The organism is Streptomyces sp. NPDC052773 (genome assembly GCF_044547145.1).
GTDB lineage: Bacteria > Actinomycetota > Actinomycetes > Streptomycetales > Streptomycetaceae > Streptomyces.
In genome coordinates, this window is the sequence record NZ_JBITZX010000009.1 from 1 (window position 1) to 115,343 (window position 115,343).

The following is a 115,343-nucleotide window of genomic DNA, read 5'->3' on the forward strand; positions in this document are numbered from 1 at the left end:
CGACTCTATCAGATCTTTTCTCGATCCGATTTCCTCGGTGCTTTCCAGGTTCCCGCTCTCGCGTTTCCCTTTCCGGCGGTTCCGACTTTATCAGAGATTCTGAGTCGGATTTCCCGCCCCCTTGGCGGGACTGAGTCCGGCGCACGAGGCGGCCGGGTTCCCTCCGGGGCAGGGCCGTAAACGTACTGGAGCGGGGCGCCCGAATGCAAATCCAGGCGCCCCGCTCCGAGTTCACGCAGACGAGGGGGTCGTCCGCAGGGTCAGACCTCCACCACGACGGGGAGGATCATCGGCCTGCGCCGGTAGGTGTCGGACACCCACTTGCCCAGCGTCCGGCGGATGAGCTGCTGGAGCTGGTGGGGCTCGACCACGCCGTCCTGGGCGGAACGCTCCAGAACCTCCGTGATCTTGGGGAGAACCTCGTCGAAGGCGGAGTCCTCGATGCCGGAGCCGCGGGCCTGGACGTGCGGGCCGCCGGTGATCTTGCCGGTGGAGGAGTCGATGACGAGGAAGACCGAGATGATGCCTTCCTCGCCGAGGATCTTCCGGTCCTTCAGCGCCGGCTCGCCGACGTCGCCGACCGAGAGGCCGTCGACATAGACGTATCCCGCCTGGACCTTGCCGGAGATCTTGGCCTTGCCCTCGATGAGGTCGACGGCGACGCCGTCCTCGGCGATGACGATCCGGTCGTGCGGGACGCCGGTCAGGGCGCCCAGCTCGGCGTTGGCGCGCAGGTGGCGCCATTCGCCGTGAACCGGCATCAGATTCTTCGGGCGGCAGATGTTGTAGAAGTACAGCAACTCGCCCGCGGAGGCGTGGCCGGAAACGTGCACCTTGGCGTTGCCCTTGTGGACGACGTTCGCGCCCCAGCGGGTCAGGCCGTTGATCACGCGGTAGACCGCGTTCTCGTTGCCCGGGATCAGCGAGGACGCCAGGATCACGGTGTCGCCGTCGACGATGCGGATCTGGTGGTCCCGGTTGGCCATGCGGGACAGGGCCGCCATCGGTTCGCCCTGGGAGCCCGTGCAGACCAGGACCACCTCGTGGTCCGGGAGGTCGTCGAGCGTGCGGACGTCCACGACCAGGCCCGGCGGGACGCGCAGGTAGCCGAGGTCACGGGCGATGCCCATGTTGCGGACCATGGAGCGGCCGACGAAGGCGACCCGGCGGCCGTACTCGTGCGCCGCGTCCAGGATCTGCTGGATGCGGTGGACGTGGCTGGCGAAGCTCGCCACGATGATCCGCTTGCGCGCGTTGGCGAAGACCTGGCGCAGGACTCCCGAGATGTCCCGCTCGGGCGGGACGAAGCCCGGTACCTCGGCGTTCGTGGAGTCGGAGAGGAGGAGGTCGATGCCTTCCTCGCTCAGCCGGGCGAACGCGTGCAGGTCGGTGAGGCGGTTGTCCAGCGGGAGCTGGTCCATCTTGAAGTCGCCGGTGTGGACCACCATGCCGGCGGGGGTGCGGATGGCGACCGCCAGGGCGTCCGGGATGGAGTGGTTGACCGCGATGAACTCGCAGTCGAAGGGGCCGAGGCGCTCGCGGTCACCCTCCGCCACCTCGAGGGTGTACGGGCGGATGCGGTGCTCCTGGAGCTTGGCCTCGATCAGGGCGAGGGTCAGCTTGGAGCCGATCAGCGGGATGTCCGGCTTCTCGCGCAGGAGGTAGGGGACGCCGCCGATGTGGTCCTCGTGGCCGTGGGTGAGGACGATGCCGTCGATGTCGTCGAGGCGGTCCCGGATCGACGAGAAGTCCGGCAGGATCAGGTCGATTCCGGGCTGCTCCTCCTCGGGGAAGAGCACTCCGCAGTCGACGATCAGCAGACGGCCGCCGTACTCGAAGACCGTCATGTTCCGGCCGATCTCGCCGAGGCCGCCGAGCGGGGTGACCCGCAGGCCGCCTTCGGGCAGCGGCGGGGGCGGGCCGAGTTCAGGATGCGGATGACTCAAAAGACTCTCCTCAAACACGCGCGCCACGTACCGGTGGGGCACGTGGCGCGCATGACGTTCGTGCAGAAGCAGTTGTCGTGTGGGTGCAGGCACCGGTGGCCTGCGCTATTCAGTTGTGGAGCTCGTTGCTGCGAAGCGGCGGCTTCGCGAAGTCTGATGTCAGAGCTGTACCCCGCCGGCGGCAAGATCGATCTTGAGTTGCTCGATCTCCTGCGGCGTGAGTTCCACCATCGGCGGGCGCAGCGGTCCGGCGGGCAGGCCCTGCAGGGCGAGCGCTGCCTTGGTGGTCATGACGCCCTGGGTGCGGAACATGCCGGTGTAGACCGGGAGCAGCTTCTGGTGGATCTCGGTGGCCTTCTGGACGTCACCGGAGACGAACGCCTCGACCAGGGCGCGCAGGTCCGGGGTGACCACGTGGCCGACGACGGAGACGAAGCCGACCGCGCCGACGGAGAGCAGCGGGAGGTTCAGCATGTCGTCGCCGGAGTACCAGGCGAGGCCGGACCGGGCGATGGCCCAGCTGGCGCGGCCGAGGTCGCCCTTGGCGTCCTTGTTGGCGACGATCCGCGGGTGCTCGGCGAGGCGGACGATCGTCTCGGTATTGATCGGGACGCCGCTGCGGCCGGGAATGTCGTAGAGCATGACCGGCAGTTCGGTGGCGTCGGCGATGGCCTTGAAGTGCCGGTACAGGCCCTCCTGCGGGGGCTTGTTGTAGTACGGCGTGACGACGAGCAGGCCGTGTGCGCCGGTCTTCTCGGCGGCGCGGGCCAGCTCGATGCTGTGGTGGGTGTCGTTGGTGCCGACGCCGGCCACCACGTGGGCGCGGTCGCCGACCGCCTCCAGGACCGCTCGTACGAGATCCGCTTTCTCCGCGTCGCTGGTGGTCGGGGACTCGCCGGTGGTGCCGTTGATGATCAGGCCGTCGTTGCCTGCGTCCACCAGGTGGGAAGCGAGTCGCTGTGCGCCGTCGAGGTCGAGTGCGCCGTCCGCCGTGAAGGGCGTGACCATGGCGGTGAGGACCCGCCCGAAGGGGGTCTGCGGAGTGGAGGTCGGTGCCATGGGTTACACGCTACTCGTTGCTCAAGGCGCGGTCTGCCCTCGGGGGGGGCGGGATAAGTCCTGACATATGCGGAGCCCGGCACTGCCTGCTCGGGGGTTCAAGCAGTGCCGGGTCCGTTTGATCAGGCTAGATGAACTTCGCCAAATGCCGCAATACGGACACTTCGTGCGGCTGGTCCGCGACGGCCGCTACGGCGCCACACGACCGTTCGCGTTGAAGGCGGCGTAGGTGAGCGGCATGAGCTTGGCCCACTCCGCCTCCATCTTCTCGCCGACCATCTCGATCTCCCGCTGCGGGAAGGACGGCACCTTCGCCAGCTCGTGCTGGGTGCGCAGACCGAGGAAGTGCATCAGCGAGCGGGCGTTGCAGGTGGCGTACATCGAGGAGAACAGACCGACGGGGAGGACCGAGCGGGCGACCTCGCGGGCGACGCCGGCGGCGAGCATCTCGCGGTACGTCCCGTACGCCTGGCGGTAGGACTCCTGCATCGCCTCACTGGCCAGCTTGTGCTGCTCGGGGGTGCCCTCGACGAACCGGTACTTGCCGGGCCGTCCCTCCTGCACCAGCTTGCGGGAGGCGTCGGGCACGTAGAAGACGGGCTGCAGCTCGCGGTAGCGGCCCGACTCCTCGTTGTACGACCAGCCCACGCGGTGCCGCATGAACTCGCGGAAGACGAAGATCGGGGCGCTGACGAAGAAGGTCATCGAGTTGTGCTCGAACGGGCTGCCGTGCCGGTCGCGCATGAGGAAGTTGATGAGGCCCTTCGAGCGCTCCGGGTCCTTGTTCAGCTCGTCCAGGGACTGCTCCCCGAGCGTGGAGACGCGCGCGGCGAACAGCACGTCCGAGTCGGCCGCGCTGTGTTTCACCAGCTCCACGGTGACATCGCTACGGAACTCGATCTTGAAGTCGTCTTCGGGGCTCACGGTGTGGAGGGGCCTTTCCCGTCTCGTCTTGTGCCACGCCACTCTACCCAGCGGGACGACCGGCATCTTTCCGCCTCGAACGGGCACCTTTGAGGCGGTTCGTTCGTCTCTACGGATGACAAGATCCGTTCTGTTCCCGGAAGGGAGACACGCCCTCGATGTCCGGTCGGCGCGAGCCCGTGCCCTTCGCCTTTGTCGCCGAGGCCGACAGGTTCCGCAGCAATGTCATTCCCCCGCCCCGCGAGCGGGCGTCCGCCGGTGAGATAGCCGGGCGCTGGCTGCTGGGGCTGACGATCGTCGCCGCGCTGGTGGGGTCCCTGGTGGTCGGGACACCGGCGCTGCAGAGCGAGCGGGCGTCCACCCCGGCCCAGCAGTCCCAGGCGTCCGACGGGCGCTGAGCCCGGCCCGCCCCGGACGGCCCCCCTAGGGTGGTGAGGCGGCACACAGGTCGATAGCCTCACCGGGCACAGCCCACGCCTGGATCGAGTGAGGACCCGCCGTGCCCCTGCCCTTTCTGACGGCCGACCGAGCCTTCGACGCGGCGGACGACGTCGCGCTGCCGTTCGAGGACCGCGACCGCTGGCGGCGCCCCTACCGGCCCGGTCCGTGGCGGGTGGGGGTGGCCGCGATCTGGCTGCTGCTCGCGTCGTATGTGCTGTTCGCCGCGGTCGTCATCGCGCTGACCGGCACGCCGTCCGGCGCCGGGGTGATCTTCGGTGTCGCGCTGGCGATCATCGTGGTGTCGCTGCGGCTGCTGCGCATGGGCGTGTGGGTGAGCGCGCGGGGGCTGCGGCAGGTGGGTTTCCTCCGCACGCGCACGGTCGCCTGGGACCGGGTGGCGGCCGTGCGGACGGTGCAGCAGCCGGTGCGCTGGCTGGGGCTGCCCCGCGCGGTGCAGGGGCAGGCACTGAGCCTCGTACGCGCGGACCGGGCGGCGGGTGACATGGCGCCGCTGCTGACCACGCACAACGCCGACTTCCTCGGGCGCGCCACGGCCTTCGACCGGGCGGCGGACTCGGTGGAGGCGTGGGCGGCGGAGTACGGGCGCGGTTGAGCCGTACGACTACGCGGGAGGGGCCGGTCCGTCGGGACCGGCCCCTCCCCGTGTCAGGTCAGCTCTGAGAGCGGCCCTCAGACCTCCACGGTCTTGCCGTCGTGCAGGGCGATGGCCCGCTGCATCGCCTTGCGGGCCCGCGGGGTGTCGCGGGCGTCGTGGTAGGCGATGGCGAGGCGGAACCAGGTGCGCCAGTCGTCCGGCGCCGCCTCGGTCTCGGCCCGGCGCCGGGCGAACACCTCGTCGGCCGAGTCGCGGTCGATGCGGCCGCTGGGCAGCCGCTTCAGCTCGTCGACGGGCAGGCCGCCCTCGGCGTCGAGTTCGGCGGCGAGGGCGTTGGCCTTGCGGACGAACTGGGTGTTCTTCCACAGAAACCACAGCCCGATGACCGGCAGGATCAGCACCGCGACGCCGAAGGTCACGGTGAGCAGGGTGCCGGACTGGATGAGCAGGACGCCGCGGCTGCCGACCAGGAGGAAGTAGAACACCAGGACGGCGGCTGTGACGGCGTAGGACAGCTTGGCTCGCATGGTGCCGGTCAGCCCAGGTCCAGGAAGTGTTCCAGGCCGAAGGTGAGGCCCGGGGTGGTCACCACGCGGCGGGCGCCCAGCAGGATGCCCGGCATGAAGCTGCTGTGGTGCAGCGAGTCGTGCCGGATGGTGAGGGTCTCGCCCTCGCCGCCCAGCAGGACCTCCTGATGGGCCAGCAGGCCGCGCAGGCGGACCGCGTGGACGGGGACGCCGTCGACGTTCGCGCCGCGCGCGCCGTCCAGGGCGGTCGCCGTGGCGTCCGGGGCCGGGGCGGTGCCGGCGGCGCGGCGGGCCTCGGCGATGAGCTGCGCGGTGCGGGTGGCGGTGCCACTGGGGGCGTCCACCTTGTTCGGGTGGTGCAGTTCCACCACCTCGACCGACTCGAAGTACGGCGCGGCGATCTGCGCGAACTTCATCGTCAGGACGGCGCCGATGGAGAAGTTCGGGGCGATCAGCACGCCGGTCTGCGGGGAGCCGGCGAGCCAGCCCTCGAGCTGCGCGAGACGGTCCTCGGTCCAGCCGGTCGTACCGACGACGGCGTGGATGCCGTTGCGGACGCAGAACTCGAGGTTGGCCATCACCGAGTCCGGCGTGGTCAGCTCGACGGCGACCTGGGCACCGGTCTCGGTCAGGGTCTCCAGCGTGTCGCCGCGGCCGAGGGCGGCCACCAGCTCCATGTCCTCGGCGGCCTCGACCGCCCGGACCGCCTCGGATCCGATCCGGCCCTTGGCACCGAGGACCGCCACGCGCAGCTTGCTCATCTTGTTGCTTCCTAACGGGAGGTGACTAGGCCACGGCGTCGTGCAGCCGCGCGGCCTGCTTGTCCTTCAGCGGACCGATGACCGACAGCGAGGGCCGCCGTCCCAGGATGTCGCGGGCGACCGCGCGGACCTCGTCCGGGGTGACCGACGCTATCCGGGCCAGCATGTCGTCGACGGACATCTGTTCGCCCCAGCACAGCTCGCTCTTGCCGATACGGTTCATCAGCGCGCCGGTGTCCTCGAGGCCGAGGACCGTGGAGCCGCGCAGCTGGCCGATGGCGCGGTCGATCTCCTCGTCGGACAGGCCGTGCTGGGCGACGTGGTCCAGCTCGTCGCGGCAGATCTTCAGCACGTCGTGCACCTGGGAGGGGCGGCAGCCCGCGTAGACGCCGAACAGGCCGCAGTCGGCGAAGCCCGAGGTGTACGAGTACACGCTGTAGGCCAGGCCGCGCTTCTCGCGGACCTCCTGGAACAACCGGGAGGACATGCCGCCGCCGAGGGCGGTGTTCAGCACGCCCAGGGCCCAGCGGCGCTCGTCCGTGCGGGCCAGACCGGGCATGCCGAGCACGACATGTGCCTGCTCCGTCTTGCGGCCGAGCAGTTCGACGCGGCCGGCTGTGCGCACGGTGCGCCGGCCGGTGCGCGGGCCGATCGGCTGCGCCTCGGGGTCGTTCAGGGCGCCGGCCTTCTCGAACGCGGCGCGGACCTGCCGTACGACCTTGTTGTGGTCGATGTTGCCGGCGCAGGCGACCACGAGGTGGGTGGGGTCGTAGTGCTTCTTGTAGAAGCGGCGGATGCGGTCGGCGGTGAGGGCGTTGACCGTGTCGACGGTGCCGAGGACCGGTCGGCCGAGGGCGTTGTCGCCGAACATGGTGTGCGCGAACAGGTCGTGCACACAGTCGCCCGGGTCGTCCTCGGTCATCGCGATCTCTTCGAGGATGGCGCCGCGCTCGACGTTGACGTCCTCCTCCAGGATCAGGGAGTCCGTCAGCATGTCGCAGACGACGTCGATGGCGAGCGGCAGGTCGGTGTCGAGCACGCGCGCGTAGTAGCACGTGTACTCCTTGGCCGTGAACGCGTTCATCTCGCCGCCGACGGCGTCTATGGCGGACGAGATGTCCAGGGCGGACCTGCGGTTCGTGCCCTTGAAGAGCAGGTGCTCCAGGTAGTGGGTGGCGCCGTTCAGGGCCGGGGTCTCGTCGCGCGAGCCGACGTGCGCCCAGATGCCGAAGGTGGCGGAGCGGACCGAGGGCAGGGTCTCGGTGACGATGCGCAGGCCACCGGGGAGGGTGGTCTTGCGGACGGTGCCGATGCCGTTCATGCCCTTGATCAGGGTTTGGGTACGGGCGACGGCCCGCGCCTCCGAAGAGGTGCGGGCCGTCGCCTTGGAGCCACGGGACGTCACTGGTCGGCGTCGTCCTTCTCGGCCTCGGAGCCCTCTTCGCCCTCGATCACGGGGACGAGGGAGAGCTTGCCGCGGGAGTCGATCTCGGCGATCTCGACCTGGACCTTCTGGCCCACGCCGAGGACGTCCTCGACGTTCTCCACGCGCTTGCCGCCGGCCAGCTTGCGGATCTGCGAGATGTGCAGCAGACCGTCCTTGCCGGGCAGCAGGGAGACGAAGGCACCGAAGGTGGTGGTCTTCACGACCGTGCCCAGGTACCGCTCGCCGACCTCCGGCATGGTCGGGTTGGCGATGGAGTTGATCGCCGTACGCGCGGCCTCGGCGGACGGGCCGTCGGCGGCACCGATGTAGATCGTGCCGTCGTCCTCGATCGTGATCTCGGCGCCCGTGTCCTCCTGGATCTGGTTGATCATCTTGCCCTTGGGGCCGATGACCTCGCCGATCTTGTCGACCGGGATCTTCACGGTGATGATCCGCGGCGCGTTCGGGGACATCTCGTCGGGCCGGTCGATGGCCTCCATCATCACGTCGAGGATGTGGAGACGCGCGTCGCGGGCCTGCTTGAGAGCGGCGCCCAGCACGGAGGCCGGGATGCCGTCCAGCTTGGTGTCGAGCTGGAGGGCGGTGACGAAGTCCTTGGTGCCGGCGACCTTGAAGTCCATGTCACCGAAGGCGTCCTCCGCACCGAGGATGTCGGTGAGGGTGACGTAGTGCGTCTCGCCCTCGATCTCCTGGGAGATCAGGCCCATGGCGATACCGGCGACCGGGGCCTTCAGCGGCACACCGGCGTTCAGCAGCGACATGGTGGAGGCGCAGACCGAGCCCATGGACGTCGAGCCGTTCGAGCTCAGCGCCTCGGACACCTGGCGGATCGCGTAGGGGAACTCCTCGCGCGTCGGCAGGACCGGGATCAGGGCGCGCTCGGCGAGGGCGCCGTGGCCGATCTCGCGGCGCTTCGGGGAGCCGACGCGGCCGGTCTCACCGGTGGAGTACGGCGGGAAGTTGTAGTTGTGCATGTAGCGCTTGCGGGTCACCGGGGAGAGGGTGTCCAGCTGCTGCTCCATGCGGAGCATGTTCAGGGTGGTGACGCCCAGGATCTGGGTCTCGCCACGCTCGAACACGGCGGAGCCGTGGACCCGCGGGATGGCCTCGACCTCGGCGGCCAGGGTGCGGATGTCCGTCAGCCCGCGGCCGTCGATCCGCTTCTTCTCCTTGATCACGCGCTCGCGGACCAGCTGCTTGGTGAGCGAGCGGTACGCGGCGGAGATCTCCTTCTCGCGGCCCTCGAACTCCGGCAGGAGCTTCTCGGCGGCGAGCGCCTTGACGCGGTCCAGCTCGGCCTCGCGCTCCTGCTTGCCAGCGATGGTGAGCGCCTGGGCCAGCTCGGGCTTGACGGCGGCGGTCAGGGCCTCGAAGACGTCGTCCTGGTAGTCCAGGAAGATCGGGAACTCGGCGACCGGCTTGGCGGCCTTGGACGCGAGGTCCGACTGGGCTTTGCAGAGCACCTTGATGAAGGGCTTCGCGGCCTCCAGACCGGCGGCGACGACCTCCTCGGTGGGCGCCTCGGCGCCGCCCTCGATCAGCTTGATCGTCTTCTCGGTGGCCTCGGCCTCGACCATCATGATCGCGACGTCGCCGTCCTCCAGGACGCGGCCCGCGACGACCATGTCGAAGACGGCGTCCTCGAGCTCGCTGTGCGTCGGGAAGGCCACCCACTGGCCGCGGATCAGCGCGACGCGGACGCCGCCGATCGGGCCGGAGAAGGGCAGACCGGCCAGCTGCGTTGACGCGGACGCGGCGTTGATCGCCACGACGTCGTACAGGTGGTCGGGGTTGAGCGCCATGATCGTCGCGACGACCTGGATCTCGTTGCGCAGGCCCTTCTTGAACGACGGGCGCAGCGGGCGGTCGATGAGGCGGCAGGTGAGGATGGCGTCCTCGGAGGGGCGGCCCTCACGGCGGAAGAAGCTGCCGGGGATCTTGCCGGCGGCGTACATCCGCTCCTCGACGTCCACCGTCAGCGGGAAGAAGTCGAGCTGGTCCTTGGGCTGCTTGGAGGCGGTGGTGGCCGACAGCACCATGGTGTCGTCGTCCAGGTAGGCCACGGCGGAACCGGCGGCCTGCTTGGCCAGGCGGCCCGTCTCGAAGCGGATCGTGCGGGTGCCGAAAGAGCCGTTGTCGATGACGGCCTCGGCGTAGTGGGTCTCGTTCTCCACTAGCGTTTTCTCCTCGTCTTCGTCCCTTGGCTGCCCGTGTGGCAGGGGGACGGTTGCGGAGATGCGCGCCGTTTGTGCGGGCCGGTCTTCGATCGAAGCACCCGGGGCTCACTTCCCCCCGGGGGCCACTACCGAGGACCGGCGGCGGCTAGGTGCGCGTCTCCTCGTTCTTGTGTCGCACGTCGTTATGTGCCCTACGACATGCGTTGCATGCGTTGTGCTACCACACTACAAAGCGGCAGTGACACTCCGCACGTACAGCAAAGGGAGCGGCCCCCTCTCGTGGGAACCGCTCCCTTCACGGCGTCTTACTTGGCGCCCGCCGCACCACGGCGGATGCCGAGGCGGTCGACCAGCGCACGGAAGCGCTGGATGTCCTTCTTGGCGAGGTACTGCAGCAGGCGGCGGCGCTGACCGACGAGGATCAGCAGGCCGCGGCGGGAGTGGTGGTCGTGCTTGTGGGTCTTCAGGTGCTCGGTCAGGTCGGAGATCCGACGGGACAGCAGAGCGACCTGGACCTCGGGGGAGCCGGTGTCACCCTCCTTGGTACCGAACTCGGCGATGATCTGCTTCTTCGTAGCGGCGTCGAGCGACACGCGTACTCCTCGTAGTCTGTGAGTGGCCACCGAGTGCCCCCGGTCTTCATCGCGGGGGAGCTTCCGTTACTCGGGAGGCGGGGATCCGCTGGGCGCGGCCTCCAGAGGGATGCTCCGGGGGCGCGTACACAAACGGCCGTCACCCAGAGTACCAGCCCGCGGACGGCGTCCGTCGCGCGGTACCGGAACCGGCCCTGCGGCGGGGGTGCGGCCACTAGGGTGAGCCGTTGTACATGGTCAAGCACGCGGGGAAGGGGCCGGTGCGGCATGGCGGAGACGGAAGCGGAGATCAAGGCGCGCAAGGAGCGGGAGCGGGACGAGCTGTACGCCCTCGACATCTCCGGGGTCGAGTGGCACTGCGCGCCGGGCACCGAGGAGCACGAGGAGCGGGTCGAGATCGCGTATCTGCCCGGTGGCGCCGTGGCCATGCGGTCCTCGCTCGACCACGACACCGTGCTGCGGTACACGGAGGCGGAGTGGCGGGCGTTCGTGCTGGGGGCGCGGGACGGGGAGTTTGATCTGGAGCCGGGGGCCGCGGGGTCCGGGGAGAAGTGAGGCGTACGCGCGCGTGGGGGCCGTTCGTGGTCTCCACGCGCGCGTAGGTCGTTGTCACGGCTTCTTCGCCGCGGCGCTCTCGATGCCGAAGGCGAGCCAGACCCAGGCCTTGCCGTCGGCGTCGGTCGGCCCCTGGGCCTCCTTGGCGCCGAAGAACAGGCGGCCGTTCTGGACGACGGTGTCGGCAAACTCCATCACGGAGAAGAGCTGTCCTTCTTGCGGCAAGCTGAAATAGAAGTACGGGGTCTCGGCACCCGTCTTCGGGTTCAGGCTGACCAGCGCCATGGGTGAGATGCGGTCACTGCTCTCGCGCAGCGCGAGGAGCTGGTCGCCGCTCATCCGCAGGGGGCGGAGGAGGGTGTTGGGGCCGGATTCGAACTTCCTGACGGAGTTGCCCGTCTTCAGGTCGAACCCGATGATCCAGTTGGCATTGTGGATTATGTCGCCCTGTTCCTTGCTGGTCAGGAAGACCTGTCCGGCGCCCACGGCCAGAGACGGACACTCTTCCGTGGCGAGGTAGGTGATCTCCTCGGTGCACTCGGCGACGTATGCACCACCTTGCAGCGGGATGGTGGTGCGGTACTTGCCCCGCGCGTCGAGCGAGACGATCTCGGTGATGCCGACGTCACCGGCAGAGGTGGCGAGGACGGTGGGGGCCGTGGCGATGATGCGGACATCCTTGACGCCGACAGCGGGGGCGTAGGCCCACCGGCTGCGTCCGGTCCGCGGGTCCAGAGCGCGGATCTCGAAGGTGCTCCGGCTCTGCGGATCGTCCGAGTCGTAGCAGAGGAATCGGACCACCAGAGCCCGGCCGCCGCCCGCTCCCTGGGAGATACAGTCCTCGCGCGACTCCACCCGCCAGCGCAGCTTGCCCCGGTCCATGTCGTAGGCGTCCGTACCGTCGCCCCAGGTCACCGTGACAGTCGCGTGCGTGAGCGTCACACCCGGGTCCCACTGGCTGCCCGCGTCGGGCTTGTCGACGTAGCCGGAGACCGGGAACTCGGCCTGCCACACCAGCTTGCCGTCGTCGAGATCGACGAAGGCGACGTGGTTGCAGAGGGACTCCTTGTCCGCACTGTCCCGGAAGAGCACGGCGGTCCGGTTCTCCACGGTGACGTGCCGGGTCTTGCCGCAGATCGGTCCGCCCAGCCGAAGCTTCCACTTCTCTTCGCCCAGGCTCGCGTCGGAGCCGATCTCGACGCCGACGAGAGTCCTGTTGATGCCCTTGGCGAGGATCCTGTCCGTGGCCCACAGGCCGGGCATCTGATGGATCTCGCCGGGGGGCAGGTCGTCGGTGGACAGCCGTACGGCCATGACGCCATTGGGACTCGCCGGGCGCCGCTCGACGGTCTCCCGGACGTCGAGCCGGTGCTGGGCCGGGGCGGCCGTCGGCTTGGGATCGTCCGGTGCCGTGTCCGGCCACCACAGCCAGGCACCGGCGGCCAGAGCCAGCGCCACGACGGCCGCGACGGCGCCGAGCAGCACCGCGCGGCGCTTCCTGCGCCGTTGGTCGGCTGCCACGGAGGACTGGGTGTACATGGACGGAGGCGGGCCGAAGCTCACGGTGGATGCCTTTCCCGGCCTCAGTTGCCGGCCATCGACCGCGCCGACGCGTAGACGTCGAACACGGCGAGCGCCAGCGGGATCAGGGTCAGCAGCACGAAGGTCTCGGCGATCTCCATGAAGCGGCCCCAGAAGGGCGTGACGCCGCTGCGCGGGGCGATCAGGCCGATCGCGGTCAGCAGGGCGGCGGTCGCGGCGATGGCGGCGGCGAGCCAGACCGAACGGATGTCGAGGCCGGTGGTGTCGCCCTGGAGCGCGTCGCGCAGGTAGGAGTTCGGCGGGTTCAGGGCGAGGCCGAGGCCGAGGAAGACGAGGGCGGCGAGACCGGCGGCGAGCGTGGCGCCGACCTGCGCGGTGTAGCGGAACAGGTGGGCGCGCATCAGCATGGCGATGCCCGTGGCCAGGGCGAGGAGCTGGGCCCACAGGTTGCTGGAGAAGCCGAGGACGATGGAGGCGCCGACCGTGACGAGGGCGCAGCCGCCGACGAGGCCGACGAGGAGTTCGTGGCCGCGGCGGACCTGGGCGGCGATGCGCTGCGGGTCGACGGGCTCCTGCGGGGCGGTCTCGTCGTCCGTGTAGCCGCGGCCCGGGTTGGGCGGTTCGAAGCCGATGGGCAGCCGGGCGAAGCGCATGGACAGGCCGGGCAGGAAGGCGAGGGCGCAGACCGCGAGCGGTGCGCAGACGGCGGCCGTCTCGATGGGCTTCAGGTGGGTGAGGATGGCGACGAACGTGGTGATCAGGCCGATCGTGGAGGCGAACACGAAGGCCACGAACGGGCCGTCGCCGCTGGGCGAGACCAGGGTGAGGACCACGGAGGCGACGAGGACGGCCGCGCAGGCGAGGAGGAACTGGAGCCGTCCGATGCCCTGCCCCTCCGACAGCGGGAGCAGTCCGGATCCGGCGACGGCGATGTTCGGCAGGGCGCCCAGGCCGAGGGCGACGGCCGAGCCGCGGTCGTCGTAGACCCGCGCGCGGACGCACGCCATGGTGACGAGCAGGACGCCGGTGACGGCGGCGAGGATGCCCTGGAGGCTGTGCATGTCGTGGCGCAGCTGCGAGCTCCAGACCACGAAGGCGAGCAGGGCGGGCAGGACGCCGCCGGCGACCAGGCCGGCCGCGCGGGTGAGGGTGCCGTTCCACAGGGTGCGGTCCTGGGTGACGGCGGAGGCCACCGCCTCGGAGACGTCGTCGAAGACCGCGGGCGGCAGCGACTCGGCGAACGGACGCAGCGTCAGCAGTTCGCCGTCGAGGATGCGCTGGGCCGCGAAGGAGCGGGAGCCGTCGAGGACGGTGCCGTCGCGGCGTACGAGGTGGTAGCCGACCGGGGCGCCCTCGGCGGAGGTCTGGCGGGAGAGCCGCAGAATCTCCGGGTACAGGTCGGCGACTGACACGTCGTCGGGCAGTGCCACGTCGATGCGGCTGTCGGGCGCCACGATGGTGACGCGGCAGAATCCGAAGCCCGTGCCCGCCCCGGAAGGGGCTCCGGTGCCCGCTCCGCCGGTCGCGCCGGCCGGCGCGGAAGCCGTCATGCTCACCTGCTGTTCCCCCTCGTCGGTGGTGACGGAGGCCGCGGCGCCGAGCGCGCGACCGCCTGTGACGGTCTTGTGTACGACCGCCTGTAACGATCCTGTGTACGTTGTGCCGCGCCGCCCGGGCCGCCGGTCACGCACCGCGTTGCCCCGGAGCAGCCGGTCCCCGTGCGGGAAGCACTCGCATCGAACAGTGCGGATTGCCCGGTTCTGCGGGGCCCGATTCGCAACTGCTCACACGTCTCACGGGCACCCTACCGCCCACCGTTGTCAGTGGTTGTCAGTAGGATCGCGCTTCGAACGATCGACGTTCGCCGGACACGGGGCGGCGGGCGGAACGGTCGGTCCGGCAAGGGAATTGGTGCGAAGTGAGCCACATCGTCGTCAAGCGCCCGCCGCGGGCACTGCCGAGGGAAGTGCCCACGAGCGAGGTGGTGCTGCAGCCGCCGCCGGAGCTTCCGCGGGGGCAGCAGGAAGGCGCCCTGATGCAGCTCCTGCCCATGCTCGGCATGGGCGGTTCCGTGGTGTTCTTCTTCAATCCCCAGGCCCAGCCCTTCATGAAGATCATGGGCATGGTGATGATCGCGTCGACGATCGCCATGGGCATCGCGATGCTGATCCGCTACCGGCGGGGCACCCAGGGGCAGATCGCCGACATCCGCCGGGACTACCTGCGGTATCTGTCACAGACCCGGCGCGCGGCGCAGAACACCGCCAAGGCCCAGCGCGACGCCCAGTACTACCTGCACCCTTCACCCGAGCAACTGTGGGCGCTGGTCGCCGAGGGCAGCCGGGTGTGGGAACGCCGCGCCGGCGACGAGGACTTCGGGCAGGTGCGCGTGGGTCTCGGCCCGCAGGCGCTGGCCACGCCGCTGATCGCGCCGGAGAGCGCGCCGGTGGACCAGCTGGAGCCGCTGACGGCGGGCGCCATGCAGCGCTTCCTGGCCACGCACAGCACCCTCGAGGACCTGCCGATGGCGGTCTCGCTGCGCGCCTTCTACCACGTGTCGATCAGCGGCGACCCGGTGACCGTGCGCGGCTCCGCCCGCGCGGTGACCGCCTCCCTCGCCTCGTTGCACTCCCCCGAGGACCTGGTCATCGCCGTCGCCACCGGGCGTGAGTCCGCGCCCGAGTGGGAGTGGGCGAAGTGGCTGCCGCACGTCCAGGCGAAGGGCGAGGCGGACGGCGCCGGCAGCCGGCGTCTGATCACCCTCGACCCGGTCGAGCTGGAGGACCTGCTGGGGGCCCACCTCCAGGGCCGCCCGCGCTTCCACCCGAGCGCGCCGCCGGTGCCCGAGCAGCCGCACGTGGTGGTCGTCCTCGACGGTGTCTCGCTGCCGCCGACGTCCCTGCTGGCGAGCCCGGAGGGCCTGCAGGGCGTCACGGTCCTGGAGATCGTCCCCGGCGAACTCACCACCGGCCGCGGTGACCTCTCGATCGTCGTGCACCCGCGCGAACTGCGCCTGGAGTCGGCGCACGGCATGGTCTACGAGGGCACGCCCGACGTCCTGGCCTACGAGGGCGCGGAGGCCCTGGCCCGCCAGCTGGCGCCGCTGCGGATGGCGTCCGGCGGCGACGACGACGAACCGCTGCTGGCGAACCTGGAGTTCACCGATCTGCTGAACCTGGGCGACGCGGCCACCGTCGACCCCCGGCGCACCTGGCGCCCGCGGTCGCAGTCCGAGAGGCTGCGCGTGCCGATCGGTGTCGGCGAGGACGGCCGGCCCGTGATGCTGGACCTCAAGGAGGCGGCGCAGGAGGGCATGGGCCCGCACGGTCTGTGCGTCGGCGCGACCGGTTCCGGCAAGTCGGAGCTGCTGCGCACCCTGGTCCTCGGTCTCGCCGTGACCCACTCCTCCGAGACGCTGAACTTCGTCCTCGCGGACTTCAAGGGCGGTGCGACCTTCGCGGGCATGGCCCAGCTGCCGCACGTCGCCGCGGTGATCACCAACCTGGCGGACGACCTCACCCTCGTCGACCGTATGGGTGACTCGATCCGCGGTGAGCTGAACCGCCGTCAGGAGATGCTGCGCGACGCGGGCAACTACGCCAACATCCACGCGTACGAGAAGGCCCGCCAGGCCGGTGCCGCACTCCAGCCGATCCCCTCGCTGGTCCTCGTCATCGACGAGTTCAGCGAGCTGCTGACCGCGAAGCCGGACTTCATCGAGATGTTCGTGCAGATCGGCCGTATCGGCCGGTCGCTCGGTGTGCACCTGCTCCTCGCCTCGCAGCGCCTGGAGGAGGGCCGGCTGCGCGGCCTGGAGACCTACCTGTCGTACCGGATCGGTCTGCGCACCTTCTCGGCGGCCGAGTCGCGCGCCGCGATCGGCGTGCCGGACGCCTACGAGCTGCCGAACGTGCCGGGTTCCGGCTTCCTGAAGTTCGGCACGGACGAGATGGTCCGCTTCAAGGCGGCGTACGTCTCCGGTGTGTACCGCTCCAGCGCCCAGCAGGCCGCGTCGGTCGGCGGCCCGCTCCCGGTGGACCGCAGGCCCGTGCTGTTCACGGCGTCGCAGGTGCCGGTGCAGTACGTGGCGGTGCCGCGGCAGCGCCAGGAGGAGGACCCGGACCGCACCGACGACGCGCTCGCCGACACCGTGCTCGACGTCATCGTGCGGCGGCTGGAGGCGCAGGGCCCGGCCGCCCACCAGGTGTGGCTGCCGCCGCTGGACAGCCCGCCGTCGCTGGACTCCCTGCTGCCGGGCCTCGCCGCGGTGCCCGGCCGCGGCCTCACCCAGCCCGGCTACGAGGGCGCGGGCCGGCTCGTCATCCCCGTCGGCATCGTCGACAAGCCGTACGAGCAGCGCCGTGACCCGCTGTGGACCGACTTCGGCGGCGCGGCCGGCCATATGCAGATCCTCGGCGGCCCGCAGTCCGGCAAGTCGACCCTGCTGCGCTCGATCATCGCCTCGTTCGCGCTGACCCACACGCCGCAGGAAGTGCAGTTCTACGCGCTGGACTTCGGCGGTGGCGGTCTGTCCTCGGTGGCGGGACTGCCGCACGTCGGCGGGGTCGCCTCCCGCCTGGACCCGGAGAAGGTCCGCCGTACGGTCGCCGAGGTGTACGGCATCATGACGCGCCGCGAGGAGTACTTCCGTACGGCGGGCATCTCCTCCATCGCGGAGTTCCGTGCCCGCCGCGCGCGCGGCGACATCTCCACGACCGACCAGCCCTGGGGCGATGTCTTCCTGGTCATCGACGGCTGGGGCAACTTCCGCCAGGACTACGACGGTCTGGAGCCGGCCGTCCTGGACATCGCGGCGCGCGGCCTCGGCTACGGCATGCACCTGATCCTCACCGCGTCGCGCTCGATGGAGGTCCGCTCCAACCTCAAGGACCACCTGATGAACCGCCTCGAGCTGCGGCTCGGCGACCCCATGGACTCCGAGTTCGACCGCAAGGTCGCGGCGAACGTGCCGACCGGTGTCCCGGGCCGCGGTCAGACCCCGCAGCGGCAGCACTTCATGGCGGCGGTCCCGCGCATAGACGGACTGTCCTCCGACACGGACCTGGCCGAGGCGACGCAGGCGCTCGCGGCGGAGGTCTCGCGGCACTGGCAGCAGCCCGGCGCCCCGGAAGTCCGCCTGCTCCCGCGGGAGTTCCCGGCGCACCAGCTCCCGCCCGGCGACCGTTTCCCGAACCGGGGCATCGCCTTCGCCCTCGACGAGGACAACCTGGAGCCGGTGTTCGTGGACTTCGAGCAGGACCCGTTCTTCCTCGTCTTCGGCGAGAGCGAGTCCGGCAAGTCCAACCTGCTGAAGCTGCTGATCCAGCGCCTCACCGAGCGCTACGACGGCAACGAGGCGAAGCTCTTCGTCGTCGACAACCGCCGTTCCCTGCTCGGCGTGACGCCGGACTCGCATCTGGCGGAGTACGTCCCCATGTCCAACCAGATGCAGCACCACATGGACGCGCTCGCCGACCTGATGCAGCGCCGTACCCCCACCGCGGACGTGACGCCGCAGCAGCTGCGCGACCGCAGCTGGTGGAACGGACCCACGGTGTACATCATCGTCGACGACTACGACCTGGTCTCCACGTCCAGCGGCAACCCGCTGTCGGGCCTGACGGAACTGCTTCCGTTCGCCCGGGACGTCGGCGTCCGCTTCATCATCGCCCGCTCCACGGCAGGCGCGGGCCGCGCCGGCTACGAGCCCTTCATGCAGCGTATGAAGGAGCTCGGCGCCCAGGGCGTGGTCCTCGCGGGCGACCCCAACGAGGGCGACCTGCTGGGCGGCGTCCGCCCGCGGCCGATGCCGCCGGGGCGGGGTGTGTTCGTGTCGCGCAAGCGGGGGAAGCCGCTGGTCCAGGTGGGGTTGGTGCCGGACATCCACCAGTGACGGGCACCGCGTCGCGAGGCCTCGGGGCCGCGTCCGCTTCGGCGGGGGCGGCCCCGAGGCCGTGCCGGGCCAGGGCTCAGAAGACGGGCAGGGCGTGGAGCGAGGCGCCGTGGACGACGAAGGCCCTGTTGCCGCCGACGGCGAGGGCGACCCGCTCGGCCTCCGGCAGCTCGTAGGTCCACACCGCGTACCCTTCGCCCTCGTCCACGGTGCGCACCACGGTCTCGGAGGACGTGTCGATCATCCACACGCCGGTGCCCTGGAAAAGCGCGGGCCGGGCGTTGTCGGCGTCCGCCGGGGCAATCCAGAGCTGTTTCGCGTCGGTGCGGCGACGTCGTTCGAGCCCCATGCCGCCGACGGAGTAGACGGATTCCCCGTGGACCGTCACGGGGCCCCATTCCGCGGGGATCCTGTACATGTCGGCGGTCGGCTCGGACCAGATCTCGGTGCCGTCCGTCACCTTCACCGCGGTCAGCGTCTTGCCGTTGACGTACACGACCCCGCCCTGGGCGAAGGGCTCGATCGGCAGCTTCTCGGCCTGCTCGCGGCGTTCCCAGGCGACCCGCCCGTCCTCCGTCGCCACGGCCAGGACATGCCCGTCGGTGGTCGGGAGAACCAGCCGGCCGCCGCCCAGCGCCGCCTTCGTGGAGAGCGTGCCCCGGTAGGCCGCCGGCAGCTTCGCCGTCCAGCGGATCGTGGCGTCCGCGCGGCGTACCCCGCGCAGCCGGCCGTCCTTCGTCAGGACGTAGACAGTGTCCTCGTCCGCGGCCAGCAGAGCCTTGGCGTCGGCGGCCACCGTCCATTTGGGCTCACCGGTGGACGGCACGAAGGTCACCAGCGTTCCCTTCGGGTCGAGGGCGACGATCAACCGGTCGGAAAGCGACAGATACTGACTGGACAGCAGGTCCGACTTCTCCCATCGCAGCTTGCCGTCCACGACGTTGTAGGCCGCGATACCGCCGGATCCTCCGGTGACGACGACATCGCGCACGGGCATCGGTGCCGGGGATTCGGCGTCCACCGCGAGGCGCACCTTCCACAACGCCGTGGGGGAACCGTCGACGACGTAGTCACCGGCATCCCCGTCGAGCAACCGGGCCCGGGGTGTCGGCACGGCGGGCGGCAGGGTGAACAGGGCCTCGCGTGCTTCCTTGCGCGCCTTCTCCCGGAGCTGCCACCACCCCGTCGTGGCTCCGCCCGCGGCGAGCACGGCGCCGCCGACGGCGAGGCCGGTGAGCAGCCGGCGCCGCGGCACGCCGGCCGTGACCGTGGTGCTCACGGGTGAGGTGAGCCGGCGGATCCGGCTCTCGCGTGCCTTGATCTCCTCCCCCACCGGGCCACGGGCCCACACGCGCGCGCCGTTCCTCGGCGCGCTGAACGCCGCCGCGATCTGGCCGGCGGTGGGCCGTACGGCCTCGTCCTTGGCCAGACAGGGAGCGATGAGGGTGTGCAACTGCGGGGACAGACCGTGCCAGAGCGGCTCGCCGTGGACGACCTCGTACTGCACCGCGGCCACATGGCCGCCCTGGAACGCGCGCTGCCCGGTCGCCGCGTAGACGAGGACGGCGCCCAGGGAGAAGATGTCCGCCGCGGGCGTCACGCGGCGGCCCAGGACCTGCTCGGGTGCGCCGTACCCCGGGGTGACCGGTATCTGGCCGGTGGTGGTGAGCGTGAGCCCGTGCTCGGGCCGCGCGATGCCGAAATCGATGACACGCGGTCCGGTCGCGGTCAGCACGATGTTCTGGGGCTTGAGATCGCGGTGGATGAATCCGGCGGTGTGGATGTCCGCCAGGGTGCGAGCGACCGATGCCGCCAGGGCGTGCACTCTCGTCTCGTCGAGGGGGCCGTGCTTGTCGACCGCCTCGTCCAGCGTGGGCCCGGCCAGGAACTCGGTGGCGATCCAGGGGCGTCCGCCCTCGGTCTGCGCCCCCAGCACCGCCGCCACACCCGGGCTGCGGACCGCCCGCGCGGCGAGCGCCTCACGGACGAAGCGCTGGGAAAGGTTCTGGTCGTGGGCGAGTTCCGGGCGGAGCACCTTCACCGCGGCGACCGTCCCGGCCCGGTCCTGGCCGGCGTACACCTTGCCCATGCCGCCCGCGCCCAGTACGCCGAGCAGGCGGTACGGGCCGAGACGAACGGGGTCGCCGGTGCCCAGGGGTTTCATCGCTGATCGCCTTCTGTCCGGAGGGTGGGTCGTTCGGTGCGGTGGCCGCTCATTCCAAGGGGAAGGTCGCGAGGAACCTGCCGCCGAGGGCGATGATCGCCTTGGCGTTCTCGTGGGCGACGAAGCGGTCCCCGGTGGTCCGGTACGAGCGTGTGGGCGTACGGGACGAGAGATCGATCGCCCAGAGGTCCGAGGAACGCCTGCTGTAGACGTGGGCGGTCCCGATGACGGGGGCGTCCGTGAGGTCCGCCTTCGCTCCCTCGCCGCCCTTCTCCTGCCACCGCACCCGCCCGCTGTTCGCGTCCACCGCGACGAGGCCGGTCCCCTTCTCGACGGCGTACACCGCACCCTCCTTGACGGCCGGCGGGCCATAGGTGCGTCCGGGGCGTTCCGTCGAGGACTCCCACACCTGGCTGCCATCGCTCAGCCGCACGGCCTCCAGACGGCCCGTGCCCACGTAGAGATGGCGGTCGTCGGCCGCGAGCGGCAGCTGCAAGCGGTTCGGTGAGCGGCCGTCGAGCGGCTTCTCCCAGCGGACGGTGCCGGTCCGGGTGTCGCGTGTGGCCACACGGACCTTGCCGTCGTTCGTCTCCTGGAGTGTCACCAGATGGCGTCCGGCCACACGGGCGGCGACGAAGAGCAGGCGGTCCGCCCCGTCTCTCCGGCCGGGCAGCGGCTGGGTCCACAGTCGCTTGCCGGTGCCGAGGTCGACGGCGAACAGGGACCAGGTCTGGGAGGCGACCCAGTACGTGTCGTACTTCCCCCGGCCCGCCGCCACGTAGGCCACACCGTCCGCGGTGCACAGGATCTGGTTGTAGGCGATGACACCGTTGACGTCCGTGAACTCGGCGAAGGGCTCCGCCACCCTGCCGGAGGCGAGGTCGACGGACGCGAGGAGCAACGGAAATCCCCCGGGCTTGCCCAGGTTGCCCTCGGAACCCTCCGGCGCGACGACCTGAATCAACCGCTCGCCGTCGGCCGCCACCTGCCACGTCGGCTCCAGCTGGTCCGACGCCCACCGGATCTCCCCCGTGGCGGCGGCCAGGCCGGCCAGGCCCTGGCCCGCCCTCACCGCCACCAGGTCCCCCACGGCGAGGGGCCGGGCGGGATACAGGTCGTCCTCGGGCGTGGCGACCTGTCGCTGCCAGATCGAGTCGGGGTCCTTGGTGGGCAGCACGCTGTTGCTCGGGCCGACGACCGGTGGAGCCGGCTCGGGACCGGGTCGCTGACTCCACGCCCAAGCGCCCGCGCCCGCGGCCACCGCGCCGACCGCCAGTCCGCTTCCCGCCAGCAGCAGCCGCCTACGGGACACCCCGGCGGCCGGCGGCGCCTCCTCGGCTTCCGCTCGGGGCGGGGCGGGCAGCCGCTGCGGGGTGATGTGCCAGACCTCGGTGGCCCGGCGGGCGATCTCCGCGAGCAGTGCGTCCGGCAGGTGATCGGCAAAATGACCTGTGCCGTCGTGGAGCCGGGCGGCGAGGTCGGCGGTGGCCGGCCGCCGGAAGGGATTCTTGTCCAGGCACTGCGCCAGAATCGGAACGAGAGCGGTGGGTACGCCGCTCAGGTCCGGGTCGGCGTACCGGACCCGGTACAGCAGGTCCTGGGTCTGGCCGTGGCCGAACGGCGCCCGTCCGGTCGCCGCGAAGACGAGCACTCCGGCGAGCGCGAAGACGTCCCCGGCCGCGTCGTGATCCTGCCCGGTCGCCTGCTCGGGCGACATGAAGGCCGGAGTGCCGACCGCCGCGCCGAGCCGGGTGAGCCGGTCGTCACCGATGGCCCGCGCGATACCGAAGTCGATGAGCTTCGGGCCGTAGGCGGTGACGAGGATGTTGGACGGCTTGAGATCCCGGTGCACGACCTCCGAGGCGTGCAGCCGTCCGAGCGCCGCGCACAGCGCCGCCCCCAGCGCGCGCAGCGCCGGCTCGGGCAGCGGCCCGGCGGCTCCGACAGCCTCGTCCAGCGGCGGCCCGAGCACGTACTCGGTCGCCAGCCAGGGCGTGGGTGCGAGCGGATCGGCGTCCACGACCCGTGCGCCGAACTCCCCACCGATGACCCGGGCCGCGTCGGCCTCCAGCCGGAAGCGGGTGCGGGCGGCCGGATCGGCGGCTGTCCCGGCGTGCATGGTTTTGAGCGCGACCGTACGCCCTCCGGCGGAGCGCGCCACATAAACCGTCCCCATGCCGCCGCTGCCCAGCCGGGCGATGAGCCGGAAGGGGCCGAGGGTGGCGGGGTCGTCGTGGGTGAGGGGGAGCGGCATGCGTCTTCTTGTCGTCAGTGGTGGTGTCGAGGTACGGCGGTGCCTGGTGCGAGCGGTTCAGTCTCCGCGGAGAGTACGGCTGCCGACTGGTGGGCGAGGGCGGCGACGGTCCGCGCGGGCAGCCAGCCGGGACCGAGGAGTGACTCGGCGCGGGTGGCGGGCTCCCGGCCGGTCGGGGAGGGTGTCCCCCGGCTCGTCAGCTCCTCGACGACCTCGGCGAGCTGGGGGCGACGGGAGGGGTCCCGGGCCAGGCAACGGGGCACGAGCGAGCGCAGCGGCGGGGGCAGTTCGTCCCGTTCAGGCGCCGTGTAGCCGGTGGCGGCGTAGGCGAGCGTGGCGCCGAGGGCGTACACGTCGCCCAGCGGCCGCGGCCGGCCCCCGGCCGCCTGCTCGGGCGGAAGGCTGCCGGCGTCGAGCCCGGGAGCGTCGTGGCGTGGGGCGCCCTCGGGGGCGGCGGCCCGTACCGCGCCGTAGCAGGTGAGCCGCGGGCCGTCCGCGGTGAGCAGCACGGCGGCGGGACAGAGTCCGGCATGCGACAACTGCTGGCCGTGCAGGACGGCCAGCGTCTCCGCCAGGGCGACACCGAGGGCGCGTACCGTGCGCTCGGGCAGCGGGCCTCCGTGGACGGCGAGCGCGGTGGGGAGCGGAAGGGCGGGCACATACGGCCGGGCGTACCAGGGCCGGTCACCGGACGGGGCGAGTTCGGTGGCCGGGGAGGACCAGGGGCCGAGCAGATAGCGGGAGGCTTCGGCCTCGGCCATGAACCGCCGCGCGTCCACGGCCGGCAGAGGGGTGCTGAGCAGGACGGTGCGGTCACCGTCCGGACCGCGGGCGATGAACCGGTGTTCGGGGACGACCGCGCCCGGGGCGGTGTGCTTGTCGTCGAGCCGGGTGATGACCGTGTACGGCCCGATCCGGCGCGTCCTCGGACGGTGCCCGGCGGCCGAGGCGGGCGTGCTCACGTCGCTGTCTCCCTCACTTCGTTCCCCCACGTTCGTCACCGGGCGCGCCGCAGCCGCACGAGCGCCGTACCGGTGAGGGCGAGGCCGAGCACGGTGGCCGCGGCGGACAGGGCGAGCCAGAGGGGGTGGTAGTGGTTGCGGGGCGGGGCCGCCGAGGAGACGGTGCCCGAGTCCTCCGCCGAGGACTGCTCCGCGTCGTCGGCCGGTGTGGGCGAGGGCGTCGACGCGGACTCCGCCAGCAGGTTCCCGCCGTTCTCCTTGACGAGCGGATCGACGTCGGCGGGGCCGGGGTCGTAGTCGGCGTCAGCCAGGACCTTGCGGGGGCGGATCAGCCCGTAGCCCGCATAGCGGCTCGGCGTGTCCTTGGGCCATGAACGACTGGCCGTGTCGATCAGCGAGCGGGTGACCTGGTTCACCGACCAGTCGGGGTGGACGGACCAGATCAGCGCAGCCGCCGCCGAGACGAGGGCGGCGGCCGGCCGGGTGTCCGGCTCGCCGACGCAGTAGGAGCGGAAATTCGCGTCGCACCAGTGCGGGATCTTCTCGCCGGGCGCCGCGAGATCGACGTGGTCCCCGTCGGCGGCGTTCTTCGACACCGTGCCGGAGGAGTCCATGGACGTCACTCCCAGCACATACGGGTTCCTGGCCGGAAAGGCGATGGCGCGCTCCTCCCGGACTCCGTTCCCGACGGAGGCGATCAGCAGCTTGCCTTTCGACGCCGCGTAGTCGATGGCCGCCTGGTCGTTGCCCGTGAACCACTCCCAGCTGACGGAGATGTTGATGATCTTGGCGTCGGTGTCGGCCGCCGCCGTGATCGCCTCCGCCAGGTCGGGGGTCTTCCGCCGCTCCTCGTCGCCGGCGCGCAGCTCGTCCAGTTCGATGCGATACGGGACGATCCTGGCGCCCGGTGCGAGGCCCTTGAGCCCACCGCCCGCGCCCGTACCCGCGATCAGCTCGGCCATGGTCGTCCCGTTGCCGGTGTAGTCGTCGGTGGCGCGATAGCGGACGGCGTCGGGGACCTCGTCGATGAGGACCTGTCCCTTCAGCGCGGGTGTATCGGCGTTGACGCCGCTGTCGATGACGGCGACCTTGACGCCCTTCCCCGTGCCGGTCTTCCACATCCGCTCGGCCTGCATCGGGCCCAGATACCACTGCCGCGCTTGTGCGTCGGCCGCGGCGGCGCTCGGGGCGAGTCCCGTGGCCGTGACCGTGGCCATGGCAACCAGGGCTCCCACGAGCGCGCCGGCAGCACGCAGGCGCCGACTCCCTGGTGACTTCATGGTGTTGCTCGCCCCGTTCCCCGCACGACAACAGGGTGGGCGCCTCCCGCGCGCGCCCACCCCGCTGATGCCGTGATCCTGCCGTGTTCTACACGAAGTAGCTGGCGGCCTTCTTGTCGCCTTCCATGTACTCACCACCGGCCTGCGCGACGACGTGGCCGATGCCCATCAGGGCCTGGTGGATGTCGTTGGCTTCCTTGTCCCAGCGGCGCAGCTTCTCGTTGAACTGGTCCTGGGCCACACCCTGCCAGTACTGCTTGCTGTTCTCGACCAGCTGCCGAAGCTCCTGCAGATCCTGCTCGAGCGTCTTCGCCTCGTTGCCGATGGTGGTCGCGGTGATGTCCAGCGCGTCATAAGAGACGGAAAGTCCGTCGCCGTTACGGCCCATGCCTGCCTGCCTTGTCTCGCTCGTGTGCGGTGGGTGATGTGCGGTGAGGTGCCCTGCTCAAGGCGCCTGAAGAGGTGGCTCGGTTCAGGACATCGAGCTGAAGGGAGACACCGTGGGAGCACCATCCTGAACGTTGATGCGGTTGACTGCGGCGCGGACCTCGTCTTCCTTCGTGTCCTTGATGTTGCGCGCCGTGGTCATGTTCTCCATGACCTCACCGAGGATGCCGCCGATCGCCTGCAGCGACGTGTTGATCTCGTACTGCTTCTTGTCGAATTCGGCACGGCCGATACCGTCCCACTGACCGCCCTCGAGGCTGTCGATGACGCCCTGAAGGTTGTGCACCCGCTTGCGGATGTTCTCGTACTTCTCGTACATCTGCTTCTGCAGCTTGATTACTGCTGCATCTTCGAGTTTCTGGTCCGCCATGGGCCTTCCCTTCGTCTGTCTGTCTTCCGGTTGATCGGTTTCAGATGGCGAGCCCGCACCCAGGGGTGCGGGCCCGCCTGGCCACTCGGCTGGGATCGCTGGTCACGTCACCTGGCGCGCCGGGCCCGCAGCACGGCGGCGCCGACGCCACCGATGACGAGCACCGCGGCTGCGCCGCCCAGCACGATCCAGAGAGTGTTGCTGTCGTCGGCGGCCGCTTCGGTGCTGGATCCTGCCGCCGATGTGCCGCCGGTTGAAGATTTTCCGGGGGCCTGTGACGCACCTGATGCAGAACCGGACGGCGCGGTCGAGGACTTGTCCCCGCCGTCTGCGTTTTCGGCGCTGTCCGTGTTGGCCGCGTCCCGCGCCCCCGCCTTGGCGAGCACGTCACCGCCGTTGATCTTGGCCAGCGGGTCGACGTCCGGCGCACCCGGGTCGTAGGAGGGGTCGGCCAGGACGACTCGGGGACGGATGAACCCGTAGCCCGCGTACTTGCTCGGCGTGTCCTTGGGCCAGCCGCGGCCGGCGGTGTCGAGCAGGGCTCGGGTGACCTGGTTGACGGTCCAGTCGGGGTGGGCGGACCAGATCAGCGCTGCCGCCGCCGAGACGAGGGCCGTGGCTTGACTGCTTCCCCGGGACTTACAGTACGAACGGAAGGTCTCGTCGCACCACTCCGGGACGTCCACGCCGGGCGCCACGAGGTCGGTGTAACCGTCGGACGACTCCTTCGAGAACTTCGCCACCTTGTAATGGGAGTCGGCTGCTCCGACACCCAGCACGTAGGGGTACATCGCCGGCACGTCGGGGGCACCATCGTTGCCTACGGATGCGACAAGCAGCTTGCCCTTGGAGGCGGCGTATTTGACGGCGGCCTCGCTCTCAGCGGACGACATGCCCCCGAAGGACATGTTGATGATCTTCGCGTCGCTGTCAGCCGCGGCCTTCAGCGCCACCTCGGGCGGGGTCTCCTTGTCGGCTTCCTCCCCCACGATTTCCCACAGCATGCGCACTCGGTACGGGACGACCTTGGCTCCAGGGGCCAACCCCTTGATGCCACCGTCCGCTCCCGTGCCGACGATCAGCTCAGCCATGGTCGTTCCGTGGCCGAGATAGTCATCAGTGGCCCCGTACGCGACCGATTTGGGGACTTCGTCGGCCAGAACCTGTCCCTTCAGCGAGGGAGTGTTCGGGTTCACCCCGGAGTCGAGGACAGCGATCTTGACGCCCTCGCCCTTGGTGACCTTCCACATCTGCTCGGTCTGCATCGGCCCCAGATACCACTGCATCGACTGGCCGTCAGCCGCCGAGGCGTTCGGGGCCAGCCCCAGGCTCACGGCAGCCAGGGCGCCGACGACCGCGCCCGCGGCACGCACTCGCCTACCGCACCATGTCCCGAGGAGCGTCCCTGACTTCATGGCGTTCTCAGTCCTCGCTAGCGCTCAGTTGACGACCGGCGGCACGTCACGCCGGGGCTTGTCGGGCAGATGGGTCTCCGGGTGTTCACCCACGTGGTCGGGACGCGGTGTTCCCTGCGTGTCTCTCTCGTCGTCGGGTTTGCCCTTGTCACCGGTCCGGCGGGCAAGGCCGGCGCCTCCACGCGTCATGCCGTTCCGCTCGGCCTGCACTGCGGAGTTGCGGCCGGCCGGGCTGCCGGTCACAGGCTTCGCCGCTCCCGTGGCGCCGCCGCGCGAGGCACCGGCGGCACCCGCGCCGGGCCGTGCTCCTGCCGGAGGAGCTCCGATGACACCGCGCTGTCCGGCGCCGGTCGACGGCCGGGGAGTGGCCGTCGGGCCAGTACCGATCACCGTGCCACGAGGGATCCTCGGCCCGCCCTTGGCCGCCGCGCCGCCGGTGGCCGTGGGCCGCCCACCGACAACGCCGTTCGCACGGCCGGCTCCTGTGGCCGGCCCGGCATTCCCTCGCGCGCCTGGCGTGCCGCTGGTGCGCGGGGTCCCTCCGGACACACCCGCCTGTCCCATGGGGAACGGCTTCGAACCGGAGCCGGCTCCCCTGCCGGGCGCCTGCCCTGTCGGGGTGGCACGCCCCATCTGCTGGGCGGCACCGGGCCCCGTCGTGCGGCCCATCTGCTGCGCACCGCCAGACCCCGTCGTACGTCCCGTCTGCTGCGCGGTCCCAGGACCTGTGGCACGCCCCATCTGCTGCGCGGCCCCGGGGCCCGTCGTGCGGCCGGTGGCGGAGTTGACCGGGCCGGGCTGGGAACGTCCCTGCGCGGTGACGGGGGCACGCAGGCCGCTCGTTCCACTCGGCGTCCTGCCGGTGGACCTGCCGGGGACCGAGGGCACGTACGGGCCGAACGTGCTGGGCTGGCTCGCGGTGGGCGGGGTACCGGTGACCGGCGGCGTGTGCCCCGGTGTCGGTGTCGTCGTGGTCGGGGGCAACGTGCCGACGCTGTCGATGTTCGTGCCGACATGGTCGTCCGGAAGCGTGACCGTCGTCCTGCCGGAGGTCGAGGGGGTCGGTGTGCCGCTGGAGTCGCTCACGCCGGAGCGGCCCTGCGACTCCGCCGGCGCGTGGTACTCGGCGGCATTCACCCCTCGGGGCGCACCGGAGACGGCTCCTCCTGGAGCCGCGCCTGTGCTCCTCATGGGTGGCACCCCGGCATTCGGCACATCCCCGAACGTCGGCGGCTTCTCCTGCAACGTCGCCAGCTGCTGGCTGGACACCGCGTAGTACGACGCCAGCCTGTTCATCTGGTTGATCGCCTCTTGGCGGTCCTTCTCCACCTTGACGGCAGCGTCGTAGTCGTCCTTCTTCGCGGCCTTCTCGGCGTCGGTGAAGTTCTCCGGACGCTTGAGGTTCTTGGGGTCACGAGCGGGCATGGCCTTGCGCACCGATGCCAGCCCCATCGCGGCGGCGACGAGCTGGTCGCCCGCCTTCCCCGCGAACTCGCTCAGTTCGGTCGAGCCCTTGACGAGCGACTCACCCCATTTACGGAAGGCCTCACCGGCCTCACCGACCCAAGGGACAGCCTTCATATCGGTGTCCAGCGTTTCCGCCGCGTCCGCGATCGCCTTCCGTGCGTCCAGCAGTGCTTTGCCGGACAACTCCAGGTCCTCGGGGTTCGCCTGCTCGACCAGGTCGATCATCTCGTTGAGGTCGAGGTTCTTTGCCGCGAAATCCGTGCTGTTGAAGACGGCCTTGCCCGGGGCGGTGGAACCGACCACCGCTCGGACGGGATCGATCACCAGACGGGGCAACACCCCCTGACCGCCCGAGTGCTCGACAGTCCGGGCGAGGTCGGCGAAGGAGTTCTGATTACGTGCGCGCTCCAGGTCTGCCTCGCGCTGCTCGTCAGTCATTCGTCAGGCCCCCATCCCGGACTCGACCTTGCGGGTGTACTTGCCACTCGTGCTCTGCTGGATCTCCTTGATCTCCGCCCGGATCTCATGGAACCGCCGACGCTGTTCGTCTTCGAGCTTCGCGTAGCCGTGGGCCGCGCCCTTGACCGCGATGCCGATCGCCTCGATGTGCAGGTGCAGCGTCTTGGACAGGATGGTGAGCTGCTCGTGGACGCTGTTGTACTGGGTGTACAGACTGTGAGCTTCGGGGAAGACGTCGACCCGACCGCTGCTCAGTGAAGACGCGCTGATGGTCTGTGCGCTCACCCTCTTCGGGTCGCCCGCCGACCCTTCAAGCCTCTGGAGGACCTCATCCACCTGAGAGACGAACTTCTTGAGCGCTTCATTGCTGGCCTCCAGGTCCGCCTTCCTGGCCGCCGACGCGCCCCCCACCATGTCCGCTGGCAGCACGACGCTCCTCCCCGTTTCCCCGTGACCTTCATCGGCCCCGATCAGATCCGGGCCGACCACTCGCTCGCCGTACGATCGCAAAGCGAGCTGCGCCAGACAACGCTTTTACCACTGTAGTCAACCTGCGCAACGGGTCCAACCGTGGTGTGTCCTAACTCAGTTACGAGACTCGTGTACGCCCCACCGTTTGACCGATTTGCCGCTTTGCGGAGACGCCGGGCACCCTGCCGCGAGGCCCCGTTTGCGATCTTCGCAACACCTCCACAGGCCGGTGGGACGATGTTCGCGAACCTTCACGCCAGGCAATCAACGCACAAAAGACCTGCCCCCCTCCTCCGCCGTACCCCGTTGCTAGGTTGGCCTTCAACTACAGCATCGGAACCAGGGCATCCACCTGACGCGAAGCTCCGGCAGTCGAGCAGTACGGGGAAAGGGTTCATCCATGGCATGGGACGAGTGGGAGCAACTCAAGAGTCAGGCTGCCGAGCGGCAGTCCACGCAGATGCAGTTGAACCAGCTCGACCCCGGTGACGGGTCGCCGGGCACGGCCGGGGGGCCGAGCAAGTACGGCGATCTGAAGGTCCCGAACACCTCGCTGACGAAGATCAGCAAGTCGGCGCACACCCTCTACAACGCGCTGTGGGACAAGGCGCGCGTCGCCGTCCCGAGCAGCGACTCGGCCGCCAGCGATCTGTCGAAGCAGGGCTTCGCGCTCGGGGCCGGGCTGCAGCATGTGTCGAACCGGTGGGAAGAGCAGCTCAAGTCCCTGATGGACGCCTGCGCGCAGATCACCAACCATCTGCAGGTCACCAAGAAGATCCACGCCGGCGGCGAGAACTTCATCGTGCGCCAGATGAGCAGCATCGACACCTTGGACGCCGGCTTCGACGAGCGGGTCGGGCAGCCCGGCGAGAAGAATCCCGTCTACGGAGAGAAGAAGGACGAGAAGAAGAAGGACGAGTAGCGGCGGACCGGCATCCACTTCACCGAGTCGTTCTCACTCATCCACTGCTCGACCGCTCGACACTTCTGGGGATTAAGGCCGATGGATCTCGAAACTCTGCGCGACGCCAACTTCAAGCTGCTCGACGACGCCGTCAAGGACTGGTCGACGCTGGTCAAGCACCTGGAAACGCTGAAGAAGGACGCCGAGGACGAACTGCACCAGGCCGCGAACAAGGCGGACTGGGCCGGCGTCAACGCTCAGGTGACGAAGGAGTTCATCGGCAAGACGGCCGGCGAGTTCAGCGACGCACACACGCAGGCCACGACCATCCACAAGATCCTCGAGGACACTCGGGGTGAGCTGAAGGGTTATCACCAGCAGCTCGTGGACGCCATTGAGGGCGGCCGGAAGAACAACCTGACCGTCATCGGCTACGAGGGCGGCTTCACCGTCACCACCAACGTGCCGCCGGAGGCCCGGGCGGCGCAGGACAAGGACAAGCAGTCCGAGATCACCGCGCTCCGCGACCAGCTCCAGAAGATCCTGAACAAGGCCACCGAGAGCGACAACTCGGCCAAGACCGTCCTCCAGGCCATCGCCGATCAGAGCAAGCTCGGATTCTCCGACGCTTCGTACAAGGACCGGGACAGCGCTGCCGAGGCCATCAAGCAGGCCGACGAGATGGCGAAGCTGGCGAGGAAGGACCCCAAGGACCTCACGCCCGAGGAGTTCGACCGGCTACTCAACGGGCTCAACAAGTACGGCAACGACGACCTGTTCGCCGAAAGGTTCACCACGACGCTCGGACCGCAGAAGACGCTGGAATTCTGGACCGGCGTCAACGACCCGCACCGGGGCAACTACGAGCTCGGGCAGCAGCGGCTGGAGAAGTTCGACGATCTGCAGCGCAGCCTCGGCACCACGCTCGCCAATGCCACGCAGAGCGACTCGGTCGCGATGACCGAGTGGAAGCGCACGATGATCGACATCGGCGACAAGCCGATCTACGGCAACAACGGCGGCGGCCCCATGGGCTTCCAGGTCATGAGCAACCTGATGCGGACCGGGGACTACGACGACCAGTTCCTGAAGGACTACGGCAACAAGCTCATGGCCACCGAGCGCAAGCTCACCGGCAACGGCGAGCACGCGAACATGGCGTGGCAGCACATGGGCATGGACCCGTGGCTGAACCGCATCGGCGAGGACAGCGGCTCCGACCCGCTCACCGGCTATCTGAAGGGCCTCTCCAACAGCCCGGACGCGGCGACCGACTTCTTCAACCAGGAGTTCATCAACAAGGACGACGAGGACAACCCCTTCGAGCGGGACACGGACGGCGACGAGAAGAAGGGCAAGGTCACCCTCTCCAACTTCCAGTACCTCTTCGAGGAGCGGGAGTGGCCGCAGGAGACCAACCTCAAGGGCGACGAGCTCCGCACGGGCGAGAACAACCTCGCCCTCGCGCTGGAGGCGGCCACCACGGGCCACCCCGCAGGCGAGATGCCGACCATCGACACGCCGGCGCACACCTCCGAGCAGTCCAGGCTCATGGAGAGCCTGGTCGCCTCGATCGCGGACGATCCGGAACGGCTCACCGGCCGGGGATTCATGACCGACAGCGTCGGACAGATCACTTCGGAGTACCTGCCCGACATCAACCGCTCCATGACCGATGTCGTGCGGGATCCGGACTCGGAGAAGTGGCGGGAGGTGGAGAAGCTGTACCCGGTCGCCGGCTCGGAAGCCAAGCTGGATCACACGTCCGTGAGCAAGCTGCTCTTCGCCGTCGGCCAGAACCCGGAAGGCTACGCCGCCGTCGAGGTCGGTCAGAAGGCGTACATGGGCAAGCTGATGGACTACCACCTGAACCCGGACCTGCCGGAGTCCCAGCGCCTCTCCGAGGACGAGGAGCTCGTCATCCGGCAGATCGCGGGCCGGTCGGGCGAGGTCTCGGGCACTCTCGCGCTGGGCGCGCAGGAGTACATCGGCAAGGAGGCCTCGGACAAGGACAAGGAATACGAGCACGCCGTCGCGCAGAAGAAGAACATCATCTCCGGCACGGTCGGCACCGTGGTAGGAGTCGGTACCTCCTTCGTCGCGACGCCCTGGGTCGGGGCGGCGGTCGGCGGCGCCGCCGGAACCGTCACCAGCACCGTCCTGGAATCGGTGTTCAAGGACGCCGAGGGTCACGCCATGGACCAGGCGCAGCAGACCGGCGGTCAGTACTGGCAGGAGGGCCTGATGAGGAACCTGACCATCACGGAGGACGCCGCCCGGACGGCCGCGGACAAGTACCACACGGTCGACACCGGCGACGCCGGTATCACCGCCCGTGAGGCGGCACGCCAGGGTTACCTCAACGCACGAGCCATCGTGGACGGACAGGCGCCCGGTAGCATCGCGGCCTTCTGATCGTCCGAGCCCGACGAAGGGGATCTTGTGAGTGCTGTTCGCCCTAGGCCTTCGCGACAGCGAGGCATGGTTGTCGTCCCGGCGATCGCTGTCCTTGTCGCCGCGCTCTCCGGGTGTGACGGCGACGAGTCCGAACGCGACTACGCGGTCCCGCAGGACCTGTGCGGAGTCGCTGTCGACGCCGGTGATCTCGGGCCGTTCCTCCCGGACGGCAAGGAGATCACCGTCCGGGACAAGTCCGGCGGGGGGACGAAGGTGTGCGAGGTCGTCGTGGACGACAAGCTCGCCCTGAGGGCCACGCAGGCATGGGTGGAGGAAGGGAAGACCACCGCCTACTTCGCCTCCAGCCAGTCACTCGAAGCCCCTGAGCACTCGGCAGAGGACGAGCGGTTCCGGTACTCGGGGAACGAGGCCTTCGGTAAGACCGAAGGATGCGTCGACACCGAGCAGCGCCAGGAGCTGTACACGGCGGTTCAGGCACAGAGCTCCGAACACAAGGACGCCGACGCGATGAAGCGCCTCATCACGGCGTACACGGACGAGGTCGAGGCCTCCCCGTCCTGCAAGGCCGGGGGGAAGGCGTGAACGGCTCCGCCCGTCGGCTCAGCCGGCATTCCCTCGCCCTGTGCGCCTGTGTCGCCCTCGTCGCCGGCTGCGGCGACAGCGCACAGGAGACGTCGCCTCTCGACGCCCGGCAGACGAAGGCCGTCCTTCCCAACGCCGAGGCCCTGCCCGGGTGGAAGGTCGGTCTCGAGCCCGTCGCCTATCCGCTGAAGAAGGCGAAGGAAATGGGAGTGGCCCGTTGTTACCAGGGGGCCGAGGAGTGCGCGAAGATCCAGTTCGCCGGGGTGTCGGAGGCCCACGGCAGCGGGAAGCCCAGTCTGGGCTTCGTGTTGATGACGTACGAGGACTCGGTCGCCGCGGAAAAGGCGTACGAGCCCGTGTGGAAGTCATGGAGCGAGCGCAGCATCGAGCGCCGCGAGCTGAGCCTCGGGGACATCGGGGACGAGAGCGATGCCGTGACGGGCTTGAGCGCTTCCTATGAGGCCGGGGCGAAGACCCTTTTCGCTCAGGTGCGGGTCGGCAGCGTCATCATGCTGACCCTGGGCGAGGCCGGGGCGGATATCGAACTTCAGAACTGGGTCAAGAAGTGCGCGGTCGTCTTCGCGGAGCGGGCGGAACAGGCGCAGCAGGGCGAGACACCTTACGCGACGCTCGATGACGTCGCCTGAAGAATCACATAGGACGCCTCACATAGGCCGTGGGCTCGGAGACCCCGTCCCCGCGCCCGCGGAATATCAGCGCGCCGTCCGCCCCGCCCTCGTGCGCATCAGTCGGACAGGGCCATGACCTGGACGTTCGCATAGACGACAAGCCCGGCCATGACGAGGAGGGTGATCCGGGCGACGACAAAGGCGGAGTCCGGGATATCCGGTGCCGAGGGGTTCAGGTTCGAGCGCCAAGTGCGTACCCGGTCCGCTTTGATGCAGGCCATGAGCACGCACACACCCGCGAGCACAAAGCCGAAAGCTGTCATGGTCGTCACACTCACAATCCAGGAACCGTCATAGGTGCCCGCCTGCCCGCACCCGCCGGCGCCTCGCGTCCCGTACCGCCACCGCCGTCCCGCTGAGCCCCGCCACCAGCACCAGGCCGCCGACCACCACATACGTCCCCAGGCGGGTGTTGCGTTCCTCCGGGGTCTCGCCGAAGTGGACGGGGGCCACCGACGGGGCCTCTACGCCGACCAGGTTCTCGGCCGGGCGGGGGGACTCGACCGGGTGGGCCGGGTCCACGTCCGTCAGGGCCTTGACCGGGTCGATGACGCCCCAGCCGACGAGGCGGTCGTGGCCGGGGATGGAGCGTTCCGCGGTCTGTTCGATCTGGGCGACGATCTGCTGGGCCGTCCACTTGGGGTACTTGGCCTTCAGGAGGGCGGCGACGCCGGCGACGTAGGGGGCGGAGAAGCTGGTGCCGTTGTCGGAGCAGTGGCCGTTGCCGGGGACGGTGGAGATCATGTCGACGCCGGGGGCGGCCACGCCCACGAACTCGCCCGACTGGGAGAAGGGGGCGCGTTCGTTGTTGCGGTCGGAGGCGGCCACCGCCAGGACACCTTCGTAAGACGCCGGGTAGGTGACCTTCACGTTGCCGCCGAGGCCGTCGTTGCCGGCGGAGGCGACGACGACCACCTGCTCGGCGAGGGCGGCGTCCACGGCCTGCTTCAGGCGTACGTCGGGCTCAACCGCGTTGGCCGTGTCCTGGGAGATGTTGATGACGTCCGCGCCCGCGTCGACCGCGTAGTTGATGGCGTCCGCGAGGGTCGCGGCCGTGCCGTTGCCCTCCGCGTCGTTCTGCTTGATCGGGATGATCGTGGCCTCGGGAGCCAGGCCCACGAAACCGGTTCCCTTGGCGGGGCGGGCGGCGATGATGCCGGCCACGCGGGTGCCGTGGCCGACGGTGTCCGTCGTCCCGCTCGCGTTTCCGCGGTCGATCTCCTCGCCCTTGCGGTTCTTCGCGGGGAGGAAGTTCTTGCCCTTGGAGACGTCGACCGCTTTCGCGAGCTGGGGGTTCTTGACGTCCACGCCCGTGTCGATGACGGCGACCTGGACGCCCTTGCCCTTCGACTGCGCCCACAGCTCGTCGAGGTTGACGCGCTGCAGCGCCCAGGGGCGGCCCTCGTACTTCTTCGACGGGAACGTGCACTGGCCGCCGTCGTCCGCCCGTGCCTCGGGGGCCGGGAGGGCGAGCTGGGTCGTCACCGTGAGGGCGGTCGTGGCGAGCAGGGCCGCCCTCACCGAGCGGCCCGTCAGCCGCCTCATCTCGCCTGCCTTCCGCATGAGTTCCACCACAGCCCTTCCGCTACGAGCCCTGCGGCTGCCGGGCCGCCGCCTCGGACAGGCGCGGGCCGGTGGGCAGGAACGTCGACCAGGCGGCGGGGACGGGCGTGGGAGCGACCTTCTCGTAGCCGAGCCGGGTCTGGGCGATCTTCGCCTCGGCCAGCTGCTGCTTGCGCTGCTCCTTGGAGGTGCCGATGCCCTTGTCGTCGGTGGCGCTGTCGCTGTTGGACTGCAGGGCGTAGCGCAGACCGGTGTCGGTGACCAGGAAGACGCTGCCGGCGGCGGTCTCCTGGCCCTGGAACTGGCGGTAGAGCTGCCCGGAGCCGGGGGTGACGTACGCGCTGGAGGAGCCGGTGGGCAGCTGGGCGGGGAAGTCGGTTCCCACCCAGGTGGACAGGGTCGTCTCGCCGGTCTTGGCGTCCACCGAGCGCAGCACGTTGCAGACGGTGTTGCGGCCGGTGGTGGCGCTGGTGCCGTTGTTGACCGTCTTCGGCTTGTACGCCGGCCACTTGCGGTCGCCGAGGAAGGTGGTGCTATCGACGACCGCGCCGGGGCTGACCTGCTGGGCCTCGCCGGTCTGGCCGACGGCGACGAGCTTGCCGCTGTTCAGGAGCAGGGTGGCGGTGAATTCGCTGATCCGGGCGACCTCACCGGGGAGCACGACGTAGTACTGCATGCGCGTGCCGTCGTACGCCTTGATGACCATGCCGACCTTGTCGTACTGCCCGAGGCTGTCGGAGGCGTTGGCCGGGGCACCGGGCGTGCCCTTGATGGACGGGATCGTCAGCGGGTCGCCCTTGTGGAGGGTGTCGAGCCAGTCCTGGGAGACGCGCTGCGGGGCTCGGCCCTGGGTGTCGAGGGCCTTGAGGAGTTCCTTGTCGTCAGGGTCGGCGAGCGGGTAGGCCCAGCCGCGTGAGTCGACGACGTACTGCGTCTTGCCGTCCGGGCCGACGACGTACATCAGGTCGCCGCCCCTCAGCTCGTTGCGGCCCTCGGTCTTCGGCCACTCCTTCTCGGCGAGGACGAAGGCGGCCTTCTGGATGGCCCGGCCGCCGTCGCTGGGGCGCTCGCAGACGGCCCAGCGCTTGGCCTTCTCGGCCTCTCCGGCCGACGGCAGGCGGTCGGGGGCGTAGGGGATGCCGATGGTGGCGCCGTGCGGGGGCTTGCCGCTGTCGAGGACCTTCTCGTCGACCGTGATGATGCTGTTCTTGTCGGGGTCCAGAAGCAGCTTGGCGGAGGCCATGTTGAGCACCGGGTGCAGCTGCTTCTTGCCCTTCGTCTTCAGGACGACGTAGCGGGTGGTCGAGTCGCTGGCGACGATGACGTGTTCGCCCGGGTTGTCCCAGCCCTTGGGCGCGGTCGGGCTGAACAGGCCGATGGCGCCGAACACCGCGAGGATCACCACACCGACGACCGCGCCGGGCCAGACCGCGCTGAGCGGCTTCGGCGCGCCCTCCTCCGAGCCCGACGGCGAAGGCCGCAGGAACGACGCGAGTGTGCGCCGCTTCGCGAAGGTGTAGGCGTTGAGTTCATCGCGGCGTGATGCCATCTGTGTCCGCTCTCTCCCCGTTGCGGAGCCCTGGGGACGGTCACTGTGCCGTCGCCCGCCCTTGGTTGCCTCTGGTGCCTCGGTTGTCAGACCCGGCCCCTACTATGCCTGTTGCGTGGACGTGCGTGTGTCATGGGTCGGGCGCTCAGGACTCGCAGGAGCGTGTGCACAAGGGCTTTCGGGAGAGATTCGGGGGTTTTGGAGTGATGGCTTCCGCACCGCGGACCCGGTCGCGATCGCAATCGAGGTCACGATCGGGCCGATCGGGCAGCGCCGGTCCGGCGGGGTCCCGCGGCCCGGCCGCCCCCACGGGGGCTGTCACGCCGCATCTCAGGGCGCGTTCGGGGCGCGGGGGTTCGTTCGCCGTGCAGCGGCTGGTGCTGCTGGAACTGGCGGCGGCTCTCGTGGTCTGCGGCTGGCTGATCGGGACGTACGCGCTGATCCCGGCCGCCGTCGTCGCCGTAGTGCTGGTCGTGCTCGCGCTCGTACGGCGCCGGGGGCGCTCCCTGCCCGAGTGGCTGGCCGGCGTGCAGGCGCTGCGCGCGCGCCGTCGCAAGGCCGCGAACACCCCGGTGCCGCCGGGCACCGACTCCGGTCTCGCCCCCGCCGTCGAGTGCGACCCGAGCCTGCGGACGTACAGCTACAGCCGTGGCAACGACCGTGACCGGCGCCCCGTGGGCATGGTCGGCGACGGCGGCTTCCTGACCGCGGTCCTCCAGGTGGAGGCCGACTTCGGCGCCCTGCGCGCCGAGCGCAGCCGCAGACCGCTGCCCCTCGCGCTGGTGCGGGACGCACTGGATGTCGACGGAATCCGCCTGGAATCCGCACAAGTGGTGCTGCACACCCAGCCCGCGCCCGCGCCGCATCTGCCGCAGCAGTCGGTCGTGGTGACCAACTACACACAGCTCCAGGCGCAGACCGCCTCTCCGGCCGTCCGCATCATGTGGATCGCGCTGAAGCTGGACCCCGAGCTGTGCCCGGAGGCCGTGGCCGCGCGCGGCGGTGGACTCGTCGGCGCGCAGAAGTGCCTGGTGCGCTCGGCGGAGCATCTGGCCAGCCGGCTGACCGGTGCCGGATTCCAGGTGAGCGTGCTCACCGAGGAGGAGGTCACGGCCGCCATCGCCACGTCCGCGTGCGCCAACCCGATGGTGACCGCGCAGGCCGGGCAGAGCGACGCGCCCCGGCGGCGGACCGAGGAGACCAGCCGGAGCTGGCGCTGCGACAACCGCCGGCACACGACGTACTGGGTGCGCCGCTGGCCGCCGCTCGGCGGTTCCGGGACCGGACTGCCGCAGCTGGTGGCCCAGTTGACGGCCGTGCCCGCACTGGCGACGACGCTCAGCCTGACCCTGTCCCGCGGCGGGCGGCAGGAGGTCGCCCTCACCGGACATGTGCGGGTCACCGGGCGCAGCAGCACCGAACTGGCCGCCTCCCGCCGGGAACTGGAGCGCGTGGCCCGGCAGGCGCGGACCGGTCTCGCCCGTCTCGACCGGGAACAGCTGCCCGGAGTTCTGGCCACCCTGCCGCTCGGAGGTGCCCGCTGATGGCCGCCATGTCGACCCCGTCCGCACCGGCCCCTGCCGCCTCGCCCCGCACCCCCGTCAGCGGCGGGGACGCCGGCGGCGGGCGCGGCGCCGGACTCGCGGAGCGGCTGCGCACCGGTTTCGGGCTGCTCGGCCCCCGGCATCCGCGGCACACGCTGTCCGTCGACGAGTTCGACGCGCTGACGCTGCCCATCGGTGACGACGGCGTCGTCGTCGGCGTCACCGCCGAGGGCCACCCCGCCGTGCTCGGCGTGAACCGTCCCACGCCCTACGACGTGCTGCTCATCGGCGGTTTGTGGACGGCCCAGGTGCTCGCGCTGCGCGCGGCGGCGACCGGCGCGCGGGTGGCCGTCGAGACCGGCCGCCCCCAGCACTGGGCGCAGGTGGTGCAGGCGGTGGGCGGCGGCCAGTCCGGGATGACCGTGCACGAGGTGGGCCGGGTTCCTCCGCTCGGCGCCTCGGCGGGCAGCCCGGTCCTGGTCATCCGGGACTGCGGTATGCGGCCCCCGCGCGGGCGTGTGGTGTCGGCGCCCTGGCAGTCGGTGCTGACGCTGTTGCCCTATCTCAGCCCGGTGGCGCCCCGGTTGATGCGGCAGGCGCGGCTGATCGGCGTGCAGCGGGTGTCGCCGGACGAGGCGGCGGAGATCGGGCGCGTCATCGGCCTGCCGCGCGCGGAGTACGAGCCGCTGCCGACGCTCGCCGACGGCGTCACCCTGTGGTGCACGGACGGCGACCGCCAGTACGTCGTCACCCAGCCCACGGACGCCGAGATCGGTCTGCTGGGTGTGGCCCGCCGGATGGACTGACGCCGCAGGACAAGGGGGGAGGAGGACCGGGGGACGACGGGGAGGCGACGGGGAGGCGACGGGGGACGACGGGGAGGACGACCGGAGTAGAACCGGCCTGAACCGCTCGACGCGGCTGCCGATTCGAGGGCGACCGCCCGGCTTTGTTCCGGACGTGCATCAGGGGCAGACGCGCCTGCCGTGCCCGGCCCTTTCTTGATTAGGCTGGGGCGGGGCACGAAGCGAGTACCCGGCACAGGGGGATGCGCGTTCCGGGGGTGACCCGGGGGGACAGCCCATGAATCGAACGACAGCAATGGTCGCCCCAGCACGCTATGAGGGTGCTCGACCACACCAGGAGGAACTGTGAGCAGCGATCGGGACGGGATCCGCGGGGGCTGGGCGACGCCCGGCGATGACCAGCCCGACGCGGAGGCCGCCGTCGAGGCGACGGGTGAGTTCACCATCGACTACGCACCGCCTGCCTGGTACACGCAGAACGCGTCGGGGGCTTCGGACGGGGCGGGTTTCCCGGGGGCTCCGGGAGCTTCAGGGACCTCGGGAACTCCGGGGACTTCGGGGACTTCGGGGGTGTCCGTTCCGGGCCCCGCGACTCCTCCGGCGCCGACCGTGCCGCCCACGGCTCCGCCTGCGATGAGCCCGCCCGCTCCACCTGCTCCCCCCGCCGCGGCTGCCCCGTTCGCCCCGCCCGCCGCCGATCCCACGCCGCCCACCGGGAGCCCCCTGCCGCTGCCCAGGCTGCCCGAGGGCAGCGGATTCGAGCCGCAGCATCCCGAGCCGTCGCAGGCGCAGGCGCAGCAGCCGTCGGCTCCCGTCACCGCTCCCCCGGCTCCGTCGGCTCCCGTCGCCGCTCCCCCGGCTCCGTCGGCCTCCGACGAGAACGGCCCCGGCAACGGTGACCTGGAGAGCGGCGCCACCATGCGGTTCTCCGCCGCCGCGCTGAAGCGGGAGATCGAGGAGCGGGCCGCGGCGGCCGTGGCCGAGACCCGGCAGGAAGCGCCGAGTGAGGGCGCGGGCGCGCAGGACGGCGCGAACGACGCCGAGAGCGCCGGGAACACCCCGGGCGCCGAGGGCGGCTCCGGTGAGTCCGCCGTCACCGACGGCGAGTTGAAGCCCGGCGACGGCACCCCGGACGACGCCGCGACCGCCGACGCCCAGGACCCGAACGAGGCCGACGGTAGCGAGCGGGAGGAGGGCACCGAGCCCTCGGCGACCGACTCCTCGGCCGCCGAGCCGGAGCACCCCGCCGCCCCCACGGACACCGACGCGGACGCGGACGCGGAGGCCACCACCACCGAGGACGCCACTGCCCCGGCGGGCGATGCCCACGCCATCGCCCCCGAGGCCGACGCCCCGACGGACCCTCAGTCCGCCGAACCCGCCTCGCAGGCCGCCGCCTCGGGCGAGCCCCAGCCCGCCGAGGCAACCGCGCAAACCCCCCAGACCCCCCAGGCGCCGCAGGCTCCGCAGGACGCCCCCGCCCCCTGGGCTCCCCAGCCGGCCGCGCAGGGCGTGCCGCCGCTGCCGCCGTCGTATCAGCCGGCCGCCCCGGCCCCGGCCGCCCAGTGGCCCGCGCAGCCCCAGCCGCAGCCGCAGGCCCAGCCCCATCCCCAGGCACAGCCCCAGCCGCAGCCCTCGGCCGCGCCGGGCCAGCCGTTCGTGCCCGGACAGCAGCAGCCGCCCGCCGCCCCCATGCCGCAGGCGCATCAGCCCGCGCCCGCCGCCTGGAACCAGACACCCGGACAGCCCCCGGCCCACCCCGCCGCCCCGTCGGAGCACCAGCCGCCCTCCGCCCCCATGCCGCCCGCGCAGCCCGGCTACGGCTTCCCGCAGCCCGGCATGCCCCCGGCCCAGGGTGGTTACGGCTTCCCCCACCCGACCGGCACCCCGGCCCCGCCCGCACCCGACGCGCACGGCGGATACGGCTTCCCGCAGCCGCCCGCCCAGCAGGGCCGGCCGGGCGTACCCCCGCAGGCGACACCGCAGCAGCCGCTGCCGCCCCAGCAGTCCACGCCGCCGGAGCACTCCCAGGCTCCCCAGCCGCACGGGCCCCAGCCGCACGGCCCGCAGACCCCGCAGCCCCAACCCCCGTACGGCCAGCCGCCGGTGGACCCCCGCACCGGTGCCGCGTGGCCGCAGCCGGTGCAGCACGACCAGCGGCAGCCCACCAACCCCGGTGCCGCGCCGCTCGGTTACACGGCGGCCGTGGAGCTGTCCTCGGACCGGCTGCTCAACACCCGCAAGCAGAAGGCGAAGAGCAGCCGCCCGACGGCCGGCGGCGGCCGGTTCAAGCTGGGCGGGAAGAAGGAGGAGGCCGAGCGGCAGCGGAAGCTGGAGCTGATCCGCACGCCGGTGCTCTCCTGCTACCGCATCGCGGTCATCAGCCTCAAGGGCGGCGTCGGCAAGACGACCACGACGACCGCGCTCGGCTCCACGCTGGCCTCCGAGCGGCAGGACAAGATCCTCGCGATCGACGCCAACCCGGACGCCGGCACGCTCGGCCGCCGGGTGCGCCGCGAGACCGGGGCCACCATCCGTGACCTGGTCCAGGCGATCCCGTACCTCAACTCGTACATGGACATCCGGCGGTTCACCTCGCAGGCCCCCTCCGGCCTGGAGATCATCGCCAACGACGTCGACCCGGCCGTCTCCACGACGTTCAACGACGAGGACTACCGGCGCGCGATCGACGTCCTCGGCCGGCAGTACCCGATCATCCTCACCGACTCGGGCACCGGCCTGCTCTACAGCGCCATGCGCGGTGTGCTCGACCTCGCCGACCAGCTCATCATCATCTCCACGCCGTCCGTGGACGGCGCGAGCAGTGCGAGCACGACGCTGGACTGGCTGTCCGCGCACGGGTACGCCGACCTGGTCGCCCGCTCGATCACCGTCATCTCCGGGGTCCGCGAGACCGGAAAGATGATCAAGGTCGAGGACATCGTGGCGCACTTCGAGACCCGCTGCCGCGGTGTGGTGGTCGTCCCCTTCGACGAGCATCTGGCCGCCGGTGCCGAGGTCGACCTCGACATGATGCGCCCGAAGGTGCGCGAGGCGTACTTCAACCTCGCCGCCATGGTCGCCGAGGACTTCACCCGTCACCAGCAGGCGCAGGGCCTGTGGACCAGCGACGGCAACCCGCCCCCGGTGGCGGCCCCGCCGATGCCGGGCCAGCAGATGCCGGGCCAGCAGATGCCGGGCCAGCCCATGCCCGGCCAGCCGTTCCCGGGCCAGCCGCCCGTCCCCGGCCAGCCCGTCCCCGGGCAGCCGATGCCGGGTCAGCCCGTGCCCGGTCAGCCCGTTCCCGGCGCCCCCTACGGCCAGCCGGGACAGCCCGCCCAGCCGGGCCAGCAGCCGTACGCACCTCCGGCCCAGCCCTACGCCCAGCCCGGCCAGCAGCCCTACCCGCCGCAGCCCGGCCAGCCGTACCCGCCCCAGCAGGAACAGCCGGGCCAGCAGCCCGGTCAGCCCGGTCAGTCGGGCCAGCCCGGCCAGGGCCAGGCCCAGCCGCCCCAGCAGTAACCCCGGTAATCCCGCACGCCCACCCCCAGGCGCATGACAAAGGCGGCCGGTGCCCCCGAGGCACCGGCCGCCTTCACGTCGTAGAGGCGACTACTCGGCGTCCGCCGCCGCCACCAGCTCCCTGCACCGCTGCACATCCTTCGCCATCTGCTCCAGCAGCGCGTCCAGCGTCTCGAACTTCGCCTGCCCGCGCACGAACGCGAGGAAGTCGACGGCGACATGCAGGCCGTACAGATCGAGGCCGACGCGGTCGATGGCGTACGCCTCCACCGTGCGCTCGGTGCCGTCGAACTGCGGATTGGTGCCCACGGAGATCGCGGCCGGCATGGCCTCGCCCTGGGCGTGCAGCCAGCCGGCGTAGACGCCGTCCGCGGGGATCGCGGTGTGCGGCAGGGTCTCGACATTGGCCGTCGGGAAACCGAGTTCGCGCCCGCGCTGGGCGCCGCGCACGACGACGCCCTCCACGCGGTGCGGCCGGCCGAGGATCTCGGCGGCGCCGGCCACGTCGCCCTCGGCTACGAGCCGCCGGGTCAGGGTGGAGGAGAACGGCTCGCCGCCGCCCGCCTCACCGGTGACGTACAGGTCGACGACCTCGACCTCGAAGTCGTAGATCTCGCCCTGCTCGGCGAGGAAGTCGACGTTGCCCGCCGCGCGGTGGCCGAAGCGGAAGTTGGGGCCCTCGACGACCGCCTTGGCGTGCAGCTTGTCGACCAGGACCTTGACCACGAAGTCGGCCGCGGACAGCTTCGAGAACTCGGTGGTGAACGGCAGGATCAGCACCGCGTCCACGCCCAGCTCCGCCATCAGTTCGCAGCGGCGGTGGTGCGGGGCGAGCAGCGGCGGGTGGCTGCCGGGGCGGACGACCTCGCTCGGGTGCGGGTCGAAGGTGACCACGACGGCGGGGACGCCCAGCTGACGGGCGCGTTCCACGGCGTGCCGGATGATCAGCTGGTGTCCGCGGTGGACTCCGTCGTAGGAGCCGATGGTGACGACGCTGCGCCCCCAGTCCTGGGGGATGTCCTCCAAGCCACGCCAGCGTTGCACTGTGACCGCTCCTCGAACCCGTGTCTGACTCTTACGGATGCCTCTTATGCAGGTCTAAGGGTGCCATGCCGGGTGCGCACCGCCCGCATCGGCATGGACGCTGTGACCCGTCGCACCCGCAGCACCCCGGCGCGAGGCGCGATCACCCCGGCGTGGGGCGGGATCACCGCGGCGCGAGGCGGGATCACCCCTGCACGAGGCGGGATCACCGCGGCGCGAGGCGCGGTCACCCCTGCACGAGGCGGGATCATCGCGAGAGCGCCGTCATGCGGGGATCCGTACGCCCGCCAGGTTCTCCAGCATCCGCCGGCTGCTGGGACCGACCAACGCGGCCCAGTCGCCGGGCGCCTCGGCCAGCCAGCCGGCCACCCGCGCCGCGAATCCGGGCACCTCACGCCCCAGCTCGACCAGGCTCCGGTCGAAGCGGGTCGCCCCCTCGGGGGTGCGCCCCAGGAGAACGCCCAGGTCGTGGACCAGCTCGCGCAGATCGTCCGGGGCCCGCCGGGCGGCGGCGCGCAGCAGCGCCTCGAGCACGGCCGGGTCCCGCTCGACGGTCAGCAGGACCTCGCGCAGCTCCCGGCGGAGCGCGCCGGGAGCGGCCAGTACGGCGGCGAGGGCGGCCCGCAGCGGACTCGGCGCCGGACTCGGGCCGCCGTCGAGGAGATCGGTGACCAGGGGGAACAGTACGGCGCGGGTGGCGGGCCCGTGGTCGATGCGGCGGTCGGTGTACGCGGCGACGGACCCGGCGAGGTCCGGGCGCAGGGCCACGGTCTCGCGGATCAGGGCGGCGACCCGCGGGGCCAGGGCGGGGGTGGTGACGTCGGCGAGGGTGTGCAGCAGTTCGCCGGCGTCGGGGGCCAGGTGCAACCGGGCGCGGAAGGCGTCGAGCACCGGCTCGGGGTGGGTGGGGAGGGCGGCGGCCAGGGCGCTCGGCGGGAGGTGCGGGTCGCCCGCGCGGAAGTGGTCGAGGGCCCGTGGGAGGTGGTGCGCGCGGGTGCGGGGGTCCCGTACGAGCAGTCCGAGGGCGCCGCCGTGCAGGGCGGTGTCGGCGGGGCGGGCGAGCAGCGCGAGGGCGGCGTAGCGCAGCAGCTCGCGGTCGGCCTCGCTGCGGACGTGGGGCGCGGCGCGCAGCCCGTACGCCAGCGCGGCGGCCCGCCGCTCGGGCCGCTCGTCGTGCACCCAGCGGTCCACGGCCCGACAGATCGCCGACGGCTCCTCCTCGGCGAGCACGGCGAGGAGTTCACCGGCGCGGCCGTGCGCGCTGTCGGCCAGCAGTTCGGTGAGGTCGTCCACCGCCCGGTGCCGATGGGTGTGCAGCAGGGCCTGTGCGGCGGCGGCCACGGTGGCGTGCGGGGTCGCGGGCAGCGGCCGCTCGTCGCCGAACCAGCGGATGAGCTGCGGTTGTACGGCGGTCGGGGCGGCGGCGAGCAGCCGGGCGACGGCGTCCAGGTAGCGGGGGGCCGGGGTGGCCTGCGGGGCGGGGTCGGCGAGGACCAGGCGGCGCAGGAGGTCGAGGCGTTCGGCCTCCGGGAGCCGCAGCCGGGTCCAGAAGTCGGGGCCCAACTCGCGGGGCACGTACCGCTGTTGGCGCCCCCAGTCGACGACGCTGTCGGCGAGCAGCCGCAGCACGGTGAGGTACGGGGTGGCGTCCGGGACACGCAGCAGGACCTCGGAGAGCAGCCGGGCGGCCCACCAGGAGTGCGGGTCGGCGTCCAGGGCGTGCGCCAGCTCGGTGAGGCGGGAGGCGAGGTGAGCGGTGCCCTGCTGGCGGGCGACGAACAGCAGGGACTGGACGACCGGGCCGACGCGGTGGTGCGGTACGGGCTCGGGGTGGGCCGCTCCGGCCGTGCGGGGGCGGTGGACCAGGGCGCGCAGGGCCTCGTCGAGGTCGAGGTGCATGCCCTGGATCCAGTCGGCGAACTCCTCGTGCGCGAACCGGTATCCGCCGCCCGCGGGCACGATCAGGCCCTCGGCGAGGACGGCGGACGCCCAGCCGGTGCCGCCGCCGAGCCGGTCGGGCGCGGGGCCCCAGGGGAAGACCGCCTCGAACGCGGGCCGGTCCAGTCCGCCCTGGCCGGGGCACAGGCTGCGGCGCGCGGCCTCGTGGACCTGCCCGGCGACCCGGGCGGCCAGCCGGCGTACGGCGGTGCCGCGCAGGCCGTTCTCGGCGGCGAGCCGGGTCGCGACGCGCAGGCACATCAGGTCCAGGTGGGCGGAGAACACGTCGTGGTGGTCGAGGGGGCCCGGGACGGGGGCACCGGGGACGGCCGCGCGGACCTCGGCGAGCAGGCGGAGGGTGAGCGGATGCCGGGCGTCGGTCTCGTCGAGGGCGCCGCCGGGGATGCCGTAGCGGGCGCGGGCGAGGTGTGCCTCCGCCTCGGTGAGGTCGCCGAGCGGCACACAGGGCGGGCCCACGTGCCGCAGGGCCTCCCCCGCCGCCGGCGCGTACAGCAGCTCAACCGGGAATTCGGCACCGGCCGACTCCCAGTACTCCGCCCGGCACGCCACCACCAGCCGCGTACCCGTCTCCCGCAGCCACGCGACCGTCCGGTCCGTCCAGGCCCGCAGTCGGTCGGCGAGGCCAGGGGGCATCTCCTCCGGGCCGTCGAGCAGAAGCAGCAGGGGGCGTCCCGCCGCGCGGGCGACGTGGGCCAGGTGCTCCGGGGTGAGGTCGTCCGGGGTCGCCGACCGCGAGCCGGCCGCGGAGGCGATCCGCGCCGCCCGCTCCAGGGCCCGCCGCACGGCGTCCGCGACGGAGGCGTCGTCGTCCCGCAGATCGGCCCCCCGCAGCCAGAGCGTGGGCGCGGGCCCGGCACCCCGAGCACCCTCGGCGTCATCCGCGACCGCCGTACCACCGTCCCCCGGCTCCGCACCGCGCAGCGACAAGGCGGACGCCCGGGGCCCCTGAGCACCCCGGCCCGCATCCACGACCCCCGCACCGCCGTCCCCCGGCTCCGCACCACGCGGCCACAACGCGGACACCACCCTGGCATCCACGAGCGAAGTGCCGCCCTCCTGCGCATCGCCCCCACCCGGCAACCACGCGGCCCCCGCACCGGCCCCGGTCCCGGCCCCGCTCCCCCGGTGCCGACGCCCGGCCAGCGCCGCGAGTTCCGTCGTACGGCCACTCCCCGGCGGCCCCACGAGGGCGAGCACCGCGGCCGGGCCGTGCTCGAACGCGGTGAGGTGCCGCACGACCGCCCCCCGCTCGACGGGCTCCACCTCCCCCGGCCCACGGGCCCCGCCCCGGCCGGAACACCCTTCCAGCACGCCGCCCGGCACGCCCGAGCCACCCAGCACACCACCAGGCAACCCACCCGGCGCAGCCGCCCCGCCCCGCCCACCACCAGGCAACCGGCCCAGCGCCCCGAGCGGACCGTCCTGCCCAAGGGCCGCAGCGGTCAGCTCCAGCACCCCCGCGAGGTTGAGATCGGCGCCGTACGCGGGCACGGTCGCCGCGTTGCGGGCCAGCAGCTCGGCCAGCGGGCCGTCGGCGGCCGGCCGCAGGGGCACGGCGAAGCCGCACTCGCGCTGCCCGGAGCGCAGGGCCGTGCCGACGACGGCGACGACCGCACCGGTCCCGGCGTCCCGCACCGGTCCCCCGGCCGCGCCGCCGCCCAGCCGCAGCGCGTCCCGCCCGGCGGTGCCGATGGCCAGTTCCAGGGCGTCGTCGAGCCGGTGGCAGCGGTCGGTGGCGGTGTACGTCACCTCGGTGGCGCCCAGCACCCGCGCCTCGCGCGGACAGCCGGCGGTGATCCGGACGTAGGTACCGGTCTCGACGTGGTCGCGCACGGTGAGCGGCAGCGGATGCACGCCGAGGCCCTCGGCGCGTACGAGGGCCAGGTTCCGCTCGGGCAGCGGGGTCACCGCGTCGGCGGTCACCACGTGGCTGCGGTCGCCGGTGGCGGTGCGCAGGACGAGCCGGGGGAGGCCGTCGACGGTCTCGTGGCTGGTGATCACGGTGCCGTGGTGGTCGGCGACGAAGCCGAGGCCGCGCAGGCGTCCGGCGAGGTCGTGGATGTGGACCAGGCCGTCGCCGGGCGCCGGTGGCGGTTCGTGCGGGGGGTGCGGGCGTGCCGCGTGACGATCGCCCGGAGAGTGATCGACCGAGGACTCGTCCCGCGGGCACTCGTTCCGCGGGCACTCGTCCCGCGGAGAGTGTTCGTCCCGTCGGCCCCGTTCCGCCATCGGACCTCCCCGCCCCGCTCGCCCGCGCCGTGCTCGCCTGCCCTCGGTCCGACGGTAGGGGCCGGATGATCAGCGGGACAGCTCACCGGACGAACGCGCCCCCTTGTGCTCCCTCGGTTCACTCCGAGCGCCTGCCCGGACGGGTGAACGAACGGGGGCCGCTGGATAACCCTAGGGGTGGGGGAACCGAGGGGGGACCGTGGAGCGGCGGCAGGGGCACACCCCGTGACCGCCGCCGCTCCACGGGCAGGACACCCGTCCGCCCCGGTCAGCCGAAGACGGCGAGGCTCTTCGCCTTGCCGCGGTGCTCCTCGACCAGCGCCAGGAAGCGGCCCTCGGGGTCGAAGACGGCCACCGCTCCGGCGCCCGCGTACGTCTCGGGCATCTCCAGCCGGACGCCGTTGACGAGCAGCCGGGCCCGCTTGGCGTCGACGTCCCAGCGCGGGAACGCGGCCGCGGCGGCCTCGGCGATCGGCATCACGGTCAGCTCCTGCTGGAGCTGGTCGAGGGTCTTCGCCGCGTCCAGCTTGTACGGCCCGACGCGGGTGCGGCGCAGCGCCGTGAGGTGGCCGCCGACGCCGAGGTCGGCGCCCAGGTCGCGGGCGAGGGCGCGGATGTAGGTGCCGGAGGAGCAGACCACCGACACCACCAGGTCGAGCACCGGGGTGCCGTCGTCGGCGACGGCCTCGCGGACGTCGTAGACCGCGAAGGACTTCACGGTGACCGGGCGGGCGGGGATGTCGAAGTCCTCGCCCTCGCGGGCTCGCTTGTAGGACCGCACGCCGTTGATCTTGATGGCGCTGACCTTGGACGGCACCTGCATGATGTCGCCGGTCAGCTTGGCGATGCCGGTGTCGATGGCGTCCCGGGTGACCTGGGAGGCGTCGGTGGTGGAGGTGATCTCGCCCTCGGCGTCGTCCGTGACCGTGGTCTGGCCCAGGCGGATGGTGCCCAGGTACTCCTTCTCGGTCAGGGCGAGGTGCCCGAGGAGCTTGGTGGCGCGCTCCACGCCGAGGACGAGGACGCCCGTCGCCATGGGGTCGAGGGTGCCGGCGTGGCCGACGCGCCGGGTCTTCGCGATGCCGCGCATCTTGGCCACGACGTCATGCGAAGTGAAGCCCGACGGCTTGTCGACGATGACCAGGCCGTCGGGCGGGGTGGGCTTGCGGTTCATTCGGCGATGTCGTCCTCGTCGTCGCCCGGCTTCTTGTACGGGTCCGCCCCGGCGGCGTACTGCGCCTTGGCGGCGGCCTCGCGTACCGCCTCGTCGGACTGCCGCGCCTTGTCGAGGAGGTCCTCGATGGTGCGGGCGGTGTCCGGCAAGGCGTCGGCGACGAAGGTGAGGGTCGGGGTGAACTTGACCCCGGCCGCCTTGCCGACCTCGGAGCGCAGGATGCCCTTGGCGCTCTCCAGTCCGGCCGCGGCGGCGGCCCGCTCCTCCTCGTCCCCGTACACGGTGTAGAAGACGGTCGCCTCCCGCAGATCACCCGTCACCCGGGTGTCGGTGATGGTGACGTGCGAGCCGAGCCGCGGGTCCTTGATCCCGCGCTGCAGCTTCTGGGCCACCACCTCTCGGATGAGGTCCGCCAGCCTCTTAGCCCGCGCGTTGTCGGCCACTGGTCCGTCTCCCGTTCTTTCTCTTCTTACGTTCTCGGGCTGGGTTCGTCAGTCGTCTTCGCCGTGGATGCGCCGGCGTACCGACAGCAGGTCCACCTCGGGGCGGCCGGCGACCAGCCGTTCGCACCGGTCCAGTACGTCGGTGAGGTGCCCCGCGTCGCCGGACACCACGGCCAGGCCGATGACGGCCCGCCGGTGGAGGTCCATATGGTCCACCTCGGCCGCGCTCACCGCGTACTTCCGCTGGAGCTCGGCGACGATCGGGCGGACGACGGAGCGCTTCTCCTTCAGCGACCGTACGTCGCCGAGGAGCAGGTCGAAGGACAGCGTCCCCACATACATCTGTGTAACCGGTTCACCCGCCGGTACGGGATCGATGGTCCTGCCGGCCGTGCGGCCGGGGACTCCCCCGAGCTCTTCGAGCAAGGGGACCCCCAGAACCGTACAACGAAGGGGGCGGGATCATCGACGGATATTACGCTCCGTAGACCCGGTGGGGCGGCCCGCCGGGGCCTGCCCGGCAGGCCCCAGGGCCCCGAAACGGCGCGCCGGCCGACGGGAGCGGACTCCCGTCGGCCGACACGGACCGTGAACGTTACGCCCGCGGCTTCTCGCGCATCTCGTACGTCGCGATGACGTCGTCGACCTTGATGTCGTTGAAGTTGCCGAGGTTGATACCGCCCTCGAAGCCTTCGCGGATCTCGGTGACGTCGTCCTTGAAGCGACGCAGGCCCTCGATGTTGAGGTTCTCCGCGACCACCTTGCCGTCTCGGATGAGGCGGGCCTTGGTGTTGCGGCGGACCTCGCCGGACCGGATGAGCACACCGGCGATGTTGCCCAGCTTGGACGACTTGAAGACCTCGCGGATCTCCGCCGTGCCGAGCTCGACCTCTTCGTACTCCGGCTTGAGCATGCCCTTCAGGGCCGCCTCGATCTCCTCGATCGCCTGGTAGATGACCGAGTAGTACCGGACGTCCACGCCTTCGCGCTCGGCCATCTGCGCCGCGCGGCCGGCCGCGCGGACGTTGAAGCCGATCACGATGGCGTCGGAGCCCATCGCCAGGTCGATGTCGGACTCCGTGACCGCACCGACGCCGCGGTGCAGGACGCGGATGTCGACCTCTTCGCCGACGTCCAGCTGGAGCAGCGAGGACTCGAGAGCCTCGACCGAACCGGACGCGTCACCCTTGATGATCAGGTTCAGCTGCTGGACCTCGCCGGCCTTCAGGACCTTGTCCAGGTCCTCCAGCGAGACACGGCGCGTGCGCTTCGCGAAGGCCGCGTTGCGCTCGCGGGCGGCGCGCTTCTCGGCGATCTGACGGGCCGTACGGTCCTCGTCGACCACCAGGAAGTTGTCGCCCGCACCCGGGACGTTGGTCAGGCCCAGGACCTGGACCGGCGTCGACGGGCCGGCCTCGGCGACGTTGTTGCCGTTGTCGTCGAGCATGGCGCGCACGCGACCGTAGGCGTCGCCCACGACCATCGTGTCGCCGACCCGCAGGGTGCCTCGCTGGACGAGGACCGTCGCCACGGCACCGCGGCCGCGGTCGAGGCGGGACTCGATCGAGATGCCCTGCGCGTCCTGGTTCGGGTTGGCCCGCAGGTCGAGCGAGGCGTCGGCCGTGAGGATCACGGCCTCCAGCAGCGAGTCGATGTGCAGACCCTGCTTGGCGGAGATGTCGACGAACATGGTGTCGCCGCCGTACTCCTCGGCCACCAGGCCGTACTCGGTCAGCTGACCGCGCACCTTGGTCGGGTCGGCACCCTCGACGTCGATCTTGTTGACCGCGACCACGATCGGCACGTCGGCCGCCTTGGCGTGGTTGAGCGCCTCGACCGTCTGCGGCATGACGCCGTCGTTGGCCGCGACGACCAGGATCGCGATGTCGGTCGACTTCGCACCACGGGCACGCATGGCGGTGAACGCCTCGTGACCCGGGGTGTCGATGAAGGTGATCTTGCGCTCTTCGTCGTTGACCTGGGTCGAGACCTGGTAGGCACCGATGTGCTGGGTGATGCCGCCGGCCTCGCCCGCAATGACGTTGGTCTTGCGGATGGCGTCGAGCAGCCGGGTCTTACCGTGGTCGACGTGACCCATGACGGTCACGACCGGCGGACGGACGACCAGGTCCTCCTCGGAGCCCTCGTCCTCACCGAACTCGATGTCGAAGGACTCGAGCAGCTCGCGGTCCTCCTCCTCCGGGCTGACGATCTGAACCGTGTAGTTCATCTCGTCGGCGAGGAGCTGGAGGGTCTCGTCGGAGACGGACTGGGTCGCGGTGACCATCTCGCCGAGGTTCATCATGACCGCGACGAGCGACGCCGGGTTGGCGTTGATCTTCTCCGCGAAGTCGGTGAGCGACGCACCGCGCGACAGGCGAATGGTCTCGCCGTTGCCGCGAGGCAGCATCACGCCGCCGACCGACGGGGCCTGCATGGCCTCGTACTCCTGGCGACGCTGCCGCTTCGACTTGCGGCCACGGCGCGCGGGACCGCCGGGACGGCCGAAGGCGCCCTGCGTGCCACCACGGCCACCGGGACCGCCGGGACGGCCACCGAAGCCGGGACGGCCACCGCCGCCACCACCGGGACCACCCGGACGACCGGCGAAGCCACCGCCACCGCCACCGGGACCCGCGGGACGACCGGCGAAGCCGCCGCCACCGCCACCCGGACGGCCGGCGAAGCCGCCGCCGCCCGGACGACCGCCGCCGCCACCGGGACGACCGCCGCCACCGGGACCGCGGCCGCCGGGGCCACCGCCGGGACGCGGGCCCGCAGCGGGACGCTGCGGCATCATGCCGGGGTTCGGACGCGGGCCGCCGGGGCCGCCGCCGGGACGGGGACCGCCCTGCGGACGCGGCATCGAGCCCGGAGTCGGACGGGCGCCGCCCGGAGCCTGCGGACGCGGACCGGCGCCCGGGGCGCCCGGAGCCTGCGGACGCGGACCGGCGCCGGGAGCACCCGGGCCGCCGGGACGCGGCGCGCCCTGCGGGCGGGGGGCCTGCGGGCGGGCCATGCCGGCGTTGCCGCCGGAGGTGAAGGGGTTGTTGCCCGGACGCGGACCGGCCGGACGGGCGCCCGGACGCGGCGCCTGGCCGCCGGGACGACCGCCGCCCTGGGCGGCGGCGGGACGCTGACCGCCCTGCTGCCGGTCCTGGCCGGACGCGGCGGGACGGGCCCCGGGCTTCGGGGCACCCGGACGGGGACCGCCGGGCTTGGGCGCGTTGGACGGGGCCGGAGCCGACGGCGGAGCGGTGAACTCCGGGGCGGCCGGCGCCGGACGCGGCGCGGGCTTGGGACCCGGCACCGGGCGCGGGCCGGAGGCCGGCGCGGGGGCCGAGGGCTGCTGGGCCGCCGGGGCCGCGGGCTGCGGCGCCGCCGGGGGCTTCGGGGCGCCCGGCTTCGGGGTGGCCGGAGCCGGACGTGCCGCCTGGGCCTGCGCCGGGGACGGCGCGGGGGCGGGCTTGGGGGCAGCCTTGCGCGGGGCGGGCTTGCCGGCGGACTTGCCGCTGCCACCGCCCTGGAAGGCGTCAGTCAGTTTGCGTACAACCGGCGCTTCGATCGTCGAAGACGCCGAACGGACGAATTCACCGAGTTCCTGGAGCTTGGCCATGACGACCTTGCTCTCCACACCGAACTCCTTGGCGAGTTCGTATACCCGGACCTTAGCCACTTCGCTCCTTTGAGGTCCGGGTTGCGGCCGGACCGTCGCTAGTTCATGGGCGTACTCATCGCGTACTCATCGAGTGCTCATCGCAATCTCGACCTGCTTTCGACTCGCGAGGTACCAAGCCGCACGGGGTTCCGTACGGCACGTTTCTTACCGTGTTGCCTGGTCGGCAACTGTTGTCCGCTCGACGTACTGGCGCAACGCCTTTGTGTCGAGCGCTCCCGGGGCGCGCAGTGCCCTCGTGAACGCCCGGCGGCGTACCGCCTGATCGAGACAGACCAGAGCGGGGTGTACGTACGCACCCCGGCCGGGCAGCGTACCGCGAGGATCGGGGACGCATTCGTCCTCGATCGCCACGATGCGCAGCAGCTCCGTCTTGGCCGCTCGTTCCCGGCACCCCACACAGGTGCGTTCAGGGCATGCGCGGACCCGCGTCCGGCCAGACACTCTTAAGTCTACCTCCCCGTACGCACCTCACCCCTTTGGGGCAGGATTCGAACAGTTGCCGCGCGGCAACCTGTCGTGATCTAAGCGCCGCGCGGCTGGGATCTATTCCCCGGACCGGTCCGCGGTCTGCTCGGTGTCGGGCCGGATGTCGATCCGCCAGCCGGTCAGCCGGGCCGCGAGGCGGGCGTTCTGCCCCTCCTTGCCGATCGCCAGCGACAGCTGGTAGTCGGGCACCGTCACGCGGGCGGAGCGGGCGGCCAGGTCCACGACCTCCACCTTGGAGACGCGGGCCGGGGAGAGCGCGTTCGCCACCATCTCGGCCGGGTCGTCCGACCAGTCGACGATGTCGATCTTCTCGCCGTTCAGTTCGCCCATGACATTGCGCACACGGCCGCCCATGGGGCCGATGCAGGCGCCCTTGGCGTTCAGACCCGAACGGGTGGAGCGGACGGCGATCTTCGTACGGTGACCGGCCTCACGCGCGATGGCGGCGATCTCGACGGAGCCGTCGGCGATCTCCGGCACCTCCAGCGCGAAGAGCTTCTTCACCAGATTGGGGTGCGTGCGCGACAGGGTCACGGACGGGCCGCGGACACCCTTCGCCACCCGGACGACGTACGACCGCAGGCGCATGCCGTGCGGGTAGGACTCGCCGGGCACCTGCTCCTGCACCGGCAGGATGGCCTCGAGCTTGCCGATGTCGACGAGCACGTTCTTGGGGTCGCGGCCCTGCTGGACCACGCCGGTGACGATGTCGCCCTCGCGGCCGGCGTACTCGCCGAGCGTCGCGTCGTCCTCGGCGTCGCGCAGCCGCTGCAGGATGACCTGCTTGGCGGTGGTGGCGGCGATACGGCCGAAGCCGGACGGGGTGTCGTCGAACTCGCGGGGCTCCTGCCCCGGCTCGAGGTCCTCGGGGTCCTCCTTCGCCCACACGGTCACGTGACCGGTCTCGCGGTTGAGCTCCACGCGCGCGTGTCGGCGGCTTCCCTCGGTGCGGTGGTAGGCGATGAGGAGGGCCGATTCGATGGCCTCGACCAGCAGGTCGAAGGAGATCTCCTTCTCCCGTACCAAGCCCCGCAGGGCACTCATGTCGATGTCCACGGCTACGCCTCCTCTTCCTTCTTGTGGGACTTCTCGTCCTTGCGGTTGAACTCGACCTGGACGCGCGCCCTGGCGATCTCCGGGAAGGTGAGCCTGCGCGCGGACGGCTTGCGCCCCTTGACTCCGGGCACCTCCAGTTCGACGCCCTCGTCGTCGACGTCGAGGATTCTGGCGACCAGTTCGCCGCCCTCCGTCAGCTGGAACCTCACCAGCCGTCCGGTGGCGCGCACATAGTGCCGGTGTTCCGTGAGGAGGCGTTCGGCGCCCGGGGTTCCGACCTCGAGGGTGTACTCGCCCTCGCCCATCGCGTCCGTCTCGTCGAGCCTCGCCGAGAGCGCGCGGCTCACATCGGCGATCTGGTCCAGGTCCGCCCCGGTGTCGGAGTCGACGACGACGCGCAGCACCCGCTTGCGTCCGACCGAGTCCACCGCGATCTCTTCCAGATCCAGGCCCTGGGAGCTGACGAGCGGTTCCAGGAGTTCTCGCAGCCTCTCGCTCTGGGTGGTGCTCATCCGGGTGACTCCTCGGCCGCGTGTGCTGTTGTGGGATGGGTCGCGTGTCAGGTCAAAGGGTATCCGGTCCCGGGGAGTGTTGCCGTCCACCGGCGCCGGGGCGGTGCGGGCGCGTGGTACGGGCGCGGTGCCGATGAGTGGTGTCGGACACGTGCGCGGGTACCGTGATCACGGGCGGGCCACCGGATGCCGCCCCATGACGTTCGTACGAGCCTCCGAGGACGCCAGCCGTGCCGTACCCCCCGCCGCCGCGCACCCCCTCGGGGCCGCGCCGCAGAACCCTGCTCGCCTCGGCCGCCGGGGTCGCCCTCCTGTCGGGCTGCTCCGCCGGGCCGGAGGACTCCGGCGGCGGCCGGGGCGGCAGCCCCGCAGCCGCCGACCGCGCCCGCGCGCGTGCCGCCCGGGACAGCGCGCGGCTGGCCGAGCGGTACGACGCGGTCCTCGCCGCCCATCCCGCGCTGACGGAACGGCTGGCACCGCTGCGCGCGGAGGTCGTACGGCACCGCAAGGCCTTCGAGGAGGGCACCGCGCCGTCCTCGTCCCCGTCCCCTTCCCTGTCACCGTCGGCGTCGGCGTCGACGCCCCCCGTTCCCGCCGACGAGAAGACCGCCCTCGCCGAACTGGCCGCCGCCGAGCGCACGCTCGCCGACCGGCGGGCGAAGGCGCTGATGGACGTTCCGGGTGAGCTGGCCCGCCTGCTGGCCTCGGTGGCCGCGGCCGGGGCGGCGCACGCCTATCTGCTGACGGAGGCGGGCAAGTGAGCAAATCTGCTGACGGAGGCGGGCAAGTGAGCAAAGTGGCCGAGCGGGAGCTGGGCGCGCTGCAGGCGGCGTTGGCGGCGGAGCACGCGGCGGTGTACGGGTACGGCGTCGTCGGCGGGCGGATCCGCGAGGAGCGGCGGGCGGAGGCGCGGGCGGCGTACGACGCGCACCGGGCGCGGCGGGACGCGCTCGCGCGGGAGGTGCGGGACCTCGGCGGCAAGCCGGTCGCCGCGGCGGCCGGATACGCGCTGCCCTTCGCTGTGACGGACTCCGAGTCCGCCACCCGGCTCGCCGCCGAGCTGGAGGACCGTGTCGCCGGGGTCTACTCCGACCTGGTGCGGGCCGCCGAGGGGCAGCGCCGGGGCACCGCGGCGGCGGCCCTGCGGGAGGCGGCGGTGCGAGCGGTGCGCTGGCGGGGCGGGAGCGTAGCCTTCCCTGGGCTCGCCGAACGGGCGGGCACCGCGTCGGCGTCCGCGACGCCCACGACGTGAAGCGCACCGGAAGGGAACGACTCGCGTATGGCTTTCGAACCGCCGCGGCGTCTGGTGAGGGCGCTCGGTGAGACGGCACCGGACGGTGACGACTGGCTCGAGAAGCTGCCCGAGACGGCACGGCAGGCCGTCTCGCTGCGCGGGTTGACCGTCGAGCGGGTGCAGGTGCCGGGTGGCCGCAGCAGCCTCGTGGTGCTGGTACGGCGCCCCGACGGCACCCCGGCCGTGCTGAAGCTGGCGCCGCCCCGGGCCCGCCCGGAGAGCGAGCGGGCCGCGCTCGCGCACTGGGCCGGGCGGGGCGCCGTACAGCTGCTGGAGGAGGACGCGCGCGACGGGGCGCTGCTGCTGGAGCGGCTGCACCCGGATGTGTCGGTGCGGTCGCTGCCGGAGGCGAAGGCGCTGCTGGAGGCGGCGGGCACGCTGCGCCGGCTGTGGGTGGCGCCGCCGGAGGGCCACACCTTCGAGACGGTCGCCGGGCGCACGGGGCGGCAGGCCGCGGCGATGCGGGCGAGCGCGGAGGCGGACGCGGAGGTCGCGCCGCTGGTGGAGGTGGCGCTGGCGGCCCGTGAGGAGCTGCTGGCGGAGCCGCCGGAGGAGCGGCTGCTGCACGGCACGTTCCGGCAGAGCAAGGTGCTGGCCGCGGAGCGGATGCCGTGGCTGGCCGTGGGGCCTGACCCGGTGGTCGGCGAGTGCGCGTTCGATCTGGCGCGGCTGGTCCGGGACCGGGTGGAGGATCTGATCGCGCAGCCGTCCGGTGCGGCGACGACGCGGCGGCGGGTGAAGCGGCTCGCGGAGTCGCTGGAGGTGGACCAGGAGCGGTTGCGCGGCTGGACGCTGTTCCGGGCCGTGGAGTCGGGCGTACGGGCGCGCAGGGTCGGCCGGGAGCAGGACGCGGAGCTGCTGCTGGAGTTCGCCGGCTGGCTGTAGTGCCCGCCGGCCTCCGGGGGCTGCCGCCCCCCCCAGACCCCCGCTTCGGCCCGAACGGGCCTCGTCCTCGAACGCCGGACGGGCCGGTTCGACTCGCTCGGCGTTCCTGGGCGCGGCGGCTCACGCCGGACGGGCCGGTTCGACCCGCCCGGCGTTCACAGGTGCCTGCCGTGTGCGCCGCTCACGCCGTGAGGCGGGCGATGGCCTCCTCGACCGTGAGTTCCTCGCGCTCGCCGGTCCGGCGGTCCTTCAGCTCGACGACGCCCTCGCCGGCGCGGCGGCCCGCGACCAGGATCTGGGGGACGCCGATCAGCTCGGAGTCGGTGAACTTCACGCCCGGGGAGACACCCGCGCGGTCGTCGACCAGGACGCGCACGCCGGCCGCCGCCAGCTTCTCGGAGATGTCGAGGGCGAGTTCGGTCTGCAGGGCCTTGCCGGCGGCGACGACGTGGACGTCGGCGGGGGCGACCTCCTTGGGCCAGCACAGGCCCTTGTCGTCGGCGGTCTGCTCGGCGAGCGCGGCGACGGCGCGGGAGACGCCGATGCCGTAGGAGCCCATGGTGACGCGGACCGGCTTGCCGTTCTGGCCGAGGACGTCGAGCTTGAGGGCGTCGGTGTACTTGCGGCCCAGCTGGAAGATGTGGCCGATCTCGATGGCGCGGTCCAGCTTCAGGCCGGTGCCGCACTTGGGGCAGGGGTCGCCCTCCTGGACGACCACGACGTCGACGTACTCGTCGACCTCGAAGTCGCGGCCCGCCACGACGTTCTTGGTGTGGGTGTCGGGCTTGTTGGCGCCGGTGATCCAGGCGGTGCCGGGGGCCACGCGCGGGTCGGCGATGTACGTGACCTTGTCCAGGCCCTGCGGGCCGACGTAGCCGCGGACCAGGTCGGGGCGGCCCGCGAAGTCCGCCTCCGTGACCATCTCGACGGCGGCCGGGGCGAAGTGCGCCTCGACCTTGTCCATGTCGACCTCGCGGTCACCGGGCACGCCCACGGCGACGATCTCGCCGTCGACCTTCACCAGGAGGTTCTTCAGGGTGGCGGAGGCCGGGACGCCGAGGGAGGCGGCCAGGGTCTCGATGGTGGGGGTGTCCGGGGTGGGGATGTCCTCGGCGGCCGGAACGCCGGAGGCGTCGACCGGCTTCAGCTCGTAGGTGATCGCCTCGGTGTTGGCGGCGAAGTCGCAGTTCGGGCAGTCCGCGAAGGTGTCCTCGCCGGCCTCGGCGGGGGCCAGGAACTCCTCGGACTTGGAGCCGCCCATGGCGCCGGCGGTGGCGGCGCAGATGCGGTAGTCGAGGCCGAGGCGCTCGAAGACCTTCTGGTAGGCCTGGCGGTGCAGGGCGTAGGAGTGGGCGAGGCCCTCGTCCTCCAGGTCGAAGGAGTACGAGTCCTTCATCAGGAACTCACGGCCGCGCAGGATGCCGGCCCGGGGGCGGGCCTCGTCGCGGAACTTGGTCTGGATCTGGTAGAGGATGACCGGCAGGTCCTTGTAGGAGGACGCCTGGTCCTTCACCAGCAGGGTGAAGATCTCCTCGTGGGTGGGGCCGAGCAGGTAGTCGCCGCCCTTGCGGTCCTGGAGGCGGAACAGCTCGGCGCCGTACTCGTTCCAGCGGCCGGTCGCCTCGTACGGCTCGCGCGGCAGCAGGGCGGGGAGCAGCACCTCCTGGGCGCCGATGGCGTCCATCTCCTCGCGGACGATGCGCTCCACGTTGGCGAGGACCTTCTTGCCGAGCGGCAGCCAGGTCCACACGCCCGCCGCGGTCCGGCGTACGTAGCCGGCGCGGACGAGCAGCTTGTGGCTGAGGACCTCGGCGTCCGCCGGGTCGTCGCGCAGGGTCTTCGCCATCAACTGGGACATGCGCTGGACCGGTGCGTTGGCCATGGTTCTCGTACTCCTGCTGACGGGGGTCCCCCCGCTCGAGCGCAGCCGAGAGTGGGGGAAGGGTTGTGGCTAGGAGGTTAGCCGGGGGGCGGGGGCCCGCGGAAATCGGTTTAGGGCCTGTCTGACAAATTCCCGTCGTCCGCCCGCAGGGCGGGCCCTGCGGGGCGCCAGCGCCATCGTGGCGGAGCCACGTGGGTGTTTCGGCAACGCGGCGAGCGCGCGTGCCGGGCGTCGCGGGGCAGGCGGGAATTTGTCGGACAGGCCCTAGCGGCGGCGCAGCGGGAGCGGGGCGCCCATCACGGCGTACGGGCGGGGCGCGCTCGGGAAGAGGACGCGGCGGGCCAGGTCCTGGTAGCCGAGGGAGTGGTAGAGGCCGCGGGCCGGGCTGTCGGTGTCGATCGCGGAGAGGATCGATCGGGGCTCGGTGGCGCTGTCGGTGATCGTGGTGATCAGCGCGCGGCCGATGCCGCGGTTCTGGTAGCGCGGGTGGACGTGCAGCTCGGTGATCACGAAGGAGTCGTCGAGCCAGGCGTCGTTGCCCTGCGCGCGCAGGTACGGCTCGACGATCGTGGACCACCAGTGGGTGCGGCTGTTGGGCATGCCGTAGACGAATCCGACGAGCCGTCCCCCGACGGTGGCACCGAGGGCCCTCGCGCCCGGGTAGGTCATGTGGCGCAGGACGATCTGGCGGCGTACGGCCACCTCGTCCGGGCCGAGCCCGAAGGCCAGGGCTTGGACGGCCAGCGCTTCGTCGACGTGGGCGGGGAGGTCGAGGGGGGCGATCGTGATGTCGCGAAGCATGTCGGCGAGCCTACAGCGGGGGAAGCGGTCTCAGAACAGCACGCTCATGAAGGCGCCGACCTCGCGGAAGCCCACGCGGCGGTACGTCCGGCGCGCGGCCGTGTTGTAGTCGTTGACGTACAGGCTGACCACGGGGGCCACGTCCGCGAGGGCGTAGCGCAGGACGGCGGCCATGCCGGGGGCGGCGAGGCCCCGGCCGCGGTACTCGGGGGCGACCCAGACGCCCTGGATCTGGCAGGCCTGCGGGGTCGCGGCGCCGATCTCCGCCTTGAACATGACGTTGCCGTGCTCGTCGAGGCGGGCGAAGGAGCGGCCGGAGCCGACGAGTTCGGCGACCCGGGCCTGGTAGAGCAGGCCGCCGTCGCCGGCCAGCGGGGAGACGCCGACCTCCTCGGTGAACATCGCCACGCACGCCGGCATGATCGTCTCCATCTCGTCCTTGCGGACGCGGCGGACGTAGGGGTCCGGGGCGATGTCGTCGGGCATGCGGTCGGTGACCATCAGCGGCTGGTGGGCGCGGACCTCGCGGGCCGGGCCCCAGTGCGGCTCCAGCAGCCGCCACAGCTGGGCGGTGGGTTCGGCGGGGCCCACGATGGAGGAGCAGCGGCGGCCGGCCCGGCGGGCGCGGTCGGCGAAGGCGCGGACGGCGCGGGGGGTGGCGCAGATGGGGACGAGGTTGGCGCCGGCGTAGCACAGCGACGTGAGCATGCCGTCCTCGTACCAACCCCACATCTCGCCGCCGAGGCGCCAGGGGTCCAGTCCGGCGACCTGGACCCGGGAGGTCACGAAGGCGTTGGCGACCGGCTCGCGGTTCAGGAGGGCGAGCGCGGCGTCCAGGTCGCTCGGTTCGAGGACCCGGGAGGTCGTCTGGGTGAGCACGTGCGGGGCCCTCCGGGGTCAGCTGCTGGTCTCCGCACTGTACCTGCGGAAGCTGGGCAGGGCCGACTCGTATGGGGTACCGCCCGTTGCTACGTGGCCGGAGTCGGGGCGCCCACTGGGTGGGGAGGCCCTGTCCGTACGCGGCTGACCGTGCGCTGTGGTTGCTCGCGCAGTTCCCCGCGCCCCTTCGGGGGCGCGGGCCCCGGCGGCGTTGCTCAGCCGGCGACCGAGATGGTCGGTTCGCCGCCGGTGACGCCTTCGGCCTCCATCTGTTCGGCCAGCTTCATGGCCTCCTCGATGAGGGTCTCGACGATCTTGGACTCGGGGACGGTCTTGATGACCTCGCCCTTGACGAAGATCTGGCCCTTGCCGTTGCCGGAGGCGACGCCGAGGTCTGCCTCGCGGGCCTCGCCGGGGCCGTTGACGACGCAGCCCATGACGGCGACGCGGAGCGGGACCTCCATGCCGGTGAGGCCGGCGGTGACCTCCTCGGCGAGCTTGTAGACGTCGACCTGGGCGCGGCCGCAGGACGGGCAGGAGACGATCTCCAGGCCGCGCTGGCGCAGGCCGAGGGACTGGAGGATCTGGAGGCCGACCTTGACCTCCTCCACGGGCGGGGCGGACAGCGAGACGCGGATGGTGTCGCCGATGCCCTGGGAGAGCAACGCGCCGAAGGCGACGGCCGACTTGATGGTGCCCTGGAAGGCGGGGCCGGCCTCGGTGACGCCGAGGTGGAGGGGGTAGTCGCACTGGGCGGCGAGCTGGCGGTAGGCCTCGATCATCACGACCGGGTCGTTGTGCTTGACCGAAATCTTGATGTCGCGGAAGTCGTGCTCCTCGAAGAGGGAGGCCTCCCAGAGGGCGGACTCGACCAGCGCCTCGGGGGTGGCCTTGCCGTACTTCTCGAGCAGGCGCTTGTCGAGGGAGCCCGCGTTGACGCCGATCCGGATGGGAGTGCCGTGGTCCTTGGCGGCCTTGGCGATCTCCTTGACCTGGTCGTCGAACTTCTTGATGTTGCCCGGGTTCACGCGGACCGCGGCGCAGCCGGCCTCGATGGCGGCGAAGACGTACTTCGGCTGGAAGTGGATGTCCGCGATGACCGGGATCTGGGACTTCTTCGCGATGATCGGCAGCGCGTCGGCGTCGTCCTGGGTGGGGCAGGCGACGCGGACGATCTGGCAGCCGGAGGCGGTCAGCTCGGCGATCTGCTGGAGGGTGGCGCCGATGTCGGAGGTGCGGGTCGTCGTCATGGACTGGACCGAGACCGGCGCGTCCCCGCCGACCGCCACGGATCCGACCTGGATCTGCCGGCTCTTGCGGCGCTCGGCGAGCTTGGTCGGAACGGACGGCATGCCGAGAGAAATCGCAGTCATCTGCTGTGCAACCCCAAGTCGTGGATCAAGGTCCCGGTCCCGTTCAGCGGCGGGCTCCGGCCTTCGAGATTACGGCACCGGCCAGGACCTAAGCACATCACACCCGAGAACCACTCGAACAGGAGCGGCCCGGCGGGCGAGTGCCGCCGGGCCGCCGGGAACTCCGTGTGACTACGAGATTCTGACCGGGTTAACGACGTCCGCGATCAGCACCAGGATCGTGAAGCAGACGAAGATCCCGGCCACCACGTAGGCCACCGGCATCAGTTTCGCCACGTCGAACGGTCCCGGGTCGGGGCGGCGCAGCAGCCGGGCGGTGTGCCGGCGCAGCGACTCCCACAGGGCGCCCGCGATGTGCCCGCCGTCGAGCGGGAGCAGCGGGAGCATGTTGAACAGGAACAGGGACAGGTTGAACATTCCGACCAGCATCAGGGCCATGCCGAGCTGCTGGGTCGCCGGGATGTCGAGGGTGAAGATCTCGCCGCCGACGCGGGCCGCGCCGACCACGCCCATCGGGGAGTCGGGCTCGCGGGGGGCGCCGTCGAAGGCCGCGTTCCACAGGGCGGGGATCTTGCCGGGCAGTGCGGCGAGGGAGTCGACGGCGTCGCCGACGCGGTCGGTCATCCAGGTCACCGAGTCGCCGAAGTCCTGCTTGACCACGCCGGTGGCGGCGCTGAAGCCGAGGAAGCCGGCGGTGACGTACTCGCCCTCGACGACCTGGCCGTTGCCGTCCTTCTTGAGGACCTGGTTGGTGGCGATCGTGGCGTGCAGGGTGACTTCCTCGCCCTTGCGGTCGACGACGATCGCGACCTTCTCGCCGGGGTGGGAGCGGATCAGGTCGGAGAGCTGGTTCCAGTCGTCGGTGCGGACGCCGTCGAAGGCGACGATCTTGTCACCGGCCCTGAGTCCGGCCGCGGCGGCCGGGGAGGCGGGGTCGGACTTCTTGCAGGTGTCCCGGTTCTGGCTCTGCGGGACCACGCACTTCTGGACCTCGCTGACCGCGGTGGTCTGCTGGGTGACGCCGAAGCCCATGAGCACGATGAAGAACAGGGCGATGGCGAGCACCAGGTTCATGAAGGGGCCCGCGAACATCACGATGACCCGCTTCCACGGCTTGCGGGTGTAGAACAGGCGGGTCTCGTCGCCGGGGCGCAGTTCCTCGAAGGCGGCCGAGCGGGCGTCCTCGATCATGCCGCGCCACGGGGAGGTGGAGCGGGCCTCGACCCGGCCGTCGGGGCCGGGCGGGAACATGCCGATCATGCGGATGTAGCCGCCGAGCGGGATGGCCTTGATGCCGTACTCGGTCTCGCCCTTCTTGCGCGACCACAGGGTCGGGCCGAAGCCGACCATGTACTGCGGCACGCGGATGCCGAACAGCTTGGCCGTGGAGAGATGACCCAGCTCGTGCCAGGCGATCGAGATCAGCAGGCCGACCGCGAAGACGACTATGCCGAGGATCATCATCAGGGTCGTCATGCACGGGCCTCCGCCGTCATCGCCGTCAGTTCCCGGGCCCGGGTGCGTGCCCAGGTCTCCGCTTCGAGGACGTCCGCCACGGTGAGCGAGGTTCCCGTGCGCGGGGTGCCGTGCTCCTCGACGACCCGGGTCACGGTCTCGATGATCCCGTTGAACGGCAGCGCGCCGCCGCGGAAGGCCTCCACGCACTCCTCGTTGGCCGCATTGAACACCGCCGGGGCGGTGCCCGCGAGCTCGCCGACGTGGCGGGCGAGGTTCACCGACGGGAACGCCTCGTTGTCGAGCGGGAAGAACTCCCAGGTCGAGGCCTTGCTCCAGTCGAACGCCGGGGCCGCGTCGGGGACGCGTTCCGGCCAGCCGAGACCGATGGCGATCGGGCCCCGCATGTCGGGGGGCGTCGCCTGGGCGAGGGTCGATCCGTCCGTGAACTCCACCATCGAGTGGACATACGACTGCGGGTGCACGACGACCTCAATGCGGTCGAAGGGAATGTCGTAGAGCAGGTGCGCCTCGATGACCTCCAGGCCCTTGTTGACGAGGGTCGCGGAGTTGATGGTGATCACCGGGCCCATCGCCCAGGTGGGGTGGGCGAGGGCGTCCTCGACGGTGACGGAGGCCAGCTCCTCCTTCGTACGGCCCCGGAAAGGGCCGCCGGAGGCGGTGACGACGAGTTTGCGCACGTCGGCGCGGGTGCCCGCGGCGAGGGCCTGGAAGAGGGCGGCGTGCTCGGAGTCGACCGGGATGATCTGGCCGGGCTTGGCGAGCGCCTTGACCAGCGGGCCGCCGACGATGAGCGACTCCTTGTTGGCGAGCGCGAGGGTGCGGCCCGCCTCCAGGGCGGCGAGGGTCGGGGCGAGGCCGATGGAGCCGGTGATGCCGTTGAGCACGGTGTGGCAGTCGGAGCCGGCGAGCTGGGTGGCCGCGTCGGGGCCGGCCAGGATCTCGGGCAGCGGCTCCCCCGGGCCGTACTCGGCGCTCAGGGCCTCGCGCAGCGCGGGCACCACGTCCTCGCGGGCGACCGCCACGGTCCGCACCCGCAGCCGCCGCGCCTGCTCGGCGAGGAGGGCGACCCGCCCGCCGTTGGCGGACAGGCCGGTCACCCGGAAGCGGTCCGGGTTGCGCAGCACGAGATCGATGGCCTGGGTGCCGATCGACCCGGTGGAGCCGAGGATCACCACGTCCTTCGGGCCGTCTTCCGTCACCGGGTCGTAGAGGCGGTGCGGATCCGCGAGGGGGGATGGACTGTCGCTCATCCCCCCATTGTGGCCGCACGGGAGCGGTGTCAGGACAGCGCGTCCCTCGCGTGGGTGTCGTCGGTCAGTCGGGGATGGTGCGGCGTACGTCGGGGCGGGGGGTGTCGGGGGTGTGGGTGTCGGCGATCCAGGGGCCGTCGTCGGAGGGGTCGATCACTCCGTGTTCGAGCCATTCGTAGGCGCCGGACAGGACGCCCTTCACCAGTTTGCGGTCCAGGTCGTCCGTGTTGTTCCACAGGCGGGTGAAGAGGGCGTCGACGCGCAGGCGGGCCTGATGGCAGAAGGCGTCGGCGAGCTGGTAGGCCTCGCGGCCGTGGTCGCCCTGGGAGCGGAGGAGTTCGGCGCGGACGCAGGCGGCGCTCATGGCGAAGAGTTCGGCGCCGATGTCGACGATCCGGCCGAGGAAGCCCTGCTTGGTCTCCATGCGGCCCTGCCAGCGGGACATGGCGTAGAAGGTGGAGCGGGCGAGTTTGCGGGCGGTGCGCTCGACGTAGCGCAGGTGCGGGGAGAGGTCGGCGCCGCCGTGCCGGAACTCGGCGTAGGAGCGGGGCAGCTGGCCGGGGCCCGCGATGAGCTTGGGCAGCCACTTGGCGTAGAAGACGCCCGCCTGGGCGCCCGCCTTCGCCTTGTCCTGGAGGGACTTGTCGGGGTCGATGAGGTCGCCGGCGACGGAGAGGTGGGCGTCGACCGCCTCGCGGGCGATGAGGAGGTGCATGATCTCGGTGGAGCCCTCGAAGATGCGGTTGATGCGCAGGTCGCGCAGGATCTGCTCGGCCGGTACGGCCCGCTCGCCGCGCGCTTTCAGGGACTCGGCGGTCTCGAAGCCCCGGCCGCCGCGGATCTGGACGAGTTCGTCGGCCATGAGCCAGGCCATCTCGGAGCCGTAGAGCTTGGCGAGGGCGGCCTCGATGCGGATGTCGTTGCGGTCCTCGTCGGCCATCTGGGACGACAGGTCGAGGACGGCTTCGAGGGCGAACGTCGTCGCGGCGATGAAGGCGATCTTCGAACCGACGGCCTCGTGGTGGGCGACCGGCTTGCCCCACTGCTCGCGCACCCCCGCCCACTCGCGGGCGATCTTCAGGCACCACTTGCCGGCGCCGGCGCACATCGCGGGCAGGGACAGGCGGCCGGTGTTCAGCGTGGTCAGGGCGATCTTCAGGCCGGCGCCCTCGGGGCCGATGCGGTTCGCGGCGGGGACGCGGACGCCCTGGAATCGGGTGACGCCGTTCTCGAGGCCGCGCAGGCCCATGAACGCGTTGCGGTTCTCGACGGTGATGCCCGGGGACGACGCCTCGACGACGAACGCGGTGATGCCGCCCTTGTGGCCCTCGGACTTCGGGACGCGGGCCATGACGACGAGCAGGTCGGCGACCACGCCGTTGGTGGTCCAGAGTTTCACTCCGTCGAGGACGTAGTCGTCGCCGTCGGGCACGGCCGTGGTGGCGAGGCGGGCCGGGTCGGAGCCGACGTCGGGCTCGGTGAGGAGGAAGGCGGAGATGTCGGTGCGGGCGCAGCGCGGCAGGAACCGCTCCTTCTGCTCGGGTGTGCCGAACATCTTCAGCGGCTGCGGGACGCCGATGGACTGGTGGGCGCTGAGCAGGGCGCCGACCGCGGGGCTGGCGGAGCCGGCCAGGGCGAGGGCCTTGTTGTAGTAGACCTGGGTGAGGCCGAGGCCGCCGTACCGGGGGTCGATCTTCATGCCGAGGGCGCCGAGTTCCTTGAGCCCGGCCACGGTCTCGTCGGGGATGCGCGCCTCGCGTTCGATGCGGGCGGAGTCGATCTCGGTCTCGCAGAACGCGCGCAGCTTGGCCAGGAACTCCTCGCCGCGGCGGACGTCCTCGTCGGCGGGGAGCGGGTGGGGGTGGATGAGGTCGAGGCGGAAGCGGCCGAGGAACAGCTCCTTGGCGAAGCTGGGCTTGCGCCAGTGCTGTTCCCGGGCCGCCTCCGCCACCTGGCGGGCCTCACGTTCGGTGACGACGGGTCGTGTGGTGGGAGTGGCGGACATGAGGCTCACCTCGCCGCGAATCGGGATCAAGGTCCAATTGGTTACCGACGGGTGCTACGCGATCGTATGTACCCGATAACGGACGGTCGCACCACCCTTCGCGCGGCCGTTCGGCCCAGCCGTGGTGTTCACTGGCTGCGGGAGGGGTCGGGAAAGAAAGCTGTCGAAGCGCTTCGACAGCCTATGGACACCCACCCGCGCTGGGGCTACTGTCGAACCACCCTCACCCGCCATTGTTCGCACTGCGCGTTGTCGAAGCGCTTCACAAAGCTTGGAGAGCGGATGGTCACCCTCGCCGAGGTCGCCCAGCACGCCGGAGTCTCGGCGAGCACGGTGAGCTATGTCCTCAGCGGCAAGCGGTCCATCTCCGCGACCACCCGGCAGCGGGTCGAGCAGAGCATCCGGGAGCTGGGGTACCACCCGAACGCCGGTGCCCGGGCCCTGGCCAGCAGCCGGTCGAACATCATCGCGCTGATGATCCCGCTGCGCACGGACATGTACGTGCCGGTGATGATGGAGATCGCCATCGCGGTGGCCACCACCGCCCGCACCCACGGCTACGACGTCCTGCTGCTCACCGGCGAGGAGGGCCCGGACGCGGTGCGCCGGGTCACCGGCAGCGGGCTCGCCGACGCGATGATCCTCATGGACGTCGAGCTGGAGGACGAGCGGCTGCCGCTGCTGCGCGGCGCCGACCAGCCGTCGGTGCTGATCGGACTGCCCTCCGACACCACCGGTCTGACGTGCGTGGACCTCGACTTCACGGCGACGGGCGCGCTGTGCGTGGAGCATCTGGCGTCGCTCGGGCACCGGGACATCGCCGTCATCGGCGAGGCCCCGGCCGTCTACGAGCGGCACACCGGCTTCGCCGAGCGCACCCTTCAGGGACTGCGCGCCCGCGCCCGCGAGCTGGGGCTGCGGGTGCTGCACCGCCCGTGCGAGGGCGGGTACGACGCGATGGCGGCGACGCTCGCCCGGGTCTTCGACGAGCGTCCGGCGACCACCGGGTTCGTGGTGCAGAACGAGTCGGCGGTCGAGCCGCTGCTCGCGCTGCTGCGCCAGCAGGGCCGGGCGGTACCGGAGGACGTCTCGGTGGTGGCGGTCTGCCCGGACCAGGTCGCCGTCCAGGCGTCGGTCCGGCTGACCTCGGTCGCCATCCCGGCCCAGGAGATGGGCCGGTACGCCGTGGAACACCTGGTCGCCAAGCTGGACGGGCGCGGCAGCGACGAGGTCGTGCTGATCGCGCCCGAGTTGACGGTCCGCGCGAGCACGGGACCGGCGCCGGCCGCGTCCTGACGGGCGCGGTCCCCACGGCTCTCGTCCCCACCGGGCGCGCGCCCTTTTCCCGGCCCTGTCCGGGCCCAGTCGGCCCTTCCGGGGCACCCCCATGTCTTCAGGAGCACGCGACGTGATTCAGCCTGCCGAAACACAGCCCAAGGTCAGCCTCGCGCAGTCCTCCCCCACCGTCGGCACGTTCCGCGAGCAGGGCGGCGCGCTGGAGTGGAGCGGCCGTCAGGAGACGCTGCGGATCGAGCCGTGGGGTCCGGACGCGGTCCGGGTCCGGGCCCGGCTGGGCGGACCGGTCCTCGACGGGCTGCCGGGCGCGCTGCTCGCCGAGGCCCCGCCCACCGAGTCCACCGTCAAGATCGGCGACGGCGAGGGGCGGCTCACGGTCGGCGCGCTGACCGTGCGGGTGAACGCCGAGGGCCTGATCCGCTTTGTACGCACCGACGACGGCGCCGAACTCCTCGCCGAGGAGCGCGCCCACTTCTGGTGGCCGGGCCCGCGTCTGTACACGGCCGTCGGCAATGGCCACCACCGGCTGGAGCAGCGGTTCGCCGCGTACGACGACGAGAAGCTGTACGGCCTCGGCCAGCACCAGCACGGCCGGCTGGACCAGAAGGGCCTGGTGGTGGATCTGGTCCAGCGCAACGCCGAGGTCTCCATCCCGGTCCTGACCTCCAGCCGCGGCTACACCCTGCTGTGGAACAACCCGGCGATCGGCCGGGTGGAGCTGGCGCACAACGGCACCCGCTGGGTGGCGGACTCGGCGCGCCAGATCGACTACTGGATCACCGCGGGCGCCCCGGCCGACGCCCAGCGCCGCTACAGCGCGGTCACCGGCCGCACCCCCATGCTGCCCGCGTGGGCGGCGGGCTTCTGGCAGTGCAAGCTGCGCTACCGCACCCAGGACGAACTCCTCGCCGTCGCGCGGGAGTACAAGCGCCGGAACCTGCCCATCGACGTGATCGTGTGCGACTTCTTCCACTGGACGCACCTCGGCGAGTGGAAGTTCGACCCGAAGGAGTGGCCGGACCCGGCGGCGATGGTCCGCGAGCTGGACGAGCTGGGCATCGAACTCGTCGTCTCGGTGTGGCCGTCGGTGTCCCCGCTGAGCGAGAACCACGCGCTGATGGAGCAGCGCGGCTACTTCATCGGCACCCAGTACGGGCCGATGGCGCACGCCGACTGGCCGGACAAGGAGGTCGCCTCCACGGTCCAGGTGGCCTTCTACGACGCGACCAACCCCGAGGCGCGGGAGTTCGTGTGGTCCCGGGTCCGGGACAACTACCTGGTGCCGTACGGCATCAAGGCGTTCTGGCTGGACGCCTGCGAGCCGGAGCTGAAGCCGGGCTTCCAGGAGAACCTGCGCTACTGGGCGGGGCCCGGCCTGGAGGTCGGCAACCTCTACCCGGCGGAGAACGCCCGCACCTTCCACGAGGGTCTGAAGGAGTCCGGCGAGGAGGAGATCATCACCCTCAACCGCTCGGCGTGGGCGGGCAGTCAGCGCTACGGCGCGGCCCTGTGGTCCGGTGACATCGGCACCGACTTCGCCACCCTGCGCCGCCAGATCGCGGCCGGCCTCAACACGGCCCTGTCCGGCATCCCGTGGTGGAACACCGACATCGGCGGCTTCCACGGTGGCGACCCGGACGACGAGGAGTACCGGGAGGTGCTGGTCCGCTGGTTCCAGTTCGGCGCGCTGTCCCCGCTGATGCGGCTGCACGGCTTCCGCGAGCCCGGCATGCCGCTGGGCCCGGAGATGACCGGCGGTCCCAACGAGGTGTGGTCCTACGGCGAGGAGGCCGGGGCGATCCTGGAGACGTATCTGCGGCTGCGCGAGCGGCTCAAGCCGTACGTCCTGAACGTGATGCGCGAGGCCCACGAGGAGGGCCTGCCGGTGATGCGCCCGCTGTTCCTGGAGTTCCCCGGCGACCAGGCCGCCTGGCAGATCGACGACGCGTATCTCTTCGGCCGTGACCTGCTGGTCGCACCGGTGCTCACCGCGGGAGCGACGGCCCGTACGGCGTATCTGCCGGCGGGCGCGTCCTGGACGGACGCGTGGACCGGTGAGACCTACGAGGGCGGGCGGGCCGTGACGGTCGACGCCCCGCTGGACCGCATCCCGCTGTTCCTGCGGGACGGGGCGCAGCTGCCCGTGGCGGAGTAGCCGCGTGGTGACGGGGGCGCCCGGAGAGGGGACCGGGCGCCCCCGTCCCGGGTCAGCCGCCGCTGACCGTCAGGTTGTTGGTGGTGAAGTTCAGGCCGCCGGAGGACGAGGTGATCTCGTAGCCGAACTGGACGTCACCGATGGTCTCGTTGCCCATCCAGCCCTTGGTGTCCTTGATCCACTTCAGGATCGGCAGGATGTTGACGGTGCCGGAGTTCGAGTCCGAGGTGCGCAGGAACGAGAAGACCTCGTTGTGGCCGTTGCTGCCCTTGTAGACGTTCCAGGTGTGGCCGCCGAGGGTGACGGTGCCCTGGGCGGTGCCGAGCGGGCCGACGGCGCCGTTGTGGTTGACCCAGAGCATGATCTCGTAGTCGTAGTCGGTGTCCCAGATGTCGTACGACGTGTTGTACGCGCCGGACGACGGGACGGTGACGTTGTAGTTGCTGGTCAGCGAGGTGATGGAGGTGATCGGCTTGTTGATCACCTTCTTGGAGTTGGGGTACGACTTGATGCCGCCGGTGTTGGGGTGGTCGGCCCAGACGCCCCAGTTGGTGCCGGAGTTGGCCCAGACGCACTGGCTGCCGGCGCCGGAGCCCCAGACGTTGTTGTAGAGGGTGTAGCCGTTCAGGGTGGTGTTGCCCCACTGGTCGCAGGAGTTCCAGACCGCGGCGTGGGCGGGGGCGGAGGCGAGGCCGACGGTGGCGCCGAGGGCGAGGGCAGGGGCCAGCAGGGCCTTGGTGATCATGGGGAGTGCGGTGCGTGCTGCCATGGTGTCCCTTCCATGGGTGGGGGAAATGTGGGGGTCACCGTGTCCTCAGGTGGAGGACGCGGTCCTCTCCGGCGACCAGGTCGAGGGGCTCGGTGCCGGAGGGGGTTCTGAGTTCCACGCGGGTGGTGCGGGAGGGCCGTACGACCGCCGTCGCCCGGGTGCGGCTCCAGGCGAGGTCGATCTCCGCGCCGAACCTCGTGCGCACGCCCCGCAGTTCGCCCGCCCGGAGCCGGTCCGGGAGGGCGGGGAGCAGCACGAGGCGGCCGGGGGTCGACTGGACGAGCGTCTCGATCAGTACGGCGGGCAGGGTGTGCGCGGCGTCCGCGTTGTAGACGTCGCGCCGGGGGTAGTGCGCGCTCATCAGGGACGCATGGAAGAAGTCGCCCTTCAGCACCTGGTCGAGCGCGTGCGCGACCCGGTCGGCGTCGCGCAGCCGGGCGGCGACGAGGGCGTGGTGGAGATGGCCGTGCGCGGAGTCGTTCTCGGCGCCGCGCAGTTCGAGCGCCCGGTGGGCGGCCTCGGCCAGGCCGGGGGTGTCGTAGGGGTTGATCTCGTCCAGGGGCCACACGCCGTAGAGGTGGCTGAGGTGGCGGTGGTCGTAGGAGTCCTCAAGGCCCGGCCAGGCCCATTCGGCGAGGGCGCCGTCCGTGTTGATCCGGTGGGGTGGGAGCCGGTCGGCGAGGGCGCGCCAGCGGTCGGCGTGCTCGGGGTGGTAGGCGGCGGCCGTCAGCAGGGCGTGCCGGGCGGCGGAGAGGTCCATGGCCGCGTCGATCGCGCCCCAGCCGCCGTTCGCGGGGCGGTTCTCCGGTGAGTAGGAGGGGACGATCACCAGGTTGCCGGCGGGGTCGGTGCGGGTGAGGAAGTCCTCGTAGAACAGGGCGACTTCGGCGAGCGCGGCGGCGGTGCGCGGGTCGCGGGTGCCGTAGGTCTCGTCGTGGTCGACGAGCGGCTTGAGCAGCCAGTCGGCGCCGGCGGTCCACAGGTGCAGGGGATATTCCCGGCTGAAGTGGTAGGCGTGCCCCGACTCGCCGTCGGTGTGCGCGGGCGCGACGGCTCCGCGAGCGCCGAAGACGGCGCGGGCGTTGTCCCGCCAGTCGGCGAGCTGGCCGTGGATGAGGGCCGCGTGGGCCTCGGTCACCTCGGGCAGGGCGCCCGCCGCGGCGGAGGCGGTCTGGAGGTTGAGGTTGGCGTCGTTGGTGAAGGCGCCCGCCCAGGCGGTGTCCCAGTCGCCGGTCCACAGCCCGGTCAGGCGGGGCGGGAACATGCCGCTCGCGGACAGCAGGTGGTAGCGCCCGGCGGCGAACAGCCGCTCCAGCAGGGCCGGGCTCTCGGGGTGTTCCAGCAGCTCGGAGCCGGGCAGGGCGCGCTCGGCGGGGTCGGCGGCGAGGTCGAGGGTGACGCGGGTGTAGGCGGTGCGGTGCTCGGCGGTGTGCCGGGCGAGGAGGTCGTCGTACGACCCGCCGTCGAGCAGATCGCGCAGGGCGCGTCCCTCGGCGGCCACGTCCAGCTCCCCGGTGTGCCGGTGCACCCGGGTGAGCAGCAGGAGGGCCGTAGCGCCCTCGATCCGCGCGCCCGGCGGTGCCAGCCGGGTCGTTCCGCCCTCGGCGACGGCCAGGGTGACGCCGGTGTACGCGAGGTCGCTGCCCGGGTAGCGGACGCGCAGGCCGAGCAGGGCCCCGTCGGCGGTGAGGACGGCGCCCTCCCCGACCCCGAGCCCGTGGGGGGCGCCGGGGAGGCGGGGGTCGAGGGAGAGGCCGAGCGTGAGGCCGGGCGCGGTGACCCGCTGGACGATCACGTCGTCGGCGCGGGAGACGAAGACCCGGCTGGTCCGGTCGCCGTGGACGGCGGTGATCTCGCCGGTGGTGAAGTCGACGGTCCGCCGGTAGGGGCCGCCCGGGGCGGGGGTGCCGCGCAGCCGGGTCTGGAAGGCGGGGTGGAAGGAGCGCACCCATTGCAGGGGGCGGCCGTCGGTGAAGGTCTCGGCGGCGGTGAGGTCGCCCGCGAGCAGCCGGTCCTGGAGGGCGGGGAGGCCGGCGGCGAGCTGGGGCGGGCGGCGGTACCGGTCGTCGCCGGGGCGGACGAGGGTGTGGTGGGTGACGATGACACGGTCGTCGTCCGGATCGCCGAACACGAGGGCGCCGTGGCGGCCGTTGCCGCTCAGGAAGGCGTCCTCCCAGCGGCCGGCGGGCCGGGGTTCCCAGGTGCCGTGCACGGGCCCGGTGCTGCTCGTGACCTGGGCTCCCGACAGGTTCGGGTCCACGGGCGCACCGTTCGCGGTCGGGGCTCCCCCGGAGTCCACGGACGTACCGCTCATGGCCGCAGCACCGCCACGCCGTAGCGGTCCAGGCGGACCTCGTCCGTGACCGTCGCACCGGTGAGCAGGTCGTGGTGGCGGCCCGGCACCGGCACGGTCACCGGCTCGCGGCCGTGGTTGAGCACGAACAGCAGTTCGCCGCGGCGCACCGCCTCCACCGTGGCCGGGAGTCCGTCGAGGACGGGGCGGACCCCCGCCTCGGCGGCGGCGCGGGTCAGCAGGCCGCGCAGGGCGTCCGGCTCGGGGAGCGTGGAGACGTACCAGGCGCGGCCCCGGCGCAGCACGGCGGGCAGTCCGTCCAGCTCGCCGCCCCGGTAGCGGACGGTCTCGGTGACGTCGTCGGCGGCCTCGATCTCCTCCGACCACAGAGTCGCCCGGAAGCCGTCGCACTCGACGCTCTCCCCCGCGTCCAGCGGCCACCACTCGTGCAGCACGCGGATGCCGAACAGCTCGCGCAGCCGGGCGTCCACGCCGCCCGCGCGGACCCGGTCGTCCTCGTCGGCGACGCCGGTGAGGAAGCCGCAGACGAGGGTGCCTCCCGCTCGGACGTAGCCGAGCAGGTTCTCGATCGCCGCGTCCGTGAGGAGGTAGAGCTGCGGGACGACGACCAGGCGGTAGCGGCTCAGGTCGTGCTCGGGGTGGGCGAAGTCGGTGGTGAGGTGGGCCTCCCACAGGGCGCGGTGCCAGGCGTGCAGGACGGCCGGGAGGTCGACCCGCCGGGACGGGCGGGCTTCCTGGTCGCCGGCCCACCAGGCGTGCCAGTCGTGCAGGATCGCCACGTCGGCGGTGAGGTGCGTGCCGGTGACCTCGGCGAGCCGGTCGAGGTCGGCGCCGATCCGCTTGACCTCCTGGAAGGTGCGGCCCTCCTCCCCCGCGTGGCTGACCATCCCGGAGTGGAACTTCTCCGCGCCCTGCCGGGACTGGCGCCACTGGAAGTAGCAGACGGCGTCCGCGCCGCGGGCCACGGCCTGGAGCGACCAGAGCCGGTTGAGCCCGCGGGGCTTGGGGTGGTTCACGCCGCGCCAGTTGACCGGGCCCGCGGCCTGCTCCATCAGCATCCAGGGGCCGCGCGCCTGGGAGCGGGTGAGGTCCTGGACGAGGGCGCCGTGCTGGGCGCCGAGCGGGTCGCGCGGGTCGGGGTAGAGGTCGACGGAGACGACGTCCTCCTCCTCGGCCCAGCGCCAGGCGTCCTGGCCCGTCCACAGCGGCATGAAGTTGGTGGTGACCGGGAGGTGCGGGGTGTGCCGTCGCACGATGTCCCGCTCGGCCGTGAAGCACTCCAGGAGCATGTCGGAGGTGAAGCGCCGGAAGTCCAGCACCTGGGTGGGGTTGTGCAGGTAGTGGGCGCGGCGGGGCGGGATGATCCCCTCCCAGGTGTCGTAGCCCTGGCTCCAGAAGGCGGTGCCCCAGGCGGTGTTGAGGGCGTCGAGGGTGCCGTACCGGCGCTGGAGCCAGCCGCGGAAGCGGGCGGCGGCCTCGTCGCCGTGGTCGAAGGTGCAGTACTCGTTGTTGATGTGCCACAGGGTGAGGGCCGGGTGATCGGCGTAGCGGGCGGCCAGGTCCTCGGTGATCGCGGCGGCGAACCGCCGGTAGACGGCGCTGGAGTGCGAGAAGTGCTGGCGCCCGCCCCAGTGTTCGACGCGCCCGTCGGCGTCCCGGGGCAGGGTCTGCGGGTACAGCCGGCCGAGCCAGGGCGGGGGCGAGGCGGTGGGGGTGGCGAGGACGACGCCGATGCCGTGGTCGTGCATCAGGTCCATCAGCGTGTCCAGCCAGCCGAACTCCCGTGCTCCCGGCTCGGGTTCGAGCTTCGACCAGGAGAAGACGCCGAGGGTGACGGAGTTGACGCCGGCTTCCTTCATCAGCCGGACGTCCTCGTGCCAGGTCTCCTCGGGCCACTGTTCGGGGTTGTAGTCGCCGCCGAAGAGCAGTCGGCCGCGGGTGACATCGTCGAGGCGGGGCATCAGACGGGCTCCCCGTACTGGATCCCACGGCCGTTGGTGGCGACGTAGACCCGGCCGTACACGCGCGGGTCCCCGGTGATCGTCTCGCCGGTCCAGCCCCACTGGTGGCGGTCGTCGTTGATCCGCGTCCAGGTCCTGGCCTCGTCGTCGGAGCGGTACACGGCGGTGATGTCGTCGACAGCGCCGACCTGGTAGATCGCCGGGTAGGCCGCGCCGTCGGCCGCCTTGCCGAAGCCGAGGGTGTACGAGGCGCGGCAGCCGTCGATCCTGGCGAAGGCGGTCCCGCCGTCCGTGGACCGGTACAGCCCGTTCTCCTTGGTCGACAGCCACAGGTCGCCGGAGCGTCCGGGAGCCGCGACCAGCTTGAACTGGCTGTCGCCGGCGGGCAGTCCGCTCGCCCGGGCGGTGAAGGTACGGCCGCCGTCGGTGCTGGCGAACAGCGTTCCCGTCCCGGTGTCGTACGCGTAGAAGCGCGCCGGGTCGACGGGGTCGGCGACCGGTGTGGCGCCCTTCGGGAAGGAGGCGACCTCGGACCAGGTCGCCCCGTGGTCGGCCGAGCGGTGGGCGGGGTACCGGGTGCCGTCCCAGTGCACGAAGGTCCACAACAGGAGGGTCCCGTCGGCGTTGACGGCGATCGGCCCCGGCGCGTCCTTCGCGAGGGCGGGCTGGGTGGCGAAGGGCTCCCAGGTTTGGCCGCCGTCGTGCGAGTGGGCGCCGTTGCCGTGGTCGCCCCAGCCGGTGCGGACGACGTACGACGGTTTCCGCGCGGCCTGCGCGAGCCCCGTCGCGGTCCCGAACACCGGGTTGGCGGCCATGCCGCGCGAGGGGGACGCGGTGAGCCGCTCGTGGTACATCACACCGATGTCCCCGAGCCCGCTGAGCAGATGCGCCTCCCCTTGCGGGGGCGAGACGAGCTGCCGCACGGACGCCTCCTCCAGGCCGCGGATCTGCGGCGCCCAGCGCCTCAGGTCCCGGGTGCCGTAGAGGGTGGCGCCGGTGCCGTAGACGATGTGGCGCGAGTCGTACGGGTCGACGGCGAGCGCCTGGATCCACCAGCCGAACTTGGGTGTCTCCCCGCCCCACTTCAGGTACGGCGTCTCGGACACGTCGAGGACGGCGGACTCCTTCAGGGAGGTCCAGGAGCGCCCGCCGTCGGTGGAGCGGTACAGGGTGTCGACGGCGGCCCAGCGGTTGTTGGTGGACACGACCACGGTCCCGGGGCGCCGGGCGTCGACGGCGACGCCGCCGTATCCGAAGGTGTCGGCGGCTCCGTCCGGCTTCGCGGGGGTCACCTCGGTCCACCTGCCCGTGGCGCAGGCCAGCTTGTGGACGCTGCCGTCCGTCTGCCCGTTGGGCCCGGGCGCGTCGGCGTACGTCACGTACAGCTCGCGGGTGTGGCGGTCGTACGCGGCGCGGATCGGCACCCTCGCGGCAGCGCCGGACGGCTGTCCGGGGACGGGCTGCCAGCGGGTGCCGTCCGTGGTGCGGAAGAGGTTCGCCGCCGTGCCGTCGCCGTCGCCCCAGCCGGCGTAGACCGCGCGGCCGGCGGCGACCAGGAAGGTGACGCCCTGGCCGGAGGCTCGCGGGGCGGCCGGGAATCCGGTGGCGGGCGCCCAAGTGGCGCCCCGGTCGGTCGACTTCAGCAGCCCGTCGTGCCGGGTGCCCAGCCACAGCGTGTCACTGTCGCGCGGGTCGACCAGCAGCCGCTCCCCGGTGCCCCGCCCGTCCTCGTTGGCGCCGAGCTTCACGGTGAGGTCGGTGCGCCGCCAGGTGGCGCCCCGGTCCTCGGACCGCAGCACCGCCCCGTTGCCGGACCAGGGCTGGGTGTAGGTGCCGAGGGCGAGATAGAGCCGGTCGGGGTGCGCGGGGTCGACCGCCATCGCCTCCACGCCGAGCAGATTCCAGTCGTCCCAGCCGATGCGGTCGGTGAGCGGGGTCCAGCGGGCGGCCCGGTCGTCCCAGCGGTAGGCGCCGCCGATGTCTGTGCGGGCGTAGGCGAGTCCGCGGACGGTGGGGTGGAACAGCACGCCGGTGATGAATCCGGTGCCGCCGATGACGACGTTGCGCCAGCGGTAGGCGGGTGTTCCGGCGGCCTGGCCGGCCTGCGCGGGGACGGCGGGCAGAGCGGTGACCGCGGCAGCGGCGACGGTCCCGGCGAGAACGGTACGCCTACGAGGGAGGGGCATGGGCATGACACACCTCGGTTTCTGAGGAATGGGGGTCACGGGAACTTGCTCAGGGGCGCGGGGCCGTTTCGCGATGCGGGCCGCCGCGTGGGCGCGACCAGCCACAACGGCGCCGCAGGCAACAACGGACCCGCACCCCTACGGCGAAAACCTCACCCCTTCACCGCTCCCGTCAACATCCCCTTCTTGAAATGCTTCTGGACGAACGGCGACACCACCGCCACCGGCAGCAACGCCAGCACCATCACCGCCATCTGCACGGCCAGCGCCGAGATCTGCCCCGTCTTGATCGCCTGGCTCATCCCCACCGGCTGTTCCTGCTTCTGCACCAGCTGGATCATGACGTTCTGCAACGGCATCATCTCCTGGTCACTGAGGTAGATCGACGCGTTGAACCACGCGCTCCAGTACCCCACCGCGTAGAACAGAGTGATCACCGCGACCACGGCCCGCGACAGCGGCAGCACGATCTTCCACAGGATCCGCCAGTCCCCCGCCCCGTCGATCCGCGCGCTGTCGATCAGTTCGGGCGAGATGTTCATGAAGAACGCGCGCAGCACCAGGATGTTGAAGACGCTCACCGCGCTCGGCAGGATCAGCGCGAGATACGTGTCCGTCAGCCCCAGCGACTGCACCAGCAGATACGTCGGGATCAGCCCCGCGCCGAAGAACATCGTCGCGAGCAGCGTCATCAGCATCCACCGGTGCCCGAGCGACCCGCTGCGCGACAGCCCGTACGCGGCGAGCACGGACACCGTCATCGAGAACAGCGTGCCGACGAACGTGACGCCCAGGCTGACGAGCGTGGCCCGGGTGACCTGTCCGCCGCTCAGCAGCTCCTGGTAGGCGACGAAGGTGATCTCCCTGGGGATCAGCACCAGACCGCCGGCCTCGGTGATGGTCTTCTTCGAGGAGAGGCTGGTGACGACGACGATCCACAGCGGGAACAGCACGGCGAGGCAGGCACCGGCGAGGACGATCCCCTTGCCGGCGAGCCCGGCCCGCCCGGGCGGCTCCTCCCAGACGGGCCGCGGCGGGGCCTGCCACCAGCGGGGCGCCTTCTCCCCCACCGGCTTGTGCCTCTGGTCCAGGACGGCGGTCACTTCTTGTACACCCCCTGCTCGCCCATCATGTGGGCGACCTTGTTCGCGGCGAGCACGAGTGCGACGCTCACCAGCCCCTTGATCAGGCCCGCCGCCGCGGCGAAGCTGAAGTCCTGGTTGCGCACGCCGTTCCACCACACATAGGTGTCGAGGACCTCGGCCGCGCCGGGCCCGACCGCGTCGCGTTGCAGCAGGATCTGCTCGAAGCCGACGGTGAGCGCGTCCCCGACGCGCAGCACCAGCAGGAGCGCGATCACCGGCCGCAGCGCGGGCAGCGTGATGTGCCACATGCGGCGCCAGCGTCCGGCACCGTCCATGGCCGCCGCCTCGTAGAGGTCGGGGCTGACGGAGGCGAGCGCGGCGAGGAAGACGATGACGCCCCAGCCCGCGTCCTTCCAGACGCCCTCCGCCGTCACCAGGAACTTGAAGATCCCCGGGTCGGTCATGAGGTCGAAGCCCTCGTACCCGTGCTGCCGCAGGGTCTGCGCGATGATGCCGGCGCCGCCGAAGATCTGCTGGAAGACGGTGATGACCAGCACCCAGGAGAAGAAGTGCGGCAGGTAGAGGATGGCCTGGGACACCGCCCGCACCCGGGGCCTGATCACGCTGTTGATGAGCAGCGCGAGCAGGATCGGGACGGGGAAGAACAGCACCAGCTGGAGGAAGAACAGCACGAGGGTGTTGCGTACGGCGTCCCAGAACGCGGAGTCCTCGAAGATCCGCTGGAACTGCTCGAAGCCCACCCAGGGGCTCTCCAGCATGGCGACGAACCCGTTCTCGCTGATGTACGGGTCGTACTCCTGGAAGGCGACGACGTTGCCCAGGATCGGTACGTAGTTGAAGAGCAGGACCAGCGCGATCGCCGGCAGGGTCATGAGGATCAGCGTGCGGTCGCGACGCAGCCTGAGTCGCAGGCTCAGCTTGCCGGGGCGGCTCGCGGGGCGCCGCCCGGAAGGGGTGTCCGGCGTCCGCGCCTCGGCGTTCTTCGTGTGCGCCTCGTCCCTGCTGCGAGGCACCGTGCTGTGGGACACGGCCGTCTCCTTGCCTCAGCGCCGGGTCACTGCGCGGAACCGTTGTCGTCGAGCAGCTTCCGGTACCAGTCCCGCAGCTTGTCGCCGCCCTGCTTGCGCCAGTCGGAGACGGCCTGCTGCATGTCGCTGACCTTCTTGCGGCCGCGGACGATGTCGTCCTCCAGCTGCTCGAAGTCGTTGGAGAGGTTGGTGTAGCGGGCGGGCTCGGTGATCTGCATGCCCCAGAAGGCGGACTTGCTGGTGAAGGCGCCCATCCGCTGCTGCCACTCGACCTGCTCGCGGGTGATGTCCGGGAACTCCGGGTGGGCGATGGTGGGGGCGGGGCTGGCCAGCATCACATAGGCGTTGGCGACCTCCGCGTTGCCCTTGTCGTTCTTGAGCGGCATGCCGTCCTTGACGCTGTAGTGCGTGCCTTCGACACCGTAGTTGGTGAGCATGTACTCCTTGGTGCCGTACGGGGCGGCGGTGACGTTCGCGGCGGCGAGCACGTCCTCGATGACGGCCTTGGACGCCTTCTTGCTGACGAAGGCGAAGATGCCGGCGGGCGATCCGGCCCACAGCCGCGGGTCGCCCCCGTCGTGGCCGAAGATGTCCATGCCGGCGATCCGGAACTCGGGGTTCTGGGCGGCCTGTTCGGACATCTTGCCCCACCAGTCCGAGATGTTGTTGTTGTACATCAGGACCTGGCCGGAGGTGAACCGGTCGCCCGCGGTGCCCTGGGTGGCCGCCTTGGCGTCGGGGTGGACCACGCCCGCCGCGTACAGCTTGCGGGTCCACTCCAGCGCCTCGAGGAACTCCTCGGTCTCGACGCGGTAGACCAGCTTGCCGTCGACCTGGTTCCAGCCGAGCGGCTTCTCGCTGCCCGACAGCACGCCGAAGATGTTGAAGGCGGTCCACTTCATGTCGTCGCAGGCCCAGACCTTCGCCCGGGCGTTGGTGATGTCCTTGGCGAAGGACAGGAACTCGTCGGCGGAGCGCGGGGGCTGCCAGCCCTCCTTGTCGAAGACGTCCTTGCGGTAGAAGGGGACGATGCCGGTGACGGAGGGGGACGGCTGGGGCAGGCCGCGCAGCTTGCCGCCGAAGATGGAGTACTGCCAGGCCTCGGTCGGGATGGCGGCGAGGTTGGGGTACTTCTTCACCGCGTCGCCGGACAGGTACGGGCCGAGGTCGGCGAACTTGCTGATGATGGCGCTGGGTATCTTGCCGCCCATGTTCCAGCTGGGGATGACCACGACGTCCGGCATGTCGCTGGAGGCGAGGACCGCGCCCAGCTTCTCGTCGTAGGTGATGCCGTCCTGGTTCTGCCAGGTGATGTCGACGCCGATCAGGTCGTTCATCGCCGTGTAGTAGGGGTTGTTCCCCTTCGGCGGGGAGCCCCAGAACGGCGACATGATCCTGATCGAGGCGCCCTTGCCGAGCTTCTTCGGCACGGACGTCTTGAGGTCGGCGAGCACGACCTTGCGGGTGAAGCCGATGGCGGAGCCGTTCTTCGCCGGGATGTCCGGGGTCACCACGTTGCTGGCCACGTACGCCGGCAGCAGCTTCTGTGCCTTCTTGCCCGACGTGGTGCCCTCGCGGGAGTCGCCGTCCTCCGAACCGCCACAGGCGGCGAGCAGCGGCATGCCCCCGGCCACCGCTGCGGTGGCGACCGCCGTGGAGGCGAGGAAGCTTCTCCGGCTGGGGCCGGAGGAGACGGAAGCGGCGTTCGGCGTCATTGCGTCAACCCTTCGTGGCGCACCAGGACACCCGGCGGTGGGGCCGTCGGCTGCGGTGTCTTGAGTGGAACTGGCTGAGCCGAAGCGTTCCTTCGACTTCTGAAGGTCGAGTGCGTCGAAGCGCTTCGATGTTGCTGCGAGGTTAAGTGAACGCTGAGGGGTGCACAAGGGTCGTTCCCAAGATTCCTGAGAGCCGTGGACCCCGGCTCAAGCCCTCTGGCCTCCTCCTACACACCTTGAAATGTCGGCCGCGTGCAGGAGTTGTTGCCCCGCGATGTCTTGACACCCAGCCGTCGGCCGATTGAGCATCGAAGCGCTTCGAAAGCGCCTCGCCGCTCCATCCCGAGGGGAACCCCACGTGACCGAACGAACGCCGCCCGCACCGCCTTTCCGCGATCGACACCTGCCGTTCGCGAAGCGCATCGACGACCTGGTGGCACGGCTCACCCTCGACGAGAAGATCTCCTTCCTCCACCAGTTCACGCCCGCCGTGGGCCGTCTCGGCATCGCCGCTTTCCGCACCGGCCAGGAGGCGCTGCACGGCGTGGCCTGGATGGGCCCCGCGACGGTGTTCCCGCAGGCCGTGGGTCTCGGCGCGACCTGGAACCCGGAGTTGGTGCGCCGGGTCGGCGACGCGGTCTCCCAGGAGATCCGGGCGATGCGCGCCCGCGACGAGCGGGTCGGCCTCAACGTGTGGGCGCCGACGGTGAATCTGCTGCGTCATCCGCTGTGGGGCCGCAACGAGGAGGGCTACTCCGAGGACCCCCGGCTCACCTCGGCCATCGCCACCGCCTACACCCACGGGCTGCGCGGCGACCACCCGGTGTACTGGCGCACCGCGCCCGTCCTCAAGCACTGGCTCGCCCACAACAACGAGACGGACCGGGACACCTCCTCGGCCTCGGTCCGCCCGCGCGTGCTGCACGAGTACGACCTGCGGGCGTTCCGCGACACCGTGGAGGCGGGCGCGGTCGCCGGGGTGATGCCGGCGTACAACCTGGTCAACGGCCGCCCCAACCACGTCTCCCCCTATCTGCGCGAGCAGTTGCGCACCTGGACCGACGAGGAGCTGCTGGTCTGCTCGGATGCGGGCGCGCCGTCCAACCTGGTCGACTCCGAGCACTACTTCGACACCCACGAGGAGGCGACGGCGGCGGCGCTGCTGGCCGGCGTGGACAGCTTCACCGACCACGGCACGGACAGCTCGAAGATCACGGCGCGGCTGCGGGGCGCGCTCGCGCGGGGCCTGCTGACCGAGGCGGACATCGACACCGCGGTCCGCCGCCAGCTCTCGGTCCGCTTCCGGCTCGGCGAGTTCGACGGCCCCGACGCCTACGCCGCCCCGGGCGCCTTCGACACCCCGGAGCACCGGGCGCTCGCACTGGAGGCTGCGGAGCAGGCGATCGTCCTGCTGAAGAACGACGGCCTGCTCCCGCTGACACCCGACACCCGGCTCGCCGTCGTCGGCCTGCTCGCCGACGAGTGCAAGCTCGACTGGTACAGCGGCACCCTGATCCACCGCTCGACCCCGCTGGAGGGACTGTACGAACGGTTCGGCACCGAGCGGGTGAGCTTCGCGGAGGGCGTGGACCGGGTCCGGCTCCGGACGGCCGAGGGCACGTATCTCCACGTACCGCCGGCCGGGCGGACGGACGAGCGGGCACGCGGCGCCGAGGGCGCGCTCGACCCGGCGCTGCTCGCGGGGCGCACCGACCTGCCGCCGCTGACCACCGACGCCGGCGGCACCGAACTGGCCCTGATCGACTGGGGTGAGGACGTGCTGACGCTGCGCGCCCCCGACGGGCGCTATCTCTCCGTCGCCGAGGACGGCTACGTCCGCGCCGCCGCGGACCAGCCCGGCGGCTGGGTCGTCCAGGAGACGTTCCGCCTCGAACCCCACGAGAACGGTCACCTCCTGCTCCACCTGGGTACGGGTCGCCACGTCTGTGTCGCCGCGGACGGCGTGAAGGTTGCCGCGCCCGGCTCGCCGGACGAGGCGACCGTCTTCGCGCTGGAGGTCACCGAGCGCGGCGAGGACGCGGTGGCGCGGGCGGCGGCCGACGCGGACGTGGTCGTGGTGGTCGCGGGCAACGACCCGCACCTCAACGGCCGCGAGACGGAGGACCGTACGACGCTGCGGCTCCCCGGGCACCAGCAGCGCCTGCTGCGCGCGGCGCGCGCCGCCAACCCGGACACGGTCCTGGCGCTGGTGTCGGCGTACCCCTACGCGGTGGCCCCCGAGACGCTGCCCGCGATGCTGTGGACCGCCCACGGCGGCCAGGCGGCCGGCACCGCCCTGGCCCGGGTCCTGGCGGGCGACGTCTCACCGGCCGGCCGCCTGCCGCAGACCTGGTACGCGGACGACGCGGACCTGCCCGGCCTCCTCGACTACGACGTGATCGGCAGCCGCCAGACGTACCTGTACTTCGAGGGCACGCCCCTGTTCCCGTTCGGCCACGGCCTGTCGTACGCGCGCTTCACGTACGGCGGACTGACGGCGCGGGCCGGGGACGGCTCGGTGCGCGTCTCCTTCTCGGTCACCAACACCGGCGCGGTCACGGCGGACGAGGTCGCGCAGCTCTACACGCGGGCGGCGGACCCGTCGGCGATCCGCCCGCGCCGCCAGCTGCTGGACCACGCGAGGATCACCCTGGCGCCGGGCGAGACGAGGGAGCTGTCCTTCGACGTCCCGCTGTCCGCCTTCGCGTTCTGGGACGTCGCGCGGGGCGACTGGCGCGTGGAGCCCGGCCCGTACGAGCTGCTGGCCGGGGCCTCCTCGGAGGACATCCGGCTGCGGACGACGGTGACGCTGGACGGCGAGCCCGCGGCGCCGCGCGCGGTGGTGTCCCGCGGCCTGGACGCGGTGGACTTCGACGAGCAGAGCGGCACGCGGATCGTGGACCGTACGAAGGTGTCGGGCGACGCGGTGACACCGGCGGCGGAGGCCGCCGATCTGGTGTACCGCGACTGCGACTTCGGAACGGGCGTCGCGGAGGTCACGGTCGAGGTCGCGGGCGAGGGCGGCACGGTGGAGCTGTCGCTGGACGGCGGCGCGGCGGCGACGGCACTGACGCTCACGGCCCCGACGACCGGCCCGTACGACTACACGACGCTGACCGCCGGCTTCACCGCGGACGGCGTCCACGACGTCCACCTCAGACTGCGCGGCCCGCTGCGGCTCGCGCGCGTCGGCTTCTCCGGTTGAGGGTCCGGACAAGGCCGACACAGGGAAGGGCCCGGCACCGGAAGGCATCGGTGCCGGGCCCTTTCGGGACGGCGAACTCGCGTCGAGGACGAGCTTACCTGAAAACGGTTCCCATTAGCCATAGGCGGAGGCGGGCATCGGCCGGACGGCTAGCGGAACGACAACGGCCGGAGCCCCCGCACAGTCGGGCTCCGGCCGTCGGCTTGTCGTGCCGCTCAGGCTGCCGTCTCGCTAGAGAGCGAGACCGGTGAGGACGAGCACCCGCTCGTAGGTGTAGTCGTCCATGGCGAACCGCACGCCCTCGCGGCCCACGCCGGACTGCTTGACGCCGCCGTACGGCATCTGGTCGGCGCGGTAGGACGGCACGTCGCCGATGACCACGCCGCCGACCTCCAGGGCGCGGTGGGCGCGGAAGGCGGTCTGGAGGTCGTGGGTGAAGACGCCGGCCTGGAGACCGAACTTGGAGTCGTTCACGGCGGCGAAGGCCTCGGCCTCCCCGTCGACCTTCTGCACGGTGAGGACCGGGCCGAAGACCTCCTCGCAGGCGATCGTCACGTCGGCCGGGACCTCGGCGAGGACGGTCGGGGCGTAGGAGGCGCCGTCGCGCTTGCCGCCGGCGAGCAGCTTGGCGCCGGCCGACACGGCCTCGTCGACCCAGGACTCGACGCGCTTGGCGGCGTCCTCGCTGACCAGCGGGCCGACGTCGGTGGCGTCGTCGCTCGGGTCGCCGGTGACCTGGGCCTCGACGGCGGCGACGATCCGCGGCAGCAGGCGGTCGTAGACGGAGGCGTCGGCGATCACGCGCTGCACGGAGATGCAGGACTGGCCGCCCTGGTAGTTGGAGAAGGTGGCGATACGGTTCGCCGCCCAGTCCAGGTCCTCGTCGCTCGCCCAGTCGGCGAGGACGACCGCGGCGCCGTTGCCGCCCAGCTCCAGGGTGCAGTGCTTGCGCGGCACCGAGTCCATGATCGCGTAGCCGACCTTGTCGGAGCCGGTGAAGGAGATGACCGGCAGCCGCTCGTCCTGAACGAGGGCGGGCATCCGGTCGTTCTCCACCGGGAGGATGCTCCAGGAGCCGGCGGGCAGCTCGGTCTCGGCCAGCAGCTCACCGAGGATCAGGCCGGACAGCGGGGTCGCCGGGGCGGGCTTGAGGATGATCGGCGCGCCGACCGCGATCGCCGGGGCGACCTTGTGGGCGCACAGGTTCAGTGGGAAGTTGAACGGCGCGATGCCGAGCACGACACCCTTCGGGAAGCGCCGGGTCAGCGCGAGCCGGCCCTGACCACCGAGGTCGGTGTCCAGCCGCTGCGCCTCGCCGCCGTTGAACCGCCGGGCCTCCTCGGCCGCGAACCGGAACACGGACACCGCGCGGCCCACCTCGCCGCGGGCCCACTTGATCGGCTTGCCGTTCTCGGCGGAGATCAGCCGCGCGATTTCCTCGGTGCGCTCGGCGAGCCGCTTGCTGACGTGGTCGAGCGCGGCGGCGCGTACGTGCGCGGGCGTCGCGGCGAACTCGTCGCGCACGGCGTACGCGGCGGCCACAGCCTCCTCGACCTGCGCGTCGGTCGGCACGCTGACCTGCCCGACCAGCCGACCGTCCCACGGCGAGTTGACATCGAAGGTGCTCTCACCGGTGACCGGACGGCCGGCGAGCCAGAAGGCGTGGGTGGAGGTCATGGTCGTAGCCCGTGCCCTTCCGCGTTGGGGGTGGTGTTGCCTGTCGGATCCACGGTAGGGGCGCGGGGGCGGTGGGGGGCTTGTCCAGAACGTAGTGGTGAGGGGTGGGGGTGCGCCGGTTTGGACCGTCTGGGAGGGCGCGGTCAGGCCAGGAGCCGGGTCACGGCGCCGGAACCGGCGGCGCGGCCGTGCCGGCGGAAGGCGATCGTCAGGAACGACGGCTCGTCACCCGCCACCTACTGCTCCGCCGCCGTCGCCTTCAGCGCCAGCCACAGCTCCATCCGTACGTCCGGATCGTCCAGGGAGCGGCCCAGGATCTCCTCCACGCGTCGCATGCGGTAGCGGAGGGTGTGGCGGTGGACGCCGAGGTCGGCGGCGGCGGCGTCCCACTGGCCGTGGCGGGAGAGCCAGGCGCGGAGGGAGGCGACGAGGTCGCCGCGGCCGGTGGCGTCGTGGTCGTGGAGGGCGCGCAGGAGGCCGTCGGCGAAGGCCTTGACGGCGTCGTCGGCGAGGAGGGGGAGCACCGAGCCGGTGGCGAGCTGTTCGTGTTCGACGAGGATGCGGCCGCGGCGGCGGGCCACGGAGAGGGCCTGTTCGGCCTGTTTGTAGGCGGCTGCCGCGGCGGTGGGGCCCGCGGGGGCCGAGAGGCCGATCACCAGGTCGTCGTCCTCCGCCGCAGAGGGCTCGCGGACGGTGCTCGCCGTGCCGCGGGCCGCCTCGAGGGACGCCGCGTACTCGGCGCAGGCGCGGGCCGCGGCGCCGCCGTCCGCGGCGAGGACGACGAGGCGTTCGCCCTCGGGGACCGCCAGCACCGCCTCGCCGGCCCGGGCTCCGGCCGCCTCGACGGCCTCCGCCAGGCCGCTCCCGCCCGCCTCGCCCTCCGCGACGATCACGCGGAAGGGGGCGTCGAGGAGGCCGCCGTAGAGGTCTCCGGCGACGGCGCGGGCGTGGTCCGGCTCGCCCGCGAGGAGCATCCGCAGCACGGCCGCGCCGATGCGCTGCTCGGCCTCGTGCAGGGAGCGGGAGCGTTCCGTCGTCAGGGTGAGCAGGGCGATCGCGGAGTGGACGGCGTAGCGCTCGGCGGTGCCGAGGGCCGCTTCCGTGCCGACCGCGAGGGCCGCGCGCGGGCGGCGGCCGGTGCCGATCGAGTGGAGTTCGACGCGGTCCTCGTGGTCGGGGCCGCCGACCACCGAGCTGGCCGGGGCCGGGCGGTCCCGCAGCCGTTCGACGTCGGCGGTGAGGCGGGCGGCGCGGCGGCCCGCCCAGTCGGGGGCCGCGGCGACGACGGCGCCGGACGCGTCGTAGAGCGCCGCCCAGCCGTCGACCTGGGCGGCGAGCGCGCCGAGCAGGCCCTCGGGGCCGTCGTTCAGAGCCTGTTTCGTCAGTTCGCGCTGGGCGGCGAAGCCCGCCGTCACCGCGCGGTACTGGTCGGCCGCGATGGCCGCCGACACCGCCTTGGTGATCGCCAGGAAGGGGGTGCGGCGGGGCACTTCGAGGAGTGGCAGGCCCTCTTCCTCCGCCGCGTCGACCAGCGCCTTCGGGATCTCCTCGTAGTTGACCCCGATCGCGAAGCCCAGGCCGACGACGCCCGCGCCCACCAGGCGCCGGACGTAGCGGCGCATGGCCTCCGGATCCTCCGCGTCCAGCTTCAGCGCGGTGATCAGGAGCAGTTCCCCGCCCTCCATGTACGGCACGGGGTCGGCCAGCTCGCTGACGTGCGCCCAGCGGACGGGCACGTCCAGCCGGTCCGCGCCCGCTCGGACGGTCAGCTTGAGCGCCGAGTGGTGGACGAGGGAGGCGAGCGTGGGAGGCATGGGGCCTGCACAGCCTTCGGAGAGGGGGAAACGGGTGATCTTTTGGCCGTCGCGTATGAACGGCCTCTACCGATTCTGCCTCACCGTATGAGCGCCGGGCGCCGTGTCAGCCCCGCAGGTCCACCAGCAGCGGCGGCGCGTGCTCGCCCTTGACGTTCGTCAGGGAGAGCACCGCGTGGCCCGGCGGCACCGCGTGCGCCAGCTCCGACGCGGACCAGCGCTCCCGCTCCACCTGCCGCACCGTCACCGCCCGCGCGGTCGGCGCCTTGCCGGTGATCACCCGGCGCAACATGTGCACGGCCTTCCCCGCGGGGGTCTCCGCGATGATCTGCCGGTCGGTGACGTCCCGCGCCTCGGTCCACTCCTTGCCCCACACCTCGGCGAAGTCCTGCCCGTCCCAGGGGGTGAGGCCGGACAGGGCCACCCGGCATCCGGTGGCGCCGAGGAGCGGGCCGCGCAGCGGACGCGGTACGTCGTCGAGGGTGCGCAGCGTGAGGACCGCGCCCGCGTTGGCGGAGCGCAGGCGCTGGATGCCGCGCACCGCCTCCGGTGTCACCACGCCGGTCGCGTCGTCGAGGATCATGCAGGCGAACAGCGAGCGGTCCTCCCGTACCGCCACGCTCGCCGTGAACTGGGCGAGCACCAGCCGGGCCAGGATCCGGGAGGCGTCCGCGTGGCCGCGCGCGGGCAGGTCGATCCGGACGCGGACGGGGTGGTCGAGCGCCTTCAGTGAGAACGGCCGGGACTGGCCGGACGTGTCGAAGAAGCCCGCGAACGCCGGGCGGTCGAGCAGGGCGATCCGGTCGGCCAGGACCCCGCCGACGTCACCCGGGTGAGCCATCTGGCGCTCGCGCGCGTCCAGCTCCCGCAGCAGCGACTCCTGCCCGGCCTCCACCAGACCGGCGCGCAGCTCGGCGAGCGGGCCCGGCGCCCCGTCGAGCAGCGCGCGCAGCTCGGGTACGGACGGGAAGCGGCCGTGGACCGCGCGGTACGGGCCGAGGAGCTGGGCGAGGACGGTGGTGGAGCGGCGGCTGTCGCTGCCGGGGTGCGGGTCGGCGAGGTCGCCCACCAGGGCCTCGGCCAGTACGGCCGCGGCCTCGTCGGGGTCGGTGGTGCCGCCGTACAGGTCCAGGTCGTACATCGACTCGGGGTTGCCGATGCGGACGACGACGTCGTAGGCCTCGGCCGGGCCGAGTCCGGCGCCCGCCGCGCCGACCACCACGACGGCGGCCCGCCCGGTCAGCGCGTGCAGGCACAAAGACTCGGCGAGCGGGCGGACCAGGGTGCCGGTCTTGCCGGAGCCGGCCGGGCCGACGGCGAGCAGGGAGGTGCCGAGCAGTTCGGGGCCGAGGGCGAGGCCGGTACCGCGGTAGGCGTAGGGGTTGCGGGGGTCGTCGGCGGTGGTGCCGAGCCGGACCTGGCCGGTGAGCAGGTCGTGCCGGGCCTGGCGGCCGGGCAGGTCGCGGGCGCCGGAGGGGTGCGGGCAGGCGGCGGAGCCCTCCCGCAGGACGGCGCCGGTGAAGGTGGCCAGGCTGTGCCGGCCACTGCGGACGCCGTGCCAGGCGCGAGTGATGCGGGCGTGGTCGACGTCCCGCATCAGGCCCTGGCGGGCCTCGGTGGCGAGCCGGTCGGCGGCGTCGGCGGCCCCGGCGGCGCGCAGCGCGGGGAACTCGGCGGGGTCCTCCTCGGGGGCGGGCGGGCGCTGGTTCTCCGGGGCGGCCGAGCGCCGCCAGGCAGGCGGGCCGTAGCGGCGCCACAGCTCGCCCCAGCGGCCCAGCCGGCCGACGCCGACCAGGATGATCAGGGCGACGATCACGTAGTAGGCGTAGACGACCACGACGGCGGCGAAGCTGTGCGGCTCGGCCCAGGAGTCCGGGATCATCGCGTACAGCGGCAGCAGCCACCAGCCGCCGAGGTAGCCGTTCCACAGCAGCGACCAGATCAGCCAGCCGACCAGGAACGCGATCACCGCTCCGGCGGCAAGCTGCCGGCCGGGCACCACCTCGGGCTCCTCGTCGGGCCGCGGCCGGTGTCCGAACCGCCATACGCCGGGCGCGGCCTCGGGGCGCGGGGTGCGCAGCCAGGCCAGGAAGGCGGAGCCGTCGGGAAGCGGTGGGACGGGTGGTGCCGCGGGGGGCCGGGGCGGCGTCACCGGCATCGCCGGCGTCACCGGTGTCTCCGGCGTCTCCGGCGGCCGTGCCGGACGCGGCACCGGTTCGGCATGCGTGCCCCGCGCGTCCCGGGTCCCGTCGCTGTCCATCGCCCTTGCCCCCTGACCAGCCGCCGCGTCCGCGTTCGCGTCCGTCCTGTGCACCATCAGCGAGTCAATCTAACGCGCGGGCAGGGCGAGTTCACCGGTGACGCGGCGGGGCACACCGACGGGGACACCGGTGACGCGGCGGGGCACACCGGCGGCGACCTGCCCGCGCCACGGCCGCCCGCCCCCGGCCGCCTATGTCCACGACGGACAACCGGCTTCGCCGACAACGCCCACATGGAGCATGCCCACCCCCTCCCACCCGTCTTAACCTGCGAGAAAAGAAGACAAGCGTCCGGAAACACCCCCAGGAGCCCTCATGACCGCAGTTCCGCAGGAGCGCCGCGTCGTCACCGCCATCCCCGGCCCGAAGTCGCAGGAGCTTCAGGCCCGCCGTACCGCCGCGGTCGCCGCGGGCGTGGGCTCCGTGCTGCCGGTGTTCACCGCGCGCGCCGGCGGCGGCATCATCGAGGACGTCGACGGCAACCGTCTGATCGACTTCGGCTCCGGTATCGCCGTGACGTCCGTGGGCGCCTCCGCCGAGGCCGTCGTACGCCGCGCCTCCGCGCAGCTCGCCGACTTCACCCACACCTGTTTCATGGTCACCCCGTACGAGGGCTACGTGGAGGTCGCCGAGGCCCTCGCGGAGCTGACCCCGGGTGACCACGCCAAGAAGAGCGCCCTGTTCAACTCGGGCGCCGAGGCCGTCGAGAACGCCGTCAAGATCGCCCGCGCGTACACCAAGCGCCAGGCGGTCGTCGTGTTCGACCACGGCTACCACGGCCGTACGAACCTCACGATGGCGCTGACCGCGAAGAACATGCCGTACAAGCACGGCTTCGGTCCGTTCGCGCCCGAGGTCTACCGCGTCCCGGTCGCCTACGGCTACCGCTGGCCGACCGGCCCGGAGAACGCCGGCCCCGAGGCCGCCAAGCAGGCCATCGACCAGATCACCAAGCAGGTCGGCGCGGAGAACGTGGCCGCGATCATCATCGAGCCGGTGCTCGGCGAGGGCGGCTTCATCGAGCCGGCCAAGGGCTTCCTGCCGGCGATCGTGAAGTTCGCCAACGACAACGGCATCGTCTTCGTCGCGGACGAGATCCAGTCCGGCTTCTGCCGCACCGGCCAGTGGTTCGCCTGCGAGGACGAGGGCATCGTCCCGGACCTGATCACCACCGCCAAGGGCATCGCCGGCGGTCTGCCGCTGGCCGCGGTGACCGGCCGCGCCGAGATCATGGACGCCGCGCACGCGGGCGGCCTGGGCGGCACCTACGGCGGCAACCCGGTCGCCTGCGCGGGTGCGCTCGGCGCGATCGAGACGATGAAGGAGCTGGACCTCAACGCCAAGGCGAAGAACATCGAGGCGATCATGAAGTCGCGCCTCGGTGCCATGGCCGAGAAGTTCGACATCATCGGCGACGTCCGCGGCCGTGGCGCCATGATCGCCATCGAGCTGGTCAAGGACCGCGCCACCAAGGAGCCGAACCCGGAGGCGACCGCCGCGCTCGCCAAGGCCTGCCACGCCGAGGGCCTGCTGGTCCTGACCTGTGGCACCTACGGCAACGTGCTGCGCTTCCTGCCGCCGCTGGTCATCGGCGACGATCTGCTGAGCGAGGGCCTCGACATCATCGAGCAGGCGTTCGCTCGTATTTGAGCGAAAAACGCGGCTGCGGCAGAGCGTGTGAAGAAGGTGTGCGAGGTGGATGACAGGACGCCGTTCCGGCTGTCCTCCTCGCCGGACCTGCCGTAGGTTCTCAGCAGATGAGAGATACACCCCGCCCACAGGGGACTGTGGGTGACACCAGGCCGTGGCCTCCCCAGCTTCGACCTGGTCGTGCCCTCGCGCACACCACCGGGGCCTTCGGCTCCGGATCTCCTCACCGATCGGACGGTCGCCCGCCCCAGACCCCCCGGGGCGCGCGGCATTCCGGTCCGTTCGGCCGCCCCGGAACCATCCCCCCTGTTCCGGGGCGGCCGACCCCTTTCCTGCTCCTGCCCCTGGTCCTTTTCGCGCTGATCACCTGGCAGGTCGTCGTAGACGGTCCGCTGATCCGCCTGGACGAGCGGCTGAGCCGCGCACTCGTCCACCCGGACCGTATCTCCGAACTCCTCGCCGACCTCGGGAACGTGCCGGTGGCCGTCCCGGTCCTGGCCGTGGCGGCGGCCTGTGCCGCTTGGCGCGCCCGCGCCACCGGTACGGACCACTGGTGGCGGCCGTCCGTCGCGGCGGCCGTCCTCATGGCGCTGGTCCCCGCGGTCGTCGTCCCGCTCAAGGTGCTGACCGACCGCCCGGGCACCCCGGCCGTCCCGCCCGCGACGGGCTACTACCCCTCCGGCCACACCGCCACCGCCGCCATCGCCTACGGCTGCGCGACCCTGCTCCTCCTCCCCCGGCTGCGCCGCACCGCCGCCCGCCGCACCCTGATCCTGCTGAGCACCGCGCTGATCCTCTGCGTGAGCTTCGGACTGGTACGGCAGGGCTATCACTGGCCGCTGGACGTGGTGGCGAGCTGGTGTCTGTCGGCCGTGCTCCTCGGACTGCTGTGGTGGCCGCTCAGCGGAAGTAGCCGTCGAACGTCCGCTGGAACTCCCAGCCGCCGAACCGGTCCCAGTTGATCGACCAGGTCATCAGGCCGCGCAGGTCCGGCCAGGTGCCGTGGGTGGCGTACGAGCCGCAGTTCGCCTTTCTCGTCAGGCAGTCCAGGGTCTTCACCACCTCGGCCGGGGACACGTAGCCGTTGCCCGCGTTCGTGGTGGCCGGCATGCCGATGGCGACCTGGTCGGGGCGCAGGGGCGGGAAGAACTTGTCCGGGTCGCCCGCGACGGGGAAGCCGGTGAGCAGCATGTCGGTCATGGCGATGTGGAAGTCGGCGCCGCCCATGGAGTGGTACTGGTTGTCGAGGCCCATGATCGGGCCCGAGTTGTAGTCCTGGACGTGCAGGAGCGTCAGGTCGTCGCGCAGGGCGTGGACGACCGGGAGGTACGCTCCGGCGCGCGGGTCCTGGCCGCCCCACTTGCCGGTGCCGTAGTACTGGTAGCCGAGCTGGACGAAGAAGGTCTCCGGGGCCATCGTCAGGGCGAAGTCGTCGCCGTACCTGGCCTTCAGGGTCTTCAGGGCGGAGATCAGGTTCACGATCACCGGGGTCCTGGGGTTCCTGAAGTCGGTGTCGTCGGCGTCGAGAGAGAGGGAGTGGCCCTCGAAGTCGATGTCGAGGCCGTCCAGGCCGTACTCGTCGATGATCTTCGAGACCGATGCGACGAAGGTGTCGCGGGCGGCGGTCGTCGTCAGCCGCACCTGGCCGTTCTGGCCGCCGATGGAGATCAGCACCTTCTTGCCGGCCGCCTGCTTGGCCTTGATGGCCGCCTTGAACTCGGCGTCCGACTCGACGTTCGGGCACTCGGTGACGGGGCAGCGGGTGAAGCGGATGTCGCCCGAGGTGACGGAGGTCGGCTCGCCGAAGGCCAGGTCGATGACGTCCCAGCTGTCGGGGACGTCGGCGAGGCGGGTGTAGCCGGAGCCGTTGGCGAAGGTGGCGTGGAGGTAGCCGACCAGGGCGTGGGGCGGCAGGTCCGGGGTGGTGCCGCCGGAGCCGGGTGCCGTGGTCGCGGTGACCGTGGCCGAGCGCGCGGACTCGCCCGCGTCGTTCACGGCGGCGACCTGGAAGGCGTACGCCGTCGAGGGCGCGAGGCCGGTCACGGTGGTGGAGGTGCCGGTGACCGTCCGGACCTTGGCGCCGTCGCGGTAGACGGCGTAGCCGGTGGCGCCGGGGACGGCCGTCCAGGCCAGGGTGACCGAACTCGCGGTGACCGCTTCGGTCTTCAGGCCGGCCGGGGCGGCGGGCGGCTGGGCGGGGCCGGTGCCGGGGCCGGTGAGGGAGAGGTCGTCGGCGTGGTAGGCGCCCGTGCCGTACCAGCCGTGGGTGTAGACGGTGACGCGGGTGGTCGACGGGCCGGTGCGGAAGGTGGTGGTGAGCTGCTGCCAGTCGGTGGCGGACTGGGTCCAGGTGGAAACGTCGGTGGTGCCGGTGCCGGACGCGCCGAGGTGGACGTAGGAGCCGCGGACGTGACCCGTGAGGGTGTACGTGGAGTCGGGTCGCACGGTCACGGTCTGGGAGCAGCGGGCGTTGTCGCCGCCGTCTGGGGTCGCGCGCAGGGCGGAGGTGCCGCTGCGCACCGGTGAGCCGACGGTCGTGCCGGCCGTGCAGGTCCAGCCGTCGAGGCCGGCCTCGAAGCCTCCGTTGCGCAGGAGGTCCGCGTCGGCCGCACGGGCGGCCGAGGAGAGTGCGGCGGTGCCGGGCAGGGTCAGGGCCGCGGCGGTGAGCAGGGCGAGGGGTCTGACGCGTCCGAAGCGTGCGCGGTCCACAAGTGCCTCCGGAGGTGGGGGAATTGGAGGGGTGGAGCGCTCACAACTTGGTCCAGACCAATCACCGTGTCAAGGGCTAGGACCGGTCGTCCTCGGTGGCCAGGCCCGCCGCCGCCTCGTGCATCGCCAGTTCCAGCAGCGCCGGATCGGTGAGGGTCCCGGACCCGTCCGGCGGCACCAGCCAGCGCACCCCGCCGGTGGACCGGCCCGGGTACGGCACGACGATCCAGGTGCCGGCCCCGGCGGTGCGGATGCCGGTGCCGAGCCAGCGGGCCGCGGTGCCCGGCGGCACGAAGAAGCCCATCCGGGCGTCGCCGAAGTCCGCGAGCACCGGGCCGGGCCGGTCGAGGATGCGGGTGAGCACGTCCAGCGTCGGATAGCCCAGCTCCCCCGGCAGGATCAGGACGTCCCAGGCCTTGCCCGCGGGCAGCAGCGTGACCCCGAGGGGGTTGCGCTCCCACTCCCAGCGGCAGGCGTCGGGATCCGGTGCGACGGATGACAGCCACTCGACGGCCGTCTTTGCCCCAGTCATGGAAAAGACCTTCCTGTCCTCTCGTGGACGCGTGCACGTCCACGAGGGAGAGGGAGGTCGCGGCCCGAGCATTACGCGAGTTCGGCCCGCTCTTTGCGGTGACCCGCGTCACAGGCCGGCGGTCGGGTCAGCTGTCGAAGCCCAGCCCCAGCCGGTCCATGGTGCGCAGCCACAGATTGCGTCGCCCGCCGTGGGCGTCCGCCCGGGCCAGCGACCACTTGGTGAGCGCGATCCCGGTCCAGGCGAACGGCTCCGGCGGGAACGGCAGCGGCTTCTTGCGGACCATCTCCAGTTCGGTCCGCTCGGTGCGCTCCCCCGCCAGCAGGTCCAGCATCACCTCGGCGCCGAAGCGGGTCGCGCCCACGCCGAGCCCCGTATAGCCCGCCGCGTACGCCACCTTGCCCTGGTGGGCGGTGCCGAAGAACGCGGAGAACCGCGAGCAGGTGTCGATCGCGCCGCCCCACGCGTGGGTGAAGCGGACGCCCTCCAGCTGCGGGAAGCAGGTGAAGAAGTGCCCGGCGAGCTTGGCGTAGGTCTCCGGGCGGTCGTCGTACTCGGCGCGCACCCGGCCGCCGTACGGGTAGATCGCGTCGTAGCCGCCCCACAGGATCCGGTTGTCGGCGGACAGCCGGAAGTAGTGGAACTGGTTGGCGCTGTCGCCGAGGCCCTGCCGGTTCCGCCAGCCGATGGCGGCGAGCTGTTCGTCCGTGAGGGGCTCGGTCATCAGGGCGTAGTCGTAGACGGGGACCGTGTAGTGCCTCACCCGCTTCACGAGGCTGGGGAAGATGTTGGTGCCGAGCGCGACCCTGCGGGCGCGGACCCGGCCGTAGGGGCTGCGTACGGCCATGCCCGCGCCGTAGGGCTTCAGCGTGAGCGCGGGCGTGTGCTCGTAGACGCGCACGCCGAGGTTCACGCAGGCCCGCTTGAGGCCCCAGGCGAGCTTGGCGGGGTTCAGCATGGCCACGCCCCGCTTGTCCCACAGGCCCGCCTGAAAGGTGGGCGAGTTCACCTGCGCGCGGACCGCGTCGGCGTCCAGGTACTCGACCCCGTCGGCCAGGCCCTCGCGCTCCATCCGCTCGTACCAGTCGCGCAGTTCCCACGCCTGGTACGTCTCGGTGGCGACGTCGATCTCGCCGGTGCGTTCGAAGTCGCAGTCGATGCCGTGCCGGGCGACCGCCTTCTCGATCTCGTCGAGGTTGCGGGCGCCCAGCTCCTCCAGCTTGTGGATCTCGTCCGGCCAGCGGGTCAGCCCGTTGGGCAGCCCGTGGGTGAGGGAGGCGGCGCAGAAGCCGCCGTTGCGGCCCGAGGCGGCCCAGCCCACCTCGCGGCCCTCCAGCAGCACCACGTCCCGCTGCGGATCGCGCTCCTTGGCGATGAGCGCGGTCCACAGTCCGCTGTAGCCGCCGCCGACGACCAGCAGGTCGCAGGTCTCGGCGCCGGTCAGCGCGGGCTCGGGGCGGGGTCTGCCGGGGTCGTCCAGCCAGTACGGGACCGGCTGGGCTTCGGAAAGGGACTTCGTCCAGTCGGACTTGTTGTCACTGCCACGGCTCATGGCGCTTGGGGCCATGATTTCAACTCCCTACAAGGGCTCTATGCCTTTTGCTTGGTGCGGCGATTACCGATGAGCATCGAGACGAGAACGAACAGCACGGCGAGGACGAACATGGCCGTGCCGATGACGTTGATCTGCACGGGCGTGCCGCGCTGCGCCGAACCCCACACGAACATGGGGAAGGTGACGGTGGAGCCCGCGTTGAAATTGGTGATGATGAAATCGTCGAAGGAGAGCGCGAAGGCGAGCAGCGCGCCCGCGGCGATTCCGGGTGCCGCGATCGGCAGGGTGACCCGGATGAACGTCTGGAACGGGCCGGCGTAGAGGTCCTGCGCGGCCTGCTCCAGCCTCGGGTCCATCGACATGACGCGCGCCTTGACGGCCGTCACGACGAAGCTGAGGCAGAACATGATGTGGGCGATGAGAATCGTCCAGAAGCCCAGCTGGACGCCCATGTTGAGGAAGAGGGTCAGCAGCGAGGCCGCCATCACCACCTCGGGCATCGCCATGGGCAGGAAGATCAGCGAGTTGACGGCGCCGCGGGCGCGGAAGCGGTACCGCACCAGCGCGAACGCGATCGCCGTGCCCAGCGCGGTCGCGCCGAGCGTCGCCCAGAACGCGATCTGGAGGCTGAGCGAGAGCGAGCCGCACAGATCGGCGACCCCGCACGGATCCGTCCAGGCGTCCGTGGAGAACTTCTGCCACTCGTAGTTGAAGCGGCCCTTCGGGTCGTTGAAGGAGAACACCGTGACGACGACGTTGGGCAGCAGCAGATAGGCGAGCGTGAACAGTCCCGCGATGACGACGAGACGGCGCTTGAGCCAGTCGACGAAGGCCATTTAAACCAGATCCTCCGTCCCGGACCTGCGGATGTAGAACGTGACCATGATGAGGATCGCGAACATCAGGATGAACGACAGGGCGGCGGCCGTCGGATAGTCCAGGATCCGCAGGAACTGCGACTGGATGACATTGCCGATCATGCGGGTGTCGGTGGAGCCGAGCAGGTCCGCGTTGACGTAGTCGCCGGCGGCCGGGATGAAGGTCAGCAGCGTGCCGGAGACGACACCCGGCATCGACAGCGGGAAGGTCACCTTGCGGAAGGTGGTGAAGGGCTTGGCGTACAGGTCGCCCGCCGCCTCGTGCAGCCGGCCGTCGATCCGCTCCAGCGAGGTGTAGAGGGGCAGGATCATGAACGGCAGGAAGTTGTACGTCAGACCGCACACCACCGCGAGCGGCGTGGCCAGCACCCGGTCGCCCGAGGTCACGCCGAGCCAGCCGGTGACGTCCAGGACGTGCAGCGCGTCGAGCGCGCCGACGACCGGGCCGCCGTCCGCGAGGATCGTCTTCCAGGCCAGGGTGCGGATCAGGAAGCTGGTGAAGAACGGCGCGATCACCAGGATCATGATCAGGTGCTTCCAGCGGCCCGCGCGGAAGGCGATCAGATACGCCAGCGGGTAGCCCAGCAGCAGACACAGCACCGTCGCGGCCCCGGCGTACAGCACCGAGCGCAGGAACTGCGGCCAGTACTCGGACAGCGCGTCCCAGTAGGTGGCGAAGTGCCAGGTGACCTTGTATCCCTCTTCGAGGGAGCCGGTCTGCACGGACGTCGAGGCCTGGTAGACCATCGGCAGCGCGAAGAAGACCAGCAGCCACAGGATGCCGGGGAGCAGCAGCAGATACGGCATCCAGCGGCCCCGCCTGCGCGGGGGCTTCTTCTCGGGGGCGGGTGGCGCGAGGGGCGGTGGCGCCTCGGTGACGGCGGCCATCAGGCGACTACCCCCTCTTGAGGCTCTACCTTCTCCACGCCGGCCTGGATGTCCTGGGCCGCGTCGAGACCGAAGGTGTGCGCCGGGTTCCAGTGCAGGACGACCTCGGCGCCGGGCGCGAGCCGGGCGTCGCGGTCGACGTTCTGGACGTAGACCTGGAGCGCGGCGCCCGCCGGGCTGTCCACCACGTACTGGGTGGAGACGCCGATGAAGCTGGCGTCGGCGATGCGGCCGGTGACCCGGTTGCGGCCGTCCGGGATCTCCCCCGCGTCGTCGGCGTGCGTGAGGGAGATCTTCTCGGGCCGTACGCCGACCAGCACCTTGCCGCCGGTCGCCGTGGGGGCGCTGCACCGCCGGGACGGCAGGGACAGCTTGCCGCCGCCCGCCCTCAGCACGATCTCGTCGCCGCCGGCGGCGTCCACCTCGGCCTCGATGAGGTTGGAGGTGCCGAGGAAGTTGGCGACGAAGGTGGTCTTCGGGTTCTCGTAGAGGTCGGCGGGGGCGCCCAGTTGCTCGACGCGGCCCGCGTTCATCACGGCGACCGTGTCGGCCATGGTCATGGCCTCCTCCTGGTCGTGCGTGACGTGTACGAAGGTGATGCCGACCTCGGTCTGGATGCGCTTGAGTTCCAGCTGCATCTGGCGGCGCAGCTTGAGGTCGAGGGCGCCGAGCGGCTCGTCGAGGAGCAGCACCTTGGGGTGGTTGATCAGGGCGCGGGCGACCGCGACGCGCTGCTGCTGGCCGCCGGAGAGCTGGTGCGGCTTCTTGCGCGCGTGCTCGCCGAGCTGGACGAGGTCCAGCATCTCGTCGACCTGCTTCTTCACGCTCTTGATGCCGCGCCGGCGCAGACCGAAGGCGACGTTCTCGAAGATGTCGAGGTGCGGGAAGAGGGCGTAGGACTGGAAGACCGTGTTCACCGGCCGCTTGTACGGCGGCAGCCGGGTCACGTCCTGGTCGCCGAGGAAGACGGTGCCGCTGGTGGGCTCCTCCAGGCCGGCGATCATCCGCAGGGTGGTGGTCTTGCCGCAGCCGGAGGCGCCGAGGAGGGCGAAGAAGGAGCCCTCGGGGACGGTCAGGTCGAGCGGGTGGACGGCGGTGAAGGAGCCGTAGGTCTTGCTGATACCGGTGAGGCGGACGTCGCCGCTGTCGTTGGTCGTCGTCATCGTCGTCACGCCCCTGTGAGCTTCGCGAACTTCTCTTCGTAGGCCGTCTCTTCCTTCGCGCTCAGGGAGCGGAAGGCCCGGGACTTGGCGGCCATGGACTTGTCGGGGAGGATCAGCGGGTTGTTCGCCGCGTCCTCGTCGATCTTCGCCAGCTCTTCCTTCACCCCGTCGACGGGACACACGTAGTTGATGTACGCGGCGAGCTGGGCGGCCGGGCGGGGCTCGTAGTAGTAGTCGATGAGCCGCTCGGCGTTGGTCTTGTGCCGGGCCTTGTTCGGCACGAGCAGGTTGTCCGTCGACGTCATGTAACCGCTGTCGGGGATGAGGAAGTCGACGTCCGGGCTGTCCGCCTTGAGCTGGACGACGTCACCGGCCCACGCGAGACAGGCCGCGAGGTCGCCCTTGGTGAGGTCCGAGGTGTAGTCGTTGCCGGTGAAGCGGCGGATCTGGCCCTTGTCGACGGCCCTCTGCATACGGGCGATGGCCGCGTCGAAGTCGTCGTCGGTGAACTTGCCGGGGTCCTTGCCCATGTCGAGCAGGGTCATGCCGACGCTGTCGCGCATCTCGGACAGGAAGCCGACCCGGCCCTTGAGCTTGGGGTTGTCGAGCATGTCCGAGACGGACTTCACCTCGACGCCGTCGAGCGCCTTCTTGTTGTAGGCGATGACCGTGGAGATGCCGGTCCAGGGGTACGAGTACGCCCGTCCCGGGTCCCAGTCGGGGCTGCGGAACTGCTGGGACAGGTTGGCGTAGGCGGTGGGCAGGTTGGACGGGTCCAGTTTCTGGACCCACCCGAAGCGGATCAGGCGCGCGGCGAGCCAGTCGGTGACGCAGATGAGGTCGCGGCCGGTGGGCTGGCCGGCCGCCAGCTGCGGCTTGATCTTGCCGAAGAACTCGACGTTGTCGTTGATGTCCTCGGTGTACTTGACCGTGATGCCGGTGCGCCGCTTGAACTCGTCGAGCGTCGGGTGGTGCTTCTCGCTCTCGTCGACGTCCATGTACTCGGTCCAGTTGGAGAAGTGGACGGTCTTCTCCTTGGCCGAGTGGTCCTCGGACGAGACCCCGGAGGTCTTCGCCGCCGGCGGGATGCCGCAGGCGCTCAGCGCCCCCAGACCGCCGGCCGCGAGCGCGCCGCCGGTGGTGGCGCGCAGCAGGGAACGGCGGCTGAGCGCGGCCCTGCCGTTCCGGAAGCTGCGCCGCATGGCGGCCACTTGGGCCGGGGACAGGCGGTCGGGCTCGTACTGCTCCATGCGCGTTGGTGCCCTTTCGGGAGGTCGGGCGGCCGCGGGTCAGGCGGCCTGGGTGCTATCGGTCCCCGAAGATCGTGCGGTGCCAGTCCTTGCGGGCCACCGCCGTGTTGTCGAACATGACGTGCTTGATCTGCGTGTACTCCTCGAACGAGTACGCGGACATGTCCTTGCCGAAGCCGGACGCCTTGTAGCCGCCGTGGGGCATCTCGCTGATGATCGGGATGTGGTCGTTGACCCACACGCAGCCCGCCTTGATCTCGCGGGTGGCGCGGTTCGCCCGGTAGACGTCCCGGCTCCACGCGGAGGCGGCGAGGCCGTACGGCGTGTCGTTGGCGAGCGCGATGCCCTCGTCGTCGCTGTCGAAGGGCAGGACGACCAGGACCGGACCGAAGATCTCGGACTGGACGATCTCGCTGTCCTGGGGCGCGTCGACCACGAGGGTGGGCCGGTAGTAGGCGCCGTCCTTCAGCTCGCCCTGAGGTGCCTCGCCGCCGGTGACCACGCGCGCGTAGGCCCGCGCCCGGTCGACGAACCCGGCCACCCGGTCCCGCTGGACGTGCGAGATCAGCGGGCCGAGGTCCGTTCCCTCGGCGAACGGGTCGCCGAGGCGGACGGTCTCCATGAGGGCGGCGGTGCGCGTGACGAACTCTTCGTACAGCGAACGCTGCACATACGCGCGCGTGGCGGCCGTGCAGTCCTGCCCGGTGTTGATGAGCGCGCCCGCGACCGCGCCGTGGACGGCCGCCTCCAGGTCGGCGTCGTCGAAGACGACGAACGGCGCCTTGCCGCCCAGCTCCAGGTGGAGCCGCTTGACGGTGGCGGTGGCGATCTCGGCGACCCGCTTGCCGACCGGGGTGGAGCCGGTGAAGGAGGTCATGGCGACGTCGGGGTGCCCGACGAGATGCTCGCCCGCCTCCTTCCCGGTGCCGGTGACGATGTTGACGACCCCGTCCGGGATCCCGGCCTCGGTGACCGCCTCCGCGAAGAGCAGGGAGGTCAGCGGGGTCAGCTCGGCGGGCTTCAGCACGATGGTGTTGCCCGCCGCGATCGCCGGGAGGATCTTCCAGGCGGCCATCTGGAGGGGGTAGTTCCAGGGCGCGATCGAGCCGACGACACCGATGGGTTCCCGGCGGACGTACGAGGTGTGGTCGCCGGAGTACTCCCCGGCCGACTGCCCCTGCAGGTGCCGGGCGGCGCCCGCGAAGAAGGCGGTGTTGTCGATGGTGCCCGGCACGTCGAACTCGCGGGTGAGCTTGAGCGGTTTGCCGCACTGGAGGGACTCCGCGCGGGCGAACTCCTCGGCGCGGTCGGCGAGGACGCCGGCCAGCCGGTGCAGCGCGTCGGACCGCTCGCCGGGGGTGGCCCCGGCCCAGCCCGGGAAGGCGGCGCGCGCGGCGGCCACGGCGGCGTCGACGTCGTCGGTGCTCGCGAGGGCGTAGGTCAGGACCTCCGCGCCCGTGGCCGGGTCGACGACGGTGTGCGTACGGCCTGAGGTGCCCTGGGTCAGTCTGCCGCCGATGTACTGCGCGCCCGCCGCGAAGCGGTCCTGTGCGGGAAATCGTTCCGGGGTGGTGGTGCCCGGGTTGTGCATGTCGCTCTCCTCCGCCGAGGCCCCGCCGACGAGGGTGTCCAGGGGGGTGGGTGGCGTAGCTCCAGCTCGATTTGAGTGCCGATCCTGACAGAGCACGGGGACTCCAACAAGTGATTCCGTTGTTGCCTTTTGGTTACGCGACGGAATCTGTCGACCAGGTGTCGAGTCGACGCGAAAAACCGGGGACGGAATGTCAGTGGTGGCTGCGACACTGCCGTGCATGGAGAAGATCGACTCGCGGGATGCCCTGGTCAAGCAGGTCAGGGCGGGCTCCCGGGTGAAGTATCTGCACTTCTGGGGACACCGCCCGCGGCCGGACGGGCGGATCGGCGCGAGTTGCCTGAGCCAGTGGTGGCCCTCCCCCTTCACCGTCGACGGGGTGGAGTACGCGACGGCGGAGCACTGGATGATGGCCGCCAAGGCCCGCCTGTTCGACGACGCGGAGGCGGAGCGGCGGGTGCTGGCAGCGGTGCAACCGGCGGAGGCGAAGAAGGCGGGGCGACTGGTCCGGGGGTTCGACGAGGGCGTCTGGGAGCTGGAGCGGTTCGGCATCGTGGTCGAGGGCAGTGTCCGGAAGTTCGCCGCGCACGAGGATCTGCGGGAGTTTCTGCTGAACACCGGGGAGCGGGTGCTGGTGGAGGCCAGCCCGGTGGACCGGGTCTGGGGCATCGGCCTCGCCGCGGACGACGAGGCCGCGGCGGATCCGGAGCGGTGGCGGGGTCTGAACCTGCTGGGGTTCGCGCTGATGGAGGCGCGGGGGAGACTGCGGGCGGGGGCGGGGACGGGGGCGTAAGGCGAGGGCGTAAGGCGGGGGTGCAGGGCGGCGGGGCCGCCCCCTTCTCTTTCGACTCTCCTACGACGTCCTACGGGGCCTCTTACGGCGGGTGGGACGCGAGGCGCCGTACGGCATCACCGGGTCGCGAACACCAGCACGCCCACCGCGATGCCGAGCACGACCCCGCCGGCACCGCAGATGATCCCCGCCAGAGCCTGCCCGCCGTTCGTGGCCTCGCCCCGGTTCGCCTTCCCGCGACCGATCGCGCCGAAGATCACGCCCAGGACGCCGAGGATGATGGCCACCGGCCACAGACAGAACACCACCGCCGCGACGATGCCGAGCACCAGCCCGGTCGTCCCCATCCCGTTGGCGGGCATCGGGACCACACCCGGCCAGCCGTAGTACCCGCCGCCGACGGACGTCGGTGCCGGTCCGGGTGCCGCTGCCGGCGCGTAGCCGTACGGCATCTGCCCCGGGCCCTCCGGCCCGATCGGAGGCGGCGGAACCTGCCCCTCCTGAACGGGCGGGACCGGCGGTGCGAAAGGGTTGCCCATACCGGCCGGCGGCCCGCCGGGACTCGGCGGCACGGTCGGCGCCGCCCACCCCTCGCTGGGCAGCGAGGTGATCGTCTGCTGCTCGTGCACGGGCGGTGCCACGGGAGTTCCGGAGGCGAGCGTGTCCCCCGGCCCGCCGGCATCACCACCGCTCACCGGCGGCGACGCCGCGTCCTTCCGCAACCCCACCTTCGGCTCCGGCGGCGGCGCCCAGGGATCCCGTACGGCCTCACCGTGCGACGGCGTCGAGCCCTGCGCGGTGCCGTGCTCCGGCGCTGCCGGCGGCTGCCTGTCGTCGGACATGCGCGGAATCCCCCTCTGGTCGTGCGTCCCGTCATGCTACGTCCACCCCCACGGCGCGAACCCATCCAGGGCCACGGAACCCCACCCCAGGGGGCGCGGGGAACTGCGCGCCCAGCCCCCACGAACCCGCACGACCCACGGCGGACACCCCCACCCACCCAAGGGGCGCGGGGAACTGCGCGACCAGCCACAACGCCCCCACACGAACCCACGAATCGCATCCACCCACGAATCGCACCCACCCACCCCCGTCCTACGATGACCCCGACCCACCGATCAGCCGATCACCGCGCCCACCCTCCCTCACCCCGGAGGGCGGACGCCTTCCCGGGGAGGAACCCGTGCCCGACAGCCACCGCCTCACCACACCCCCCACCGCCGCAGGCGACTTCATCGCCGGCCTGCCGAAGGCCGAACTGCACGTCCACCACGTCGGCTCCGCCTCCCCCCGCATCGTCGCCGAACTGGCCGCCCGCCACCCGGACTCGAAGGTGCCGACGGACCCCGAGGCCCTGGTCGACTACTTCACCTTCACGGACTTCGCGCACTTCATCGAGGTGTACCTGTCGGTCGTCGACCTCATCCGCACCCCGGAGGACGTCCGCCTCCTCACCTACGAGATCGCCCGCGACCTCGCCCGCCAGCAGGTGCGCTACGCCGAACTGACCATCACCCCCTTCTCCTCCACCCGCCGCGGCATCGACGAGAAGGCGTTCATGGACGCGATTGAGGACGCCCGCAAGGCGGCCGAGGCCGAGTTCGGCACCGTCCTGCGCTGGTGCTTCGACATCCCCGGCGAGGCGGGCCTGGAGGCGGCCGAGGAGACGACCCGGCTCGCGACCGACGACCGCATCCGCCCGGAGGGCCTGGTCTCCTTCGGCCTCGGCGGCCCGGAGATCGGCGTACCGCGCCCGCAGTTCAAGCCGTACTTCGACCGTGCGATCGCCGCTGGCCTGCGGTCCGTGCCGCACGCGGGCGAGACGACCGGCCCGCAGACGGTCTGGGACGCCCTCACCCACCTGCGTGCCGAGCGCATCGGCCACGGCACCAGCTCCGCCCGGGACGAGAAGCTGCTCGCGCACCTCGCCGAGCACCGCATCGCGCTGGAGGTCTGCCCGACCTCGAACATCGCCACCCGCGCGGTCCGCACCCTGGACGAGCACCCCATCCGGGAGTTCGTCCGCGCCGGCGTCCTCGTCACGATCAACTCCGACGACCCGCCGATGTTCGGCACCGACCTGAACACCGAGTACGCGGTCGCCGCCCGCCTCCTCGACCTGGACGAGCGCGGCCTCGCCGACCTGGCGAAGAACGCCGTCGAGGCGTCCTTCCTCGACCCGGCCGGCAAGGCCCGGCTGGCCGCCGAGATCGACGCGTACACCGACAGCCACACGGCCCGCCGCCTCGCACCCTGACCCGCGCCCGCACCCCCACTCGCGCCCGCGCATGGGCCCGACACAATGGACCCATGCGCAACGTGACCGCCGTCGCCCACCGCGGCGCCCCGTACCTGGCCCGCGAGAACACCCTGCGCTCGCTGCGCATCGCACTCGAACTGGGCGCGGACGCGGTCGAGATCGACGTACGGCTGACCCGGGACGGCGTCCCGGTGCTGCTGCACGACGAGACGCTGAAACGGCTCTGGGAGCTGGACAAGCCCGTACTGGCGCTGACGGCGGCCGAGTTGAACGAGGTGACGGCGGAGCAGGTGCCGACGCTGGCCGCGGCGCTGGCGGCGACGGAGGGCAGCCGGGTGATGCTGGACCTGCCCGGCACCCCGGACGTGCGGGCGGCCCGCCGGGTGGTGGACGTGGTCCGCGACTGCCATGCCGAGGACCGGGTGTACTACTGCGCGGGCGCCGCCGCGATGCTCGCGGTGCGCACCGCCGACCCGGCCGCCGAGATCGCCCTGACCTGGACGACGCTGGCGCCGCCGCGGCCCGCGCTGCTGGACGCGGTGCGCCCGCGCTGGCTCAACTACCGCTTCGGTCTGGTCGGCCGCGACCTCGCCGCCCGCGTCCACCGCGACGGCTATCTGCTCTCCGTCTGGACCCCGGACACCGTCCGCGCCATGCGCCGCCTGCTCGACCTGGGCGTCGACTCCATCACCACCAACCGCGTGGACGCCCTGTGCGCGCTGCGCGGCCGGGGTTAGCCGCGCGGCCCGGCGTACTCCAGCGGCGGCGCGATGGCCTGGGCGTCCGCATCCTCCCCCACCCACAGCCCGATCAGCAGTGCCGCCGTCGCCTCCACGAGCCCGGCCCGTTCCAGCCCGCCGGCGGACAGCGGCACACAGCCGAGGTCGCGGACGAGGCGCCGTACGACGGCGAGCGCCGCCTCGTCGTCGCCGCACAGCGGCACCGCCAGCGGGCGGCCGGCGAAGACGGGCGGGGTCAGCCGCCAGACGTCGACGTGGCAGAGGTTGAAGGCCTTGACGACATGGGCGCCGGGCGCGGCGGCGGCGATGCGTTCGGCCGCCGAGGGGCCGCCGCCCGTGCGCAGGGTGAAGCCCGGGCCGACCGGGTTGGTGCAGTCGATCAGCGTGCGCCCGCGGAGTACGTCCGCCAGCCCGGCGACGACGTCCACGACCGCCTCGTAGGGCAGTGCGAGCAGCACCGCGTCGGTGCCGTGTTCCGCCGCCGCCCGCAGCCCGCCGTCCCGGCGGCCACCCGTCGTCACCTCGTGTCCGGCCCGCCGCCACTGTGTACCGAGGGCATCCGCCATGTTCCCGGTTCCGAGAATTCCGATTCGCATGGGCAGCACGCTAGGAAGCCGCTCGGGCACCATTCGGTGTGTGACGACTGACCAGGGCTTCCTCGCCGACTGCCGCGCCCGGCTCGCCTTCGACCTGCTCGCCAACACCTGGAACGCGGTGGTGTTGTGGGCGCTGCGGGACGGCCCGTGCCGGCCGGGCGAACTGCGGGAGCGCATCGGCGGCATCAGCCAGAAGGTGCTGACGGAGACGTTGCGCCGCCTGGAGTTCAACGGGCTCGTGGCCCGGCGCGCGTACGGCGGCGCCCCGCCGCGCGTGGACTACGAACTGACCGCGCTGGGGCGGACGTTGCTCGCCCCGATCGACGCCTTCGGCGCCTGGGCGTTCGAGTACGGCGACGAGGTGATGGCGGCGCAGGAGCGGCACGGCGAGGAGCGCTGAGGAGGCCGGCCGGCGCCGACACCGGCCCTCCTCAACGGGCCGCGTTGACACCGTCCCCTCCACGCCCACGCCGGCACCGGCCCCCTCCACGGCCGGTGCCGGCGGGACCGCGTCCCTGACGGTCTCTCAGCTCGTGGCCTTGAACCCGCGCAGCCGCAGCGAGTTGCTGACCACGAACACCGAGGAGAACGCCATCGCCGCGCCCGCGATCATCGGGTTGAGCAGACCGGCCGCGGCGAGCGGCAGGGCGGCGACGTTGTAGGCGAAGGCCCAGAACAGGTTGGACTTGATGGTGCCGAGGGTGCGGCGGGACAGCCGGATCGCGTCGGCTGCGGCGCGCAGGTCGCCGCGGACCAGGGTCAGGTCGCCGGCCTCGATCGCCGCGTCCGTGCCGGTGCCCATGGCGAGTCCGAGGTCGGCCTGGGCGAGCGCGGCGGCGTCGTTGACACCGTCGCCGACCATGGCGACCGTACGGCCCTCGGCCTGGAGCCGCTTGACGACCGCCACCTTGTCCTCGGGCAGCACCTCGGCGATCACCTCGTCGATGCCGACCTCGGCGGCCACCGCCTCGGCGACGGCCTGGTTGTCGCCGGTGAGCAGCACCGGCCGCAGCCCGAGGGCCCGCAGCCGGCGGACGGCCTCGGCGCTGGTGTCCTTCACGGCGTCGGCGACCTCCAGCACGGCGCGGGCCTCGCCGTCCCAGGCGACCGCGATGGCGGTCCGGCCGGCTGCCTCAGCCTCGGCCTTGGCGCGCTCCAGCTCCACCGGCAGGGACATGGCCCACTCGGCCAGCAGCTTCTCCCTGCCGACGAGCACGGCGTGCCCCTCGACGACGCCCTGCACACCCAGCCCCGGAACGTTGGCGAAGTCCTCCGGCACCGGCAGGGCGCCGATCCGCTCCGCGGCCCCGGCGGCGACGGCCCGGGCGATGGGGTGCTCGGAGGCGTTCTCGAGGGCTCCGGCCAGCCGCAGGACCTCGTCCTCGTCGGTGGAGTCGGCGGTGTGCACGGCGAGCAGGGTCATCCTGCCGGTGGTGACGGTGCCGGTCTTGTCGAGGACGACGGTGTCGACCTTGCGGGTGGACTCCAGGACCTCCGGGCCCTTGATGAGGATGCCGAGCTGGGCGCCGCGCCCGGTGCCGACGAGCAGCGCGGTCGGTGTGGCCAGCCCGAGGGCGCAGGGGCAGGCGATGATCAGCACGGCGACGGCGGCGGTGAAGGCGGCGGTCAGTCCGGCGCCGTTGCCGAGCCAGAAGCCGAGGGTGCCGAGGGCGAGCGCGATGACGACCGGCACGAAGACTCCGGAGATCCGGTCGGCGAGCCGCTGGGCTGCGGCCTTGCCGTTCTGCGCGTCCTCGACGAGCTTGGCCATCCGGGCGAGCTGGGTGTCGGCGCCGATCCGGGTGGCCTCGACGACCAGGCGGCCCCCGGCGTTCACGGTGGCACCGGTGACAAAGTCGCCGACGCCGACCTCGACGGGCACGGACTCTCCGGTGAGCATGGAGGCGTCCACGGCGGAGCTGCCCTCGACGACGGTGCCGTCCGTGGCGATCTTCTCGCCGGGCCGCACGACGAACCGGTCGCCCGCCTTCAACTCCCCGACGGGCACGCGCACTTCGGTGCCGCCGCGCAGCACGGTGACGTCCTTGGCGCCGAGTTCCATCAGCGCCCGCAGCGCGGCGCCCGCCTTGCGCTTGGAGCGGGCCTCGAAGTAGCGGCCGGCGAGGATGAACGCGGTGACGCCGGCGGCGGCCTCCAGGTAGATGTTCCCCGAGCCGTCGCTGCGGGCGATGGTCAGCTCGAAGGGGTGGGTCATGCCGGGCGTGCCGGCCGTGCCGAGGAACAGCGCCCACAGCGACCACAGGAACGCGGCCGAGGTACCGACCGAGATCAGGGTGTCCATGGTGGCGGCGCCGTGCCGGGCGTTGGTCCACGCGGCGCGGTGGAAGGGCCAGGCGGCGTAGGTGACGACGGGGGCGGCGAGGGTCAGCGACAGCCACTGCCAGTACTCGAACTGGAGCGCCGGGATCATGGCCATGGCGATCACCGGGACGGCGAGCGCGACGGCGGTGACCAGCCGCTGTCGCAGCGGCCTCAGCTCGTCCGCGGCCTCGCGCTCCTCGGGGGGCGTCTCGTCCGGGCCGGCCCGCGGCGGCTCCGGTTCCCGTGCGGTGTATCCGGTGGCCTCGACGGTGGCGATGAGATCGGGGACGGTCACGTTCCCGGCGTAGGTCACCCTCGCCTTCTCCGTCGCGTAGTTGACGGTGGCGGTGACGCCGTCCATGCGGTTGAGCTTCTTCTCGATGCGCGCCGCGCAGGAGGCGCAGGTCATGCCGCCGATGGCGAGTTCGACCTCGGTGGTGCCGGGGGCCGTGGTGATCATCGTCGCTCCTCCTGGACTTCCTGCTCGCCGGCTCTCGCCGTCCGCACTTTCCTTCATACCCCCAGGGGGTATAAGCTGCTCACATATATACCCCCTCCGGGTACCCAGATCAAGAGCAGTCAGGAGTCAGAGATGCGCCCCCTGTACAAGATCGGTGCCTTCGGCGCCGCGCTGGCCGCGTCCTTCGCCGCCGCGTACGGCATCGGTGACGCCGTCTCCCCGATCTCCACGGACACCGACGGGGGCGGCGGTCACGAGTCGGCCGCCCACTCCTCCCCCGTACCCGGGGACACCGCACCCGGGGACACCACACCCGGCGGCCTCCAGATCTCCCAGGACGGCTACACCCTGGACCTGAAGACCCCGCGCGTGACGGCGGACGAACCGGCCACCCTGCGTTTCGTCATCCGCGACGCGGACGGCCGCCCGGTGACCGACTACCGGCGCGAGCACGAGAAGGACCTGCACCTGATCCTCGCCTCACGCGACCTCACCACCTACCGCCACCTGCACCCCACCCGCGCCGCCGACGGCACCTGGACGGCCAGGACCACTCTTCCCGACCCCGGCGGCTACCGCGTCCTCGCCGACTTCACGCCCGCCGCCGAACGCGAGGGTCTGACGCTGGGCGCGGACCTGGCGGTCTCCGGCGCCTACACCCCGGACGCCCTGCCCGCCCCCGCGGCCACGGCCACCGTGGACGGCTACGAGGTCACCCTCGACGGCACCCTGAAGGCCGGCGGCGCGAGCGACCTCACCTTCACCGTCCGCCGCGACGGCAAGCCGGTCACCGACCTCCAGCCGTACCTCGGCGCCTACGGCCACCTGGTCGCCCTGCGCTCCGGCGACCTCGCCTACCTGCACGTCCACCCGCACGAGGAGGCCCACGGCACCGCCGCCTCCGGCCCGGAGGTCGCCTTCTCCGCGACCGCCCCCAGCCAGGGCACCTACCGCCTCTTCCTCGACTTCAAGACCGGCGGCGAGGTCCACACGGCGGCCTTCACGGTCCGGGCGGACGAGCAGGCCACGCCCACGGCCGAAGAGCAGCCGGACAAGTCCCACGACGAGCAGGCCCCGCACGGCCACTGAGGCCCGGCAGGGCCGGACGAAACCCGGAGACAACAAAAAACGCGGCCCCGGACGGTCCGTCCTCCGTCCGGGGCCGCGGGCTCAACCGCGCCCGTTCAGCGGCGTGTCACGCGTCCAGCGACGTCATGACGTGCTTGATGCGGGTGTAGTCCTCGAAGCCGTAGCCCGACAGGTCCTTGCCGTAGCCGGACTTCTTGAAGCCGCCGTGCGGCATCTCGGCGACCAGCGGGATGTGGGTGTTGATCCACACGCAGCCGAAGTCGAGCTTCTTGGACATCCGCATGGCGCGGCCGTGGTCCTTCGTCCACACCGAGGAGGCGAGGGCGTACTCGACGCCGTTGGCGTACTGGACCGCCTGGTCCTCGTCGGTGAAGGACTGCACGGTGATGACCGGGCCGAAGACCTCGTTCTGGATGATCTCGTCGTCCTGCTTCAGGCCGGAGACGACGGTCGGGGCGTAGAAGTAGCCCCGCTCGCCGACCTGGTGGCCACCGGCCTCGACCTTGGCGTGGGCGGGCAGCCGCTCGATGAAGCCGGCGACCTGCTTGAGCTGGTTCGGGTTGTTCAGCGGGCCGAAGAGCACGTCCTCGTCGTCCGGCTGACCGGTCTTGGTCTCGGCGGCGGCCTTGGCGAGCGCGGCGACGAACTCGTCGTGGATGGCCTCCTGGACGAGGACGCGGGTGGCGGCCGTACAGTCCTGGCCGGCGTTGAAGAAGCCGGCGACGGAGATGTCCTCGACGGCCTTGGCGATGTCGGTGTCCTCGAAGACGACGACCGGCGCCTTGCCGCCCAGCTCCAGGTGGACCCGCTTGAGGTCCTTGGAGGCGGACTCGGCGACGGACATGCCGGCGCGCACCGAGCCGGTGATGGAGGCCATCGCCGGGACCGGGTGCTCGACCATCATGCGGCCCGTCTCGCGGTCGCCGCAGATGACGTTGAAGACGCCCTTGGGCAGGATCGAGCCGACGATCTCGGCGATCAGCACGGTGGACGCGGGGGTGGTGTCCGACGGCTTCAGGACGACCGTGTTGCCCGCGGCGATGGCCGGGGCGAACTTCCATACGGCCATCATCATCGGGTAGTTCCACGGAGCGACCTGGGCACAGACGCCGACCGGCTCGCGGCGGATGATCGAGGTCATCCCGTCCATGTACTCACCGGCGGAGCGGCCCTCCAGCATCCGCGCGGCGCCCGCGAAGAAGCGGATCTGGTCCACCATCGGCGGGATCTCCTCGGTGCGGGTCAGCCCGATGGGCTTGCCCGTGTTCTCCACCTCGGCCGCGATGAGTTCCTCGGCGCGCTCCTCGAACGCGTCAGCGATCTTCAGGAGGGCCTTCTGCCGCTCGGCGGGCGTGGTGTCGCGCCAGGCCGGGAACGCGGCCTCGGCGGCCGCCATGGCGGCGTCGACGTCGGCCTGCCCGGACAGCGGTGCGGTGGCGTACGCCTCGCCGGTGGCGGGGTTCACCACGTCCGTGGTCCGTCCGTCGGCGGCGTCCCGGAACTCTCCGTCGATGTAGTTGCGCAGGCGACGCAGTTCGGTGGTCACTGCCGGCCCTCCTGTCGATGTCCATTCCTTGAGATGCCCACCCTAGTCGGTCGACCCACCGTTTCAACACCCCCCAAGGGGCGGAATCTGCGAAATCCGCAAGCTTGGATCACGCAAACAACGGATTTCATCGATTCGGCCTTGCAAAACTGTCGAGTCCTCGTGCACAGTGAGGTCGTGGCCAGTCGAAGCGCAGACCAGAAGGACTCCCGCGAGTCCAGGAACGGCGGCAATCCCCAGCTGGATGCCGTCTCCCTCGCCATCATCGAGCAGCTCCAGGAGGACGGCCGCCGGCCGTACGCGGCCATCGGCAAGGCCGTCGGCCTCTCCGAGGCCGCCGTGCGCCAGCGCGTCCAGAAGCTGCTCGACCAGGGCGTGATGCAGATCGTCGCCGTCACGGACCCGCTCACCGTGGGCTTCCGCCGGCAGGCGATGGTCGGGATCAACGTCGAGGGCGACGTGGAGTCCGTCGCCGACGCGCTGACTGACATGTCGGAAGTGGAGTACGTGGTGATGACCGCGGGCTCGTTCGACATCCTCGCGGAGATCGTCTGCGAGGACGATGACCACCTGCTGGACGTCATCAACAAGCGCATCCGGGCCCTGCCCGGCGTGCGCTCCACCGAGAGCTTCGTCTACCTGAAGCTCAAGAAGCAGACCTACATGTGGGGAACCCGATAACCCGTGAGGACCCGATAACCGTGAGCACCAAGGACCTCAGCCGAACCGCGTACGACCACCTGTGGATGCACTTCACCCGCATGTCGTCGTACGAGAACTCCCCCGTCCCGACCATCGTCCGCGGTGAGGGCACCTACATCTACGACGACAAGGGCAAGCGGTACCTCGACGGTCTCGCGGGTCTCTTCGTGGTCCAGGCCGGCCACGGCCGCACCGAACTCGCCGAGACCGCCGCCAAGCAGGCCCAGGAACTGGCGTTCTTCCCCGTCTGGTCCTACGCGCACCCGAAGGCCGTCGAGCTCGCGGAGCGCCTGGCCGACCACGCGCCGGGCGACCTCAACAAGGTCTTCTTCACCACCGGCGGCGGCGAGGCGGTCGAGACCGCCTGGAAGCTCGCCAAGCAGTACTTCAAGCTCAAGGGCAAGCCGACCAAGTACAAGGTCATCTCCCGCGCGGTCGCCTACCACGGCACCCCGCAGGGCGCCCTGTCCATCACCGGCCTGCCGGCCCTCAAGGCCCCCTTCGAGCCGCTCGTCCCGGGCGCGCACAAGGTGCCGAACACCAACATCTACCGCGCCCCGATCCACGGCGACGACCCCGAGGCCTTCGGCCGCTGGGCCGCCGACCAGATCGAGCAGCAGATCCTCTTCGAGGGCCCGGAGACCGTCGCCGCGGTCTTCCTGGAGCCGGTGCAGAACGCCGGTGGCTGCTTCCCGCCGCCGCCCGGGTACTTCCAGCGGGTCCGCGAGATCTGCGACCAGTACGACGTGCTGCTGGTGTCGGACGAGGTCATCTGCGCCTTCGGCCGCCTCGGCACGATCTTCGCCTGCGACAAGTTCGGCTACGTCCCGGACATGATCACCTGCGCCAAGGGCATGACCTCGGGCTACTCCCCGATCGGCGCGTGCATCGTCTCCGACCGCGTCGCCGAGCCGTTCTACAAGGGCGACAACACCTTCCTGCACGGCTACACCTTCGGCGGCCACCCCGTGTCGGCCGCGGTGGGCCTCGCCAACCTCGACCTGTTCGAGCGCGAGAACCTGACCCAGCACGTGCTGGACAACGAGGGCGCGTTCCTGTCCACGCTCCAGAAACTGCACGACCTGCCGATCGTCGGCGACGTCCGCGGCAACGGCTACTTCTACGGCATCGAGCTGGTGAAGGACAAGAACACCAAGGAGTCCTTCAACGAGGAGGAGACCGAGCGCGTCCTGTACGGCTTCCTCTCGAAGGCCCTGTTCGACAACGGCCTGTACTGCCGTGCCGACGACCGCGGTGACCCGGTCGTCCAGCTCGCCCCGCCGCTGATCTCCACCCAGGAGACCTTCGACGAGATCGAGCAGATCCTGCGCGCCACCCTCACGGAGGCGTGGACG

At 71.6% G+C, this 115,343-nt stretch carries 86 protein-coding genes (1 of these 86 running past the window's edge); 26 read left to right on the top strand and 60 right to left on the bottom strand.

Going from position 1 to position 115,343, the window contains the following annotated elements:
- Positions 1 to 260: 260 nt before the first annotated feature.
- The 3 genes from ACIG0D_RS20670 to thyX form a co-directional block, all read right to left on the bottom strand.
- Positions 261 to 1,946, bottom strand: coding sequence for a ribonuclease J (locus ACIG0D_RS20670; protein WP_399802768.1), 1,686 nt, complete (start codon positions 1,944 to 1,946; stop codon positions 261 to 263).
- A gap of 159 nt (positions 1,947 to 2,105) precedes the next feature.
- Positions 2,106 to 3,005, bottom strand: a complete 900-nt coding sequence (dapA, locus tag ACIG0D_RS20675) for a 4-hydroxy-tetrahydrodipicolinate synthase (protein WP_399802770.1) — start codon at positions 3,003 to 3,005, stop codon at positions 2,106 to 2,108.
- Positions 3,006 to 3,194: 189 nt separating this feature from the next.
- Positions 3,195 to 3,929: an FAD-dependent thymidylate synthase gene (gene thyX / locus ACIG0D_RS20680; protein WP_399802773.1), complete on the bottom strand. Its 735-nt coding sequence runs from the start codon at positions 3,927 to 3,929 to the stop codon at positions 3,195 to 3,197.
- A gap of 158 nt (positions 3,930 to 4,087) precedes the next feature.
- Here thyX and ACIG0D_RS20685 point away from each other — a divergent pair, with 158 nt between their 5' ends.
- Positions 4,088 to 4,327: a hypothetical protein gene (locus ACIG0D_RS20685; protein WP_399802776.1), complete on the top strand. Its 240-nt coding sequence runs from the start codon at positions 4,088 to 4,090 to the stop codon at positions 4,325 to 4,327.
- A 101-nt stretch (positions 4,328 to 4,428) separates the two neighbouring features.
- Entirely contained in the window at positions 4,429 to 4,983 is a 555-nt protein-coding gene (locus ACIG0D_RS20690) for a hypothetical protein (protein ID WP_399802778.1), read from the top strand.
- A 77-nt stretch (positions 4,984 to 5,060) separates the two neighbouring features.
- Here ACIG0D_RS20690 and ACIG0D_RS20695 read toward each other — a convergent pair whose 3' ends face one another.
- The 5 genes from ACIG0D_RS20695 to rpsO all read right to left on the bottom strand — a co-directional run bounded on the left by ACIG0D_RS20695 (position 5,061) and on the right by rpsO (position 10,491).
- Positions 5,061 to 5,513 carry a hypothetical protein gene (locus tag ACIG0D_RS20695; protein WP_166002625.1) on the bottom strand — a complete coding sequence of 151 codons (453 nt, stop codon included), beginning with the start codon at positions 5,511 to 5,513 and terminating at the stop codon, positions 5,061 to 5,063.
- 8 nt (positions 5,514 to 5,521) lie between these two features.
- A complete protein-coding gene (gene dapB / locus ACIG0D_RS20700; RefSeq protein WP_365763330.1) occupies positions 5,522 to 6,274 on the bottom strand; it encodes a 4-hydroxy-tetrahydrodipicolinate reductase in 753 nt (250 codons plus the stop codon).
- Between the two features lie 25 nt (positions 6,275 to 6,299).
- Complete coding sequence (locus ACIG0D_RS20705; protein WP_399802782.1) at positions 6,300 to 7,679, bottom strand: M16 family metallopeptidase; 1,380 nt, start codon at positions 7,677 to 7,679, stop codon at positions 6,300 to 6,302.
- The gene (locus ACIG0D_RS20710) at positions 7,676 to 9,895 is read right to left on the bottom strand and encodes a polyribonucleotide nucleotidyltransferase (protein WP_399802784.1); all 2,220 of its coding nucleotides are present in this window, start codon (positions 9,893 to 9,895) and stop codon (positions 7,676 to 7,678) included. Before ACIG0D_RS20710 ends, ACIG0D_RS20705 begins: the two co-directional genes overlap by 4 nt.
- Positions 9,896 to 10,203: 308 nt before the next feature.
- Entirely contained in the window at positions 10,204 to 10,491 is a 288-nt protein-coding gene (gene rpsO, locus ACIG0D_RS20715; protein ID WP_003997419.1) for a 30S ribosomal protein S15, read from the bottom strand.
- Positions 10,492 to 10,758: 267 nt separating this feature from the next.
- Between rpsO and ACIG0D_RS20720 the strand changes: the two genes are divergently transcribed.
- On the top strand, positions 10,759 to 11,046 hold the full coding sequence (locus ACIG0D_RS20720) for a DUF397 domain-containing protein (RefSeq protein ID WP_399802787.1): 288 nt from the start codon (positions 10,759 to 10,761) through the stop codon (positions 11,044 to 11,046).
- Positions 11,047 to 11,100: 54 nt separating this feature from the next.
- Here the strand turns inward: ACIG0D_RS20720 and ACIG0D_RS20725 are convergent, their stop codons facing one another.
- On the bottom strand, positions 11,101 to 12,567 hold the full coding sequence (locus ACIG0D_RS20725; protein WP_399802790.1) for a PQQ-binding-like beta-propeller repeat protein: 1,467 nt from the start codon (positions 12,565 to 12,567) through the stop codon (positions 11,101 to 11,103).
- Between the two features lie 62 nt (positions 12,568 to 12,629).
- Positions 12,630 to 14,138: a type VII secretion integral membrane protein EccD gene (eccD, locus tag ACIG0D_RS20730; protein WP_399803342.1), complete on the bottom strand. Its 1,509-nt coding sequence runs from the start codon at positions 14,136 to 14,138 to the stop codon at positions 12,630 to 12,632.
- Between the two features lie 368 nt (positions 14,139 to 14,506).
- Here eccD and eccCa point away from each other — a divergent pair, with 368 nt between their 5' ends.
- Entirely contained in the window at positions 14,507 to 18,481 is a 3,975-nt protein-coding gene (gene eccCa / locus ACIG0D_RS20735; protein WP_399802792.1) for a type VII secretion protein EccCa, read from the top strand.
- 76 nt (positions 18,482 to 18,557) lie between these two features.
- Here the strand turns inward: eccCa and ACIG0D_RS20740 are convergent, their stop codons facing one another.
- From ACIG0D_RS20740 to ACIG0D_RS20780, 9 genes are all read right to left on the bottom strand, one after another.
- The gene (locus ACIG0D_RS20740) at positions 18,558 to 20,645 is read right to left on the bottom strand and encodes a PQQ-binding-like beta-propeller repeat protein (protein WP_399802794.1); all 2,088 of its coding nucleotides are present in this window, start codon (positions 20,643 to 20,645) and stop codon (positions 18,558 to 18,560) included.
- A gap of 49 nt (positions 20,646 to 20,694) precedes the next feature.
- Positions 20,695 to 22,899 (bottom strand): PQQ-binding-like beta-propeller repeat protein, encoded by a 2,205-nt coding sequence (locus tag ACIG0D_RS20745; RefSeq protein ID WP_399802797.1) that lies wholly within the window; start codon positions 22,897 to 22,899, stop codon positions 20,695 to 20,697.
- Positions 22,900 to 22,913: 14 nt separating this feature from the next.
- The gene (locus ACIG0D_RS20750; protein WP_399802800.1) at positions 22,914 to 23,861 is read right to left on the bottom strand and encodes a serine/threonine protein kinase; all 948 of its coding nucleotides are present in this window, start codon (positions 23,859 to 23,861) and stop codon (positions 22,914 to 22,916) included.
- Between the two features lie 35 nt (positions 23,862 to 23,896).
- Positions 23,897 to 25,117, bottom strand: a complete 1,221-nt coding sequence (locus ACIG0D_RS20755) for a S8 family serine peptidase (protein ID WP_399803345.1) — start codon at positions 25,115 to 25,117, stop codon at positions 23,897 to 23,899.
- A 112-nt stretch (positions 25,118 to 25,229) separates the two neighbouring features.
- Positions 25,230 to 25,529 (bottom strand): WXG100 family type VII secretion target, encoded by a 300-nt coding sequence (locus ACIG0D_RS20760; RefSeq protein ID WP_399802802.1) that lies wholly within the window; start codon positions 25,527 to 25,529, stop codon positions 25,230 to 25,232.
- Between the two features lie 84 nt (positions 25,530 to 25,613).
- Complete coding sequence (locus tag ACIG0D_RS20765; protein ID WP_166002616.1) at positions 25,614 to 25,958, bottom strand: hypothetical protein; 345 nt, start codon at positions 25,956 to 25,958, stop codon at positions 25,614 to 25,616.
- A 107-nt stretch (positions 25,959 to 26,065) separates the two neighbouring features.
- Complete coding sequence (locus tag ACIG0D_RS20770; protein ID WP_399802804.1) at positions 26,066 to 27,331, bottom strand: S8 family serine peptidase; 1,266 nt, start codon at positions 27,329 to 27,331, stop codon at positions 26,066 to 26,068.
- Between the two features lie 66 nt (positions 27,332 to 27,397).
- Positions 27,398 to 29,278: a hypothetical protein gene (locus ACIG0D_RS20775; RefSeq protein WP_399802807.1), complete on the bottom strand. Its 1,881-nt coding sequence runs from the start codon at positions 29,276 to 29,278 to the stop codon at positions 27,398 to 27,400.
- Positions 29,279 to 29,281: 3 nt separating this feature from the next.
- The gene (locus ACIG0D_RS20780) at positions 29,282 to 29,728 is read right to left on the bottom strand and encodes a hypothetical protein (RefSeq protein ID WP_399802810.1); all 447 of its coding nucleotides are present in this window, start codon (positions 29,726 to 29,728) and stop codon (positions 29,282 to 29,284) included.
- A gap of 442 nt (positions 29,729 to 30,170) precedes the next feature.
- Between ACIG0D_RS20780 and ACIG0D_RS20785 the strand changes: the two genes are divergently transcribed.
- The 4 genes from ACIG0D_RS20785 (at position 30,171) to ACIG0D_RS20800 (ending at position 34,321) form a co-directional block, all read left to right on the top strand.
- On the top strand, positions 30,171 to 30,692 hold the full coding sequence (locus ACIG0D_RS20785) for a hypothetical protein (RefSeq protein WP_399802812.1): 522 nt from the start codon (positions 30,171 to 30,173) through the stop codon (positions 30,690 to 30,692).
- An 81-nt stretch (positions 30,693 to 30,773) separates the two neighbouring features.
- Positions 30,774 to 33,089: a hypothetical protein gene (locus ACIG0D_RS20790; RefSeq protein ID WP_399802814.1), complete on the top strand. Its 2,316-nt coding sequence runs from the start codon at positions 30,774 to 30,776 to the stop codon at positions 33,087 to 33,089.
- A 27-nt stretch (positions 33,090 to 33,116) separates the two neighbouring features.
- Positions 33,117 to 33,674 (top strand): hypothetical protein, encoded by a 558-nt coding sequence (locus ACIG0D_RS20795; RefSeq protein ID WP_399802816.1) that lies wholly within the window; start codon positions 33,117 to 33,119, stop codon positions 33,672 to 33,674.
- Positions 33,671 to 34,321, top strand: a complete 651-nt coding sequence (locus tag ACIG0D_RS20800) for a hypothetical protein (RefSeq protein WP_399802819.1) — start codon at positions 33,671 to 33,673, stop codon at positions 34,319 to 34,321. Before ACIG0D_RS20795 ends, ACIG0D_RS20800 begins: the two co-directional genes overlap by 4 nt.
- A 98-nt stretch (positions 34,322 to 34,419) precedes the next feature.
- Here ACIG0D_RS20800 and ACIG0D_RS20805 read toward each other — a convergent pair whose 3' ends face one another.
- Genes ACIG0D_RS20805 through eccB form a run of 3 tightly spaced genes read right to left on the bottom strand, consistent with a single transcriptional unit; the run spans position 34,420 to position 37,475 of the window.
- Complete coding sequence (locus ACIG0D_RS20805) at positions 34,420 to 34,635, bottom strand: hypothetical protein (RefSeq protein WP_399802821.1); 216 nt, start codon at positions 34,633 to 34,635, stop codon at positions 34,420 to 34,422.
- Positions 34,636 to 34,654: 19 nt separating this feature from the next.
- Positions 34,655 to 35,926 carry a type VII secretion-associated serine protease mycosin gene (mycP, locus tag ACIG0D_RS20810; RefSeq protein WP_399802824.1) on the bottom strand — a complete coding sequence of 424 codons (1,272 nt, stop codon included), beginning with the start codon at positions 35,924 to 35,926 and terminating at the stop codon, positions 34,655 to 34,657.
- Positions 35,927 to 35,948: 22 nt separating this feature from the next.
- Complete coding sequence (eccB, locus tag ACIG0D_RS20815; protein ID WP_399802827.1) at positions 35,949 to 37,475, bottom strand: type VII secretion protein EccB; 1,527 nt, start codon at positions 37,473 to 37,475, stop codon at positions 35,949 to 35,951.
- 206 nt (positions 37,476 to 37,681) lie between these two features.
- Between eccB and eccE the strand changes: the two genes are divergently transcribed.
- The 3 genes from eccE to ACIG0D_RS20830 all read left to right on the top strand — a co-directional run bounded on the left by eccE (position 37,682) and on the right by ACIG0D_RS20830 (position 43,347).
- A complete protein-coding gene (eccE, locus tag ACIG0D_RS20820) occupies positions 37,682 to 39,019 on the top strand; it encodes a type VII secretion protein EccE (RefSeq protein WP_399802829.1) in 1,338 nt (445 codons plus the stop codon).
- Positions 39,019 to 39,825 (top strand): hypothetical protein, encoded by an 807-nt coding sequence (locus ACIG0D_RS20825; protein ID WP_399802832.1) that lies wholly within the window; start codon positions 39,019 to 39,021, stop codon positions 39,823 to 39,825. The genes eccE and ACIG0D_RS20825 overlap by 1 nt, the downstream gene beginning before the upstream one ends.
- Before the next feature lie 345 nt (positions 39,826 to 40,170).
- Entirely contained in the window at positions 40,171 to 43,347 is a 3,177-nt protein-coding gene (locus tag ACIG0D_RS20830; protein WP_399802835.1) for an SCO5717 family growth-regulating ATPase, read from the top strand.
- A 90-nt stretch (positions 43,348 to 43,437) separates the two neighbouring features.
- Here ACIG0D_RS20830 and ACIG0D_RS20835 read toward each other — a convergent pair whose 3' ends face one another.
- The 9 genes from ACIG0D_RS20835 to rimP form a co-directional block, all read right to left on the bottom strand.
- Positions 43,438 to 44,391: a bifunctional riboflavin kinase/FAD synthetase gene (locus tag ACIG0D_RS20835; protein ID WP_365763288.1), complete on the bottom strand. Its 954-nt coding sequence runs from the start codon at positions 44,389 to 44,391 to the stop codon at positions 43,438 to 43,440.
- A 264-nt stretch (positions 44,392 to 44,655) separates the two neighbouring features.
- Positions 44,656 to 48,579, bottom strand: a complete 3,924-nt coding sequence (locus ACIG0D_RS20840; RefSeq protein WP_399802837.1) for a serine protease — start codon at positions 48,577 to 48,579, stop codon at positions 44,656 to 44,658.
- A gap of 268 nt (positions 48,580 to 48,847) precedes the next feature.
- Positions 48,848 to 49,753 carry a tRNA pseudouridine(55) synthase TruB gene (gene truB / locus ACIG0D_RS20845; protein ID WP_399802839.1) on the bottom strand — a complete coding sequence of 302 codons (906 nt, stop codon included), beginning with the start codon at positions 49,751 to 49,753 and terminating at the stop codon, positions 48,848 to 48,850.
- Entirely contained in the window at positions 49,750 to 50,196 is a 447-nt protein-coding gene (gene rbfA / locus ACIG0D_RS20850) for a 30S ribosome-binding factor RbfA (protein WP_399802842.1), read from the bottom strand. The genes truB and rbfA overlap by 4 nt, the downstream gene beginning before the upstream one ends.
- A gap of 48 nt (positions 50,197 to 50,244) precedes the next feature.
- The gene (locus tag ACIG0D_RS20855; RefSeq protein ID WP_365763344.1) at positions 50,245 to 50,538 is read right to left on the bottom strand and encodes a DUF503 domain-containing protein; all 294 of its coding nucleotides are present in this window, start codon (positions 50,536 to 50,538) and stop codon (positions 50,245 to 50,247) included.
- Positions 50,539 to 50,791: 253 nt separating this feature from the next.
- Positions 50,792 to 53,872 (bottom strand): translation initiation factor IF-2, encoded by a 3,081-nt coding sequence (infB, locus tag ACIG0D_RS20860; protein WP_399802844.1) that lies wholly within the window; start codon positions 53,870 to 53,872, stop codon positions 50,792 to 50,794.
- A gap of 147 nt (positions 53,873 to 54,019) precedes the next feature.
- Complete coding sequence (locus ACIG0D_RS20865) at positions 54,020 to 54,316, bottom strand: YlxR family protein (RefSeq protein ID WP_399802846.1); 297 nt, start codon at positions 54,314 to 54,316, stop codon at positions 54,020 to 54,022.
- A gap of 102 nt (positions 54,317 to 54,418) precedes the next feature.
- A complete protein-coding gene (gene nusA, locus ACIG0D_RS20870) occupies positions 54,419 to 55,417 on the bottom strand; it encodes a transcription termination factor NusA (protein ID WP_399802848.1) in 999 nt (332 codons plus the stop codon).
- Between the two features lie 2 nt (positions 55,418 to 55,419).
- Positions 55,420 to 55,929, bottom strand: a complete 510-nt coding sequence (gene rimP / locus ACIG0D_RS20875; protein WP_399802850.1) for a ribosome maturation factor RimP — start codon at positions 55,927 to 55,929, stop codon at positions 55,420 to 55,422.
- Between the two features lie 230 nt (positions 55,930 to 56,159).
- Between rimP and ACIG0D_RS20880 the strand changes: the two genes are divergently transcribed.
- The 3 genes from ACIG0D_RS20880 to ACIG0D_RS20890 are packed head-to-tail and all read left to right on the top strand — an operon-like array spanning position 56,160 to position 58,108.
- Positions 56,160 to 56,690 (top strand): hypothetical protein, encoded by a 531-nt coding sequence (locus tag ACIG0D_RS20880; RefSeq protein ID WP_399802852.1) that lies wholly within the window; start codon positions 56,160 to 56,162, stop codon positions 56,688 to 56,690.
- Positions 56,691 to 56,716: 26 nt separating this feature from the next.
- Positions 56,717 to 57,181, top strand: coding sequence for a ferritin-like domain-containing protein (locus tag ACIG0D_RS20885; RefSeq protein ID WP_399802854.1), 465 nt, complete (start codon positions 56,717 to 56,719; stop codon positions 57,179 to 57,181).
- 27 nt (positions 57,182 to 57,208) lie between these two features.
- Positions 57,209 to 58,108 carry an aminoglycoside phosphotransferase family protein gene (locus ACIG0D_RS20890; RefSeq protein ID WP_399802856.1) on the top strand — a complete coding sequence of 300 codons (900 nt, stop codon included), beginning with the start codon at positions 57,209 to 57,211 and terminating at the stop codon, positions 58,106 to 58,108.
- 181 nt (positions 58,109 to 58,289) lie between these two features.
- On the opposite strand, the gene ACIG0D_RS20895 is transcribed toward ACIG0D_RS20890, so the two are convergent.
- The 7 genes from ACIG0D_RS20895 to ACIG0D_RS20925 form a co-directional block, all read right to left on the bottom strand.
- The gene (locus ACIG0D_RS20895) at positions 58,290 to 59,990 is read right to left on the bottom strand and encodes a proline--tRNA ligase (RefSeq protein WP_399802858.1); all 1,701 of its coding nucleotides are present in this window, start codon (positions 59,988 to 59,990) and stop codon (positions 58,290 to 58,292) included.
- A 264-nt stretch (positions 59,991 to 60,254) separates the two neighbouring features.
- The gene (locus ACIG0D_RS20900) at positions 60,255 to 60,791 is read right to left on the bottom strand and encodes a GNAT family N-acetyltransferase (RefSeq protein WP_365758585.1); all 537 of its coding nucleotides are present in this window, start codon (positions 60,789 to 60,791) and stop codon (positions 60,255 to 60,257) included.
- Positions 60,792 to 60,821: 30 nt separating this feature from the next.
- Positions 60,822 to 61,670: a GNAT family N-acetyltransferase gene (locus tag ACIG0D_RS20905; RefSeq protein WP_399802861.1), complete on the bottom strand. Its 849-nt coding sequence runs from the start codon at positions 61,668 to 61,670 to the stop codon at positions 60,822 to 60,824.
- A 215-nt stretch (positions 61,671 to 61,885) separates the two neighbouring features.
- Positions 61,886 to 63,043 carry a flavodoxin-dependent (E)-4-hydroxy-3-methylbut-2-enyl-diphosphate synthase gene (gene ispG, locus ACIG0D_RS20910; protein WP_399802863.1) on the bottom strand — a complete coding sequence of 386 codons (1,158 nt, stop codon included), beginning with the start codon at positions 63,041 to 63,043 and terminating at the stop codon, positions 61,886 to 61,888.
- 171 nt (positions 63,044 to 63,214) lie between these two features.
- On the bottom strand, positions 63,215 to 64,507 hold the full coding sequence (locus ACIG0D_RS20915) for a M50 family metallopeptidase (protein ID WP_399803348.1): 1,293 nt from the start codon (positions 64,505 to 64,507) through the stop codon (positions 63,215 to 63,217).
- A gap of 8 nt (positions 64,508 to 64,515) precedes the next feature.
- The gene (gene dxr, locus ACIG0D_RS20920) at positions 64,516 to 65,772 is read right to left on the bottom strand and encodes a 1-deoxy-D-xylulose-5-phosphate reductoisomerase (protein WP_399802865.1); all 1,257 of its coding nucleotides are present in this window, start codon (positions 65,770 to 65,772) and stop codon (positions 64,516 to 64,518) included.
- Positions 65,773 to 65,836: 64 nt separating this feature from the next.
- Positions 65,837 to 67,777 carry an acyl-CoA dehydrogenase family protein gene (locus ACIG0D_RS20925; RefSeq protein WP_399802868.1) on the bottom strand — a complete coding sequence of 647 codons (1,941 nt, stop codon included), beginning with the start codon at positions 67,775 to 67,777 and terminating at the stop codon, positions 65,837 to 65,839.
- A gap of 282 nt (positions 67,778 to 68,059) precedes the next feature.
- Between ACIG0D_RS20925 and ACIG0D_RS20930 the strand changes: the two genes are divergently transcribed.
- Positions 68,060 to 69,073, top strand: coding sequence for a LacI family DNA-binding transcriptional regulator (locus ACIG0D_RS20930; protein ID WP_399802870.1), 1,014 nt, complete (start codon positions 68,060 to 68,062; stop codon positions 69,071 to 69,073).
- 112 nt (positions 69,074 to 69,185) lie between these two features.
- A complete protein-coding gene (locus ACIG0D_RS20935; protein WP_399802872.1) occupies positions 69,186 to 71,228 on the top strand; it encodes a TIM-barrel domain-containing protein in 2,043 nt (680 codons plus the stop codon).
- 52 nt (positions 71,229 to 71,280) lie between these two features.
- Here the strand turns inward: ACIG0D_RS20935 and ACIG0D_RS20940 are convergent, their stop codons facing one another.
- From ACIG0D_RS20940 to ACIG0D_RS20970, 7 genes are all read right to left on the bottom strand, one after another.
- Positions 71,281 to 71,997: a hypothetical protein gene (locus ACIG0D_RS20940; RefSeq protein WP_399802874.1), complete on the bottom strand. Its 717-nt coding sequence runs from the start codon at positions 71,995 to 71,997 to the stop codon at positions 71,281 to 71,283.
- Between the two features lie 34 nt (positions 71,998 to 72,031).
- A complete protein-coding gene (locus tag ACIG0D_RS20945; protein ID WP_399802876.1) occupies positions 72,032 to 74,311 on the bottom strand; it encodes a glycosyl hydrolase family 95 catalytic domain-containing protein in 2,280 nt (759 codons plus the stop codon).
- Entirely contained in the window at positions 74,308 to 76,272 is a 1,965-nt protein-coding gene (locus tag ACIG0D_RS20950) for a beta-galactosidase (protein ID WP_399802878.1), read from the bottom strand. Before ACIG0D_RS20950 ends, ACIG0D_RS20945 begins: the two co-directional genes overlap by 4 nt.
- Positions 76,272 to 78,464 carry a WD40/YVTN/BNR-like repeat-containing protein gene (locus ACIG0D_RS20955; RefSeq protein WP_399802881.1) on the bottom strand — a complete coding sequence of 731 codons (2,193 nt, stop codon included), beginning with the start codon at positions 78,462 to 78,464 and terminating at the stop codon, positions 76,272 to 76,274. Before ACIG0D_RS20955 ends, ACIG0D_RS20950 begins: the two co-directional genes overlap by 1 nt.
- Before the next feature lie 146 nt (positions 78,465 to 78,610).
- Positions 78,611 to 79,561, bottom strand: a complete 951-nt coding sequence (locus ACIG0D_RS20960) for a carbohydrate ABC transporter permease (protein ID WP_399802884.1) — start codon at positions 79,559 to 79,561, stop codon at positions 78,611 to 78,613.
- Positions 79,558 to 80,592: an ABC transporter permease gene (locus ACIG0D_RS20965; RefSeq protein WP_399802887.1), complete on the bottom strand. Its 1,035-nt coding sequence runs from the start codon at positions 80,590 to 80,592 to the stop codon at positions 79,558 to 79,560. Before ACIG0D_RS20965 ends, ACIG0D_RS20960 begins: the two co-directional genes overlap by 4 nt.
- Positions 80,593 to 80,618: 26 nt before the next feature.
- The gene (locus tag ACIG0D_RS20970; protein WP_399802890.1) at positions 80,619 to 82,307 is read right to left on the bottom strand and encodes a Tat pathway signal sequence domain protein; all 1,689 of its coding nucleotides are present in this window, start codon (positions 82,305 to 82,307) and stop codon (positions 80,619 to 80,621) included.
- A gap of 358 nt (positions 82,308 to 82,665) precedes the next feature.
- On the opposite strand from ACIG0D_RS20970, the gene ACIG0D_RS20975 reads away from it, so the two are divergent.
- Complete coding sequence (locus tag ACIG0D_RS20975; RefSeq protein WP_399802892.1) at positions 82,666 to 85,512, top strand: glycoside hydrolase family 3 C-terminal domain-containing protein; 2,847 nt, start codon at positions 82,666 to 82,668, stop codon at positions 85,510 to 85,512.
- 231 nt (positions 85,513 to 85,743) lie between these two features.
- On the opposite strand, the gene ACIG0D_RS20980 is transcribed toward ACIG0D_RS20975, so the two are convergent.
- The 3 genes from ACIG0D_RS20980 to ACIG0D_RS20990 form a co-directional block, all read right to left on the bottom strand.
- On the bottom strand, positions 85,744 to 87,189 hold the full coding sequence (locus ACIG0D_RS20980; protein ID WP_399802894.1) for an aldehyde dehydrogenase family protein: 1,446 nt from the start codon (positions 87,187 to 87,189) through the stop codon (positions 85,744 to 85,746).
- Between the two features lie 236 nt (positions 87,190 to 87,425).
- Positions 87,426 to 89,003 (bottom strand): PucR family transcriptional regulator, encoded by a 1,578-nt coding sequence (locus tag ACIG0D_RS20985; RefSeq protein WP_399802896.1) that lies wholly within the window; start codon positions 89,001 to 89,003, stop codon positions 87,426 to 87,428.
- Between the two features lie 106 nt (positions 89,004 to 89,109).
- Entirely contained in the window at positions 89,110 to 91,263 is a 2,154-nt protein-coding gene (locus ACIG0D_RS20990; protein ID WP_399802899.1) for an ATP-binding protein, read from the bottom strand.
- 316 nt (positions 91,264 to 91,579) lie between these two features.
- Between ACIG0D_RS20990 and gabT the strand changes: the two genes are divergently transcribed.
- Together gabT and ACIG0D_RS21000 are read left to right on the top strand one after the other, a co-directional pair.
- A complete protein-coding gene (gene gabT, locus ACIG0D_RS20995) occupies positions 91,580 to 92,914 on the top strand; it encodes a 4-aminobutyrate--2-oxoglutarate transaminase (RefSeq protein ID WP_399802901.1) in 1,335 nt (444 codons plus the stop codon).
- Positions 92,915 to 93,021: 107 nt separating this feature from the next.
- Positions 93,022 to 93,876: a phosphatase PAP2 family protein gene (locus tag ACIG0D_RS21000; protein ID WP_399802903.1), complete on the top strand. Its 855-nt coding sequence runs from the start codon at positions 93,022 to 93,024 to the stop codon at positions 93,874 to 93,876.
- Here ACIG0D_RS21000 and ACIG0D_RS21005 read toward each other — a convergent pair.
- The 8 genes from ACIG0D_RS21005 to ACIG0D_RS21040 all read right to left on the bottom strand — a co-directional run bounded on the left by ACIG0D_RS21005 (position 93,815) and on the right by ACIG0D_RS21040 (position 103,480).
- Positions 93,815 to 95,623: a chitinase gene (locus ACIG0D_RS21005; RefSeq protein WP_399802906.1), complete on the bottom strand. Its 1,809-nt coding sequence runs from the start codon at positions 95,621 to 95,623 to the stop codon at positions 93,815 to 93,817. The genes ACIG0D_RS21000 and ACIG0D_RS21005 overlap by 62 nt on opposite strands.
- Positions 95,624 to 95,699: 76 nt before the next feature.
- Entirely contained in the window at positions 95,700 to 96,155 is a 456-nt protein-coding gene (locus ACIG0D_RS21010) for a hypothetical protein (protein WP_399802909.1), read from the bottom strand.
- A 127-nt stretch (positions 96,156 to 96,282) separates the two neighbouring features.
- Complete coding sequence (locus ACIG0D_RS21015) at positions 96,283 to 97,722, bottom strand: NAD(P)/FAD-dependent oxidoreductase (RefSeq protein ID WP_399802912.1); 1,440 nt, start codon at positions 97,720 to 97,722, stop codon at positions 96,283 to 96,285.
- Between the two features lie 23 nt (positions 97,723 to 97,745).
- Positions 97,746 to 98,546, bottom strand: a complete 801-nt coding sequence (locus ACIG0D_RS21020) for an ABC transporter permease (RefSeq protein ID WP_399802915.1) — start codon at positions 98,544 to 98,546, stop codon at positions 97,746 to 97,748.
- Entirely contained in the window at positions 98,547 to 99,476 is a 930-nt protein-coding gene (locus ACIG0D_RS21025) for an ABC transporter permease (RefSeq protein ID WP_399802918.1), read from the bottom strand.
- Entirely contained in the window at positions 99,476 to 100,648 is a 1,173-nt protein-coding gene (locus tag ACIG0D_RS21030) for an ABC transporter ATP-binding protein (RefSeq protein ID WP_399802920.1), read from the bottom strand. The genes ACIG0D_RS21025 and ACIG0D_RS21030 overlap by 1 nt, the downstream gene beginning before the upstream one ends.
- A complete protein-coding gene (locus ACIG0D_RS21035; protein WP_399802923.1) occupies positions 100,645 to 101,889 on the bottom strand; it encodes a spermidine/putrescine ABC transporter substrate-binding protein in 1,245 nt (414 codons plus the stop codon). The genes ACIG0D_RS21030 and ACIG0D_RS21035 overlap by 4 nt, the downstream gene beginning before the upstream one ends.
- 55 nt (positions 101,890 to 101,944) lie before the next feature.
- Positions 101,945 to 103,480 carry a gamma-aminobutyraldehyde dehydrogenase gene (locus tag ACIG0D_RS21040; protein WP_399802926.1) on the bottom strand — a complete coding sequence of 512 codons (1,536 nt, stop codon included), beginning with the start codon at positions 103,478 to 103,480 and terminating at the stop codon, positions 101,945 to 101,947.
- Between the two features lie 220 nt (positions 103,481 to 103,700).
- On the opposite strand from ACIG0D_RS21040, the gene ACIG0D_RS21045 reads away from it, so the two are divergent.
- Positions 103,701 to 104,273 carry an NADAR family protein gene (locus tag ACIG0D_RS21045; protein ID WP_399802928.1) on the top strand — a complete coding sequence of 191 codons (573 nt, stop codon included), beginning with the start codon at positions 103,701 to 103,703 and terminating at the stop codon, positions 104,271 to 104,273.
- 116 nt (positions 104,274 to 104,389) lie between these two features.
- On the opposite strand, the gene ACIG0D_RS21050 is transcribed toward ACIG0D_RS21045, so the two are convergent.
- Entirely contained in the window at positions 104,390 to 105,115 is a 726-nt protein-coding gene (locus ACIG0D_RS21050; RefSeq protein ID WP_399803377.1) for a DUF4190 domain-containing protein, read from the bottom strand.
- Positions 105,116 to 105,390: 275 nt separating this feature from the next.
- Here ACIG0D_RS21050 and ACIG0D_RS21055 point away from each other — a divergent pair, with 275 nt between their 5' ends.
- Together ACIG0D_RS21055 and ACIG0D_RS21060 are read left to right on the top strand one after the other, a co-directional pair.
- Positions 105,391 to 106,530 carry an adenosine deaminase gene (locus tag ACIG0D_RS21055; RefSeq protein ID WP_399803350.1) on the top strand — a complete coding sequence of 380 codons (1,140 nt, stop codon included), beginning with the start codon at positions 105,391 to 105,393 and terminating at the stop codon, positions 106,528 to 106,530.
- Between the two features lie 53 nt (positions 106,531 to 106,583).
- Positions 106,584 to 107,270, top strand: a complete 687-nt coding sequence (locus ACIG0D_RS21060; protein ID WP_399802931.1) for a glycerophosphodiester phosphodiesterase — start codon at positions 106,584 to 106,586, stop codon at positions 107,268 to 107,270.
- Here the strand turns inward: ACIG0D_RS21060 and ACIG0D_RS21065 are convergent.
- Positions 107,267 to 107,869, bottom strand: a complete 603-nt coding sequence (locus ACIG0D_RS21065; protein ID WP_399802934.1) for an NADPH-dependent F420 reductase — start codon at positions 107,867 to 107,869, stop codon at positions 107,267 to 107,269. The genes ACIG0D_RS21060 and ACIG0D_RS21065 overlap by 4 nt on opposite strands.
- 40 nt (positions 107,870 to 107,909) lie before the next feature.
- On the opposite strand from ACIG0D_RS21065, the gene ACIG0D_RS21070 reads away from it, so the two are divergent.
- Positions 107,910 to 108,269, top strand: a complete 360-nt coding sequence (locus ACIG0D_RS21070; protein WP_399802937.1) for a winged helix-turn-helix transcriptional regulator — start codon at positions 107,910 to 107,912, stop codon at positions 108,267 to 108,269.
- A 126-nt stretch (positions 108,270 to 108,395) separates the two neighbouring features.
- Here ACIG0D_RS21070 and ACIG0D_RS21075 read toward each other — a convergent pair whose 3' ends face one another.
- Positions 108,396 to 110,651 carry a heavy metal translocating P-type ATPase gene (locus ACIG0D_RS21075; RefSeq protein WP_399802940.1) on the bottom strand — a complete coding sequence of 752 codons (2,256 nt, stop codon included), beginning with the start codon at positions 110,649 to 110,651 and terminating at the stop codon, positions 108,396 to 108,398.
- Positions 110,652 to 110,783: 132 nt separating this feature from the next.
- On the opposite strand from ACIG0D_RS21075, the gene ACIG0D_RS21080 reads away from it, so the two are divergent.
- On the top strand, positions 110,784 to 111,740 hold the full coding sequence (locus tag ACIG0D_RS21080) for a hypothetical protein (RefSeq protein WP_399802943.1): 957 nt from the start codon (positions 110,784 to 110,786) through the stop codon (positions 111,738 to 111,740).
- Between the two features lie 106 nt (positions 111,741 to 111,846).
- On the opposite strand, the gene ACIG0D_RS21085 is transcribed toward ACIG0D_RS21080, so the two are convergent.
- A complete protein-coding gene (locus ACIG0D_RS21085) occupies positions 111,847 to 113,286 on the bottom strand; it encodes a gamma-aminobutyraldehyde dehydrogenase (protein WP_399802945.1) in 1,440 nt (479 codons plus the stop codon).
- 162 nt (positions 113,287 to 113,448) lie between these two features.
- On the opposite strand from ACIG0D_RS21085, the gene ACIG0D_RS21090 reads away from it, so the two are divergent.
- Both ACIG0D_RS21090 and ACIG0D_RS21095 read left to right on the top strand, forming a co-directional pair.
- The gene (locus ACIG0D_RS21090; RefSeq protein ID WP_365758507.1) at positions 113,449 to 113,967 is read left to right on the top strand and encodes an Lrp/AsnC family transcriptional regulator; all 519 of its coding nucleotides are present in this window, start codon (positions 113,449 to 113,451) and stop codon (positions 113,965 to 113,967) included.
- A 20-nt stretch (positions 113,968 to 113,987) separates the two neighbouring features.
- Positions 113,988 to 115,343: the 5' portion of an aspartate aminotransferase family protein gene (locus tag ACIG0D_RS21095; protein ID WP_399802947.1), read on the top strand. It continues 9 nt past the right edge of the window; only the first 1,356 of its 1,365 coding nucleotides appear in the window; the start codon lies at positions 113,988 to 113,990; its stop codon lies off the right edge, out of view.

Bases quoted from the DNA above. Each gene is read 5' to 3' on its own strand.
- ACIG0D_RS20895 (WP_399802858.1), bottom strand. From the start codon at position 59,990: ATGGCCAACGCACCGGTCCAGCGCATGTCCCAGTTGATGGCGAAGACC.
- ACIG0D_RS20790 (WP_399802814.1), top strand. From the start codon at position 30,774: ATGGATCTCGAAACTCTGCGCGACGCCAACTTCAAGCTGCTCGACGAC.
- ACIG0D_RS21050 (WP_399803377.1), bottom strand. From the start codon at position 105,115: ATGTCCGACGACAGGCAGCCGCCGGCAGCGCCGGAGCACGGCACCGCG.
- ACIG0D_RS21040 (WP_399802926.1), bottom strand. From the start codon at position 103,480: ATGCACAACCCGGGCACCACCACCCCGGAACGATTTCCCGCACAGGAC.
- mycP (WP_399802824.1), bottom strand. From the start codon at position 35,926: ATGCGGAAGGCAGGCGAGATGAGGCGGCTGACGGGCCGCTCGGTGAGG.
- ACIG0D_RS21000 (WP_399802903.1), top strand. From the start codon at position 93,022: ATGAGAGATACACCCCGCCCACAGGGGACTGTGGGTGACACCAGGCCG.
- ACIG0D_RS20970 (WP_399802890.1), bottom strand. From the start codon at position 82,307: ATGACGCCGAACGCCGCTTCCGTCTCCTCCGGCCCCAGCCGGAGAAGC.
- ACIG0D_RS20955 (WP_399802881.1), bottom strand. From the start codon at position 78,464: ATGCCCATGCCCCTCCCTCGTAGGCGTACCGTTCTCGCCGGGACCGTC.
- ACIG0D_RS20775 (WP_399802807.1), bottom strand. From the start codon at position 29,278: ATGACTGACGAGCAGCGCGAGGCAGACCTGGAGCGCGCACGTAATCAG.
- dxr (WP_399802865.1), bottom strand. From the start codon at position 65,772: ATGAGCGACAGTCCATCCCCCCTCGCGGATCCGCACCGCCTCTACGAC.
- dapB (WP_365763330.1), bottom strand. From the start codon at position 6,274: ATGAGCAAGCTGCGCGTGGCGGTCCTCGGTGCCAAGGGCCGGATCGGA.
- eccD (WP_399803342.1), bottom strand. From the start codon at position 14,138: ATGACGGCTTCCGCGCCGGCCGGCGCGACCGGCGGAGCGGGCACCGGA.
- ACIG0D_RS20855 (WP_365763344.1), bottom strand. From the start codon at position 50,538: ATGTATGTGGGGACGCTGTCCTTCGACCTGCTCCTCGGCGACGTACGG.
- ACIG0D_RS20720 (WP_399802787.1), top strand. From the start codon at position 10,759: ATGGCGGAGACGGAAGCGGAGATCAAGGCGCGCAAGGAGCGGGAGCGG.
- ACIG0D_RS21080 (WP_399802943.1), top strand. From the start codon at position 110,784: ATGCGCCCCCTGTACAAGATCGGTGCCTTCGGCGCCGCGCTGGCCGCG.
- ACIG0D_RS21020 (WP_399802915.1), bottom strand. From the start codon at position 98,546: ATGGCCTTCGTCGACTGGCTCAAGCGCCGTCTCGTCGTCATCGCGGGA.
- dapA (WP_399802770.1), bottom strand. From the start codon at position 3,005: ATGGCACCGACCTCCACTCCGCAGACCCCCTTCGGGCGGGTCCTCACC.
- ACIG0D_RS20765 (WP_166002616.1), bottom strand. From the start codon at position 25,958: ATGGCGGACCAGAAACTCGAAGATGCAGCAGTAATCAAGCTGCAGAAG.
- ACIG0D_RS20745 (WP_399802797.1), bottom strand. From the start codon at position 22,899: ATGCCGCTCCCCCTCACCCACGACGACCCCGCCACCCTCGGCCCCTTC.
- ACIG0D_RS21065 (WP_399802934.1), bottom strand. From the start codon at position 107,869: ATGCGAATCGGAATTCTCGGAACCGGGAACATGGCGGATGCCCTCGGT.
- ACIG0D_RS21045 (WP_399802928.1), top strand. From the start codon at position 103,701: ATGGAGAAGATCGACTCGCGGGATGCCCTGGTCAAGCAGGTCAGGGCG.
- ACIG0D_RS20915 (WP_399803348.1), bottom strand. From the start codon at position 64,507: ATGATGATCCTCGGCATAGTCGTCTTCGCGGTCGGCCTGCTGATCTCG.
- ACIG0D_RS20685 (WP_399802776.1), top strand. From the start codon at position 4,088: ATGTCCGGTCGGCGCGAGCCCGTGCCCTTCGCCTTTGTCGCCGAGGCC.
- ACIG0D_RS21025 (WP_399802918.1), bottom strand. From the start codon at position 99,476: ATGGCCGCCGTCACCGAGGCGCCACCGCCCCTCGCGCCACCCGCCCCC.
- ACIG0D_RS20945 (WP_399802876.1), bottom strand. From the start codon at position 74,311: ATGAGCGGTACGTCCGTGGACTCCGGGGGAGCCCCGACCGCGAACGGT.
- ACIG0D_RS21035 (WP_399802923.1), bottom strand. From the start codon at position 101,889: ATGGAGCAGTACGAGCCCGACCGCCTGTCCCCGGCCCAAGTGGCCGCC.
- ACIG0D_RS21075 (WP_399802940.1), bottom strand. From the start codon at position 110,651: ATGATCACCACGGCCCCCGGCACCACCGAGGTCGAACTCGCCATCGGC.
- ACIG0D_RS20695 (WP_166002625.1), bottom strand. From the start codon at position 5,513: ATGCGAGCCAAGCTGTCCTACGCCGTCACAGCCGCCGTCCTGGTGTTC.
- ACIG0D_RS20940 (WP_399802874.1), bottom strand. From the start codon at position 71,997: ATGGCAGCACGCACCGCACTCCCCATGATCACCAAGGCCCTGCTGGCC.
- ACIG0D_RS20990 (WP_399802899.1), bottom strand. From the start codon at position 91,263: ATGGACAGCGACGGGACCCGGGACGCGCGGGGCACGCATGCCGAACCG.
- ACIG0D_RS20985 (WP_399802896.1), bottom strand. From the start codon at position 89,003: ATGCCTCCCACGCTCGCCTCCCTCGTCCACCACTCGGCGCTCAAGCTG.
- ACIG0D_RS20890 (WP_399802856.1), top strand. From the start codon at position 57,209: ATGGCTTTCGAACCGCCGCGGCGTCTGGTGAGGGCGCTCGGTGAGACG.
- ACIG0D_RS21010 (WP_399802909.1), bottom strand. From the start codon at position 96,155: ATGACTGGGGCAAAGACGGCCGTCGAGTGGCTGTCATCCGTCGCACCG.
- ACIG0D_RS20840 (WP_399802837.1), bottom strand. From the start codon at position 48,579: ATGGCGGAACGGGGCCGACGGGACGAACACTCTCCGCGGGACGAGTGC.
- ACIG0D_RS20785 (WP_399802812.1), top strand. From the start codon at position 30,171: ATGGCATGGGACGAGTGGGAGCAACTCAAGAGTCAGGCTGCCGAGCGG.
- ACIG0D_RS20980 (WP_399802894.1), bottom strand. From the start codon at position 87,189: ATGACCTCCACCCACGCCTTCTGGCTCGCCGGCCGTCCGGTCACCGGT.
- rimP (WP_399802850.1), bottom strand. From the start codon at position 55,929: ATGAGCACCACCCAGAGCGAGAGGCTGCGAGAACTCCTGGAACCGCTC.
- ACIG0D_RS20760 (WP_399802802.1), bottom strand. From the start codon at position 25,529: ATGGGCCGTAACGGCGACGGACTTTCCGTCTCTTATGACGCGCTGGAC.
- ACIG0D_RS20900 (WP_365758585.1), bottom strand. From the start codon at position 60,791: ATGCTTCGCGACATCACGATCGCCCCCCTCGACCTCCCCGCCCACGTC.
- ACIG0D_RS20740 (WP_399802794.1), bottom strand. From the start codon at position 20,645: ATGAAACCCCTGGGCACCGGCGACCCCGTTCGTCTCGGCCCGTACCGC.
- eccB (WP_399802827.1), bottom strand. From the start codon at position 37,475: ATGGCATCACGCCGCGATGAACTCAACGCCTACACCTTCGCGAAGCGG.
- ACIG0D_RS20825 (WP_399802832.1), top strand. From the start codon at position 39,019: ATGGCCGCCATGTCGACCCCGTCCGCACCGGCCCCTGCCGCCTCGCCC.
- ACIG0D_RS21015 (WP_399802912.1), bottom strand. From the start codon at position 97,722: ATGGCCCCAAGCGCCATGAGCCGTGGCAGTGACAACAAGTCCGACTGG.
- gabT (WP_399802901.1), top strand. From the start codon at position 91,580: ATGACCGCAGTTCCGCAGGAGCGCCGCGTCGTCACCGCCATCCCCGGC.
- eccE (WP_399802829.1), top strand. From the start codon at position 37,682: ATGGCTTCCGCACCGCGGACCCGGTCGCGATCGCAATCGAGGTCACGA.
- ACIG0D_RS21060 (WP_399802931.1), top strand. From the start codon at position 106,584: ATGCGCAACGTGACCGCCGTCGCCCACCGCGGCGCCCCGTACCTGGCC.
- truB (WP_399802839.1), bottom strand. From the start codon at position 49,753: ATGAACCGCAAGCCCACCCCGCCCGACGGCCTGGTCATCGTCGACAAG.
- ACIG0D_RS20925 (WP_399802868.1), bottom strand. From the start codon at position 67,777: ATGTCCGCCACTCCCACCACACGACCCGTCGTCACCGAACGTGAGGCC.
- ACIG0D_RS20950 (WP_399802878.1), bottom strand. From the start codon at position 76,272: ATGCCCCGCCTCGACGATGTCACCCGCGGCCGACTGCTCTTCGGCGGC.
- ACIG0D_RS20930 (WP_399802870.1), top strand. From the start codon at position 68,060: ATGGTCACCCTCGCCGAGGTCGCCCAGCACGCCGGAGTCTCGGCGAGC.
- ispG (WP_399802863.1), bottom strand. From the start codon at position 63,043: ATGACTGCGATTTCTCTCGGCATGCCGTCCGTTCCGACCAAGCTCGCC.